A 115,343-nucleotide genomic window follows, 5' to 3' on the forward strand; every position below is an offset into this window, starting at 1 on the left:
GCGCTTCCTGAGTGAAGCAGAGGCCGAATGGATTGTGTTTAATTTGCAGAAGGGTTTCCCAAGTGAACATTAAAAAATTCCAAACAGTGCTGCTTGCTACGGCGTTGTTCATGCTGGCCGGTTGCGCCGGCCCGGTCCTGCGCGGCACTGGCGATTTGGGTGTCGTCATCGAGCGCGCCAGTGGCAGTGTCCAAATTGTTGATACCAGCAAGCGCGTAGCCCTGGCTACAGTGAAAGGCTTGGGTGATCTCTCCCATGCTTCACTCGTTTATTCGCGGGATGGTCGCTACGCTTATGTGTTTGGACGCGACGGCGGCTTGAGCAAGGTTGATTTGTTGCGTGGCGTCATCGAGCGCCGCGTGATACAGGCGGGTAACAGTATTGGCGGCGCGATTTCACAAGATGGCACATTGGTAGCGGTGCAGAATTATGTGCCGGGCGGCGTGAAAGTGTTTTCAGCGGATACCCTGGAGCTGATTGCGGACGTTCCATCGACTTATGGAGCGGCTGGCTTGCGCTCTAAAGTGGTCGGCTTGGCAGATGCGCCAGGCAACCGTTTTGTCTGGAGTCTCTTTGATGCAGGTGAAATCTGGGTCGGAGATTTTTCCAATCCAGGCAAGCCGCGCATAAACAAATTCAAGGATATAGGACTCCAGCCTTATGACGGTTTGATTACGCCGAATGGACGGTACTATTTGGCTGGCCTGTTTGGGGAAGATGGCATGGCGTTACTGGATTTGTGGCATCCGGAGCAGGGCGTGCGTCGCATTCTCGATGGCTACGGCCGCGGACAGGAAAAACTGCCGGTGTATAAAATGCCACATCTGCGCGGCTGGGCTGTGGCTGGGCGCTATGCGTATCTGCCTGCTGTAGGCCATCACGAAGTGTTGGTGGTGGATATGGAAACATGGCTAGAAGTTGGCCGCATCAAGGTTTCCAGTCAGCCGGTCTTTGTTATTGCGCGGCCTGACGGCCGGCAGGTTTGGGTTATTTATGCATTCCCCGACAACGGCAAGGTTGATGTGATCGACACCGAAACTCGCAGCATTATCAAACAATTGGCACCCGGAAAAACCGTATTGCATATGGAGTTCACTCCGCGCGGTGAATCCGTCTGGATTTCGGCGCGCGACGACAATCGTGTGGTGGTGTACGACACTGAGAATTTTGCCCAACGTAGCGTGCTTTCGGCTGAATCGCCGAGTGGCATTTTCTTCACCCATCGTGCGGCGCGCATCGGGTTTTAAGGCGGATACAGAACATATGCGCGCGATAAATCTGAAGCAAGAGGGAATTCTGGAAGCGTTGGAATTCAAATTGTTGAATGATTTTCAGCGGGATTTCCCGCTGGTGGCGCAGCCCTTTGCTGCACTGGCAAAACGTCTGGACGTTGATGAGTTGACTGTTATTGAAATTTTGCAATCCATATGTAAGCGTGGTCTGGTCAGTCGGGTCGGTGCTGTATTCAGGCCGAACGTGGTCGGAGTCAGTGTCCTGGCGGCGCTGGCCGTACCTGTCGAGCGTTTGGAAGCGGTTGCTCTCCAGGTTAACGCATTCGCCGAAGTCAACCATAACTATGAGCGCGAACATCGTTTCAATCTATGGTTCGTGGCAACTGCTTCTTCGGCCGAACATCTGCGAGCGCTGTTGCACAAAATTGAAACCGTATGCGCATCCGGACCAGTGTTGAGGCTGCCGTTGTTGGAACAGTTTCACATCGATCTGGGGTTCGATCTGGGGTCCGTTTGTAGGTCAGATTCAGCATTAACTAAGTCGCAAATTTTTCAGCAGAACAAGCAAGCGCCGGCAGAGGTCGCTGCGATTACATTGAGTCAGAACGAGCAGGCTTTCATGGCTGCCTTGCAGCGTGGATTGCCGCTGGTGGCGCGGCCATTTGCACAATTGGGCTGTGCCGAGTCGGATGCGCTTGCGACGCTCGCGCGCTGGTGCATAGATGGCGTAATCAAGCGTTTCGGCGTTGTAGTGCGTCACCATGAACTGGGGTTTACTGCCAACGCGATGGTGGTGTGGGATGTGCCTGATGCGCTGGTTACAACCGTTGGTAAGCGCATTGCCGATTCCGGGCGGGTCAGTTTGTGTTATCGCCGGCCGCGATGTTTGCCGCATTGGCCTTACAATCTATTCTGCATGATCCATGGCAAAGACCGCAGCGAAGTCGAACGGAGCGTCGCTGACTTGACGCAGATATGCGGGCTGGACGAGTACCCGCGCGCTATCCTGTTTAGCTGCCGCCGTTTCAAGCAATGCGGTGCCCAGTATGTGACGAACGTGACGGATGTAACCCCTCTAACTTTGCCGGAGCTTGCTTATGGACCCGATTGATCGTGCCATCATCAACGGCCTGCAAGAAGGGCTGGCGGTATGTGAACGTCCTTATCTGGAGGCGGCGCAGCGCCTCGGCTTGACTGAAGAAGATCTGATTGCGCGGCTGACTCGCATGCTGGCCGAAGGCGTATTGACGCGGATTGGGCCGCTGTACCAGATTGAACGCATCGGCGGCGCTTTTACCCTGGCCGCGCTACATGCCCCGCTTGCAGACTTTGAGCGCGTGGCGCAACAGGTCAATGCCTTGCCGCAGGTCGCGCACAACTATGCGCGCGATCATGATCTGAATATGTGGTTCGTCATAGCCACTGAAACCCCGGCAGAAATTGCCAGTGTGATCGATACGATCGAGCAGCAAACCGGCTGCAGCGTATTCAACTTCCCCAAATCTCGCGAGTATTTTGTCGAGCTGAAATTGAAAGCATAACGTAGCGCATGCCCATTACACCCGCCACTGCACCACAAGCGATTGATGCCATCGACCGCGCCATCATCGTAGCGACTCAGGGCGGGCTGCCGCTGGTAGCACGCCCTTACCACGCCATCGCCGCAAGCCTGCAACTGGAGCCGCAGGAAGTGATGGCACGGATGCTGCGGATGCAGCAGGCTGGCGTGATTCGTCGCGTAGGCGTGGTGCCGAACCATTATGCAATCGGTTACCGGGCCAACGGTATGTCGGTGTGGGATGTGCCTGATGCGCTGGTGGATCAGTTAGGGGTATCGGTGGGCAGCTTTGAATTCGTCAGCCACTGCTACCGCCGTCCGCGTCGCCTGCCAGAATGGCCCTATAACCTATTTGCGATGGTGCATGGCAAGAGTCGCGATGAGGTCGAACTTAAAGTGGCGCAAATCGCTGCATTGCTAGGCGAGCATGTGCGCAGCCATACCATCTTGTATAGCACCCGCATATTGAAAAAAACCGGCTTGCGGCTGAACCAACAAACCAAGGCAACGCAATAAATTGCCAGTTGAAAAACGAGGAAAAGGAAAAGGAAAATCATGTTTAGAGTTACCCAATACATGCGAGAAGTCGCCCATCCGACGCCACTACAACCCAAACGCAATCCGCCCGGCCCGGTAGTAATCTGGAACCTGATTCGGCGTTGCAACCTGACCTGCAAGCATTGCTATTCAATCTCGGCAGACAAAGATTTTGCCGGCGAATTGAGTACCGCAGAAGTGCATGGTGTGATGGACGATTTACGCGGTTTTGGCGTACCGGTGTTGATTTTGTCGGGTGGCGAACCGTTGCTGCGCGAAGATATTTATGATCTTGCACGCCGCGCCAAAGAGTTGGGATTTTATGTCGGCCTATCGACCAATGGCACGTTAATAGACGAATCGAATATCGAACGTATCGCCGCTATCGGCTTTGATTATGTCGGCATCAGCCTGGATGGCCTGCGCGAAACGCACGATATATTTCGCCGCAAGCAAGGTGCATTCGACGCTTCGCTGTATGGCGTCAAATTGTGCCGTGACGCCGGCATCAAGATCGGCGTGCGCTTCACACTGACGCAGGACAATGCGAAGGATTTGCCGGCGTTGCTCAAGCTGGTGGACGACGAAGGCATCGACAAATTTTATCTGTCGCATCTGAATTATGCCGGGCGCGGCAACAAGAATCGTGGTCATGATGCATTCCTGGAAACCACCCGCAATGCGATGGATTTGATGTTTGATACCTGCTGGGCAAATATCCAGAATGGCGTCGATAAGGAATTCGTCACCGGCAATAACGATGCTGACGGCGTGTATTTGCTGCACTGGGTGCGTCGTCATTTCCCTGAAAGGGAAGCGGCTTTGCGCGCCAAACTGGCGCAATGGGGCGGTAATTCATCGGGCGTCAACGTGGCCAATATCGACAATCTCGGCAATGTCCACCCCGACACATTCTGGTGGCACCACAACTTGGGCAATGTGCGCGACCGACCATTCTCCGAAATCTGGAGCGACACTTCCGACCCATTGATGGCGGGCTTGAAAGCCGTGCCGCGTGTGATTAAAGGCCGTTGCGGCGAATGCAGTTATTTCGATGTCTGTGGCGGCAATACCCGGGTACGTGCGTTGCAATTGACCGACGACCCGTGGCAAGAAGATCCTGCATGCTACATGTCGGATGCGGAAATCGGGCTCGGCGGCGAGCGTGAGCGGGTCAAAATGGCACCCTATATTCCGGTGCGGCGCGCGAGGGTTGGCGAATGAGGCCGGCATTAGCAAACAAGTTGCTATCCAGTTTGACGGTGGTGCTGGCCGGCACCGCGTTTTCGGCCGGAGCGGCATCTAACCCTCCACCGGCTGCGCCCGCTACACCGACTACGTCAGCAGCACATACGGGCGTAATCGCTGATGTGAATGCCACCTATCAAGCCAATTGCGCCTCCTGTCACGGCGCTGATCGTTTGGGCGCTGTCGGACCGGCTTTATTGCCGGGCAATCTGGATCGCTTGCGTCGCCCGGCCGCCATCAAGACCATCACCGAAGGCCGCATCGCGACCCAGATGCCGGCTTTTGGCGCCACCTTGACTGCGCAAGAAATCACCGCGCTTGCCGACTTGATCTATGCGCCGCTGGCAAAGACGCCGGTCTGGGGCATGGATGAAATTCGCGCATCGCGGATTGAATACGCGAAAGAAGGCAGTCTGCCCGACAAGCCGGTATTCAAGGCCGATCCGCTGAATCTTTTCGTGGTGGTGGAAATTGGCGACCATCACGCGACGATTCTGGATGGCGACAAATTCGAACCGATTGCCCGTTTTCCAACCCGTTACGCGTTGCATGGAGGCCCGAAATTTTCCCCCGATGGGCGCTATGTGTATTTTGCGTCGCGTGACGGCTGGATTGCCAAATACGATATCTGGAATCTGAAAATGGTGGCGGAAGTGCGTGCCGGCATCAATTCCCGCAATCTGGCGGTATCCAGCGATGGGCGCTTTGCGATGGTCGCTAATTATTTCCCGAATACGCTGGTGGCATTCGATACCCGCGACTTGTCGCCGATCCGTGTAATTGATGTCAAGGATGACAATGGCAAATCGTCGCGTGTGTCCGCCGTGTACGACGCTGCGCCGCGCAAAAGCTTCATTGCCGCTCTAAAAGATATTCCCGAAGTATGGGAAATGAGTTACGACGAAAAAGCGCCGCCCGTTTATGGCGGCTTGGTACACGATTACAAGATGGCTGAAGGGCTAGCCATCAAGGGTCCGTTTCCACCGCGCCGCATTAAGCTCGATGACTTTCTGGACGATTTCTTTTTCGACCCTGCTTATGACCACGTGATCGGATCTTCTCGCGGCGGCCACGGTCAAGTGGTAAATCTGAATATCGGGCGCAAGATTGCCGATGTCGATTTACCTGGTTTGCCGCATCTGGGTTCCGGCATCACTTGGGATTATCAGGGCCGGCCCGTGATGGCGTCGCCCAATCTAAAAGATGGCGTAGTGTCGGTGATCGACATGAAAACCTGGAAAACCATCAAGCAGATACCGACGCTGGGGCCGGGTTTCTTCATGCGCAGCCATGAGAAGACACCATATGCCTGGGTCGATGTATTCAATGACCCAAAACACCATGATGTGATCCAGATCATCGACAAGAAGACGCTGGAAGTCGTCAAAGAATTGAAGCCCAGCCAGGGCAAAATTGCCGCGCATACCGAATTCACGCGCAACGGCAAATATGCAGTGGTGAGCATCTGGGAAAATGATGGCGAACTGGTCATCTACGATGCGAAAACGCTCCAGATAGTCAAGCGCATCCCGATGAACAAGCCTTCCGGAAAATACAATGTGTACAACAAAATCACGCGCTCGGAGGGGACCAGCCATTGAGTCACCGGCGTTAAGCAACAGTCTGCGTGGTTGAGAACAGTGGACAAGGAAACAGCCCGCCAGGGTTGAATCCTACACACTGTTTTAGCCTTGACCGATACGCTTGGCCACGCGGCATAAATGGATAAAGTCGAGCCAGGATGGGCTTTTAGCGTGGACAGTCAAAGCGGTAATTGCCTACTTCTTGTTCACCCTCGCGCAAGGCCACTTCAATCCGGCATTCGCCCTCCTTGCCCGGTGCAATTACGACGCGCGATAGCGGCGTAGCACTTGCCGCGCTCACTTTTATCATGCCGCCCTGGCTGATGCGTGACGAACCGCTCCGGCCGGCTTGAATTACGATCAGTCGGTAATTCAGTTGCCTGTCTTTGATACTTTTGACGTAAGGAATCACGACTGTTTGTGCCGCGCTGGGCTGGCTGTCGAGCCATACCTGTAAATCTGTATCGGCAATCATGCTGGTTTCCTTGTTTCATTTGCTGCAGTTGTATGTCTTTGCTTATAGACATCAATAAATCCGCCGCATTATTGCTAAAACTTGAAAATTATTTCACGTGCGAAAAGTCAGAAGTCTGGCTTGCCAGTGAGCGATTTGTTATTTGCTGTACTGATGTACGGAACTGTTTTCTGTTTAAAAATCGTGCCTGTCCAGGGAGACAGGCACGTCAATCCTAGCGGTATATTAATGCTGCGTAATGGTTGCGCTATGGCCGTTGCCGGTTTGGGTGATATTGCCTATTGAAGCTACGCCTGCCGTTTGATTAACCGTTGCGGTGTTCCGCGCTACATGCCCGCCTGATTGATAAATATCTGCAGTGTGGCCATAACCTGATTGGACCACGTATGCATCGTTTTCTCCAAACTGCGTAACGAGCGCCGTTTGGTAATATCCATCTTGAATGACATCAGCCTTATTTGCGCCGGTCTGGTTTACCGTGGCCTCATTGTAGGAACCGGATTGATTAATAATGGCGTCGTTGCCGACCGCAGAGCCATAAGAATCTTGATTGATAGTAGCCACATGGTTGCTGCCAATTTGATATGCACTAGCATTGTTATAGTCGGATTGCTGTTTTATTGTCACGCTAGAATCACTTCCGTCTTCTTGTCGCACATTGGCATAATTGCCGTTGCCGCGTTGAAGAACGTCCGCGCTCGTCGTGCCGCCAGTGTTTGACTGCAGAATATAACCTTCATTGTAGGTTCCGCCGCCCTGTTTAATCTTGGCATACGTATCGCCATCTACTCCGGATTGGTCAATGGTCGCGAGTTGCGATTCATTACGTTGCACGATTTCCGCTGTTGGGGCTGCAAATGCGGGGAAAGCGGCATAGGACAATGTAACTGCCAGAGAGATTGTGGAAAGTGTATGTTTCATGGTTATAGCTCCTTAGGATAGAGGCATTTAAGAACATATTGATCCAGTTGCCTTAGTACTGGATCACTCTAGCTACGTTGTAATTCCCGTATTGGCGAACCACAGCATTAGATGCGGTTGAAGACTGTGTAACGTCGGCGCGGTTACCGTTGCCGAACTGTTCGATGAATGCCATGTTGCCAGCGCCGCTTTGCGTGACGTTGGCCGTATTGGCAGCGCCTTGCTGATGTAAATCGATTGCGTTGAAGCTGCCGGATTGCGTGATCCAAGCCAGATTGTCACTGCCGCCCTGGATCGCTTGAAGGAGGTTGGCCTGGCCGGACTGGAAAGCCTGCAGCTGATTGTTCGAACCGCTCTGGCCAATCTGCGCGAATTGCGACATTTCTCGTTGTTCAAGCGCCGCCTGATTGAATTGGCCATCCTGGAATACGATCGCTCTATGGCCTGGGTTGCCAGCCAGCGAAAGCTCTGCTGCAGCCAGGTCGGCGGCGATCGCCGAGGTCGCCGGCAGCAGCGCGAAGATTGCGGCAATTGCCAGTACACCAGCTCGAATCGGTGTCATGGCTGACGAGCTTCCACTGTAAGTCGATACTGCATACAGGCCGTTATGCCGCCGCATCGATTTGTTTTCGCTTTCAATCATCAAGAGCTTTCGTTATTGGTAATGAAACAGCGTGATATACCGTGAAGGACGATGCCGGCGTGCTTCACGCACCCGCTACTACAGATCAAACTTTTTGTTCGGTAGTAGATGGTCTTGGCAGCAGCGACATAAGAAAACGTAAGCAAACAAAAGCAATCTAAGTGGGTACCTTCTGCACCGGGTTGTCTTTCAATGACGCCGGCAAGTCGGGTTCCACCTGGCCGTATGAGCTGGCTTCGCGCAGATACGTCTGGATCAATGGGTTGTACCAGTCTTGCCCGTCTTTCAATTCCCAAATCTGATCCTTCAGTCCCTGCACGACAAGGTGCACTACTGCCGACTCGATCGCTTCTTTGACGCACAATTGCGTCGGTTCGTTGCGCGTCATGCCGGCTTCGAATTGAACCAGATCCTTGAAGTTGACAAACTTGAATACGCTTGGACGCACTTCGTAGGAAAAGATCGTCTTGGTGGTCGACACGCTGTTCATTACCTGGCCGCTACGGATATCGACGCTGCGCAGGTTGATGGTGACCTGGTCTACCCGGTACTGGGTAGAAAGCCCGATGCCCAGGAAGTTGGCTCCGACGCCGCCAGTGCGCACGTTGCTTTCATACGCGATGACGCCGCCCTCGACGATGATCGACGCGGGCACCAACTGTTGAATCTGAATCGGAGGATTATTCTTATCCTGCGGGAGTTCCAGCGCGCGCACGATCTTGCGTTCAGTGAGCAGGTTCTGAAGATTCTCGCGTTCCACCGGCGTGAACCAGCCGGAATCTTTCAGCGCCTTGACCAGCATCGAAGCAGCGCCTTGAGTCACCGAGGTCGAAAAGGAACTGTCAGGCGAGGACTTGTATTGGCCGGTCTGGTCGCGGAAACCGTACACGGCGACAGCGACCTTGCCCTTGGGCTTGGGAAGCTGCAGCAGGTCGTGCGTGATCTTGGTTGCCGGCGTCAGTTGCGCATTTGCCGCAACGTCGGACGGTATCTGCTGTGTTGCGCAACCGGCGAGCAGTAAGGCTGCAATCAGCAACGGTCCGGTCAGGCAGCGCGGCAATGGCGTGCTGGCCGATGTCTGGCATATCCGGCGCCAGGCTAACGTTCGGGCGGCGCTCATTTTCCCACCTGAAATGAAGTCGAGCCGCCGGTGACCTTGTCGGTGGTCGTGATCTGCAACAGGCCGCTGCCCAAATCGACGATTTTGATACTGAAGTTGCCGGTCTCGACAGTGCCCGGAGTCAGTTGGCCGCTCGCCCCCATAACGCCGGATGTCGCTGCAGAAGACAATTGACTCAGGATTGATCGCTCCAGCATATCGTTGAACTGTTGCAGCGGAGTTTTCTGTAAAAACGGAGAAACGGTCTTGGCGTCCGGGTCCTTGTGCTTGTTCGTCACTTGCGCCGAATTCAGCAGGCCAGGTGCGTTTAACGGGTTGCCGCCGAAGTTTGGGTTGATCGGCACATAAACCATTTCGCTCGCAGCAACGTTCGTTGTTGACAGTCCAATCAGCAGAGCTGGAACAGCCAATGCGAGAAGGCGCATTATTTTGTTATTCAGCTTCATTTTTCTCTCCCTATTCTCATATCTCTTATCGATTTACATTTCATCCGGGCCAATGTCCTGGTCACGAAAGAACAGGCGCTGCGTTTCTGTATCTACTACGTTCTTGTATGCAATCTCGACGGCCTGCTCGCTAATGGCTTTGATATTGCTGCGGTTTGCTGGCAGTACTGCTTCGAACACCCTGTGATGCGCATATTCGACCGAGACCTTGTTGCCCCAGCGAGCAGAGGGACGCTCGCGAATCGCGATGGCGAAGCGTTCGTTCAGTGGCTGGTCCCGCCACAATGTGACGAAATACTGATAGAAGTCCTGGCCCGCCACAGTGATGGTCTGATCCGTGACAATGCCGCCGTACTGTTCTTGTAATGTTCCCCCGTTGATTTTCTTGCCACTGGTTTCCAGTCCGTTTTTGGTATCCGTGAGTTTGTCGTTGGTGACTTCGTTTTGATCCGGCGCAGCAAACGCCAGCGTCATCCATGTCATCAGTGCAGCTGCTACAGTTATCAGACGAGACATATCGATTCATTTCCTTCCTTCTTCTGGCTATTGCCATCACCTTTTTACTAACATCACGTTGCGATTGGAGTGGTGGACATCAAACACTGGAATCTCACTAACGCAAGTGCTTCCCTATACTGCTGCCTTGCAATTGAAACAAGTATTTCGTTAAAAATTTGTCATGTGTTCTTTATACAAGATTTTTTTATGCAATTTTTCAAGACAACAATATGTTTGTTTTATGTCAATAAAATTTCTTGAGTAAAATATTGTCAAGTGAAATTATTAAAATTTCTGCGAGAGATTAATGACGCCCGCCGGATAGGGCATAGGCGGGGCCTGATGGTCGGCAGTAAATGCAATGCAGATGGAGTTTTGCGCGGCTTTTAGAAGAAATCTGAGTCGCCTTGCTACTGATATTTGTGTCGCTTTGCGCTCGCTGCGGTCGGATTTCAGTAAAGCGGCAATCAGGGCTTTTTACATCAATCAGATACGGGTGCAACCTCACACGTCCCAATATCATGCCGGAAGACGTGGTTTTACAATCGAGGGGTGCGGATAAGCCGCTTACTTTTTGCCGGTATGATGGCGCATTCAGTAATGCCAAAACACTTACGCCAATCGGGAAAACCTCATGATGAACAACACCTTGCGTAATATTGTGCAAAAAATGCCGAAGGCTGAACTGCATATCCACATAGAAGGATCGCTGGAGCCGGAACTGATTTTTGCGCTTGCCAAGCGTAATCAGATTGCGCTGGCGTATCCCTCGGTCGAGGCGTTACGCAGCGCCTATGCATTTACCGACTTGCAATCCTTCCTCGATATTTACTATGCAGGCGCCAGCGTATTGCAAACTGAGCAAGACTTTTATGACATGACCGCCGCTTATCTGGCGCGGGCGTGGGCTGACAATGTGCGCCACGCCGAGATTTTCTTCGATCCGCAAACCCACACTGCGCGCGGGGTGCCGATCGACGTGGTGATCAACGGCATCCACCGCGCCTGTGCCGAGGCGCAGCAACAGTTTGATATCAGTGCCACGCTGATCCTGTGCTTCTTGCGCCACTTGTCCGAGGAAGACGCGTTCGAGACGCTGGAGCAAGCGTTGCCCTGGCGTGAAAAGTTCATCGGCATCGGTCTGGATTCCTCCGAGCGCGGCCATCCGCCGGAGAAATTTGCCCGCGTGTTCGCCCGCTGCAAGGAACTGGGCTTGCATCTGGTGGCCCACGCCGGCGAAGAAGGGCCGCCGGCCTACATCTGGACCGCGCTCGACGTGCTGAAGGTGGAGCGCATCGATCACGGCGTGCGCTGCCTGGAAGATGCTGCGTTGACGCAGCGTTTGGCCAGGGACAAGGTGCCGCTGACGGTGTGCCCGTTATCCAACCTCAAGCTGCGCGTGGTTGACAACATGGCCGCGCATAACTTGCTGCAACTGCTGGAGGCGGGGCTGGTGGCAACCGTCAATTCGGACGATCCGGCGTATTTTGGCGGCACTATAAATGACAATTTCATCGCCATCTTCGAGGCACTGCCGTTGACGCTGCAGCATGCACAGCAACTGGCGCGCAACAGCTTTCAGGCCGCATTTCTGGATGACGCAATAAGGGCGCGTTATCTGGAAGAAGTGGATGTTTATTTCTGCGAGGCGGATTGGGGCGGATGAGTTCCTTGTGAGGCGTTCCTTGTCGGGCGGGTACAACCCGCGCTTTGCGTGCGGTCAAAAATGTGGGTTGCACCAACCCTACTTTATAGGGGGTATTTTTACTTGCCGCATATTTAATATGCGGCAAGTGCATCGTTTTTTGGCATACAAAGGTATGTATATAAATACTACAGCGGCGTGTTGCTAGCCGTTTCCCTTGTGTGCCCTGTTAATATTTGAAAGGCTGACGAATTGATTTTCAAGCAATCCTTGCGCATGACGTTGCGCGACTGGCGTGCGGGTGAGTTGCGCTTTCTGCTGATTGCACTGGTGGTGGCCGTTGCCGCCTTGTCTTCGGTCGGTTTTTTTGTCGACCGCATGCGTACCGGGCTGGAGCGTGATGCGCTGCAATTGATCGGTGCCGATTTGCTGATCCGGGCCGATCAACCGATCGATGCGGGCTGGCGTGCCGAGGCGCAGCGGCGTGGCCTTAAATTGGCCGATACCGTAACTTTTCCCAGCATGGCAACGGCAGGGCTGGGGAACGATTCAGTATCACAGTTGGCCGCGCTCAAGGCGGTGTCGACCGGCTATCCATTGCGCGGCAGCATGAAGGTTTTTGATCAATTCGATGGGCCGGAAAACGTCACGCGCGCGATTCCGGCAGCCGGCACGGTGTGGGTTGATCCGGTGCTGCTGACCAGCTTGCACCTTGCGGTCGGTAGCCCGCTGCGGCTAGGCGACAAGGTGTTTGAAATTGCCAAGCTGATTGCCGCAGAGCCGGATCGCGGCTCGGGCTTCATGAGCTTTTCGCCCCGCGTGATGATCGCTGCCACGGATTTGGCGGCAACCAATCTGGTGCAACTCGGCTCGCGCGTGACCTACCGCTTGCAGGTGGCGGGCGAGCCGCTGGCGGTCACCGCCTTCCAAAGCTGGATACAGCAGCGCATCAAGACCGATGACCGCAAAGGCGTCTCGCTGGAATCGCTGGAATCCGGTCGCCCCGAAATGCGTACCACGCTGGATCGCGCCGGCCAGTTCCTGTCGCTGGTCGGGCTGCTGTCGGCGATGCTGGCGGCGGTGGCAATCGCGATGGCGGCGCGGCGTTTCATGGTGCGCCACCTGGACGCCTGCGCGATGCTGCGCTGCCTGGGTTTGACCCAGAACGAAGTCACGCTGCTGTATCTGAATGAATTCCTGCTGATCGGCTTGGCAGGCAGTTTGCTGGGCGTACTGACCGGCTTTGCCGCCCATTTTGTGCTGCTGGAGTGGCTCGGGCAACTGGTATCGCAATCATTGCCGCCGGCGTCGATTTTGCCGGCGCTGCAGGGTGTCGCGATCGGCCTGTTGTTACTGGTCGGTTTTGCATTGCCGCCGATTTTGCAGCTGCGCAATGTGCCGCACAATCGCGTGATCCGGCGCGAACAGGAAGCGCCCAAACCGATGGCGCTGGCTACTTACGGCTTGGGCGGCGCGGTGTTTGTCGCACTGCTGTTGTGGCAGGCAGGGGATGTCAAGCTGGGTTTGATTACCGCAGCGGCATTTTTGCTCGGGCTTGCTGGCTTCGCCCTGATCGGCTGGCTCGCTCTGAAATCGCTGCGCAGCCTGCGCGGCGCCATCAATAGCCAGAGCTGGCGCTTCGCGGTGACTTCCCTGCAACGCCGCCCCGCGGCCACCGTGGTGCAGATCGTCGCCCTGGCACTGGGTTTGATGGCATTGCTGTTATTGACCGTAGTCCGCGGCGACTTGCTCGGCGCCTGGCGCAATGCGACGCCGCCGGATGCCCCGAATCATTTTGTGATTAACATTCAGCCTGAACAGAAAGCGCTGATCGATGCCCGTTTCGCGCAGCAAGGCATCAAGGGTGCAACCCTGTATCCGATGATTCGCGGCCGGCTAATCGAAGTCAACGACAAAGCCATTGATGGCGCAGGTTATGAAGATGAGCGCGCCAAACGATTGGTGGAACGCGAATTCAATCTGTCCACCATGGCAGGCTTGCCGCCCTTGAATAAAATCGTCAGCGGGGGCTGGTACGACGACAGCAAACCCGAAGCGTCCGTCGAGCAAGGGCTGGCCAAGACCCTGAACCTGCAACTGGGCGACACGCTCGCTTTCGAGATCGCCGGCCAAAGAGTGGCAGCGCCGGTGACCAGCATCCGCAAGCTGGACTGGAGTTCGATGCGGGTCAATTTCTTCGTGATCCTGAACCCGAAGCTGATGGCCGATATGCCGCAGAGCTGGATAACGGCCTTTCATCTGCCGCCGGCAGCGGGCAATTTCGTCAATGACTTGACGCGCGATTTCCCGAATTTGACGGTGGTCGATCTGGGCAGCGTGCTGCGGCAGATTCAGACGGTGCTGGATCAGGTGATTACTGCAGTCGAATTCCTGTTCCTGTTCACGCTGGCGTCCGGCGTGCTGGTGTTGTATGCGGCGCTGGTCGGCACCCAGGACCAGCGTATGCAAGAGTCCAGCCTGTTGCGCGCGTTGGGTGCGACGCGCAAGCAGTTATCGCGGGCGCAATGGATTGAATTCTTGCTGGTCGGCAGTTTGGCCGGTTTGCTGGCTGCCAGCGGCGCGGCGGCAGTCGGCTGGGCACTGGCTACCTTCGTGTTCGATTTCGAATGGAGCTTCAATCCGGTAGTCTGGCTGGCCGGCATCTTCGTCGGTGCGCTGTGCGCCTTCATTGGCGGCTGGTTCGGACTGCGCAATGTGCTGAACCGGCCGCCGCTGGAAACCTTGCGTGACGCCTGAGGAAATGTTGGAGCGCATTACGGAATCACTTGTCGTATCCGGCAAGAACGCAATGCGGTTTTAATCCAACCGTACACAATTGGGACTTACGCAAAATACGGCTGTATAAATTGTGTAGACCTCGTAGTGCAGGCCTCCGTGCCTGCGCCCTGTAACCCAATGCAGGCACGGAGGCCTGCACTACTGGGTATTGCGTGAGTTATGACAATAAAAATCCTATGCCGCCATCGACATCTCGGCGCAAACTGGCGCACGTTTTAATCTAAGCACAACAGGAACATACAGTGGACTTATTTCCCCAGCATTGGCTCACCAATACATTGCTCGATGATGGCTTCATTGCCAAAAAAATGAGTGAATTACGGGAAAAGCCGATTCCTTACGATTTGCAAGCATGGCTGGAGGAAAATTTCGATGTCTCCAGATTGTCGGCCCGTAGCGAGGCGCAGCTGGAAGAAAAATTTATCGGCCCCTTGCTCGCCCAGTTAAGCTGGACCAAAGTCTCGCAAGAAACCATCACAGTACAAGGCAAACTTGCCAAGCCCGACTGGTGTTTGCTGGTGCATCCCGAACAAGACAACGTGCTCATCGCTAGCAAGGACCATACCCTCATTACGGCGATTTGCGAATCCAAAGCGTGGGATAAAACCCTCGACACCGGCAAAGCAGATCGTGATAAAAATCCCCATCACCAGCTTCAGGATTACCTCAGCACTTTGCGAGTGCGATTTGGGTTTTTAACCAATGGCCACATCTGGCGGGTGTATGACACCGATAAAATCACTGCCAAAAAAACTTTTATCGAGTTCGATTTAGAACGTCTGTGGGCGGTCGAGAATGTCGAGGAAAAAGCGCAAGGTTTAGCATTATTCGCTTTTTTCTTTGGCCGAGATACGTATCTTCAACCGACAGAAGCCGGTCAAGTCAGCGCCATTGAACAAGCCATTTCCGCTTCCAGCGACTTCACGCTAGAGGTTGAAGAAAACCTCAAGGCTGTAATTTACGGCTATGCGGGAGAGAATTCACTGTTTGAAATCATGGGTCGGGCGATCCAGAAAGCCAATCCCAAAACCAGTCTTGCCAGTGTCTATGAAAACAGTGTGGTGCTGCTATTTCGCCTGCTATTCGTGGTGTACTTCGAGGACAAAAACAACGATCTGCTGCACAAGCATCTGTTCTACCAGCGTTACAGCCTGGCCCATATTTTTGAAACCTTGCGTGCCCAGTCACCGGATCGCGGCGATCTGCATGACGGCGTGTACGCTCTTAAACAACTCTTTGAAATGCTGGATGAAGGTGCCGAGGATATCGACATTCCACTTTTCAACGGTGGCTTGTTTGATCCGGCGCGTGCGCCCTTGCTACTCAAGCCTAAAATTTTCGACAACGCGACCTTGCACCAATTGCTTGAAAAATTGCTCTTCAAGACCAACCGCGGCACCACCCTTTTTGATACCCGGCGCGATTTCAAAAACATGAGCGTGACCCACTTAGGCCGCATTTACGAAGGCTTGTTGGAGTTCCGCTTTGAACGCGCCACCGAGACGGCTGTTTACCTCGAATTTGAAAGTAGCGCCACCAAAGGCAAAACCGTTGAGGCTTACTATGATGCCTACGACTTAGCTAATATCCGAAAAGAAAAAGGGTATCGCGCATGGCGTGAGATCAGCGTCCTAAAAGGCGATGTTTTTCTCAAGAGTGCCAGCAATTCACGTAAAACAACGGCCAGCTATTACACGCCGGCCGTCTTGTCGCAGCCGCTGGTGAAAGCCAGCATCGACCACGCTATTGCATCCGCTGCCGCTGGTGGCAAAGCGTTCATGGATCTCAAGATTCTCGACAACGCCTGCGGTAGCGGCCACTTTTTGGTAGAGGCGCTGGGCTACTTGACCGATTTGGCGCTGGCGCGATTAGACACGGACGCCGACTTGCAGCAACTCGTGGCGGGCGAACGCACCAAAATCGCCGGGCAACTGCGCTTTCTTAATCTGGATTATGTGCCCGATGACGCACAAATACTCAAGCGCGCCTTGCTCAAACGTTGCATCTTCGGTGTTGATTTAAATCCTTTTGCCGTCGAGTTGGCGCGTCTGTCTTTATGGATGGATAGCTTTATCTTTGGCACGCCGCTGTCGTTCATTGAACATCACGTTCGGCATGGCAATGCATTGATGGGTGCCAGCGTGCAAGACTTCATTCAATACAACGCCACCGAAGTCAAGCAAGACGATATGTTTGTCGAAAAACTCGGCTCCCGCTTTGACGAACTGCGTAGCGTAATGCACGAGCTCGATGCCATGCGCGACACCACGGCGGAAGAAGTAGGGCATTCCAAGGAACTCTGGAAAAATACCATTGCTCCTAAACTCAATTTGCTGTCGCGGGCGTTGAGCTTTATTTGCACCCGTCGCGCCATGCTGGCCGAAGGCGATAGCAAAGCGTGCCAGGCACTCGATAAAACTCCAGACCTGCTTACCCAGTTATTCGACGAAACCAAAAACAAAAGCCTCGCACTCAAGCAAGTGGAAGATTATGCGCGGCGCTATCACTTTTTTCACTATGAAGTCGCTTTTCCCGAAGCCTTTGCACGGGAGAAAAAAGGCTTTGACATCATTATTGGCAATCCGCCGTGGGATAAAACCAAGTTTTCCGACACCGACTTTTTTCCGCAGTATCACAGCAATTACCGCAGCCTGAAAAACGCTGATAAAGCTGCTGTGCAAAAGCGGCTGCTGGAGAGCGAGCACATCGCCGCCGCCTATCAAGCCACCCAGCGCAATATGGAAGTGACCAACGGCTATTACAAAGCCGCTTTCCCGCTCAACAAAGGAGCTGGCGACGGCAATTTGTTCCGTTTCTTTGTTGAGCGCAACCTTAGCTTGCTCGCCTCAGGGGGAAGTCTCAATTACGTGTTGCCCAGCGCACTGATGTTTGAAGAAGGCTCCGCAGCCTTGCGTCGGCACATCTTTACGCAGTGCCATATGCCGTTTTTCTATAGCTTTGAAAATCGAAATGGTATTTTTCCAGATGTAGATTCGCGCTATAAATTCGCTCTGATGCAGGTCGTCAACAGCGGGCCCATTGATGTGCAAGACAAGGTTATCGACACGGCCTTTTATGTGCTTGATCCTGCTGAGTTGAACAATAAAGAGCGCCATATTTCCTATTCTTTAGAAACGCTGAAAGCGCTTTCTCCACAGCAATGGGCGTTGATGGAGCTGCGCGACGGCGCAGATTTGTCTATTCTGCAAAAGTGCTATGGGGCGTTCGAGCCACTATCCAGCGACTGGCTGGATTTTCGGCGCGAGTTAGATATGACCAACGACAAAGACCTGTTCATTGAAAAAGAGGCCGCAGGCATGCTGCCGCTGTATCAAGGAAGAATGATTTGGCAATACAGTCATGTGTACGATACGCCGCAATACTGGCTCGACGCCGCTGCATTTGACGAACGCTTGACAAGCAAAGAGCTGCACCGTATGGCGCAAGACTTGGACTTGCCGAAGGCCGAGGCGGCCAAGCACGATCACGCGGTGCGTTACGACCGAGAATTTTTGCGACTGGGGTTTCGTGACATTGCCCGCGACACCGATGAGCGCACGTTGATTTTTTCACTTCTATCCAAAAACATTGGTGTCGGGAACAAAATTAACGTCAGTATTCCGAAAACCTATGTGCGCAGTGTGGACGAGGGTGTAACGACGCAAGTAGTTTCGCCGCTGCGCCTGTTGTTTGCTTTGGCGTGGTTCAACAGTTTGGCTATGGACTGGATGGCGCGCTTCATGATTCAGATTACTGTCAATAAAACCTATCTCTACCGCTTGCCTATGCCGCAACCGAGCGACGACGAAATTCGCGGCAACGCTGATTACGCCTTGCTTGCCAAAAATGCGCTGCTGCTGAGTTTGGCTGCAAGTTGGGATGATTTTTCCGAACTTGCCGTGCTGTTTGATATTCACAGCAAAGATCTGCCGCAAAGCGTCAAGGCGCAAGATATCCTGCGTGCGCAAAACGATAAACTGGTCGCCCAGCTTTACGGCATTACAGATGCCGAATTCGCCCATTTGCTGCGCAGCTTTAAGGTGATGGCGGGTAAGCGCCCAGAGTATTTGACGCTACTACACTAAAGAACATGCATAACCAATATCTATGACAACTGAAGAATCCCCAACAACCTCCGCGTTCGAACTGATTGGCGGCGCTACCAAGTTGCGCGAATTGGTAGACCGTTTTTATGATCTGATGGAGTTGGAGCCGGAATTTTCCGGCATCCGCAAGCTGCACCCGACCCAGCTCGATGACACGCGCGACAAGCTGTACTGGTTTTTATCAGGCTGGATGGGCGGCCCAGATTTATACGTCGAGCGTATCGGCCATCCGCGTTTGCGCGCCCGCCATTTGCCGTTTCCGATTGCGTCAGACGAGCGTGACCAGTGGTTACGCTGCATGGCGTGGGCGATGCAAGACAGGGACGTGGAGGATGCGCTGCAATTGCGTTTGATGGAATCGTTCTTTAGAACCGCTGATTGGATGCGCAACAAGGCAGAATGCCCGGTGCATGGTGCGTAGGGGCACGACACGGTAGGGGCACGGCATGCCGTGCCCCTACATGATGACGCAGCAAATGTCGGGTTACGCGATAAAGCCGCTAACCCGACCTACTTATTCTCTCCCACTTTTACGTGTACCCATCTCATGATCCAGACCGAATTCATCACTTTGCTGCTGGCCGCAGTCATCGTCATTTTGCAAATTCTCCTGTTGTTGCGCGGGCGCGCAGCGGACATCGGGCCGGAGATCGCACAACTGCAGCACAATTTACAGCAACATCAACAAAACACCAGCGAGCGCACCGAGCGCGAATTGCGCACCCAGGTGCAGCTAACCGCCCAGGGTACGCGGGAAGAATTGACGCATAATTTTGCGCAGTTCCACCAGACTTTCGCCGCCCAGCTCACCAGCGTGGCGACGGTGCAGAATAAGCAGATCGACGCTTTCGGCCAGCAACTCGAAGCGATGCGCCAAGCCATGCTGTTGCAGGCGCAAGCCGGACGCGAGGAGCAGTCCGGCTCGCTGCAGCGTTTCGGCGACACGATTCATCAGTCGCTGACGACCCTGACAGAATCCAACGCCCAGCGCATGGCCGAAGTGCGCGCCACGCTGGAAGCCAGGATCAAGGATTTGCAAACTGATAATGCCAGCCGGTTGGAAGAGATGCGCAAAACGGTGGATGAAAAGCTGCACGCCACTTTGGAACAACGCCTGGGCGAATCTTTCAAGCTGGTGTCCGACCGTCTGGAAAAAGTGCATCAAGGGCTGGGCGAGATGCAAACGCTGGCCATCGGCGTGGGCGACTTGAAGCGCGTTCTGACCAACGTCAAATCGCGCGGTACCTGGGGCGAAGTGCAACTGGGCATGCTGCTGGAGCAAATGCTGACTTCCGAGCAGTACGCGAAGAACGTGGAAACCATTCCCGGTACCGGCGCGCGGGTTGAATTTGCCATCAAGCTGCCCGGTAATGATGATCGTGGCACGCCGGTCTGGATGCCAATCGATGCCAAATTTCCAAAGGAACAATACGAGCGTTTAAGCGAAGCCGCCGAGCGGGCCGACGCCGAGGGCGTGGCCACGGCCGGGCGCGAACTGGAGCGGGCGATATTGGGCGAAGCCAAAACCATCGCCGAGAAATATCTGTCGCCGCCGTTGACCACCGACTTCGCGATCCTGTTTTTGCCGACCGAAGGTTTGTATGCCGAAGTCATGCGCCGCCCCGGTCTGGCCGATACATTGCAACGCCTGCACCGCGTCACCATAGCCGGCCCCTCGACCTTGTCGGCATTGCTGAATAGCTTGCAAATGGGCTTTCGCACGCTGGCGCTGGAGAAGCGTTCGTCCGAGGTGTGGCAAGTATTGGGCGCGGTGAAGACCGAGTTCGGCAAGTTCGGCGAAGTTCTGGCCGCCACTAAAGCGACGCTGGAACGCGCAGCAAAAAATATCGAAAGCGCCGAAACCCGCACCCGCCAGATGACCCGCAAGCTCAAATCGGTAGAAGCCTTGCCGACCGATCTGGCACAGCAATTATTAGCAGGCGAGAGCGACAACCTTTCAGCATCCGCAGAATAATTCGATCAGAAATTTCTTGATAGGTATCAATGGAGGATTACTTCTCCCACATTTACCATTGCAAGTGTGATACGGCCAGTACCTGTCCGTGCCATGCTGCAAAATTTTGATTAAAAAAAGCTTCACAGCGATCGATGCATAACTCAAACCTTGGCCTTACTGCGGGCATCATTAAATTAATCGCACTAAAAATTCATATGCCTTGTTCGAAAAAATTTATTATTGATCGCATTTAATACATGTATTATGTGTACTTCTTAAAAAATCATGGCCAGGTCAGCATCACGCTGCCGTCACACAAACAACTGCAGACAAGTTTTTTTTGCGGATCACTATGAAAGGACTTTACACAAAATGAGCTCAGCATTCACAAAATCGACTGCCAGGAATATCTTTTATGGCGGCTCGGTATTTTTCTTTTTGCTATTTCTGGCATTAACTTTCGACACGATGACTACGTTGCCAAAACGTGATAATCGCGCAAATTTGACTGATTCTGCAGTGCGCGGCAAGCATATTTGGGAGACGCGCAACTGTATTGGCTGCCACACGCTGTTGGGTGAAGGTGCGTATTTTGCACCGGAGCTGGGAAATGTGTATAAACGCCGCGGCCCCGAATTCATCAAGGCCTGGATCAAGACTCAGCCGACTGGTGCGCCAGGACGCCGACAAATGCCGAATTTTCATCTGACCGATGCGGAACTGGATGACATGACGAATTTTCTGAAATATACGTCCGAAATTAATACTAACAATTGGCCGCCGAATATCGAGGGTTGATTACGGTATCAAGACAAGATGAAGCAAGCGGAGAAAAATAATGCAATATAAATCACAGGCAGTCGCGAAGCCTTATTTCATAGCGGCGATTGCTCTTTTCACAGGACAGATCCTTTTTGGTCTGGTCATGGGACTGCAGTATGTCATTGGGGATTTCCTGTTTCCGGCAATCCCGTTCAACGTGGCGCGGATGGTGCATACCAATCTGCTGATCGTCTGGTTGTTGTTTGGATTTATGGGATCTGCGTATTACCTGATTCCCGAAGAGTCCGAGCGAGAATTGCATAGCCCGAAACTGGCGATATTCATGTTTTGGGTGTTTCTTGCGGCCGGGGCGCTGACGGTCGTCGGTTATCTGGCGGTGCCGTACGCCACACTGGCCGAGATGACCGGTAACAATCTGCTGGCAACAATGGGGCGTGAGTTCCTGGAGCAGCCGTTGCCGACCAAGGTTGGGATCGTGATCGTCGCTTTGGCCATGTTGTACAACCTGTCGATGACAATCCTGCGTGGTCGCAAGACCAGCATCAACTTGGTGATGATCGTTGGTTTGTGGGGGCTGGCGCTGTTCTTCCTGTTCTCGTTCTACAACCCAAGCAATCTGGTCATGGACAAGTTTTTCTGGTGGTGGGTTGTTCATATGTGGGTGGAAGGCGTCTGGGAGCTGATTCTCGGTGCGATGCTGGCCTTCGTACTGATCAAGGTAACCGGGGTTGATCGTGAAGTCATCGAGAAGTGGCTGTATGTGATTATCGCTATGTCGTTAATCTCGGGCATCATCGGCACCGGTCATCACTTCTACTGGATTGGTGCACCTGGATACTGGCAATGGTGGGGTGGTGTATTTTCCGCTCTGGAACCAATTCCATTCTTCATGATGACTTTATTCGCGTTCAATATGGTTAGCCGCCGACGCCGCGATCATCCAAACAAGGTTGCTGTGTTGTGGGCGTTGGGTACCGGTGTGACGGCATTCCTGGGCGCTGGCGTATGGGGTTTCCTGCACACGCTGGCTCCGGTGAATTTCTACACGCATGGCACCCAGCTTACTGCAGCGCATGGCCACTTATCTTTCTATGGCGCTTATGTAATGGTGGTTCTGACCATGATCAGCTATGCGATGCCATTGATGCGCGGTCGCCAAGCCAACAGCCAACGTGCTCAGGTTGTGGAAAAGTGGGCATTCTGGTTGATGACGGTGTCGATGGTATTCATCACCCTGTGCCTGACCGCTGCCGGCGTTATGCAGATAAAGCTGCAGCGTATGGCGGCCGAGCCACTGTCGTTTATGGCGGCACAAGACCAGCTGACGCTGTTCTATTGGTTGCGTGAAATTTCTGGGGTGGTATTTTTGATCGGTCTGGTGCTGTATATCATCAGTTTCTTCATGAAGCCTGCCACAGTTACTGTCAATGTCCCTGTAGGTGCCGCTGTAGCCTAAGCCTGAATCTCCGCCCGGTTAGGTGAATTGGCCCCGGGCGGTTCTGGATATTAATTTTGAATACGATTGTGCAAACAATGCCACGCAAGATCGGTCGCGAATTATCAGGCGATCTTGCTATGTGGTTCTTCATATTTGCCGAACTGCTAGTGTTCGGCATCCTTTTTTTGGCTTACGCTTTTGCGCGTACCAGCGATGTTGCATTGTTCAATGCCTCCCAGTTGCAACTGGACCGGGTTAGCGGCGCAATCAATACTGTTTTACTGATCAGCAGCAGCTATTTCGTCGTCAGAGCCGTCGAGTGCATCCGGCATGACCAAGGCAAGAGCAGCGCGCGCTGGCTGGTCGCAGCCATAGTATTGGGCAGCTTTTTCGTGGTGCTCAAACTGTTCGAATTCGGCGCCAAGTACGAGGCCGGCATCACGATGTCGACCAATACCTTCTTTATGTTTTACCTGTTTCTTGCGTTTTTTCATTTCATGCACGTCATTCTCGGCATGGTGATTCTGGGCGCGGTTGCCCTCAAGGCGTGGCGCGGCGGTTACAGCGCGACTGACCATGCCGGGGCCGAAACCGGCGCAGCCTATTGGCACATGGTCGATCTGGTCTGGATCATATTGTTTCCGTTGATTTACGTATTGCACTGAATTTTTCTATTGCATTAATTATGTCGAACTTATGTTGAACTTATGTCGAATATAAAAATAGCCACCTTGCAATGGGCCGCCTTGTTGCTGCTGACCGGAATTACTTTTAGCCTGTCCGAGTCCGGCTTGTCCGGCCGCGCCATGATTATTCCCATATTGCTGGTTACCTTGCTCAAGGGCCGCCTCGTGATTGATCGCTTCATGGCGCTGCAAGGTGTGGCCGGTCCGTGGCGCTGGATTGTGCTGGGCTGGCTGGCGCTGGTGCTGAGCCTGATTGGCGTTGCCTTCCGCGCCTAAAAATTTAACCGGAGATGTAAATGAACGACAGGACTGCACCTGGTCTCTTGGCCAAGATTGCTATTCCGTTTTACCAGCCGGTCGGCAATGAGTGCACGTTGTTCGAATATGCATTTCAGAATCGCCTGCCGCTGCTGATCAAGGGCCCAACCGGTTGCGGCAAGACGCGTTTTGTCGCCCACATGGCTGCCAAACTGGCGCGGCCGCTGATTACGGTTGCCTGTCATGACGATCTGACCGCAGCCGACCTGGTCGGACGGCATCTGATCGGCGATGGTCAAACCATCTGGTCCGACGGCCCGCTCACCCGTGCAGTGCGCGAAGGCGGCATCTGTTATCTGGATGAAGTGGTGGAAGCGCGCAAGGACACCACGGTGGTGCTGCATCCTTTGACCGATGACCGGCGCATTCTGCCGATCGAACGTACCGGCGAAGAATTGCATGCGCCGGATGATTTCATGCTGGTGGTTTCGTACAATCCCGGCTACCAGAATTTGCTGAAAAGCTTGAAACCATCGACACGCCAGCGTTTTATCGCGATCAGTTTCGACTTTCCACCGGCCGAGTTGGAGCAGCAGATTATTGTCAGTGAAACCGGCATTGACTCTTTGCTGGCGCAACGTCTGGTGTCGCTGGTTGGGCATTTCCGGCAGTTGAAGGATCACGATCTGGAAGAGGCCGCCTCGACCCGTTTGCTGGTGTATGCAGCGACCCTGATCAAGGCCGGTTGCGATCCGGTGACGGCTTGCGAAGCCGCGCTGATCGAACCGCTGACCGATGATGCCGACACTGCTACGGCTTTACTGGAAGTGGTCAAGGCAACCTTCGGGCGATGAACGCTGCGCGCTCCGCGACCGGTCTGCCGGTGCAGCGTTGGCGTCAGTTTACGCAGGCCGGGTTTTTTATCCTGTTCATTCTGGCGCCGGTATTTGATATTTTTCGGCTGGACCTGAACCTCAAACATTTCATTCTGTTCGGCTTCAACTGGACGCTCGGGCTCGACGCTTTCGTCGCGGGGCAGATTTCATCAAATCAGGCGGCGGCCAATATCGTATTGCGCGGTTTTTTACCACTGGTGGCGATTGGCGGCACGCTGATTTTCGTCAGCTGGAAGTGGGGCCGCCTGTACTGCGGCTGGCTCTGCCCCCATTTTTCAGTAGTCGAAACCATCAACCAGACTTTGCGACGGGCCATCGGCAAGCAAAGCCTGTGGGACCGAGAACCGCTGCCAGCGCGCAATCCGGATGGTAGCGAAACGCGCAAAGATGCGATCTGGTGGTGTGCGGTGATACCGCTGGTGATTGGATTTTCGCTGCTGTGGGCGGTGGTTTTACTGACGTATTTGCTGCCGCCATTCGAGATTTACAGCAATCTGTGGTATCGCACGCTCACGCGTAACCAGAGCATTTTTCTGATTGCCGGCAGCCTGGCTTTTTTTGTCGAATTCATGTTTGCGCGCCACCTTTTTTGCCGCTACGGTTGCGCTGTGGGCTTGTTTCAAAGTCTGGCGTGGATGGGCAACAAAAAAGCCATGGTGGTAGGTTTCGAACGCGACCGTGGCAAGGATTGCGCCAGTTGTTATTCCGCCTGCGATCACGTATGCCCGATGCGGCTCAATCCGCGCAACGTCAAGCGCTTGATGTTTGCCTGCGTGCAGTGCGGCCAGTGCGTCGATGCGTGCGAACAAACCCAGACCGATAATCCGGGCGGCACGCTGCTGCACTGGGTGCATGAAGCCCGGGCCGAATCGGAGGCGGCATTGAATGGCAGCACCGCACGGGCGGGCACAATACAAATAGCGCTCCTGCCGAAGACCCCGCACACTCCGACAGCCGGAAAGGCACAGAAAGGGTAGTAAATGGAACAATTCATTGGTGGCCTGTGGGACAAGCTGATCACGCGCACCGCTTATCAGGGCTTTCCCAAAGCGCGGGTTGATCTGAAAGAAATCGAACGCATCGCACCGATTTTTTTCCGGGCGCTGGGCGGCGATGCCGGGCTGACAATCAGTGCCGGCACCGCTACCGCGCACGGCGCCAAACGCAAATGGCTGGAGCGGGTTGCCGGCGTCGGCCAGAAAGTGGAGTTGGCCTGGCTCGACGAGACCACCTTGTACCTGCCGGCCTGGATCGACACCTTTCCCGAACGGGCCCAAAACCGCGAGTTGTACCTGTGGTTGATCGCGTTGGCGGCCCATGATGTCGCGCCCGAGGCGGGCTGGATTGTGCGCAATCAAAAGGCGGTCCAAGCCACGTTGCAAGCGCTGCCCGGCATGCAAACGCGCTACCGAAATCTGTGCGATGCAGTATTGGCGGCTCGTCCCGATCCAGCCAGCTTGCCGCCGCTGGATGCCGCCGCAGAGGTGGCGATTCGGGCTGCCTTATCCCAGCCGGGTTCCATCGCAGACTTTACGCCCGGTAAAAATCCGCCGGCTCCGGTGCCGCTGTGGTTGCATCCGGAGCCGCCGGTGGCCTTGGGTGCGCAGCCCAAACCGCAGCAAGACGCGCCGAAGCAGCCGGAAGGCAGCAAGGTCAGCACCGATGCCGAAGCGCGCAAACGTCGCGCCGAAGCGGTCGACATGCCGGAAAATGACAGCCCTTTCATGTTGATGTTTCGCGCCGAGAGCCTGTTTTCGTGGGCTGAATATGTGAAGGTCAACCGGCCGCTGGATGAGGATGAAAACGATAACGCTGCCAAGGCCGCCAACGATCTTGATGTTCTCAGCGTCGCCAACGACGGCAAGACCACTGCCAGCCGGATTCGTTTTGACCTAGATCTGCCGGCCGAAGCGGATGACGATTTTGTGCTGGTGGACGGCATCCTGCTGCCGGAATGGCATTACCGCAAACAGCAATTGCAACCGGCCCATTGCCGCCTGCAAATGATGCTGGCCCGCGATGCCGAACCATGCCCGCTGCCGCTCGCCTTGCGCGCCACCGCACGACGTTTGCGCAACCAGTTTCAATCCTTGAACACGGCGCCGGCCCGGCTCAAGGGCCAGGTTTCCGGCAGTGACCTCGATCTGGATGCCTGCGTGCGCTACGCGGCAGAAAAGGCTAGCGGCGCGCCGATTGCCGAGCCGGGGCTGTACATCGACAACCGCAAGCAGTTGCGCGATTTGTCTTGTTTGTTGCTGGCGGATCTGTCGCTATCGACCGATGCCTGGATCAATAATTCGGCGCGGGTGATCGATGTAATTCGCGACAGCCTGCTGTTGTTTGGTGAATCGCTGGCGGCCACCGGCGACCGTTTCGCGCTGTATGGCTTTTCTTCGGTGCGGCGTCAGAACATCCGTTTTCATTTGCTCAAAGGTTTTGACGAGCGCTACAACGACACCATTCGCGGCCGGCTGGCGGCCCTGAAGCCCGGTTTTTATACCCGCATGGGAGCGGCAATCCGGCACTCCGCAGCGATTCTGTCAAAGCAGAAATCGACCCGTCGCCTGTTGCTGATCCTGACCGACGGCAAGCCCAACGATCTCGATAAATACGAAGGCCGCTACGGCATCGAAGACACGCGGGTGGCGATTCAGGAAGCGCGCCGCCTCGGCCTGACGCCGTTTTGCGTGACCATCGATGAAAAAGCCGGCGATTATCTACCGCATCTGTTTGGCGCCAACGGCTATGTCATGGTCAAAAATGCAGCTGAACTGCCGCAAGTGTTGCCGCGTTTGTATGTGCAATTGACGGGTGCGAATTGAATTAGAGATTTTCGAACCGAAGTAGTTCTTGGTGGAGCGCACCTGGGCGCGAAAGCAGTCGCAAGACTGCAGCCGTTGGTCGCGCCCAGGTGCGCTCCACCAAAATCGCGCCATTTCATTTTTAATTCCCATGCCGGCTGAATAACAACGACTATACAAATAAAGCAGGGGGTATTTTTACTTACCGCATTATTTATATGCGGTAAGTATGGTGTTTTTAGGCATACGTGCTGGTGTATATTTTTTCTAAAACCTGTTACAGCAAACCTTCGAACAGCAATACATCGACCGCATCTCCTGCCGCCACATTGCCTTGTTCATGATGCAGCACCACCATGCAATTGGCTTCCGACATCGAACGCAGAATCCCGGAACCCTGGCTGCCGGTGATGCGAACCTGCTGTTGCCCGCTGGCGTCGGTTGACAGAATGCCGCGCTGATATTCGGTGCGGCCGGGTTTTTTGCGAATCGCTGATTGCGCACTGGCGCGCAGCAGTGGCAGCGCTGCTGCAGATGGGTTCGCACCCATCATGTGCAACAGCGCGTCTCGCACCAAAAAGTAGAACGTCACCATGACGGCTACTGGATTTCCGGGTAGGCCGAACAGGATCGCGCTTTTGCCATCCGAATTGATGCGGCCGAAAGCCATCGGCCGACCGGGGCGCATGCCGATTTTCCAGAATGTAACGTCGCCCAGCTGCGCCATTATTTGCTTGGTGTAGTCAGCCGCGCCGACCGAGACGCCGCCCGAGGTGATGACGGCGTCGGCGTTTTCGCACGCGTTGCGAAAGGCGGCTTCGAGCGCGGCCGGGTCATCTTTGACCACGCCCATGTCGATCAAATCGCAGCCGAGTCGGGTCAACATGCCAAACAGTGTGTAGCGGTTGCTGTCATAGACGCAACCTGCATCCAGCGCTTCGCCAATTGAGCGCAGTTCGTCGCCGGTGGAAAAGAACGCCACCCGCAAACGGCGCTGCACCGGCGCTTCGGCAACCCCGAGCGAGGCCAGCAAACCTAAATCAGCGGGACGCAGAATTTTTCCTTGCTGCAGCGCGGCTTGGCCGGCCGCCAAATCTTCGCCCTTCAGGCGGCGATTGTCGCCTGTCCTGACCACGCCGGCGGGCAGGGTGACACTGTTTTCTGTTGCATCTTGGGTAAATTCCTGCGGCACCACGGTGTCGCAGCCGTCCGGCATCACGCCACCGGTCATGATGCGCACGCATTCGCCGCTGCCAACCATGCGGTCGAATAGGCGGCCGGCGTAGGCGGTGCCGATCACGCGCAAGGTCAGGTCCGTATCGACAATCAGATCGCTGCCGCGCAACGCATAGCCATCCATCGCAGAATTGTCATGCGCCGGCACATTGATGGACGACACGATGTCGGCCGCCAGCACACGGTCCAGCGCGGCGCGGATGGCGACTTTTTCGATCGCATTTACCGGCTGGATGAAACTGCGGATGATCTGTTGCGCCTGCGCTACCGGCAGCGCGTTGGGATCGTAAGCGGACAGGCAGCTGACAATGTCGGACAGGGCTCGGTGGGTTTCGGTCATGGCAGGTGGCGGGAGGTAAAAGTGGTCGGAAAGAATAGGCGGATAGGTGACAGCAGACCGCAGACCGCCTATTGTGAACGGAGGCCGGACTAAAGTGCTTCGAATTGGCGCAATTCTTCCAGCGTATTTATGTTGCGGAAGGCCGCTTCATCCTCGAATTGCACTTCGACGGCTTTCAGATTGGCATACCAGCCATCGACTTTGCGACCGCCGCCTTGCAGATAGTCGGTCAGTTGCAGCAGCAGCGATGTCTTCAACAGGCAAAATACCGGATGCGGCTGGCGTGTCGGACCTGCGCCGGTAACCGCAACCGCCAAGTCGGCATCTGCGGCTTCCAGCGCGGCCGACAGGCGCGCCACCAGATCGGCCGGCAAAAAAGGGGTATCGCAGGGCGCGGTAACCAGATAAGGCGTAGTGCAATGGTTCAAACCGGTCTGCAGGCCGGCCAGCGGCCCGGCAAAAGAGCCGAATTCATCCGGCCATACTGGCACCCCGAAACTTTCATACGGCGCCAGGTTCTGGTTTGCATTAATCATCAGGTCACCCACTTGCGGGGACAGGCGCAGCATCACATGCAGCGCCATCGGCGCATCGCGAAACGGTTGCAAGCCTTTATCCACATGGCCCATGCGAGAGCCGCGGCCACCGGCCAGAATCAGGCCGGTGATGTATTCCTGGTTAATCATTGGAGTCCAATTTTGTAAGTTGACATGTATGACACGGTCATCCGTACTTTAGCGGGAAGGGCGGCTTGCACCCGCCCTACTGGTGACTAGAGTATATTTAACAAGCGCAATGAATATATGCGGGAAATACCATGAAAATTGCCATACTACCTATTTTCCGCAGGGTACGCCGTGCGCATCATTCAGCAGTGACTCACCCTGCCGCCTACGGAATCCGCCGCATTACCATCAAGCTTCGCGCAGTAATTCGTTGATGCCGGTCTTGGCCCGTGTTTTGGCGTCAACGCGCTTGACGATGACGGCGCAGTACAAGCTGTATTTGCCGTCGGCGGAAGGCAGGTTGCCTGACACCACAACCGAGCCGGCAGGGATGCGGCCATACGTGACTTCGCCGGTGGCGCGATCGTAAATCTTGGTCGATTGACCGATATACACGCCCATCGAAATTACCGAGTTTTCCTCGACGATCACGCCTTCGACGATTTCCGAGCGGGCGCCGATGAAGCAGTTGTCTTCGATGATGGTCGGATTGGCCTGCATCGGTTCCAGCACGCCGCCGATGCCGACGCCGCCGGACAGGTGGACGTTTTTGCCGATCTGGGCGCAGGAGCCGACGGTGGCCCAGGCATCGACCATCGTGCCTTCATCGACATACGCGCCGATATTCACGAAAGAGGGCATCAGCACCACATTCTTGCCCAGGAAGCAGCCGCGGCGCGCAACGGCCGGCGGCACCACGCGAAAGCCGCCCTTGGCGAAGTCCTCCGCGCTGTAGTTGGCGAATTTGGTCGGCACCTTGTCGTAAAACTGCATGTGCGCACCGGATGGCATCGCAATATTGTCTTCCAGTCGGAACGACAGCAATACTGCCTTCTTGATCCACTGGTTGACCACCCATGCGCCATTGTCTTTTTGCGCAACCCGCAGGCTGCCGTCGTTGAGTTGTTCAATGACGTGCGCAACGCCATCGCGGACCTCTGCCGGAGCTGAGGACGGAGAGAAGTCGGCGCGGTTTTCCCACGCGGCATCGATAATTTGCTGGAGTTGCTGGGTCATTGGATTGCTCTTGTAGGTTAGGGGTTAATCAATTGATTAATCTATGCTGCGCAGTTTTTGGGTGAATGCGACGATGCGGCGCGCCGCTTCCAGGCATTCGGCCACTTCGGCCACCAGGGCCATGCGGATGCGGTTGCGACCCGGGTTGACGCCGTGCGCCTCGCGGGCCAGATAGCTGCCTGGCAAAACCGTCACATTATATTCGGCATACAGTTGCCGCGCGAATTCGACGTCCGACAGTGCAGTGTGCCGGCTGACATCGGCCCACAGGTAAAAACCGGCATCGGGCAAGTCGACATCCAGCACCGTTTGCAGCAGCGGTGTGACTTGCCGGAATTTTTGCTGATACAGCACGCGGTTTTCCACCACATGGGCTTCGTCGTTCCAGGCTGCGACCGAGGCGGCCTGGACCGACGGGCTCATTGCGCCGCCCTGATAGGTGCGGTACAGCAAAAATTTCCGCATCAATTCGGCGTCGCCGGCCACAAAGCCGGAACGCATGCCGGGCACATTCGAGCGTTTCGACAGGCTGGAAAATACGATCAGGCGCGGGTAATCGCTGCGCCCCAGCTGCTGCGCGGCTTCCAGTGCGCCTAGCGGCGCTTCCGCCTTGAAGTAAATTTCGGAATAACACTCGTCAGCCGCAATCACGAAATCATAGCGGTCGGACAAATCGAACAATTCCTTCCAGTCGTCCAGCGTCAGCACTGCGCCAGTCGGGTTGCCCGGCGAGCAGACATACAGCAGTTGTACGCGCTGCCAGATGGCAGCCGGAACGCTTGCGTAATCAGGGGCAAAATTGCGCGCCGGGTCGGAATTGACGAAGTAGGGCTGGGCGCCGGACAGATAAGCTGCACCTTCATAAATCTGGTAAAACGGGTTCGGGCACACCACCAGCGCATCGTGCCGGGACGGGTCGACCACGGTTTGCGCCAGCGCGAACAAGGCTTCGCGCGAACCATTGACCGGCAATATCTGGCTGGTAGGGTCGAGTTTTGGCAAGCGGTAGCGGCGTTCCAGCCAGCCAGCGATGGCGCTGCGCAATGCGTTGCTGCCGGCGGTGCTGGGGTAACTCGCCAGGCCCGCCAGATTGTCCGTCAGCGCTTGCTGGATGAAAGCCGGCGTGGCATGTTTGGGTTCGCCAATGCCGAGGCTGATCGGATTGAACGCAGGATTCGGCGTGATGCCTGCAAATAGCTGCCGCAGTTTCTCGAAAGGGTACGGCTGGAGATTTTGTAGGAGTGGATTCACGGGGGTAACGGATAAGGGGCAGCGATTGACGAAAATGGAACGCAATGGAACGATTGGCGCCTGTAAAGGCCAAAACGGGATCGCAACATTATACCGGTCTGCGCTTTGTTTGCGCTGCAGCAAGCCAAGCCGAAAATGCGCCTGAAAGTGTCATGCGAATTGTCTGAACTGCTATCATTGCGGCCTTTTGCGGCATATTTTCTCGTATTATTAAGAAAAAATTATCCGCCGGTATTTTTAAACCGCTTTTTAACGATCAAGAGAAGAACTGCTCCCAACGTGCGCCTATCTTCCATTAAATTATCAGGATTCAAGTCTTTTGTAGATCCGACACATTTTCAAGTGCCGGGGCAGTTGGTCGGCGTGGTGGGACCGAACGGCTGCGGCAAATCCAACATCATCGACGCGGTGCGCTGGGTCCTGGGCGAATCCAAGGCTTCCGAGTTGCGCGGCGAATCGATGCAGGATGTCATTTTCAACGGCTCGACCCACCGCAAACCGGCTGGGCGCGCCTCGGTTGAACTGTTATTCGACAATGCCAACGGGCGCGCATCCGGCGCTTGGGGTCAGTATGCGGAAATCGCGGTCAAGCGCACGCTCACCCGCGACGGCAACTCCAACTATTACATCAATAACCAGGTAGTGCGACGGCGCGATATCCAGGATATTTTCATGGGCACCGGCCTGGGGCCGCGTGCTTACGCCATCATCGGCCAGGGCATGATTTCGCGCATCATCGAGGCGCGCCCGGAAGAGTTGCGGATTTTCCTCGAAGAAGCCGCCGGCGTATCCAAATACAAGGAGCGCCGCCGCGAAACCGAAAACCGCCTGAAGGACACGCGTGAAAACCTGCTCCGGCTGGAAGATATCCTGCGCGAACTGAATACCAACCTGGAAAAGCTGGAAGCCCAGGCGGCAGTGGCGCAAAAATTTCGCCAAATGCAGACCGATCAGGATGAGAAGCAGAAATTACTCTGGCTGTTGCGCAAGAACGAAGCCCACATCGAGCAGCAAAAGTATTTTCGCGACATCGAACAGGCGCAAACCGATCTGGAGCAGCACACCGCCCAGTTGCGCCACAGCGAACTTGAACTGGAGCAGATGCGCCAGACCCATTATTCGATGGGCGACCACATGCATCAGGCGCAAGGCGCGCTGTACCAGACCAATGCCGAGATCGGCAGCCTGGAAGCGCAAATCAAGTTTGTCATCGAGTCGCGCAACCGCTTGCAGAACCAGCTGGCCGCATTGACTGCACAGCGCGATCAATGGCAGCGTCAAAGCCAGCAGAACCAGGATCAGTTTGCCGAGGCTGAATTCAGCCTGGAAGAGCAGGGCGCTCTGGTCGAACACGCAGAGCAAACGTTGCAGCTGGCTAGCGACAAGCTGCCCCAACTGGAACAGGCTTGGCGCGCAGCGCAAGACAGCACCACCGAATCGCGCGGCAAGATCATGCAGGCGCAACAACAAATCGAGCTGGAATCGGCACATCAGCGCAATGCGTCGAATATCTTGAACGGCCTGACAGTGCGCCGCGAACGGCTGTCGCAAGAGAAAAACGGTTTGCAGATGCCGGACAACACGCATCTTGCCAACCTGAAATTCCAGCTGGAACAGCAGCAGGCGACGCTGGAAGAAGCTGCGCTGCAGCTGGAAATTGCCCAAGAGCAGCAGCCGGCGCTGGAGCAGGAGCGCAGCAACGCGCAGCAGCAAGTCAATCTTGAGGCGGCCAGCAACGCGCAACTGGAAGCGCGCCTGCAGGCGCTCAAGCAATTGCAGGAAAACGTCCAGAATCAAGGCAAAGTACAGCCCTGGCTCGACAAGCACGAATTAGGCAATTTGCCGCGCCTGTGGCAAAAAATGCAGATCGAGCAGGGCTGGGAAACTGCGCTGGAGTCGATCTTGCGCGAGCGTACTTCTGCCCTGGAAGTGTCGAACCTGGACTGGGCCAAGGCTTTCTTTGGCGATGTACCGCCGGCCAAGCTGGCGCTGTTTTCGCTTAATGCAGTCGCTGCAACAATCGCCGCGCCGCAGAACCAAGATGCGCCGGCCGGATTGAAGCCGCTCATTAACTTATTGAAACTCAATGACCCGGGTTTGCGCTCGCTGCTGCAGGATTGGCTGCATGGGGTTTTTGTGGCCGACGATGCCGCCAGTGCTTTCTTGCAGCGCAACAATTTGCCGTTGGGCGGCTGTTTAGTGACCCGCCAAGGACATGTGATCGGTCGCGCCGGAGTGCGGTTTTATGCCGCCGACTCCGAGCAGGACGGCATGCTGGCGCGTCAGCAAGAGATAGAAAACCTCGGCAAGCAAGTGCGTGCGCAACAATTGTTGGCGGAACAGGCCAGGTCGCGTTCGGTGCGGGCCGAGGCGGCGCTGTCGCAAGCGGCCAGACAATTGCAGGACAGCCGCCAGAGCGTCGGTAGTCTGACGCAAGCGGTACACGGCTTGCAGATGGAAGTCGTTAAATTGTCCGAAGTGCAGGAACGCTTCAATCAGCGTAGCGGGCAAATTGTCAGCGACTTGGCTGAGATTGCCGAGCAGGAAGCCGAGCAGCAACAGATCCGGGTCGAGTCCGAAGCCCGTTTTGAAGAATTGGATGCCGCGCTGGCAGAATTGCAAGGCGCGCACGAGGATGGGCAGACCGCGTATCTGGAAAAAGAGTTGCAACTGGCTGACGCCCGGCAGCGCTTGCGTGAGCTGGAACGGGCCGCGCAGGATGCGGTATTTGCCGAAAAATCGCAGCGCAGCAAGATGGATGAGCTAAAACGCAATATCGCCACCGCACTGGAGCAATCGTCGCAACTGGCGGTGACGATGCAGCAAGGCACGCTGGAACTGGAAAACCTGAACGATCAGACCGCCGACGCCGGCTTGCAAACCCTGCTGGAACAACGCAGCGAGCAGGAACGCGCGTTGTCGGATGCGCGCCATGAACTCGACCAGATCACCCAAAAGCTGCGGCATCTGGAAGATGGGCGCGCACAAACCGAGCGCAATCTGCAGCCGCAACGCGACAAAATCATGGAGTTGCAATTGAAAGAACAGGCTGCGCGCCTGAATCAGGAGCAATTCGCCCAGCAATTGCAGGAAGCCGATGCCGATGAGGTCGCCTTGAGCGAAAAATTGCATTTGGACCTGCGGCCGTCCTACCTGCAAGGCGAAGTTACGCGGCTAGCCAATGCCATCGCCGCTCTGGGCGCGGTCAATCTGGCCGCACTGGACGAACTGTCGCAGGCCGCTGAACGCAAGAATTTCCTGGATGCGCAGAATGCCGACCTGACCGAGGCCATCGATACGCTGGAAGACGCAATTCGCCGTATCGACAAGGAAACCCGCGAGCTGTTGCAGGAGACGTTCAACCAGGTCAATACCCATTTTGCCGAACTGTTCCCGATCCTGTTTGGCGGCGGCCAGGCCAGGCTGATGATGACCGGCGATGAAATCCTGGATTCCGGGGTAATGGTGATGGCACAACCGCCCGGCAAGAAAAATGCAACAATTCACCTTCTTTCCGGCGGAGAGAAGGCTTTAACCGCAACGGCGCTGGTGTTTTCGATGTTCCAGCTCAATCCCGCCCCATTTTGTCTGCTGGATGAAGTCGATGCGCCGCTGGATGATTCGAATACCGAGCGTTTTTGCAACATGGTCAAGCGCATGTCTTCGAAAACCCAGTTTCTGTTCATTTCGCATAACAAGATCGCGATGGAAATAGCACAACAATTGATCGGCGTTACCATGCAGGAACAAGGGGTATCCCGTATTGTGGCGGTGGACATGCAGTCCGCAGCCAATTTCGCTTTAGAGGGCCAAGCCGCATGACCGACTTACAAATAAGCTTAATCGCCATCGGCGGCACCATCGTAGTCGGTGTCATCTCCTATAACAAATGGCAGGAATACAAGGCCAAGAAAAGCGTGGAACGCGTCTTTTCAAACGATCACGACGACGTCCTGATGCAGCCTTCGGGTGCTGCTGAGGCCGACGACGTTGTGGACGTACGGCATGAGCCCAGCTTTGCCGTTCGCGGCGACGATACTGCTGTAACGGATGAATTGAATCAAGCGCCAGGCGCGCCGGACGCTATTGCTGCGGATGCTGCCGCGCACATGGAAGCGCAGATACCAGTGCCGGCGCAGGAGTTGCCGGTCGATCCGCTGATCGATTGCAATATTCCGCTGATGCTGGAAGGCACAGTGCACGGCGCACAAATATTGCCGGCGCTGCAAACCTTGACGCACATTGGCAGCAAGCCGATTCATTTCATCGGCCAGCGCGAGGATCAGATTTGGGAAGCGGTGTGCAGCGACGGCATCTACACCGCGCTGCAAGCCGGTGTGCAATTGGCTAATCGCAGCAGCGCATTGACTGAACTTGAATATTCCGAACTGGTAATGCGACTGCGCGAGGTGGCCGATAAGATGAGCGCCGAACCCGACGTGCCCGATATGGCGGAAGTAATCTATATTGCGCGTGAGTTGCATCGCTTTATCGCCGAGCATGACGTACAGTTAGGCATCAATATCCACACCAACGGCGCACCGTGGGCGCTCAACAGCTTGCGCCCGATGTTGAAAAAAATTGGCTTCGAGCATCGCCCTGACGGCCGTTACAGCATGCCGGACGGCGACGGCGGCAATCTGTTCCTGCTGTCAGTCAATACCAAGCCGACAGCTACCACCGCCACCGCCGCCGCCACGGTCACGACCACGCCCACCACGGCCCGCCTCACCTTGTTGCTGGAAGTGCCTAGCGTGGCGCCGCTGCGCGACGGTTACGGTGCGATGACGGCCTGTGCCAAGCTGCTGGCCGTCAAATTGGGCGGATCTGTGGTGGATGACGATAGCCAGATTCTGACCGATGAAGCGCTGGCCGAAATCGCGTCCCAGGTCGCTGCCTTTTATGATGACATGGAGGCATCGGAAATCCCGGCAGGTTCCAACCGGGCGCAGCGCTTATTTCAATGATGTCTTCTGATTTATTTTCAGTACCAAATGGCGGCAGCAGCGGCAGCACCGGCAACGACGCACCTGTTCCCATTCCCGCTCCGGCAGATTGGCAGGCACGCGTGGTTTGGCTACGCGCTGAGTTGAGCCGGCACAACATTGCTTATTATGTTTTCGATCAGCCGACCATCCCGGACGCGGAATACGACAAGCTGTTTGGCGAACTGCAGGCGCTCGAAACCGCGCATCCCGAACTGATAAGCGCCGATTCGCCCACCCAGCGCGTCGGTGCGGCTCCGCTGGGCCAGTTTTCGCAAGTCACGCATTCGGTGCCGATGCTGTCGCTCAACAACGGCTTCAACGAAGCCGACATCATCGCCTTTGACCGCCGCGCCAAAGAAGCGCTGGCACAGAATCCTAGTCATAGCCAGCAGGAAATCGAATATGCGACGGAACTCAAGTTCGATGGCCTGGCGATCAACTTGCGCTATGAACACGGCGTCTTCACCCAGGCGGCCACGCGTGGCGATGGCGCTACCGGCGAGGATGTCACTAAAAACATTCGCACCGTGCGCGCCATTCCGCTGCGGCTCCATACCAGTACGCCACCGGCGCTGATTGATATTCGCGGCGAGGTATTGATGTACAAGGCGGATTTTGCCCGCCTCAATGCACGCCAGCGCGCCGCCGGGCAAAAGGAATTCGCCAATCCGCGCAATGCCGCCGCCGGTAGTTTGCGCCAACTCGATTCGCGCATCACGGCCCAGCGGGCGCTGCGTTTTTTTGCCTATGGCATCGGCGCACTGGAAGGCGTCGCGTTGCCGCCGTCCCATTCCGCCTTGCTCGATTGGTATAGCAACATGGGAGTACCGGTCTGTAACGAGCGAAATATATGCGGCGGTGCGGCGGGCTTGCTGGAGTATTTTAAGGTTATCGGGCAAAAGCGTGCGGAATTGCCGTATGACATCGACGGTGTCGTGTACAAGGTCAACGCGCTTGCCGAGCAACAAAAACTGGGCTTTGTTTCGCGTGCACCGCGTTTTGCGCTGGCGCACAAGTTCCCGGCCGAAGAAGCATTGACTGTGGTGCAGGAGATCGAAGTCCAGGTCGGGCGCACCGGCGCGATCACGCCGGTGGCGCGGTTGGCGCCGGTATTCGTCGGCGGCGTCACGGTGACCAATGCAACGCTGCATAACGAGGATGAAGTCAACCGCAAGGATATCCGCATCGGCGACACCGTCATCGTGCGCCGCGCCGGCGATGTGATACCCGAGGTGGTGGCGTATGTGCCGGAGCAGCGGCCGCTGGATGCGCGCCGTTTCGTGATGCCCGGCAGTTGCCCGGTGTGTGGCTCAGTCATCGTGCGGCTGGAAGATGAAGCGATAGCGCGCTGTTCCGGCGGCTGGATCAAGTGCGCCGCCCAGCGCAAAGGCGGTTTGCAGCATTTTGCATCGCGCAAGGCGATGGATATCGAGGGACTGGGCGATCAGTTGATCGACCAGTTGGTCGACCGGCATGTCATTACCACCGCAGCCGATCTGTACAAACTCGGCCTGACTGCGCTGGCCGAGCTCGACCGCATGGCTGACAAGTCGGCCCAGAACGTGCTGGCTGCGCTGGAAAAATCCAAGTCGACCACTCTCGGACGCTTCGTTTATGCATTGGGCATCCGGCATGTCGGCGAAGCCACGGCCAAGGCGCTGGCTAGTCATTTCGGCACACTCGACGCATTGTCGCAGGCGTCCGAGGCGCAATTGCTGGAAGTGGCCGACGTCGGCCCGGTGGTGGCCAAATCCATCACCCAGTTTTTTGCCGATCCGCTGAATATCGAACTGATAGCGCAATTGCGCGCAGCCGGTGTCCACTGGGCAGAAAACAGCGTTGCCGAAACCCGTCCGCGGCCTTTGCTGGGCCAGACTTTCGTCCTCACCGGCAGCATGCCGATGCTGACCCGCGATGTCGCCGCAGCGATGATCGAGGCGGCGGGCGGCAAAGTCGCCGGTTCCGTCTCTAAAAAAACCAGCGTGGTGGTGGCTGGTGCAGAAGCTGGCAGCAAGCTGGTCAAGGCGCAGGAATTGGGCATTACCGTCATTGATGAAGCCGGTCTTTTGCATCTATTAGAACAATCATAAAAAAAGAATCATGAAAAAAATCACAAAAGCTGTTTTTCCGGTAGCCGGCTTGGGTAGCCGTTTTTTGCCAGCGACCAAGGCCCAACCGAAAGAAATGTTGCCGATTGTCGACAAGCCCTTGATCCAGTACGCAGTCGAGGAAGCGGTGGCAGCCGGCATTACCGACATGGTTTTTGTCACCGGACGCAACAAGCGCGCGATCGAAGACCATTTCGACAAGGCCTATGAAATGGAGGCCGAACTGGAGGCTGCCGGCAAGGTGGAATTGCTGGCATTGGTGCGCGGCGTGATTCCGCCCCATATCAATTGCATCTTCATACGCCAGTCGGCGCCGCTGGGGCTGGGGCACGCGGTGCTGTGCGCCCGCCCGGTGATCGGCGACGAACCGTTTGCGGTTTTACTGGCTGATGATCTGATGGACGCCGATAGCGGCCAGCCGTCCGTGATGGCGCAAATGACCCAGCTGTATGAAGCCGAGCAAGCCAGCATCGTTGCGGTGCAAGACGTGCCGCGCGCATTGACGCGGCAATACGGCATCGTCAGCAGCACGCCGCACAAAGAGCGCCTGGAGCGCATGCGTGGCATCATTGAAAAGCCGTCGCCAGAAAATGCGCCATCGACGCTTGCCGTCAGCGGCCGCTATGTATTATCGAACCGGATTTTCGATTACCTGGAACGCCAGGGCAAAGGGCTCGGCGGCGAGATTCAATTGACCGATGCAATCGCCCAATTGTTGCAAAACGAGCCGGTATATGCGTATCGCTACGCCGCCACTCGCTATGATTGCGGTTCCAAATTAGGCTACCTGCAAGCCAGCGTCGCATTGGGTTTGAAGCATCCGGAAACCGGTGCGGCGTTTGCCGACTATTTGCGCAGTCTTTCATTTTGATGGAGATAAAATCAGCATGATCCGGCCAATTTTAAAAATGGGCGACCCAAGGTTGTTGCGTAAAGCGGAGCCGGTGACGGACTTTGCCAGCGCCGCACTGGATGAATTGATCAAAGACATGTTCGACACCATGCATGCGGTCAAAGGCGTGGGACTCGCCGCGCCGCAGATCGGGATCAACCTGCAACTGGCCATCTTCGGCTTCGGGAAAAATACCCGCTATCCGGATGCACCGGCAGTGCCGGAAACGGTTTTGATCAATCCGCAATTGACGCCGCTGTCGCAGGAAACCGAGGATGGCTGGGAAGGCTGTCTGTCGGTGCCGGGTCTGCGCGGTATGGTGCCGCGCTGGAAGATGCTGCATTACGAAGGCATGGACCAGTTCGGCAATATCATCAGCCGCGATGTGGAAGATTTCCATGCCCGCGTGGTGCAGCATGAATACGATCACCTGGAAGGCATCCTGTACCCGATGCGCATCAGGGACATGACGCAGTTCGGTTATGTGGACGTGCTGTTTCCCGAGTTGGAAGCGGATAGCGACGAATGAGAATATTTGAGCGCGGCTGCCGGCGATTGCAGCAGATTTTCTGGTCGCGTTTGATGTGATATCTATACTGCTATTGGTATTTGTATATGCTGCATATAAAATATGCGGGAAGCCGGGTGTTTTTGATGATACTCCCAGTTAATTTATATCGATAACTAATCGGTACGCATGTACGTAGGTGCGAATTTATTCGCACAAGCTCGCATGAAAGAGTAAAGAGTGCGAATAAATTCGCACCTACAGGGCGCGTAACGAGCTCTCAGAAGCGCTCGTCAGCCCGCAAATAACGCCATTCGCCGGTTGGCAAGTCGCCCAGTTTGACATTGCCAATCCGTACCCGCTTCAGACCGAGCACCTCCAACCCAACGATGTCGCACATGCGGCGAATCTGTCTTTTTTTGCCTTCGCGCAGAGTAAAGCTGAGTTGATCCTCGTTTTGCCATTTTACTTTTGCGGGCAGCAGCGACTTGCCGTCGAGCATCAGGCCGTGATTCAGGCGTTTTAGCTGGTCCTCGGGCAACGTCCCCGCTTTGCCGTATTTCACCCTGACCAGGTATTCCTTCTCGACGCTGGTGTCGGAACCGATCAAATGCTTGGCGACGCGGCCATCCTGCGTCAAGACCAGCAGGCCGACCGAATCGATATCCAGTCGCCCGGCGGCCACCAGGCTGCGCAATTGGGTCGGGTGGAATTTTTCCGGTGCCGCGTCTTCCTGCCATCGGGTTTCGGCTTTCACCAGCGCAATCGCAGGTATGTAGCCGTCTTCAGCCTGACCGCTGACATAGCCCATCGGTTTATTGATCAGTATCGTGACGCGTTTGGATTGTTCGGCACTGGCTTGACGTTCGACCGTGATTTTCTGGCTAGGCAAGACTTTGCTGCCCAGCACTGACACCACCGCGCCATCGACGCGGACCCAGCCGCGTTCGATCCATTCGTCGGCTTCGCGCCGCGAGCAAAGACCTAGTTCAGACATGCGTTTGGATAAGCGAAGGGGTTCAGACATGGCGATAAGTATCAATTTTAGTGTGAGTGCGAGGTCGCGGCCTGCGAAAGCCCCGATTGGAGGGGCGCAATTATACGCCCATGGTTATACCCGCAGCGCTTCCAGTAAATCGGTTTCGAGCTTGATTTGGGTTTTGGCGTTATTCAGTATCGGGCCGTCGATCAGGAAAACGTCTTCGACCCGCTCGCCCAGCGTCATGATTTTTGCCATGTGCAGATTCACCTTGTATTTCGCCAGCACATTCGCAATCGCATACAGCAAACCGTTGCGATCGTTGGCGGCAACCGATAGCAGATAATATTGGCCGCGTTCGTCCGGGCGCAAATCGACGGTCGGCTTGATCGGGAAAGTGCGCGACAGGCGCGACAGGCGACCTTGGCTCGGCGCCGTCAATGGTGCCGAGCTCCGCAGCAGTTCGGTCAACTCGTGTTCTATCAGGTTGATGATGTCGCGATAGTTATTGGCGAAAGTCGATTCCGTGACGAAAAAGGTATCGAGTGCATAACCGTGTTTGGTGGTGTGGATCTTGGCATCGAGAATGCTGAAATTCTTGCGGTCGAAGTAACTGCAGATACGGGCAAACAGATCGGGCTGGTCGCGGGTGTAGACCGTTACCTGCAAGCCTTCGCCGATCGGCGCCAGCCGGCTCTTGACGATCGGCACCTGGCTGTCGATCTTGTCATACAGCGAGCGGGTTTGCCAGGCGACATCGGCAGCATCGCTGCGCAAAAAGTAGGCGACATCGAGTTGTTTCCAGAGCGCTTCGTGGGCGTTTGACGGCAAGCCGTACAGGCGCAGCATCTTGAGCGCCTTTTCCTGCCGGTTCCGGAATTCGCGGTCGGTGGAAGGCGATTCGCCGCCCAGCACCCGCAACGTCAGTTGGTACAGGTCTTCCAGCAGTTTGCCTTTCCAGGCATTCCAGACTCTGGGGCTGGTGCCACGAATGTCGGCTACAGTCAGCAAATACAGTGCAGTCAGATGGCGTTCGTCCTTTACCATTTGGGCAAAATTGAGGATCACATCGGGGTCCGACAAATCTTTTTTTTGCGCGACTTGCGACATGGTCAGATGGTTTTCGACCAGGAAAACGATCAGCTCGGTGTCCACTTTGCTTAAGCCGTGATCCTTGCAGAATTTACTGGCATCGACCATTCCCAGCCTGGAATGGTCGCCGCCGCGGCCTTTTGCAATATCGTGAAACAAGGCTGCGATATACAGCAACCAAGGCTGGGCGAAGTTACCCATCAACTGGCTGCAGAATGGATATTCGTGCGCATGCTCGGTCATCGTGAAGCGCCGCACATTGCGCACCACCATCAAGATATGCTGGTCTACCGTGTATGCATGGAATAAATCGTGCTGCATCTGGCCTACGATGCGCCTGAAATTGGGCAGATAGCGGCCCAAAATGCTGGTCTGGTTCATCCCCCTGAGCGCATGCGTGATTCCTTGCGGCGCCTTCAGGATGGCAAGAAATAATGCCCGATTGGCTGGTGCGCGCCGGAAACTGTCATCGATTTCGAAGCGGGCATGCCATAAGGCGCGAAAGGTGCGCGCCGTCATGCCTTCCAGGTCGGAATGCTGCGCCAGCAGCAGGAATACTTCCAGCATTGCGGAAGGACTGGTCACAAAAGTGTCGTTCTGCGCGATATCGATGAAACCGTTGACTTCATTGAAGCGCTCGTTGATCGCGCGCGAATTGATCGGTAGCGGAAACAGCTGCACTTCGATGTTTTGCAGCAGAATTGTATTCAATTGGGTCACAATTTTTGCGGCCCGATAATAGCGTTTCATCAGGAATTCGCTGGCCCGGCAGGCATCGGTGGTGACGAAGCCGAAGGTTTCGGCGATCGGCGTTTGCACATCGAACAGCAAACGGTCTTCGCGCCGGCCGGCATGGATGTGCAGACGTATGCGGATATCCGTGAAGGCCCGTTCTTTCTGCGTCAACTGGCGCGCTTCGGTGGCCGTGATCAAGCCTCTTTCGGCCAGTTCGCGCCAGGAATTGCCCAGTCCGGCCGCTTTTGCGACCCACAGAATGACTTGCAGATCCCTTAATCCGCCAGGACTTTCCTTGCAGTTCGGCTCCAGGCTGTACGGGGTGTCTTCATATTTCGCATGGCGCTGACGCAGTTCCAGCATTTTGGCTTGAAAAAAAGTCTGCGGATTCATCGCCGCCATGTACCGGGCCTGGAGAAACTGGAACAACTTTTTGTTGCCAGTCACCAGCCGGGCTTCCAGCAGGCCGGTTTTAACCGTAATGTCGGCCTCGGACTCGCTCAGGCACTCGTCGATAGTGCGAATGCTGTGACCGATTTCCAGCCCGATATCCCACAGTAGCTGCACCAGTTGTTCCAGTTTTGACTGGAGCTGTGCATCCGGACTGGATGGCAACAGCACGAGCAAATCCACATCCGAACAAGGGAATAACTCGCCGCGGCCATAGCCGCCAACGCCAACCAAAGCCACCGAAGCAGGCAACGCCAGCGCTTGCCAGGCTTGTATCAGTGCGACATCGACATTCTTGCGCAAGGTCTTCAGGAGCTTGTCAGGCTTGCTATCCGCCTGGAATGCCAGGATGGCAGTTTGCCGTTCCGACTTCAGTTGTTCCTTCAGTGCCAGTGCCAGTGCTAGCGATGCCATCTTCAGAATGTGACTATGCTGGCTGGCGTATTGGTAATAAATGCCGGTGGTTGCGGCATGCCGGGAGATAGGGTCAGCACTTCATAGCCTGTTTCAGTCACCAAAATCATGTGTTCCCATTGCGCGGAAAGGCTGCGATCCTTGGTTTTGATGGTCCAGCCATCACCCATTTCGCGCAGTTCGCGCCGTCCGGCATTGATCATCGGCTCCACCGTGAAAATCATGCCCGGTGCCAGCTCTTCGAGCGTGCCAGGACGGCCGTAGTGGAGTACTTGCGGCTCTTCATGAAATACCTTGCCAATGCCGTGGCCGCAGAATTCGCGCACGACGCTGTAACCCGCCTTTTCGGCGTGCTGCTGGATAACGAAACCGATATCGCCCAGATGCGCACCGGGCTTGATTTTCGAAATGCCCAGCCACATGCATTCATAGGTAATCAAGCTCAAGCGCCGGGCTAGAATCGATGGCTCGCCCACAAAGAACATGCGGCTGGTGTCGCCGTGATAGCCGTTCTTGATGATCGTAATGTCAAGATTAATAACGTCGCCATTCTTGAGTACTTTGTCGCCCGGAATCCCGTGACATATAACGTCGTTGACAGAGGTGCAAATGGCTTTCGGAAAAGGAGTGTAGCCGGGCGGGCAATAATTCAGCGGTGCCGGAATAGTGTCTTGCACGTCGGTCATGTATTCATGACACAGGCGGTCGAGCTCGCCCGTAGTCACGCCGACCTTGACATAGGGCGCAATGAAATCCAGGACGTCCGCGCCGAGTTTGCCGGCGATCCGCATACCAACGATATCGTCAGGAGTTTTAATTGAAATAGAAGACATAATGAGTAGCAGTAAGCGTAAATAGCTTAAGAATCGGTTAAAGAAGAATTATAAACGAGCTGACAATTATTTTCTTAGAGGGTGGCTTGTTAGCGCAGCGAAATTGAAGCTGCCGGCAACCCGCTTTTGCCTGCCATGTTAATATTTATTTCAAATGCCTCTTAACCTGCAAATGGAAAAAACAATGCGCAAGATAGTCCTGCTGGAAAATATTCACCCGAATGCTGCGGCCCATCTGGCCGCGTTCGGCCTGACCGATGTGGTGCAGATATCGGCTGCATTATCGGGGCCGGAACTGATTGCCGCGTTGTTGGACGCGGATGCGGTCGGTATCCGTTCGCGCACCCACCTCACCGCCGAAGTCTTGGCGGCCTTGCCCAAGCTGAAAACCATCTGCTGCTTTTGCATCGGCACCAACCAGGTCGATCTCGCTGCGGCGGCGGCGCATGGCGTGCCGGTGTTCAATGCACCGTTTTCGAATACCCGTTCGGTGGCCGAGCTGGTGATTGCGCAAGCCATTCTGCTGTTGCGCCGCATCCCGGAGAAGAACGCCAACGCGCATCGCGGTGTCTGGGACAAGAATGCGCAGGGCGCGTTTGAAGTCCGGAACAAGGTGATCGGGATTATCGGATATGGCAATATCGGCGCCCAGGTCGGCATCCTGGCTGAAAGCGTCGGCATGCGGGTGGTCTACTTTGACCCTGAAAACAAGCTGCCGCTGGGCAATGCCACGCCGGTGCCATCGATGCAAGCATTGCTGGAACAGGCCGATATCGTCACTTTGCATGTGCCGGGCTTGCACAGCACTGAAAACATCATGAATGCCGAGTGCATCGCGCAGATGAAGCCGTCGGCGGTGCTGATCAATGCATCGCGCGGCAATGTGGTCGATATCGATGCGCTCGACCGCGCGTTGCGCGACAAGAAACTGGCGGGGGCGGCGATAGATGTGTTTCCGGTCGAGCCGAGCAACGAGAAAGAACCGTTCGTATCGCCTTTGCTCGATCTCGACAACGTGATCCTGACCCCGCATATCGGCGGCAGCACCGAAGAAGCGCAGGAAAATATCGGCTTCGAAGTGGCCGACAAGCTGGCGCGTTTTCTGCAGGCAGGCACTACCAAGTCGGCGGTCAACTTCCCGGAAGTGGCGCATCAGGACAAGGGCGATTTCAGTCGCATCCTGCATGTGCATCGTAACGAGCCTGGCGTGATCGCCCGCATGAACCTGCAGTTCGCGCAGTTCGGCCTGAATATCGTCGCCCAGCAACTGCAAACCCGCGGCGCGCTCGGCTATGCGGTCACCGACGTGGATGGACCGATTCCGCAGCCATTGATCGATGCCTTGCAAAAAGATGCGGCAACGATACAATGCCGCCGGGTATAACTTGGAAAAGTTGAACGGCCCGTTTTCGAGCGCAGGAAAGTAAAATGGCGTGTAAATATACAATGGTCTGTATATTTACACGCCGCAATGTAATTATGCGGGAAATACCATGTTATTTGGCATACTCCGACATAAATTCGTATTTATTCGCTTCCGTCAGGTATCACACCCGGTCTTCGCGTGTGTGCCATAGCCGCAACACGTAGATCGTGGATTCCTGGATTTCGTAGCGTATCTCATAATGCCCGACGAGAATCCGTCGGACCTCGCGCGGCTCGAACTCTTCCAGTTTTTCACCAATACGCGGATTCTTCAGCAGACTAGTTGACGCGGCAGTAACCGCCTGCACAGTACACGCAGCGGCCGGTTTGTTCACCGGAGCCAAGAAGTCATACAGCCGCGTCAGGTCAGAGAGCGCTTTGCTGGTCCACTTCAGTTCCATCAACGGGGCGCCGGTAGCGGCTGGGCAGTGCTGAGACTATCGGCCCACGCCTGCACGGCCTGGTGGTCGATGAAGCGCGCGGCGTCCACATCGGCCAACGCTTCGCGGGTCAAACGGCTGCGTTCTTCCTCCTGATCGATCCAGGCCGACAGCGCCTGCTTGACGATCCAGCCGCGCGAGCGTTCGAGGCGAACTGCCAACTGATCTACTTTTTCAGCCAGCGGCAGCGGTACGTGTGCGGTGAACACTTTGGTATCTGTCTGCGCCATTCCATTTCCTTTTACATTTTCGTCAGTTTTAATCATAGTGATTAGAAATGATTTATGCAAGATGATGCGTCCGATTGCAGGCACGGCGGCCAGCACTACTAAAGTTGAACGGTCTGTTTTCGGCCGCAGGAAAGTAAAACGGCGTGTAAATATACAATGGTCTGTATATTTACACGCCGCAATATAATTATGCGGGAAATGCCATTTTATTTGGCATACCCCCATCATTTAATTTATGTTTGCCGCCTAGACTGCAAGCGTTTCGGGACTTTCAAGCGGTTCGGACAACAAGCGAATCAGTTCGATTTCCGGCGCCGGATGGGTGCCCGGCGGCAGCATGGAACCGCTGTCGCGGTAGCGGGTGTGCCACGAAAATGCTTGTTCCAGCACGTGCGGCGTTTGTCCGCCGCCCTGATTTGCTTTTGCCACATACTCGTTGAGGAGTTGGCGGTAAGGCTCTGCCACGCACTGATTGATGATGACTTGGGCCCGTTCGCGTGGCGCTAGTCCGCGCAGGTCGGCCAGACCGATTTCGGTGACCAGAATATCGACATCGTGTTCGGTGTGGTCGACATGCGACACCATCGGCACGATGCTGGATATCTTGCCGCCCTTGGCGATCGATTTGGTGGCAAATACCGACAGATACGCGTTGCGCGCAAAATCGCCCGAGCCGCCGATGCCGTTCATCATGTGCGTGCCCAGCACATGGGTCGAATTCACATTGCCGTAGATGTCCGCTTCGAGCGCGGTATTGATGGCGATGATGCCAAGCCGGCGAATGACTTCAGGATGGTTGGTGACTTCCTGCGGACGCAATACCAGACGATCCTTGTAGCGGGCGATATCGCCAAAAACTTGCTTGCTCTTTTCTCTCGACAGGGTAATCGAGGAACCGGAAGCAAAATCGAGTTTGCCGGCGTCGAACAGGTCAAAGGTGGAGTCCTGCAGCACCTCGGAATACATCGTCAGGTGTTCGAACGGGCTATCGACAAAACCCATCATCACCGCGTTGGCGATGGTGCCGATGCCGGCTTGGATCGGCAACAGACTGTCGGTCAATCGTCCCAGTGCCACTTCCTGCTTGAAAAAATTGACCAGATGGCCGGCGATGGCGGCGGTTTCTGCATCGGCCGGCAGGATGGTCGAGGAACTGTCCTTCTCGTCGGTAATGACGATGGCGACGATTTTTTCGAATGGAATTTCAATTGCCGTAGTGCCAATCCGGTCATGCGGCGTCATCAGCGGAATCGGTTCGCGTTGCGGCCGGTGTTTAGGGATGAATATATCGTGCAGACCTTCCAGTTCCAGCGATTGGGTCAGGTTGATTTCGACAATCACTTTTTCGGCAAAAATCGCAAAGCTGGCAGTGTTACCCACCGAGGTGGAAGGAACGATGGCCCCGGTTTCGGTGATGGCGATGGCTTCAACGATGGCGATGTCAATCGGCGCGAGCTGTCTGGTGCGCAGCATTTCAACCGTTTCCGACAGATGTTGATCGATATACATCACTTCGCCGCGATTGATTGCAGCGCGCAGCACCGGGTCCGCCTGGAATGGCATCCGGCGCGCCAGCGCGCCGGCCTCGGTCAATATCTTGTCGACATCGTGGCCGAGCGAGGCGCCGGTTATCAGCGTGATTTTCAGTTTTTCATGGCGAGCCCGCTCGGCCAGTGCCAGCGGCACCTTTTTGACGTCGCCGGCGCGGGTAAAGCCGCTCATGCCGACAGTCATACCATCTTGCACCCACTCGGCGGCAGCTGCCGCAGTGGTCACCTTGCTATGTAATAGGGGCAAACGGATACGATCCAGATATTTTTCAAGCATTTTTCAATCCTCATTCATATTGCTCTGCAAGGCAGACGGCGCTGCCACGGGGGAAAATGATACATAAAAAAGCCCACTTCGTGAGCGGGCTGAAATCAATCTTGATTGGGGTCGAAGCAAAAACGATTCAATTAGTATGTAGCCTAAACAAATCGATCGCAAATGCTAAATCTAAATGTCAGTTATATATTTCATGAATGTTTGTGATGCCTAAAATCAACATTAATAATAGGAAGAAATAGTGCAGGCACTGAGGGCGACACACCTGCTTTATCGGTGAATCACCACCATCAGCGCCCTGGCTTCGGTTTTGCCGGTGTTGCGAATAGCGTGTTGCTGGTCGCCCGGGTAGCGGGCGGTGCTGCCGATTTTCAGTTTTTTCTTTTCGCTGCCGACTTCCAGTTCTATTGCACCGTTGAGCAAGCTCAGGTGTTCCACCGTGCCGGGGTCGTGCGGATTGGATGCCAATTCGCCATTCGGCGCCAGCGTTAACTCATACCATTCGAATTTGCCGGCCAGTTCCATCGGGCCGAGGATGCGCATCACATAGCCGGCATGATCGCCGGGCAGAGTCGGGGTTTCATGCGCTTCCAGGGTGCGTATGGTTGTCGCTTCCGGGGTTTGGCTGGTCAGCAATTCGCCAATGCCGACTCCCAATGCATTGACCAAACGCCAGGTGATGGCAATGGTCGGATTGGCTTTTTCGCGTTCGATCTGGGACAGCATCGACTTCGAAACGCCAGCCACACGCGATAAATCCTCCAGCGTCAAGCCACGTTCAAGTCGCATTTTTTGCAAAGTGGCACCGATTCTAGGCGGGGAATTAGCGGGTTGATTGCTTTTCATCATTGCAAAAATTTTCTTCTGTTAGTAATATCCATTATATCGAATATTAGTTCTGTATATTGGAATATTGTATATGAGTGAATTTTCGCACATCGTAACAGAGTGTTTTCACAAAATGCTGCAGTATCGATGTTCAGGTGCAAACCCCAACAACAACACGAGACCAACATGAGCGCACAACCTAACAATAAGCAATTATTTATCAACAACTTGAGCGAAAAACTCGATGCCTTGCGCGAACAAGGTTTGTACAAGCAAGAACGCGTGCTGGCATCGCGCCAAGGCGCAGAAGTGGTGTGCGACGATGGCCGCAGCCTGATCAATCTGTGCGCCAACAATTATCTGGGCTTGTCGGGCGACGAAGCCACCGTGCAAGCTGCCATCAAAGCTACCGAACAATACGGCTACGGCCTGTCTTCGGTGCGTTTCATCTGCGGAACGCAAACTGTCCACAAGCAACTGGAACGCGCGTTGTCGGATTTTCTCGGGATGGAAGACACGATTTTGTATGCGGCGGCCTTCGATGCCAACGGCGGCGTGTTCGAACCGCTGTTCGATGAGCAGGATGCAATTATCTCGGATGCGCTGAATCACGCCTCCATCATCGACGGCATCCGGCTGTGCAAGGCGGCGCGTTACCGTTACCAGCACAACGACATGGCGGATCTGGAGTTGCAATTGCAAGCCGCCGCCGCAGCCGGCAAGCGCCATACGCTGATTGCGACCGATGGCGTGTTTTCGATGGATGGCACGATTGCGCAGCTCGATAAGATTTGCGATCTGGCCGACCGTTATGGCGCATTGGTGATGATCGACGAATGTCACGCCTCCGGCTTCATGGGCGCGACCGGACGCGGCACGCACGAGCATCACGCCGTAATGGGGCGCGTCGATATCATCACCGGCACGCTGGGCAAAGCGTTGGGCGGCGCGATGGGCGGCTTCACTGCAGCCAAGCGCGAAGTGATCGATACCCTGCGCCAGAAATCGCGCCCGTATCTGTTTTCCAACACGCTGGCACCCTCGATCGCCGGCGCATCGCTATCAGTATTGCAGCGTCTGTCAGCATCGACGGAACTCCGCGACCGCTTGCATGCCAATACGGGTTATTTCCGGCGTGAAATCGCCACCTTGGGTTTCACCATCAAGCCCGGCACCCATCCTGTAGTGCCGGTGATGCTGTTCGACGCCAAAGTGGCGCAACAGTTTGCGCAACGCCTGTATGCACTCGGCGTGCTGGTGACCGGATTTTTTTATCCGGTAGTGCCGATGGGGCAGGCCAGAGTGCGGGTGCAATTGTCGGCCGCGCATAGCACTGAACAACTGGATGTGGCGCTGGCCGCTTTTGCGCAAGCCGGGCGCGAGCTTGGTTTGCTGAATCAATAAGGAATACCGCAATGGAACAAATTTTAGTTATTGGCGCGAATGGACAAATCGGCAGCGAGCTAGTGCTGGCGCTGTCGGCGCAACACAGTGCAGACCATGTGATTGCATCCGATATCGGCAGCAATCTGCATGGCGCGGCGCAATATGAACAGCTCGACGTGCTGGATGCGGCGCGCATGGCGCAACTGATCGACCACCATCACATCACGCAGGTATACCAACTGGCCGCATTGCTGTCCGTCACCGGCGAGCAAGCCCCTTTGCGCGCCTGGACCCTGAACATGGACGGCTTGCTGAATATCCTGGAAATCGCGCGCAAGCGCAGCCAGGCCGGCACGCCGTTGCGGGTATTCTGGCCGTCTTCGATTGCCGCCTTCGGCCCGAATACGCCAGTCGTGGCTACGCCGCAAACCACGATCATGGACCCGACCACCATTTACGGCATCAGCAAGTTGGCCGGCGAACGCCTGTGCGAATATTATTTCCATAAATTCGGCGTCGATGTGCGCAGCATTCGCTATCCCGGCATCATCAGCTACAAGTCGCCGCCCGGCGGCGGCACCACCGATTACGCGATTGCCATCTTCCATGCAGCGTTGCAAGGCGATTGTTATCAGTGCTATCTCGGCCCCGACACCACCTTGCCGATGATCTACATGCCCGACGCAATCCGCGCCACCATCGCGCTGATGGACGCGCCGGCAGCGCAAATCCGGGTGCGCTCTTCCTACAATGTGGCGGGCGTCAGCTTTAACCCGCAACAATTGGCGCAAGCGATTCAGCGCGTATTGCCACAATTCGAGATACGTTATGCGCCGGATGAACGCCAGGCGATTGCCGCCAGTTGGCCGCAAAGTCTGGACGACACCCAGGCCCGCGCCGATTGGGGTTGGCAAGTACAGGTCGATCTGGAGCAGATGGTGGACGATATGCTCAAAAACATTGCGCCGCTACAAACTAAACCTCTGAAATTAGAACGGCTTTTGTAGGTCGGGTGTGCGGCTTCATCGCGTAACCCGACTACGGCGCAGGAATTTTCAGGTTTTTAATCTTCAAAATTAAAATACAAAAGAGACAACCATGGACATGCGGGTATTCGACCTTTTTAAAATCGGCATTGGTCCCTCCAGTTCGCATACGGTTGGGCCGATGCTGGCGGCGCGCCGTTTCCTGATGGAATGCCCGGCGCTGGAGCAGGCGGTACAGGTGCAAGTGGCGCTGTATGGCTCGCTGGCCTTGACCGGCATCGGGCATGCGACCGATAGCGCGGTGCTGCTCGGCCTGATGGGCGAAACGCCGCAGGATATCGCGCCGGAATCGGTCGCCGGCAAGTTGGCTGCGATCAAGAGCAGCGGCCAGATCAGATTGCTCGGCCAGTATCCGGTCTCCTTCGATGCGGCGCGTGATCTGTTGTGGTGCAAGAAAGAAAGCTTGCCGGCGCATCCAAACGGCATGCGCTTTAGCTTGATCCGCAAGGACGGCAGCGCGACAGAAGCAGTGTTTTATTCGGTCGGCGGCGGCTTTATTTGCAGCGCCGAAGAGATGAATACCGCCAAAGCGCCAGTCGCAAACGCCTTGCCCTATCTATTCGACACCATGGCAGATTTATTGCAGCACGGGCGCGACAGCGGCTTGAGCATTGTTGCCATGATGCGTGCCAACGAACTAGTGCATTGCAGCGCGCAAGAACTCGATGCCGGACTGGACCGGATTTGGGACGTGATGCATGAATGCATTGCCAGCGGGCTGCTTGCCAAAGGCGAATTGCCCGGCGGCCTGCATGTCAAGCGCCGTGCGGCGGCGCTGTGGCAGGCGGCGCAAGAACCGGCCGACAGCTTGTTGCACGATAGGTTGTTACACGATGCATTGCCGCACGATGCGCTGCACCGGGTCAGCCTGTATGCGATGGCGGTCAACGAACAAAACGCCGCCGGCGGCCGCGTCGTTACCGCGCCCACCAATGGCGCAGCCGGCATCATTCCGGCAGTGTTGCGCTATTACACCGAAGATTGCCATCCCAGCGATCCAATCAGCGGAGTGCGCGCTTTCCTGCTGGCGGCGGCTGCAATCGGCATGCTGTGCAAACGCAATGCCTCGATTTCCGGTGCGGAAGTCGGTTGCCAGGGCGAAGTCGGCGTAGCCTGCGCGATGGCCGCCGCCGGCTTGGTCGCCGCACTCGGCGGCAGCAATGCGCAAATCGAAAACGCCGCTGAAATTGGCATCGAACATCACCTCGGCCTGACCTGCGACCCGATCGGCGGCCTGGTGCAAATCCCCTGCATCGAGCGCAACGGCCTGGGTGCAGTCAAAGCGATCACGGCCGCCTCGTTGGCGCTGAAAGGCGACGGCACCCATTACGTCAGCCTGGATCAAGTCATCGAAACCATGCGCCAGACCGGTGCCGACATGCAAGCCAAGTACAAGGAAACCTCGCTCGGCGGTTTGGCGGTGCATGTGGTGACGGTCAATCATGCTGCTTGCTGAGCTGAATGCTTCGGATCAGGCTCAGTCAATCCGAAACGCATTTAGCCGCGCATCAAAAGTAAACCCGGCAACATCGTCACCGCGTTTTCCATTGAATACCGCAGCGAAAAAATTTTTCACAATTTTATTGTTTACTTCTCCCCACAACTGGTGCTTGACGCCGACGCCCTTGCCGCTGGTAAAGTCAAAATAGCTAGCCTTGCTTGATGCCAGGTTCATCAAGGTTTTACCTAGCCGGGGTGGATTGACGGTCTCTGCCCAGCTCAATATTTTGTCGTTTTCGTTGATGGTCACAAAGATGCGCTGCCCCGCGACGATCTTGTCTACCCACTTCAGATGATCGATGCTATTGACATCGGCCTGGCTCAAAACGACATTGGTAAAGATGCGCGTCTCGACCTGATAGGCGTTGCTTAGTATGTAATTTTCAAACAGATAATTTCCCAGGCTGTGCGACATGAAATTGATGGTCACGCCGCAATTCAACAACGACGATTCATCCATCGGCGTCATCCAGTCATACAAATAGATGCTGAATTTTTCCAGCAATGCATCGAGTGCGCCGAACGACGCCTGTGCAATACGGCGCGCTTTTCTGTATTCGACCAGCTTGAAGCCGCCGGTGTTGGATGGCCACGAGAACAAAACCATCTCGACGCCGTAACTCTTCTGCAGCAGCCATGCCTGCTCCAGTGTTTCGGGAAAGGGCTTGTCGTAACCGTGGACATAAAACAGGCAATTCTTCTTGCTGGCGACGCAGCGCTTGGCAAGTTTTTGAAACTCCATGCGGGAGGGCAGTGTCTCCGGCGTCAGATTGGCCGGCTCCAGCGCCAGCTTTACAACCCATCGTTCGTTGACCCGCGTCACATTGGCCAGTCTCAACTCGTTGGGGCCTTTATCGTTGACTTGCTCGCCGAAGCCGGTTTCGTTACTGACACCGTTCTTAAAATTGCTTTCGATAATATTTCGATTAGTTACGACCAGCATGGCCCGCTCCTCTCGCTTCATTATTGATTATGCCCAGTGCTATTAGACGATGGCCTTTGCGCGCGCTTATTGCGGTAGGTCAGAGCGAAGTCTTTCTAAGCGGATTAGTTGTACCGCCGATGTGTGGCAGAGACGGCATAACTGTGCATGCTGGCCGGCTACTTTTTGCCTTTGATAATGTGTTTAACGCAATATCGCACAGTAGAGCGGGGCCGTTTTGGCATGCGCTAGCGCCGCTTCCTGATGATGTCGACCGGCACGCCCCAGATGCCGATCCCTCGGGATTGTGCAATCCTTTCCAGCGCAGAATATTGGAAAGGGGCGTCCGGCAACGCCACCGCCCATCCTTTCTGCAACAGCCATTCACTGAGATCCTCATTTCCCAGTGTGCAACTGGCTGTGATGCTGTCGTCAACATGACGCATCTGTTGCGTGCAGTGTACGAAGTCGCCCTCGATCTTGAAGTTAAGCGCCAGCGCTGCCCGGCTTCCGCATGGCACAGGCCGGACGAAGGTATAGCAGGTCTGTTCGGTCGGTGGAATATAGATGCCGTAGAGATGGATGCGGTAGCCGGATATCTTCAGTAAACCGTCATCCTGCATGGAGGCGAAGCCCGAGATCTCGCCATCGGCCATGGCTTGCAGCGGCGTCGTGGCGGCGACAAGAATTGCCAGCGCAAAGTTGCGTAGGGGGGTAAGGAAGTGAGTGAGGAAGTGCGCGGTAGTTTTCAACGTGGCTTCTCATCGGGTCAATGAACCGAGCATATTCAATTATGTTTGATCGGCTCTGATCCTGTTAGTACCGTGAACAGCCTGCAGCGGCGATTTGTCATTTGTTGAAACATACTCGGACAAGTTGCTAGTGCGCGCCGGCTAAGGCTTTGGACACTACCCGCGCTCTTATGACCCCGCGTTTTTAGCTGTATCTGTCTGATCCATTATTTTCATCAGTAATAGAGTTATTTTTTCTCCGCCAGCTTTTTCTCAAGCGATTTCTGTATAGCCGCAAACGACTGCCGCTTTGGTTCAAAAACCAGAGAAAGTGCCGCCAGCTCCACGGACACTCTTACGCTGTTTTTATCGATGCCGTCGACTGACTTGACGATTGATTCGAGTGACTTTCCCGTTGCCTCATTGGCGGGGAAATCCCCGTCGATCGCAAAAAATACAACTTGGCGTTTCTGCGCCAGCGCCTGCGTAATCAGCGCATGGTCGTAGACCGCAGCAATTTTATCTTCAACGCAATGGCCGCAGGCTAGAGCCACCGATCCTTGCAGGGCCAGGATCAGCCCTGCCATAAGAATAGTGGCACGCAGCATTAGTGTCCTGCCTCAGCGGGAACCGATGCTTCCGGATGGGAATCGATCCAGTGGAAATATTTCAGGTATTGCTCAATTTCCAGTGCGCCCAGATTCTGATTGGGCATTGGAATGCCGCCATACTCTTTCAGCATTGCCTTGGCATCTGCATCGCTTTCGAGCATTTTTTCAGGCGATTCCAGCCATTTTGTGAGCCACTCGTCGCTGCGGCGTTTGGTCACGCCTGCCAGATCAGGTCCGAGTTTTTTGCCTTGTCCTATCGAATGGCAGGCCAGGCATTTGCTCTCGAAATCAAGTTTTCCCTTGACCGCGGCCGGCTCTGTCGGCGTCGCAGTTGCTTCCATGTTGTGATGTTCGATGTCGTTCCTATCTTCTTTTTTGTCGCTGGCGTCGACCAGGCCGATGGCGCCTTGCGATGCGTTGGCAAAGTGGTGATCGACCATAATGTATTGACCCGCCTCGGGAACCATGAATTCCACAATGGCGCTACTGGACGACCCGAGCAGCACAGTTTGCATGCCGCGGAACTGGTTATCCGGATTGCCATCTACCCAGACCCGGTCGAAGATGGTCCCGACCACATGGAAGCTGGATGTTTTGCTGGGCCCCACATTGAGCACAAACAAGCGAACCCGTTCGCCTGGCTTTGCCAGCAGAGGTTTTCTTACAAGCCCGTTGTGTACGCCATTGAACACGGTATAACTTGAAATTGCTTTCTTCAAATTGTCGCCGTCAAGAACGTGAATGGGTTGGCCGTCAATCTTGCGGTCCTGTGGGTCAGGCTTGACGTAGAACTCGCTCTGAACCACAACGTATTCGCGGTCGGCCTTGGTTGGATAGCCTTCACGCGGTTCGACGATAAAGGCGCCATACATTCCTGAGGCGATATGTTCGAGGATCATAGGCGTGCCGCAGTGGAACATGAAGACGCCCGGATAGTTCGGCGTAAACTCGAATTCGATAGTTCGTCCGGGCGCGATGGAACGATATTTATCCTGCGGTGACAACATTGCTGCGTGAAAGTCCATCGAGTGCATCATCGGTGCGGCCGTAAACTGAGCGCCCGGCATAACCTCGTCGCTGCGGTTTGTCATGCTGAACTTGATTCTGTCGCCGACACGAGCGCGGATGGTCGGCCCCGGCACCTGATTGCCAAAGGTCCACGCGCTGAACTTCACGCCTGGTGCAATCTCAATGATTTTATGTGAAGTGTCGAGCCGAATCGTTTTGACCGGAGAAGGGTCCAACGGCTTGAGTTGGGCGTCCATGCTGAGAGCAGCGCCTTCGGCATAGGGACCTTTGTGGCGTTCTGACGTGATTTTCGCTGGGGGCGACTTAAAATCCATTTTGCTTTGATCGTAGGGATCGGATTTAGTCTTTTCCTGGCTACATGCGAACAGAATAACGGTCGCGGTTACCAAGCTGAGTAGGCGAGAAAACTGTTTTGCGATTTTCATGAAGCCCCCTTGAAAGGAGAATAATACGGTCACACCCGCGCTTCTAGCGTGAAATTTTGTACCTGTCTATTTTTTTATGCAAGTCTTTTTATTATCAAAATAGACATTCAAGCAGGCAACAGAAATGCGGCTTGTTCCGGCGTATTGGCAGGGTAATAAGGATTGAATGATGATAGCTGGAGGGCTGGTTGACGCCTATTTCCGCATCGCCCGCAACCAGGAGCGCCGAAGTTATAATAGTCGCCGACTCCCCATAACCAACCTTCAGCGCTCGCCCGGCACCAGACTGCGTCAGTTTGCGTGATTTTTGGCACCGTGCAGCCACGCCCGCCACTATGCAATACGTATCTACCCGCTCCGGCACTGTGCAATCCTCTGCACCGCAATCCTTTTCCGAGATTTTACTGGGCGGCCTGGCGCCTGATGGCGGCCTGTATTTGCCGGCGGAATATCCGCAGGTCACAGGCGAAGAATTGACTGCCTGGCGCAAGCTGTCTTACGCCGATCTGGCGTTCGAGGTCTTGAAAAAATTCGCCACCGACATCCCCGCCGCCGATCTCAAGGCCATCACACGGAAGACCTACACTGCCGCTGTTTACCGCAATGCACGCGCAGGCGATGACGCCAGCCAGATCACGCCGCTGCATGTGCTGGATGAACAACTCGGCCGTGGCGGCGCCAAGACGCTGATGCTGCAGGCGCTGTCGAACGGCCCGACGCTGGCCTTCAAGGACATGGCGATGCAGTTGCTGGGCAACCTGTTCGAATACACGCTGGCCAAGAATAATGCCGAACTGAATATTTTCGGCGCGACTTCCGGCGACACCGGCAGCGCGGCCGAATACGCGATGCGCGGCAAGAAGGGCATCCGCGTCTTCATGTTGTCGCCACACAAGAAGATGAGCGCGTTCCAGACCGCCCAGATGTTCAGCCTGCAAGACCCGAATATCTTCAATATCGCCATTGTTGGCGTGTTCGACGATTGTCAGGATATGGTCAAAGCGGTTTCCAACGATCTGGAATTCAAGGCGCGCCAGAAGATCGGCACCGTCAATTCGATCAACTGGGCCCGCGTGGTGGCGCAAGTGGTGTACTACTTCCGTGGCTATTTGCTGGCCACTACCAGCAATGATCAAAAGGTATCGTTCACCGTGCCGTCGGGCAATTTTGGCAACATTTGCGCCGGTCACATTGCCCGCATGATGGGCTTGCCGATCGACAAGTTGATCGCCGCCACCAACGAGAACGACGTGCTGGACGAATTTTTCCGCACCGGCGTCTACCGGGTGCGCAAATCGGCCGAGACGTATCACACCAGCAGCCCGTCGATGGATATTTCCAAGGCATCCAACTTCGAGCGTTTCATCTTCGATTTGCTGGATCGCGACGGCGACCGCGTGCGGGCGCTATTCCAGAAAGTCGAAACCCATGGCGGCTTCGATCTGTCCGGCAAGCCTGGCAGCGACGGCGACGAGTTCGTTAAAATCGCGCAATACGGTTTCCTGTCCGGAAAATCGACGCATCAAGACCGTCTCGATACCATCCGCGACGTGCAGGATGAATATGACATCACCATCGACACCCACACCGCCGACGGCGTCAAGGTTGCGCGCGAATACTTGGTGCCGGGCGTGCCGATGATCGTGCTGGAAACCGCACTCGCCGCCAAGTTCAATGAAACCATTTTGGAGGCGCTCGGCACCGACGCCGAGCGCCCGGCCGGTTTCGAGAATATCGAAGATTTGCCGCAGCATTTTGAGGTGATGCCGGCCGATGTCGAATTGGTGAAAGCGTTCATCGCTAAACATACGGGCCTGTAAATATCCTGAGCATTGCTCCTCTCTCCCACTTGTGGGAGAGAGGCCGGGAGAGAGGGTGCTCGCAATACCAAGGTGAGCTAAAACAAGGCTCAGTCCTGGTGGGATTTCCACATAATGCGGCCGGAATGTTTGCTAAATCCCTCTCCCTAACCCTCTCCCGCAAGCGGGCGAGGGGACTTGAACAGTCTTGATCTAGCGGACTGAACAATAACTGCATGTATAAAAACACAGGAGTATAAGAAAAAACAGTGCCTTTGCCGCATATATACATTGCGGTATTGTTTTTTACTGCCATAGGTATGATTAGGAAAACCATGACCGAGAAAAATCCCATGTTGAACGCTGCCGAAGCGCTGGGCTTGCTGCTCGCCGCCGCCAAACCGGTCACCGAGGTCGAACAGTTATCGACGCTGCAAGCCAATGGCCGCATCCTGGCTAGCGCCCAAACATCGCAACTCGACGTGCCACCCAAAGACAATACGCACATGGACGGCTATGCAGTGCGCGCCGCCGATTGCGCCAGCGGGGCGGCGACATTGATCGTGAGCCAGCGCATCCCGGCCGGTCATGTCGGACAAAAACTGCAAGCCGGCACTGCGGCGCGGATTTTCACCGGCGCGATGATTCCCGAAGGAGCGGATGCGGTCGTGATGCAGGAAATGTGTACGCTGGTCGGCGATAAAGTCACCATTAACCATGCGCCACCCGCAGGCGAATGGATACGCCGCGCCGGCGAAGACATCCGCGCCGGCAGCGTGATCCTGCCTGCAGGTACACGCTTGCGCGGGCAGGAACTCGGTTTGGCCGCGTCTGTCGGCTTGGCAACATTGCCAGTAGTGCGCAAGCTGCGCGTCGCGGTATTTTTCACCGGCGACGAATTGGCAATGCCGGGCGAGCCATTGAAGCCAGGCGCGATCTACAACTCGAATAAATTCACGCTGCGCGGCTTGCTGGAAAACCTCGGTTGCGCCATCACCGATTACGGCATCGTGCCCGACACGCTGCAAGCCACCCGCGACACGCTGCACCGCGCCGCACAGGAACACGATTTGATCGTGACTTCCGGCGGCGTCTCGGTCGGCGAAGAAGATCACATCAAACCGGCGGTCGAAGCAGAAGGGCGGCTCAACCTGTGGCAAATCGCGATCAAGCCCGGCAAACCGCTGGCGTTTGGCGAAGTCAACCGTGCGGCAGGCAAGGGCGGCGCTGCTTTTTTCATCGGCTTGCCGGGCAATCCGGTATCGAGTTTCGTCACTTTCCTGCTCTTCGTGCGGCCTTTCATCTTGCGCTTGCAAGGCGTGCAAGATGTTGCGCCCAGGACATACAAGCTGCGCGCCGATTTCACTCAGAGCAAAGGCGACCGCCGCAACGAATTCTTGCGCGCCAGAATCAACGCCCAGGGCGGGCTGGATATATTCCCGAATCAAAGCTCGGGCGTGCTCACTTCCACCGTCTGGGGCGACGGCTTGATCGACAATCCGCCCAGTTGCGCTATCGCCAGCGGCGACATGGTCAATTTCATTCCTTTTAGCGAACTCCTCCAATAATGAACATCCAGCTCCGATTTTTTGCCAGCATCCGCGAAACCCTTGGCACCAGCCAGGAATCCGTCGCCGTGCCGGCACAGGTGCGCACCGTTGGCGACGTGCGCCATTTTCTGATCGCACGCGGCGGCCCATGGGCCGAATGCCTGGCAGAAGACCGCACACTGCGCATGGCGTTTAACCAAGTGATGACCGAACCGGAAACGCTGATTAGCGAAGGCTGCGAGGTCGCGTTCTTTCCTCCGGTGACAGGCGGTTGAGAAAGTTGACCCGGAAAAGTGCAGACAGAGCCACTTTTTTGCGCTTTTTTTCGTTCGTAATGGTTCGTAACTAATGTCGAAGACCGAGTTCCAGAACAACGCAGAGCGCATCGACATTGTCTACTTGTGGGTCAACGGTGCCGATCCGGTCTGGCGGCACAAGCGTCAGCAAGCGCTGGTGCGCCGGGATGCCCAGCAACAAACCGATGATTTGGCGCGTTACGGTAATGTGGCGGGGCGCTATCGCGACAATGGCGAATTGCGCTTCAACCTGCGGGCGCTGGAAAAGTTTTACCCGAATCATGGCCATATTTATCTGGTCACCGACGCGCAGGTGCCGGATTGGCTGCAGCCCAGCGACAGTCTGACGCTAGTCGATCATCGCGATCTGATTCCGGCGGCGGCGCTGCCGGTGTTTGATTCCGGGCATATTGAATCCTATCTGCACCACATCCCCGGTCTGGCCGAGCGCTTCATTTACCTCAATGACGATGTGTTCTTCGGGGCCACGGTGGACCCGGATCAATGGTTTGGCGTTGATGGCGTGGCGCTGTTTACGGAAACCGCAGCGGTGCCGGATTACGATACTTTACAAACCGGCGAGACCGCACTGGTGAATGCATCGGTATTGTCCAAACACTGGCTGTCGCGGCGCTATCCGAAATACCGCCATGCGCCGCGCATTTTTGCGCACGCGCCGCGGCCGATGTTCAAAAGCGTGCTGCATGAACTGGAGCAGGCCGCGCCGGAACTGTTCCGGCAAGTACGCAAAACGGTTTTTCGCTCCTGGCGAGTGCCGCCGATCGTGCCGGATCTGGTGCCGCGCTGGATGCTGCATACCGGCCTGGCCGCAGTACAGGCACAGGCGCTGGAGCCGCTGTACATCAGCAGCGGCGCAGCGGATGCAGAACGGCAGTTTCAGGATTTGATAGCCGGGTTCGGCCGGATTCCGTTTTTTTGCATCAACGACACCAGCGACGATGCTGTTGACGATGCCCCGCAATTGCAGAGTATTGCCCAGACCCTGGGCAAATTGCTGCCCAATCCCTCCTCCTTCGAGCGCATCGATTAGCCTGCGTATTCAAGATGCCATGCTGCATCGCAAAAAAGAACGATAGTGCGATTTTTAGAGTGCTGCCACTACTAAAACGCACTTGCATGTCACTCTGTAATTGCTATAGTGGATCAATTAATTTCTTCATAGACACATTTTCCTTCCAAGTAATTTCGCCTGGGGACTCAAGGCTCGCACATAATGAATATTAAAAAATTGCGTATTGGACAACGACTTGCGCTCGGTTTCGGGGTCGTCATTGCTTTATTAATCATGCTGGCTAGCTTGGCTTATGTTCGCATTGCCAGCCTCAATAGTGAAATCAACCTGCTGGTCAAGGATCGTTATCCAAAAACCGTGATTGCCAACGCCATCAAGGCCGATCTGAACGAAATTACCCGCAATATGCTCAACGTTTTGATCATGACCGACCCGGGACAAATCAAAAAAGAGTTGATCAACATCGAAGACAAGAATAAAAGCACGCAATCAGCTATCGCCACCCTGAGCCAAATCATCGCCGATCCACAGGGCCGCGAGCATCTCAACGCAATCACCGCCTTGCGGGATAAATTTTTGCCGGTGCAGAGCAGTTTTGTGGCTCTCATCAATCAGGATGCAAAAGACGAAGCGATGCTGAAGCTGTTGTTTTCGGTACGGCCGCTGCAAACCAAATATTTCATCCAGCTCGACAATTTCATCACTTACCAAAACAGCCAGATGGAGCAGTCCGGCGCACAATCTACGCTGGCTGCCAATCGCACTGCGCTGTTAATCCTGATTCTTGCTGCCATTGCCAGCACCTTGAGCGTGCTGGTCGGTTTTTTCGTCTCGCGCAGCATTACCAGGCCGCTCAATGAAGCTGTTGATATCGCCAAACGGGTGGCCGATGGCGACCTGACCAGCACCATTGCAGTCAAAACCTTCGATGAAACCGGCATGCTGATGCAGGCGCTCAGGCACATGAATGAAAGCTTGTCGAAAATTGTCGGTGAAGTACGTTTTGGCACCGAGACTATTACCTCAGCATCGGGCCAGATTGCCAGTGGTAATCAAGATTTGTCGTCGCGTACCGAGCAGCAGGCCTGCTCGCTGCAACAAACCGCTGCCTCGATGCTCGCCTTGACCAGTACCGTGCGCGAAAATGCCAACAATGCGCACCAGGCCAATCAACTCGCGGCCTGCGCCTCGGAAGTCGCGGCCAAGGGCGGTGCTGTGGTGGCGCAAGTGATCGGCACCATGGGCTCGATCAATGACTCTTCCAGGAAAATCGTCGACATCATCAGCGTTATTGACGGCATTGCATTTCAAACCAACATCCTGGCGTTGAATGCGGCCGTGGAAGCGGCACGCGCCGGCGAGCAGGGGCGCGGTTTTGCGGTGGTGGCGTCCGAAGTCAGGAATCTGGCGCAACGCTCGGCTGCAGCGGCCAAGGAAATCAAATTACTGATCGGCGACTCGGTCGATAAAGTCGAAATCGGCAGCAAACTGGTGCGTCAGGCCGGCATCACGATGGACGACGTGGTGGCAAGTGTTGCGCGCGTGACCGACATCATGGCGCAGATCACTAGCGCCAGCCAGGAACAAAGTTCAGGCATCGAACAGGTTAATCGCGCCATCAGCCAGATGGACGAAGTTACCCAACAGAATGCGGCGCTGGTGGAAGAGGCAGCCGCTTCAGCCGAGTCGATGCAGAATCAGGCGGTCAATCTGGCCCAGGTGGTGAGTGTTTTCAAACTACCTGGCAGGAGTGCAGCAGTTGCTACGATTGTGGCGCGCGTCAAGCAGCGGGCCATGATAGATATCACTGCCCCCCGGATTGCTGCCGAATAATTTACGGCGTGGCATTAGCTGTTTTTTTAGTTTCGAAGAAGACGCGTTAGAGGTCTCTTCGTAAACAACTATTGATTATTTTTTGGAGAGACAACATGATTAAAAACTTGCGTATCACACGGTTATTGACTTTGGGCTGCCTCGTAATGGGCTTTTGCCAGAGCGCATCGGCAGTTGAAATCGCCGGTATGAAACTGGATGAAACCGTACGCGTGGCTAACACGGAACTGAAGCTCAATGGCGCGGGGATTCGCGTCAAGGCAATCTTCAAGGTGTATGTGGCGGGCTTGTATCTGCCAACCAAGAAAACCACAGTGCCTGAAATTCTGGATCTGGCCGGCCCACGGCGGCTGGTGCTGGTGATGCTGCGCGAAGTCAGCAGCGAAGAATTCGGGCAGAGTTTCATGACCGGCCTGAATGCCAATTCGGACAAGGCCGAAAAATCGAAAATCGTCAACCAGACCGTCAAGATGGGCGAAATCTTCGCTTCCATCCCTTCGACTAAAAAAGGCGACACGATTACCGCCGACTGGGTGCCTGGCTCCGGCATGCTGATTCATGTCAACGGCAAACAAGTAGGCGAAGTTATACCCGGCATTAATTTTTACAATGCGTATCTAAAAATCTGGCTGGGCGACAAGCCAGCTGACAGTTCGCTCAAGCAAAACTTATTGGGCGGCAAAGAATAATTTTGTAAGTGCTGTGCTTGGTTTGGGCGGGCTGAACAAAAGGCCGGCCCGTTTTTTTATCTGCTTTTTATCTACCGCAGCGTCTTCATGCGCAGGATTACCAGGCTGAGCGCGATCCCGATGGTAACCAGGATCAGCTTCACGACCACGGCCTCCATCTTGTAGATCGAGAACGACAGCGACGCCCAGATCAGCAGCAGTGACACAATCTTTGCGCGCAACGGGATTCCCCGTCCGCTCTGAAAATTGAGTATGTAAGTTCCCAGTATCCGGTTGCTTACCAGCCAGCGGTACATCCGTGGCGATCCCCTGAAATAACAAGCCGAAGCCAGCAGCAGGAAAGGCGTGGTCGGCAATAGCGGCAGAAATACGCCCAGAATGGCGAGCACCACGGCTATGCTGCCCACGATATTGAGAACAATTTTGGTCAACGGGTTTGTTTTCACGACATCCTTGCTGTATCACTTGTTGCATCACTTGTTACCCATTACCGGCGGGCTTCATTGTAATTCCGTTTCACAATCAATCGTGAACGCGAAGCGCTGCTTGCAAGGCATGACCTTGTACGGGCTAAAATACGCAACTGAGAGTAGTTAAAAAGAGAGCAACGCCATGCCTGTGCGTGTACAAACCGAAGATTTCGACCTGACGACTGAAGTCAGCCAGTTGCGTCTTACCAATCCGAAAGTGGGCGCGGTGGTCGCTTTCGTTGGCACCGTGCGCGATTTGAATGACGGCGTCGATATTGCCTCCATGGAGCTTGAACATTATCCCGGCATGACCGAAAAGGCGCTGGAAAATATCGTGCAGCAGGCGCGCACGCGCTGGGAGTTTTTTGATGCGTTGGTGATTCACCGGGTCGGACCCTTGATGCCGCTGGACCAGATCGTGCTGGTGGCGATTACCGCGTCGCATCGCGGCGAGGCGTTTGCCGCCTGTGAATTCATCATGGATTATCTAAAAACCGCAGCGCCGTTCTGGAAGAAAGAACAGACGCCCAGCGGTGCGCGCTGGGTGGATGCGCGCGAATCGGACGATCACGCACTGGCGAAGTGGGGCATATCATCCGGCAATGGCGCGCAGGGCGGGCCGGAGTTGTAATTTCACTTCCCCATCAACCGTGCACCTTGTTGGTTCCGCTGGCCGTATCCGCGTTCTGTTTGCGCTTCGCACTCATGTTCACGACGGCGGGTGAAACGGGACAATCCGGCGTCAGACCGGGGACATCATCCTGGCATTCGACCCGGTTGCGCCCTGCCTCTTTGGCCTTGTAGAGGGCTTTGTCAGCCAGATCAATCAGCGTATCGATGCTGGCGGCGTCCGTCGTATACATCGAGATGCCGGCTGAAAACGTTGCGCAAACAATATCATCTTCAAGCGGGATTTTGATGGCGGCGAATTTGGCGCACCAGTTATTGGCGCGAATGAATGCCTGTTCGCGGCTGGTATTGGGCAGCAAAACCAGGAATTCTTCCCCACCCATGCGAAACACATAATCGCTTTGCCGGATGCTGCTTTGCAAAAAATGGGCGATGGTGCGCAACACCTGGTCGCCCGCAGCATGGCCGTAGGTATCGTTAAAGCGCTTGAAGTGATCGATGTCGATCATGACTGCCGCCAGCGGTTTATTGCTGCGCACAAATTCAGCTTCCAGCCCGGTTTTCAATTCATCCAGAAAGCGCCGGTTGTGCAGGCCGGTCAAGACATCGCGAATAGCGTCTTCGTGCAATTGCCGCTGGAGCTGCAGATTGGTTTCGAGTTGATCCTCTAGTTCGGACATGGCATCGCGCAGCTTGATTTCACCCAGTTTGCGATGCGTGATATCGCGCAACATCAACAGCATTCCGACCTTCTTGCGCCAATGCGACAACGGCACTTTTTTCAGCTCGAAATGGCGTTCCGGCTGACCCAGAACGATATCGAACCGGTCTTTCGCACCTTGCGCCAGCAGTGGCTGCAGCACATCATGGAGCATTGGAAACTGCTGCAAATGGCAGCCGACGGATACTTCCGGCATGCCCGGCAAGTCGGCTGCGGCGCTGTTGCATTCCACAATACGGTGTTCCAGATCCAGTACCAGCACCACATCCGGCACTGCGTCGAGCAAGACGGTGCGCGCTACCGGCAGCAAGTCAAACAGTTGATTGCGGCTGATGAGCCAATAAAAAACCAGCGTCATCAGCAGAAAGCTGAACGGCGTCGGATCGAGTCCGAACAAGCGCACGGTATCGGTGACGTAGCCGATATTGGCGATCCAGGGGAATAGCATGGCCAGCGCAAAACCGAGGTAATGGCGGCGATAAACCGGGCTCGCACGCGGCAGGGCGTTGACGATTGCAACTATGCTGAGCAGCATGAAAACATATAAATAGACGGTGCTGAGATAAAACCACGGGCCGTGAACGTACAGCATCCGCAAACCGGTTTGGGAGATTTGCGCAGTGGTTTGCACATACATCAAGTGATGCATTGGGTTCGTGAGGGCGATGATGCAGGTCACCAGCGGCATTGCCAGCAGGATCAGTCGCCACCTGGTGCGCAAGGGCGTGGCGTTGCCGCTGACATAAGTCCAGATAAACAAGGCCCAGAATGTCGGGGCGGCGACGATGCCAGGCCAGGCCAGAGCGGCCCACATTATTTTGTTCGACGGCAGCACGGCGAAGTTTTCGAGCGCGGCTGCCGTGGCCCACCAGGCAGCGGCCAGCAACATCGCAATGAAATTGCCGCGCCCAGGAAACGGTGGCAGTTGTCTAGTGCGCAAGGCCACGAAGAGAGTGATGACGCCGACGGCCAGCAGCAGGATAGGCGCGATTAGAGTGGCTTCTGCCTTGAATGGTATTAAATCAAGCATCGTGTTTGTTGTTATTTTTTTGCATGTTGGAGTGTGTCTGTTGCATCGGTGCATGGTCAGACAGTGAAACTCTTGAATTACTCCCGGGAAAATAAATAAATTTTTATTTGCGATGTTAAATGTGTTGTTCGGAATGCAGTTAATCTTGACTGATGTTTCTTGAAATACATAAATAATCAGGAGTATATGAATATTTATTAATGTTTATATGCGCAAATAAGTATTTACTTCAGGAGTATGTGTTTTGCGCTGGGGCAATGATAGTCCTAATTTGTAACAAATTGCTTACAAAAAATATGCTGTCAGGCAGAACTCGGAGTGTGGATTTATGGCTTCGTCGCATTATTGTGCGTATTTTTCACTTCGATTCCGCAAGTCCGACAGGCTGCCAGGGTTCTCACGACTGCAGACAATCAGTGGGCATGTCCATGCTGCCGGTCATCATGAACCATTTCTACAGAAGGAATTGCTCCAACCCCAGTATCCGGTTGCCCTGTACAAGATTGCGTGAATGGCTGCTTCATCACCTGCAAAATCACATGCACGATCCCGAATCGATCATGCAACTGATCGATAGCGTGCTTTAGAAAAGTATCGTCAGGGTGCCCCTGCGGTGTATACAAGATGCGAAGATGCAAAGATGCGTGATTTCTGCGTTCTTGCAGCGCTCAGGCGTTAGCTGTGAACCACTGTTCGATCTTGTCGCGGCTAGGCACACCACCGGCATGCACCACCTTGCCATTGATCACTACGCCGGGCGTGCTCATGATGCCGTAGCTCATGATGTCGCGTAATTCCTCTATTTTTTCCAATGTGACAGTGACACTTTTGGCTTGTGCGACTTGGTCGATTAATGCGATGGTTGCCTTGCAATTGGCGCAGCCCGTACCTAGTACCTTGATATTCATAGGATTCCCCTGTGAGTTGAAATTTGAAATTTAGTTAAAAAGTGCGTGTTACAAAACTGCATTGAAAACAAAGCCCACCAGCAAAATGCCGGTCGCGACCACGCCGATGAAAGTAGCAATCAGCCGCACTTTCAACACCTTGCGCAGAATAATCATCTCGGGCAGCGATAAGGCGATCACACTCATCATGAATGCCAGCACGGTGCCCAGCGCAGCGCCTTTGGCCAGCAGCGCTTGCACGATTGGAATCACACCGGCTGCATTGGTGTACATCGGCACGCCGATGATTACCGCCAGCGGCACCGACCACCACGCATCCTTGCCCATGAAGGAGGCCATGAAATCTTCCGGCACGTAGCCATGGATCAATGCGCCCAAGGCAATGCCGCCCAGAATGTAAGGCCAGACTTTGCCGACAATTTCGCGCACTGCGTTGAAACCGCCCTGAACGCGATCCGCCAGTGTCATGCCCGTATCCGCAAACTGGGCCGTGGTCTTGGGCATGTCGCGCACCCAATCTTCCAGATACGCTTCCATCTTCATGCGTCCGATCAGCCAGCCTGCCACGATGGCAACTGACAAACCAAGAACCAGATATAACATGGCAACTTTCCAGCCGAACATGCCGAACAGCAGCGTCAACGCTACTTCATTGACCATCGGGGCCGAGATCAGGAAAGAGAATGTGACGCCCAGCGGCACGCCGGCCTGGACAAAGCCGATGAACAGCGGCACTGCGGAGCACGAACAGAACGGGGTGACGATACCCAGCGAGGCCGCCATCACGTTGGCCGCGCCTTCGCTGCGACCGGCCAGCAGCGCGCGGGTACGCTCGGGCGTGAAATAGCTGTTGATCATGCCCATGACGAAAACCACGCCGGCCAACAGCATCAGCACCTTCGGGGTGTCGTAAAAAAAGAACTGCAGCGCGCCGCCTAAATGGCTATTTCGATCCACCGGCAAGGTAGACACTAATGCTTCCGAGCCCGGAAGCAGCGTTTGATACAGTGCCAGCCAGACAATCGCGGCAAGGATCAGGAAAATGAGCGGCTGACGCGCCGGCCAGGTTTTTAGGGATGTGGTTATGGTATTCATATTAGTGAAGACGAATGACTTACTGAAAAGACGCGAAATAGTGAGTTTGAGATGGAAAAAATTTTCGACTTCACACACGTTCATCATGAATCGCCAGCCTGGCAACGCATGGTTTTACTTGCGCGGCACAAAGTCCGACACGTGGCCGACTGTATCAAGCTGGATCTGACAGGCTTGCGTCATGCATGCACGCAAGTGCAGGCGTGCACGCTGGATGCGCGATTTGGCAGCGCTCAGATTCAAACCCCTGGCGGCGGCGAATTCGGCTTGCGGCATGCCTTGCAAATCGCACAAAGTAATGACATCGCGGTCCTCGGTGCTTAACTCGGAGAGCACGCGTGACAGGCAGTCCGTGAGGGTGTCGACCGTATCAAATTCGTCTGCGGGCGCGGACAAATTCTCGGGCAACTCGACCGTCTCGCGTGCTACACGCAGTCGATCGGCCAGTGCGTTACGCGCCACCTCAAACAACCAGGCGCGGGCGTTTTGCAGCGAGCAGAACCGGTCGCCCTGGCGCAGGGCTTTCAGGAATAAATCCTGCAGCAGGTCTTCGGCTTCAGCAGGATTGTTCAGCCGATGGCGCAGCCAGCCGCGTAACTCAGGTGCATATTGCGACCATGCGGTTGTTAAGCAATTCATGGTTTTTTCATATTTTTCAAATGGTTTAAACGGCGCGGCAATTTTGGCTGCACTTTCCTCGCTGCGGCGCAAGGCTTTGGATGCATGTCTTCGCAAGACGTAATTCTAGCGTCTGAACACAATTTACTTTAGCTGCTGCATTGCAGCAGCTAAAGTAAAATCGAACGCTCCTCCTAAAAGCAAGACCTCAATCGGAGCACTACCCTTGTAAGCATATTTCCTCACTGCGAGTCAGATACATCCTTTTTAGCTACTCGCGCGAGGCTTCATATCGCTTATTTGCGTCACCTGTGTCCGGATCATCCGGGCTTCCTTTCCGATAATCCGGCCAGGAAAACTCAGCGGCGTGCGCACTTTTCACCAACCACTGCCGCCCTGGCTGCATCAACAACGGAACATAAAATTACATGAAATCCTTACGCCAGGACTGGCTCTCCAATGTCCCCAAAGATCTGCTCGCACGTGAGTTCGAAATCGGAAGATGCTGGCCGTGTGCGTGCTTACCGTGTGTTCGGCCAAGTGTTCTTTGCCTCGGCGGAACGCTTCGTTGGCTCCTTCGATTTCAAGGAAGTCATTGAAAAAGTCAGCATCGACGTCAGCCGTGCCCATTTCTGGGATATCACGGCCGTGGGTGCGCTCGATAAAGTAGTCATCAAATTCCGCCGCGAAGGCACCGCAGTCGACATCATTGGTCTCGATGCAGCCAGCGCCACGATGGTGGACAAGTTTGCCGTGCATGACAAGGACGGTGCCGAAGATATGCTGATGGGCCACTAGGAGAAAAAACATGAATACAGACAACAAAGTATTAGCCTGCGTCGATCAATCTCTGTACGCCGATTACGTGGCGGATTATGCGGCCTGGGCGGCGCGGCGCATGGATGCGCCGTTGGAATTCCTGCATATCATCGACCGTCATTCGGAAACCGCAACCGGCGGCGATTACAGCGGGGCTATTGGTATTGATGCGCAAGAATCGCTGTTGACGGAACTCTCCGATCAGGACGAATCCCGTAGCAAGGCAGCCCGCGAGCGGGGCCGCATTTTCCTCGACCGCTTGCGTGAACGGGCGGTTGCTGCCGGGGTTGCGTCGCCTGACGTGCGCCAGCGCCACGGCGTGCTGGAAGAAACCTTAGTCGAGCAACAAGAAGGCGTGCGCCTGATTGTGCTGGGGCGTCGCGGCGAATCGGCCGATACCACGCAACGCGATTTGGGACGTAATGTCGAGCGCGTGGTGCGTGCCTTGCAGCGCCCGATCTTGACTGTTACCGATGCATTCAGAGAACCGCGCCGGGCGATGATCGCCTTCGATGGCGGCATCGTCACCCGCAGAGGCGTGCAGATGGCGGAGTATGCAGTAAAAAATGCCATTTTCCGCATATTTTATATGCGGATTAAAATAATACGGCTTACAGTATATTTTTAATCAGCGGATTTGGTAGATTGGGCTGACGCTGTATCAGCCCAACATTCTGTGCACAATGTTGAGCTTCGCTGCGCGCAACGCCAACCTACAATGCCATTGCGTTTTGCATTGTAATGACAACTATCCGTTAATTCTTTTGCCAATATTCCGCCTGTGCATACACATGCCGTAAAAAATCAATAAAGGCCCGGATGCGCAGCGGCATGTGCTGGCGTTGCGCGAATACGGCGTAAATATCATTGCCCGCTGCGGCAAAATCGTCCAGCACCGTCACCAATTGACCGGATTCCAGCGCGCTGCGCACTTCCCACATTGAACGCCACGCCAAACCGCGGCCGGCCAGCGCCCAATCGTGCAATACCTCGCCGTCATTACAGACCATATTGCCCGCCACTTTGAGCGTGATATTTTTGCTGTTTTGGCGGAAAGTCCAGCCGCGCTGGCTGCCATCGCTGGGCAGGATCAGGCAATTGTGTTTGGCCAGATCATCCGGAATCAGCGGCGCACCGTTTTTTTTGAGGTAAGCCGGCGCCACCACCACCACGCGCTTATTGTCGGCCAGCTTGACGCCGACCAGATTCGAATCGGCCAAAGTAGCAATCCGGATCGCCACATCGATCCCTTCGCCGATCAAATCGACCAGGCGGTCATTCAGATTCAAGTTCAATGCGACGTCGCGATGTTCGGCCAGAAAGGAGGGCAATAATGGCGCCACATGCATCCGGCCAAAGCCCGCTGGCGCGGAAATGCTGAGGTGGCCGCTGGCGCGGGCGCTGCCTGCGGTGACGGCGGATTCGGCATCTTCCATGTCGGCCAGAATGCGCTGGCAATCTTCGAGAAAGGCTGCACCTTCGTCGGTGAGAGCGATTTTACGGGTGGTGCGCTGCAATAGCTTTACCCCAAGCCGTTTTTCCAGCGCATCGAGCCGCCGGCCTATCATTGCCGGGGCGATGCCTTCGGCTCGGGCCGCTGCAGACAGGCTGCCGCGGGTGGCCGCCTCGACGAAGGTGGAAATCTGTTTGAAATGATCCATGATGTATGAGGCTTGTTGCCGGTTCTCGGTTTTACTTGTGATTAAAACGCAATAATAAAGTGATAAATCATTTTGTTTGCACTGTTTTTATTTAATATACTGGATTCCAATCACATCGTAAAATCATCCATCCAACCCGTTTTAAACCATCTTGTCGTCAATCTCGACGCGCAACCGCAACCCACTACCAGGAGCACCACATGACGAAAATCACTTTGCCAGCCGGCATGGAAATCAAGGCCGAGATCGCATCCGGCTACGAACAAATTCTGACCACCGAAGCATTGGCGCTGGTAGCCAAGCTGACCCGCGCTTTCGAACCGCGTCGCCAGGAATTGCTGGCCGCGCGCGTGGTGCGGGCGCAAGAACTCGATAACGGCAAATTGCCGGATTTTCTGCCGGAAACCGCGCACATCCGCAACGGCGACTGGAAAATTGCGCCGATTCCAAAAGCACTCGAATGCCGCCGGGTTGAAATCACCGGCCCGGTAGAACGCAAGATGGTCATCAACGCGCTGAACTCCGGTGCTGACAGCTACATGACCGACTTCGAAGATTCGAACACGCCGAACTGGGAAAACCAGATCACCGGCCAGATCAACATGAAAGACGCGGTACGCAAGACCATCGCGCTGGAACAAAATGGCAAGAGCTACAAGCTCAACGATACCGTCGCCACGCTGGTGGTGCGCCCACGCGGCTGGCATCTGGACGAAAAGCATGTGCTGATTGACGGCAAGCGCATTTCCGGCGGCATTTTCGACTTCGCGATGTTCATGTTCCATAACGCCAAGGAACAACTGGCACGCGGCGCTGGCCCGTATTTCTACTTGCCGAAGCTGGAAAGCCACCTCGAAGCACGCCTGTGGAACGACATCTTCGTGATGACGCAAAACGAACTCGGCCTGCCACAAGGCACGATCAAAGCCACCGTATTGATCGAAACCATTCTGGCTGCATTCGAAATGGACGAAATCCTGTACGAATTGCGCGAACACTCCAGCGGCCTGAATGCCGGCCGTTGGGATTACATCTTTTCCTGCATCAAGAAGTTCAAGAACAACGCAGATTTCTGCCTGGCCGACCGCGCCAAGGTAACAATGACCGCGCCGTTCATGCGTTCCTACGCATTGTTGCTGCTGAAAACCTGCCACAAACGCAACGCGCCAGCGATTGGCGGCATGGCCGCACTGATCCCGATCAAAAACGATCCGGCAAAGAACGAAATCGCCATGGGCGGCGTGCGTGTGGACAAGGCGCGTGACGCCACCGATGGCTACGACGGCGGCTGGGTTGCCCATCCTGGCCTGGTTGAATTGTCGATGGCTGAATTCAAGAAGGTGCTGGGCGACAAGCTGAACCAGATCGAAAAACAGCGTCCAGACGTGAACATCACTGCCGCCGACTTGCTGAACTTCCAGCCGGAAGCGCCGATCACCGAAGCTGGCCTGCGCTACAACATCAACGTCGGCATCCATTATCTCGGTGCATGGTTGTCAGGCAATGGTTGCGTACCGATCCATAATTTGATGGAAGATGCCGCCACCGCAGAAATCAGCCGTTCGCAAGTCTGGCAATGGATTCGCTCCAGCAAGGGCGTGCTGGAAGACGGCCGTAAAGTCAGCGCCGACATGGTGCGCAAGATGATTCCGGAAGAATTGGTCAAAGTGAAAGAAATCGTAGGCAGCGGCGCAACTTACGACCGCGCTGCGCAAATTTTCGAAGAAATGTCGACTTCGGAAGACTTTGCGGAATTCCTGACCTTGCCGCTGTACGAAGAAATCTAACGGGTTTTGACCGCATTGCGCCGTAATTGGGCGTCATGCGGCTGAAACCTGCACTGCAAGAACAACCGGCTGCGGCCGGTTTTTGCATTATTGGGCGCACCATGCGCTGCGTGGATCGGCTTTTGCGCTACCATGCCAGTCTTGATTTCCCGACTATTTCCTGTAAGTAAGTGCGATAGGTTAAAAATGCATCTGGCAAAGGTCAACCCCGGCGTGCTGCACGGCAGCCACCGGACACTCAAACTGGCAATTCCGCTGATCCTGGCGCAAATGGCGATTGTCGCCATGGCGGTGGTCGATACCGTGACTTTCAGCCGGCTCGGCGTAACGATGCTGGCGGCAGGCGCGCTGGCGACTGCCGTATTTTCCCTGGTGCATATCATTTGCACCGGCGTCCTGATTGCGATCAGTAACCAAGTAGCATTTGAAAACGGCGCTAATAATCGGGAAAATATCGCTACGGCGGTCGAATCGGGAGTGATTCTGTCAGTCGTGATCGGGCTGGTGGCGATTCTGGCGATTTCCATGGCCGGTCCCTTGCTGCTGATGGCTGGGCAGGACAGGCAGATGGTGGCGAATGCAATGGCGTACCTACCGGCGGCGGCCATCGGCATTATTCCCAGCCTGCTGTTTACAACTCTGCGCGGCTTGACCGTGGGCCTCAAGCAGCCGGGACCGATCACATTCATTACCGCTTGCGCGGTGTTGTGCAAAATTGCGCTCAATGCCGGCCTGTTTTTCATGCTGCAAGCGGGCTGGATTACCACGACCGTGCCGCACATCTTGATGGCGCTGGGATCGATCAGCAGCTTGATATTCGGCTTGATGGCGTTAGCCTTGTGGCTGTATTGTCGCCGCTCCCTTGCCTGGTATTTGCGACGGCCGCGATTGTTGACCGTTAAAAGCCCGATTTTTCGGGAAACCCTATCGCTGGGCGTGCCTATCGGCATCAGTTATGGCGTGGAAGCGGGCATGTTCACGGGCGTGGCATTGCTCATCGGCCATTTTGGCCCGACTGCGCTGGCCGCACACCATATCGCCAACCAATTCGTATTTCTGACCTTCATGATGGCAGTCGGTTTGTCGCACGCCAGCTCGATTCAGGTGGGCGAAGCAGCCGGCAGCGGCAATCTGCGGGAAGCAAGACGGCTAGGCCGGCAAGGCATTTTGATCGGCCTGATTCCGATGACATTGACGGCGGGCTTGTACTTATTTTTTGGCGATGTGCTGGTGGGAATGCTGGTCGGGCAGGGCGCATCTTCGTCCAAGGCGGTGGCGGCCTTGGCGATTCAACTCTTGGCGGTGGCTGCGTGTTTTCAGTGGTTCGACAGCACCCAGGTGATTGCAGCGGGAGCCTTGCGCGGGCTCAAGGATGCGCGCTATACGATGATGGCGTCGATTCTGGGTTACTGGGGCGTCGGCATGACGACCGCGCTATTCCTGAGCCGCAGCATCCATGCCGGACCGAGCGGCGTCTGGTGGGGATTGGTGGTGGGACTGGGCACTACCGCGTTGATTCTGGTGCTGCGCTTTGAACAGTTGACCCGCATGCCGGCGATTAATCGAATGGCAGTGGACTATTAAGGTAATTCTTGGCTTCGCCGGTTTAGGGTGAAGCCTGATTTAATGGAAAAGAGGGCGATATGCATAGCATCACTTTATGTCAGGTCAATGGTGCAACCGGCTTGATCGTGCCGCAGGAAGTGCTGGATAAATTGCAATTGCGCGATGGCGACAAGGTCTATCTGACCGAGTCGCGGCTCGGCTTTCAGGTCAGTCGGGACGAGTTTGACGAGTTTGAGTGCACCCAGCAAATGGCATGTGCTTATACCGGAGACAAGCGCACATGAGCGGAGCGCCAGTTTGGATAAGTGTTTGTGTCTATCGATTGGTAAATCTTCAACAATAATTTATCGTAGTCAACAAGCGTTGAACGCAGTGCTACTCCAGATTTCTTGATCTACAAGCTATGGATTTTTATGGATTTTTTCTGTGGTTGTGAGGCTCTGGTTAAATATTTTGGAAATATAAATAAAACGAGTACAATTCCGCCTTCGGTAAAGGCATTAATGGCGGGGTAGCAAAGAGGTTATGCAGCGGCCTGCAAAGCCGTTTAGATGGGTTCGATTCCCGTCCCCGCCTCCAGTTTTATCGTTACGCATCAAATACTTAGCCCACTACTCAGTGGGTTTTTTATTGCCAGCATGAAACACAAGCTCTCTATAACGCCCTATAACCCACACAAAACACTCGTTACTAGCCTATCGTTGCACCGGACTGCTTCTGAGGCTCAAACGCTCCTTTTATGCGCCAGGACACATCTGGCGGTACGCAAAACCGCATCGAAATACTTATGAACGAGGATATCGCTATGACTACCGCAGTAAGAACATTTGCAGTTTCGGAGTTTGCTTGCCCATCTGATGGCGAGCCAATTCGGTCGGTGGTGCTTGAAACTGAAGAGTCCGTAATCGTCGTTTGGCATGTTCGCCCTGGGCAAGAAATTGCTGCTCACGTTCATCCGCACGGCCAAGATACCTGGACCGTCCTTTCGGGTTCTGCCGATTATTACCAGGGAAATGGCGTGGTTACCGAGCTTAAAGCGGGAGAAATTAGCGTCGCAAAACCTGGGCAGGTGCATGGTGCCATGAACACTGACGCGAAAGATCCCTTTGTCTTCGTTTCTGTCGTAGCGCCGGGTAATGCCGGTTATGCCTTGGCTAAGAAATAACCGTCAGCAGACAGCCGGCGGTAGCCGATAAATTCTGGCAACAGCTTAGTCGGCCAGAAGATGTTGATCGGGTTGTCAAAGTTGATAAAGATCATGCGTGTTGACTTCAGACAAGTTTAAGGTAAGCATTTTGAACGTCAAGGAGCTATCACTATGAAACTGCTGACCGACCTTTTTTCTACCAACTATGGCCTGATGAGTATTATCGGGATTGCATTCATGATCGGAATGGGCGTTTTTTTTATTCTTTACTTCAAGCGCAAGATGGCAGAAGACGGTCTTGCCGCTGATATTCAGCAAGCAAGCGACTTAGTCAAGCAGCGCAAACTGGAGCCTGTCGCGCCGCAATAACGAAAAGTGAAAAGCGACATTCTCTTTTTTAAATAAAAAAGCCACTTGCTCCGGCATCCCGGACACAAGTGGCTTTTTTTTGTTTAGTAGCAACAGAAAATCGTGTTAACACTGTCAAGCCATGGCCGGAACTTGTTCTCCAAATATCCGTCTGAAATGTTTGCCAAAGGCAGAGCGTTCGTATCCAGCTTTGTTTTCAATTAATTATCATATACTAATCAATGTATTTTTAAAGCCGCAATTAATATATGCGGTAATGTACATGTTTATGGCTATACTCCAATTTTTTATATTTTTTCACTAGATTGGTATCGAGGCGCGAAGATAGCGGCTGGCTGCATTTAATGCGTCCGCCAGCGTACAGATGGAATGTGACGCAGGTCTCCAGTTGCTCTGTGGCGGCGGCGCGCTATATTGATATCTAGGGACCCATCAGACTGTAGCTGAAGTTGGCCGAAGCGAGCCAAGCGAGAACGTCATGACACCAGCAAATTCCTATCCCTGTCTAGTAGCCGACATCGGTGCAACCAATGCGCGTTTTGCGCTGATGGAGAGGCATGCTGCCGAGCTCAGCCATTATCGGCAGTTGGCCAGCGCAGATTTTGCCGATCTGGCGGATGCGATCACGCAGTATTACCAGTTGGCCGGCATCTTCGCCGGTGGCGCGCCAAGACCGCGGCGGGCAGCGCTCGCGATTGCCACCTCCATCGTCGGCGATCGGGTCAGTATGACCAACCAGCGCTGGACGTTCTCGATTGAAGCGACGCGACAGCGCCTGGGGTTCGACCAGTTATTGGTGCTGAATGACTTTACCGCGCTGGCAATGGCGTTGCCGTTGCTCAAGCGCAGTGAATTGCATCAAGTCGGCGGCGGCGAGCCAGTGCCGCATACGCCGCTGGCGTTGATCGGTCCCGGCACCGGGCTCGGGGTGTCCGGACTGATCCCCTGCGGCAGCAATTGGGTGCCGCTGCGCGGGGAGGGCGGCCACACCACGTTCAGCCCGGCCAACCAGCGCGAGATGGATATTCTGGCTCTGGTGCGGCGCGAATTCAGCCATGTTTCCTGTGAGCGGCTGGTATCCGGCATGGGCCTGACCACTCTTTATCGCGCCATTGCGGCATTGCAAGGCGAAGGCGTCGAGCCGGAAATGCTTTCTAGCGCACAAATTAGTGCGCGAGCGCTCGACAATAGTTGCCCCGCGTGTGTGGAAACGCTCGCGACTTTTTGCGCGATGCTGGGGACCGCGGCCGGAAATCTGGCGCTGACCCTCGGTGCCCAAGGGGGCGTTTATATTGGTGGCGGGGTCGTGCCGCGACTCGGAAGTTATTTCGAAACATCGCCGTTCCGGCAGCGTTTCGAGGAAAAAGGCCGCTTATCCAGCTATCTGTCGGCCATCCCTTGTTACGTGATTCTTGATCCCTATGCCGCTTTGCGCGGTGCAGCCAGCGCACTTGCATAATCCTGGTAACGCCCCGTTTCAAGTTTCAACCACACAAAGCAACAAGGCATAGGGAAAACCGGCTAATAGCGCGGCGACTCCAAGCCGTCGTCCTTCCGGTTCCTGGCTGCAGATGGTTTCATTTGTAAACACGTTCCTCCACGTTTTACCGGCCAAGCCCTGCGGCAGGTCGATAGTGGTGTCAGCCCAGACCTCGGCTCCCGCAGGGACGCGATCGCCATCACCAACCAGCGCGTAAAAAAATCGGGGTGCGACAATAATGACCGCAGCCTCCTTGCAGCACCGCGCGAAAGCGCAAACATGCTCGCCCCGAATGCCTTCCGCCCGCAGCGGCAGATAATCTCCGTCACGAAATAGGATTTCGCATTGCCGGCGTAGCTCCAGCGTCCGCCAGGTCAGATATAGCTTGATGCGGCCATCTTCCATCGTATGCAACAGCGCGTTGGCGCGTTCTGCACACTGATCGGAATCGACTGCAAAGTGCGTTTGCAATGCATCCAGCATGGTGCGCCGTCGCCGGTAGTCCACAGGTCTTCGATTGTCCGGGTCGGCCAGACTGAAATCCCATAGTTCGTTACCTTGATAAATATCGGGCACGCCGGGAGAGGTCAATTTGAGCAAGGTCTGCGACAAACTGTTGAACATGCCGAGCCGGGAAACCAGCCTCTGGAATGGCAGGTGATCCGCAATGAATGGATTCAATGGATTCATGTTCGGCGGGTTCTGGCCCGGCGCGAGCAGAGCCTTGATGAATTTCGATATCGCGCTTTCATATTCCAGATTGGGATTGATCCAGCTGCTGTTTATCTTGGCTTCCCTGATCGCTTTTTGCATGTAGCTTTCGATGCGTTTGCAGAATCCGGCCAATGCCGCCTGGTCCAACGGTTCCAGCGGCCATGCGCCGATGAGCGTTTGATGCAGCAAGTATTCGTCGTTGCGCGTAGGTGCGGTTACGCCATCTTCGCCCAATTGCACTCTCTTGCTGCGGTTGAATCGGCTCCAGCGGCGCAAGCGCAGCTTCCACAGCGCCGGCATTTCCGACAGGACGTTGATGCGCGCCCGCACATCTTCGGAGCGCTTGCCGTCATGGGTCGAGGTGGCGAGCATGGTGTTCGGCCAGTTTTTGGCGCGATCCTGGCTTGCCGCGTGAAATGCCGCCAGCGTGATGCCGAAGGTGCGCGGGTCGCCGCCCACTTCGTTGAGCGAGCTCAGCCGGTGGTAGATATAAAAGCAGGTGTCCTCCATCCCTTTCGCCATCACCGGGCCCGTGAATTGCTGGAACTTCATCGCAAATTTTGTCACGGCGTCGCGATATGCTTGCCCTGTGTTCTCGGCGATGCTGGTCAGCAGCGCTGCGCGTACAAAATCGAAGATGCTGATGTCTGCGGCCTGACTCCTCTTTTTGGCGGCCGATACCGCCCAGCCGATAAAGTGCCTGTCATCTTCCGATACCGCATTGGCAGTGACGTAAGTGCGGTACACCGGAAAACAAGCAGTGATCTCGATCAAGGCATCGCGCAAGCTGTTGGCCGTGAAATCGCAGGTATGCCGGTCCAGCTGTGCGATGCGGTCCAGTTGGTTGGCCAGCACATTGAGTTCGCTGGCGAGAACGACTTTCATGATGAGTTTCTTGCTGCGGTACAGTTGCTCGCTGAAATCGATCCGTTCGCCGATAAAAGCCGCGTATATGCGATCCATGCGCTCTTCGTTCCCGGTATCGACAAACAGGCCGTTGACCACGTTGCCAAACCGATAACCGGTGGTTCCAAGCACCGGCCACTGTGTGGGCAGATGTTCGTAGCTGGCAATGATTTTCTCCACCACGATGTAGAGCCCGCTGTGGTTGGCTGAAACCTGGGCTGCAACCTCGATCAGGTCAGCATCCGGCTGGGTCGATGCGCGCCCGCAAACCTGCTGCAATCGACGCAGGTATTGCAAAGGATCGTACAGTCCGTCCGGATGGTCGATGCGCACGCCGTCCACTTTCCCTTTCGCAACCAGATCGAAGAGCAGGCGATGCGTGGCATCGAACACTTCTGCGCGTTCCATCCGCAGCCCGGCCAGGCTGTTGACATCGAAAAAGCGGCGGTAGTTGATTTCGTCGGCGGCCACGCGCCAATAGGCGAAGCGGTAAGCCTGTGCCTTGATCAATTGATGCAAGAGGTTGAAGCTTTCCGGGTTTCCCGGATCGCCGTTGAATGCGTCGATATTCTGTTGGACAAACAGGGCGATGTCGGCACACGCGGCGCATAGTGCAGCCAGATGGCGCTTGTGGATTTCCTTGTCGCGGCTGCGTTCCGCCCTTTGTTCGGGCGCCAGATCGGTGCGCTGCGGCAAATGACTGAAGGCGGTGATGAGGCTTTGAAACTCTAGCAGTTGGGGCTGATCCGCGCCGAGCTTTGTCGCCAATTGTTGCCACCGATGGCCGGCGATACGCGGATACTCCCGCGGGTCCAGCGGGAAGCGGTGCTCGTCATACCAGATGCTGAATTCGCCGCGTGGTTCATCGAAAACCAGTTTCAATTCCCCCAGTTCAAGCACGTTGCCATACTGGTCGCCCAGCACCGGCACCAGCACCTTGCTGCGCAACTCTTCTTTCTGCGGGGTCCAGTCGATATCGAAAAATTCCGCATGCAGCGAAGATTGCCCATTTTCCAGCACGTCCAGCCACCATCCATTGTCGCTGCCCATCACGCCCATGTGGTTGGGCACGATATCGATGATTTGTCCCATTCGGTGATGCTGCAATGCCGCGACATAACGATCGAACTCCAGGTCGCTGCCGATCTCGGGGTTGAGCGCATTGTGGTCGATGATGTCATAGCCGTGGGTGCTGCCCGGCCGCGCTTTGAAATAGGGCGAGGCGTAGCAATGGCTGACGCCGAGCGCATCCAGGTAGGGAATTAGCTGTTCGGCATGGACGAAGGTGAAGCCGCGGTTGAACTGCAGACGGTAAGTGGCGCGCGGAATCCGTATGGAATGCTGCACCGTGGCGGACTGGCGGGTCCCGGTGACGGCCGCAGGTACGCCACTTCCGCCACTTCCGCGTACCTGCCGCAACGCGGTCGTCAGTGTTTGCAGACGCGGGTCCGTCGCCCATTGCTCCAGATCGAGCGTCAATTTGCGTTGCCAGTTGGGGTACTTGCCTCCGCTGGCAGGAAAATTAACTTGCTCCACTTGTCCTAATACATCCTCCAGTTGCACCACCATGAATTTGGCTGGAGTGCGCGCCAGGTAGATGTGGAGCGCAAGCGATAATTCTTCTGTCATCTCGGGATATGCAACCGGATTCACGCTGGCGCCGGTGGGCAGCAACTCCGCTCGCTCCAGCGCCATCAGAAGCTGGGTTCGACTCTGAGACCGATCCAACAGCTGGGCGTCGCGCAACTGGATCGAAGGGAACAAGTCAAGCGCACAACGCAGATCAATGTCGTGCCCCAGCCAATAGCCGGCAAGGGTCGGCAAGTCATGGGTGCTTGCCGCCACCAGTGCCCGGGCAGGATAATCGGCCGGGGCCTTGAATCCTCCGTCCTGCTCCTTTTCAAAGTACAAGAGCCGGTAGGACAGCACCGCACTTTGCGCGAGTGCGTCGCGCACCTCCTCGGGGACAGTGCCCAGGTCTTCGCCGATCACCGTGCAACGATTGCGCTGACTCTCCAGCGCCACGATTCCTAGCAGATCGGAAAACGGGTAACGCACATAAGTGCCTGCGCTCGGGATGCCGCCGGCCGGCACCCAGAACAGCCGCATCAGCCCCATCACATGGTCGAGCCGCAGCGCACCGGAGTGTTGCATGTTTGCGCGCAATGTCTCGATGAATGGCGCATAGGCCGCTGCGCGCAGGCGTTGCGGAATCAGCGGCGGCAGCCCCCAATCCTGGCCCAAGGTGTTGTAATCGTCCGCGGGCGCTCCGATATAAGTGTGCCGGGCATACAGTGCCTGCTCGGCCCAGCACTCGGCTCCATCGGCGGCGACACCCACCGCAATATCCTGGTACAGGCCGACGCCCAGCCCGAGTTCTGTCGAACGCCGTCCCACCGCTGCCAATTGCAGTTCGGCGTTCCATTGCAGGTATGCATAGAATTCGATGCGCTCCACATGTGCAACTGCGAATGCGGCAACCGGGCTAGAAAATGGGTCCTGGTAATCCTGCGGCCACTGATGCCAGCCGTGCATGGCACTGTCGCTGCGGGAGAAATGCTCCTGCAACGCTTCGAACAGCGCCTGGCACCGCAACGCCTCTCCGACTTGCTCCTGGAAAACGCGAAAGGCGCGCGCACGCTGACTGTCCAAGTCCAGATGATGTGCGCGGAAGTGCTTGTACAACAGCTCCAATATTTGAAGCTTGAGCGCACTGACTTCTTGGTAATTCACCAGTTCGCTGGCGCGCAGTATGCGCAGATGCGCCTGAAACAAAGGTTCACGGACTGTGTTCCGGGCCGCCTCGCATTCGGTGAAGTCTGCGACGCCTTCCACGTCCAGGTACAGCACATTCAGAAAGCGCCGGCTGGACGGACTGTAGGGGCTGGCCTGGGCCGGATCGCACGGGAACAGCGCGTGCAGCGGACTTGAGCCGACGAAACCGGCCCCGGCTTGTGCGGCGAACTCCACCACGCTTCTGAGGTCGGCAAAGTCGCCGATGCCCCAGTTGCGTTGCGAGCGCAGCGCGTACAGCTGAACCGCAAATCCCCACACCCGGCCGTCTCCGTTTAGCGCAACCGGCAGGTAACAGGCGGCAGGAACCACGATCAGGCGCATCGCGGCGGAACAGCATTGCGATTTATCCGTTTCTGCGCCCGCTGCTAAAACATTATCTACCGCGTCAATTTCCAGCCGGTGGTAGCCGGTTGCCAGTGCAGCTGGCAATGGCAATCGCAAAACATAGCGCACAAACGATATGCCTGCGATATTTCGTTGTTCCAGCACGGCAAGATCGGCTGGCGTGAATCGTCCGCCGGTAGTTGCTCCTGATTCCAGCGTCAAGCTCCAGCCAAAAACGTTTTCTGCCATTGTCGCCGGCATCGTCAGCGTGATTTCGGGCGCGGCATCCGTTTCAAGAATTACCAGGACCGGCGCAAGCATGTTGCGCCAGGATTGCGCCTCGTATTCTTCAACAGCGTGTTCCAGATCAGCGGCACTTTCTGCATCGACTTTCATTGCTGCCAGCAGCGCCCGCTTGGTGTCCTCGGAAGTTGCATGCCGGTTACCCCAGATATCGGTGTACTCCGGTTCGATGCCGCACAAGGCACACAGCCGGTCCAGCATTGTTTGATGTGACGCATTAGTCATGGCAAGGTTTTTCCATGCTTTTGTCGAGGAACCACGCGACCGACCAGGGCGGCAAATGTTGTTGCAACTGCTCGCTGGCGAAGCTTGCCGCCACCGATTCATCGCTGGCATAAAAAAGCTCTCCGGGCGGACGCGTGAAGCCTGACAGCGCTTGCGCGCCAAGATTGGCCGCAACACTAAGAACGCTGTCGTTGCCCAGTCGCCAGCGCACCATCAGCCCGCAACCGCCGACAATTTCATACTGCGCCTGCCCACCGCGAGTGCCGATTAAGTTTGGCATGACAAAATCGCGACGGTGCGCGAGCAAGATCCGGTAGTGCGACAGCCCACTGTCATGCGGCGGCACGGCAGCAGCGCGTTTCCAGTCAAGCCTGGAACGCTTGAAAGTGGCCGGATCGCACGGGTCCGGCAGCGCTGCCAGATTCAGATGCGCCACCTGGCCCGCTTCAGTAAATCGGGTGAACCGGGTGAAGCCCGCAAATTCCCGCCGACGCCCTTGCGTGACCGCCGCCGCCAGGTCCGGCCCGAAGTTGCAGAAAAATTGAAACGGCTGGAGTGCGCCAAATTCTTCTCCCATGAAAATCAGGGGAGGCGAGGGTGCCAGCAACACGATTGCCGTCACGGCGCGCAAGGCCACCGTGTCGGCAAGCAAAGACAAACGTTCGCCGAAAGCGCGGTTGCCGATCTGATCGTGGTTCTGCAGGAATGTAACAAAGGCCGCCGGGGGCAAATGCGCGCTCGGCGTGCCGCGTGGTTTTCCATCGTGAAAACGCGATGTCTGGCCTTGATAAGCGAAGCCCTGCGTCAGGCAGCGGCCGAGGTGTTCCACAGGAGAGTCGGCATAGTCGGCGTAATAGCCATCCGTTTCGCCAGACACCAGCACATGCAGCGCGTGGTGGATATCGTCGTTCCATTGGGCCGTGTACCAGCGTGGCCGGCCGGCGTCGTCGCGCTCAAGATAACGGGCGTCATTGCTATCGTTCTCAAGGATCAGGTGGATAGCCCGCTGCCGCCCGGGCCCCGCCTCCGCCTGCACCGCTTGCGCCAGTTCAATCAAAATGTCGGGCTCGGAATCGTCGCAGATCGCATGCACCGCATCGAGCCGCAATCCGTCGAAATGAAATTCTTCCAGCCAGTACAGCGCGTTGTGGATGAAAAAATCACGTACCGTCCGGCTGCCGGGACCATCGAAATTAATCGCCGCGCCCCACGGCGTGTGATGATGTTCGGTATAGAACTGCGGCGCGTAGGCGTGCAGATAATTGCCTTCGGGGCCGAAATGGTTGTAGACCACATCGAGCAACACCATCAAACCCTTGTGATGGGCGCTTTCGATCAGTGACTTCAAATGCTCCGGCCGGCCGTAGCGGCTGTCCGGCGCGAACAGAAGGACGCCGTCATAACCCCAGTTGCGCGCGCCCGGAAAGTCTGCCACCGGCATCAGCTCGATCGCGGTGATGCCTAACGCAACCAGGTAATCGAGCCGTTTCTCGACGCCCAGAAACGTGCCTGCCAGGGTGAAGGTGCCGACGTGGAGTTCGTAGATCACCGCATCTTCCCAGCAGCGGCCGCGCCAATCGGTGTCATGCCAGTCAAACGCAGCGGGATCGACCACGCAGCTTGCGCCATGCACGTCATCCGGATTGCAGCGCGAGGCGGGGTCGGGCACCGTGAGCGTGCCGTCGATCCGGTAGCAATAGCGGCACCCGGCATGGGCGCGATCAGTCAGCAGTTCGAACCAGCCATCGGCCATGCACGTCATCGCGATGATGTGTTCAGCGCCGACCAGGGTCAGGCAAAGCGCGACGCTGTGTGCTGCCGGTGCCCATAAGCGAAAGCGCACGCCGCCATCGGCTAACTCCGCCCCGAACGGCATCCTATGCTGGCGTTTCATTCTGACTTTCGATCAAACTTGCAGGCTCCCGCGGCATTTCCATCAATAGCACCAGGGAGCGCGCTTCGAGCGGATAGTTATCGCCGGCCGCGAAGATGCTATCCGGTTTCAGTTCCATTCCGTAGTGGGTATCGATTAACGTGTGCCAGCGGGTGCCGGCAACGAAAGTCGGCATGGCAAAGTGGAGCATTTCATGGTGGGCATTTAACAGCAGCAGAAAGTTACTGTCTCGCAATGGACGGCCTCTTTCATCCTGCTCATCCAGCGCCTCGCCGGAGAGTGACAACCCAAGGCAACGGGCGAAGGAATGCTGCCACTCCTCATCGCTCATTTCTATGCCGTCGGGATTGAGCCAGAGAATGTCCCTGATTCCCGTACCTTTAATGCCGCGCCCCTGGAAAAAGTTATGCCGACGAAAAATCGGATGTGACTTGCGTAGCGCAACGAGGTGCTGCGTAAACGCGAGCAATTCTTTATCATCCTGCGTCAAATTCCAGTGCACCCAACTCGATTCATTGTCCTGGCAGTAGCCGTTATTGTTGCCCTTTTGCGTGTGGCCAATAGCGTCGCCTGCCACCATCATCGGCGCACCCTGAGACAGCAGCAAGGTGGCGAGAAAATTGCGCTTCTGGCGCGTCCGCAACGCATTGATCTCAGGATCATCGGATGGCCCCTCAACGCCGCAGTTCCAGCTGATATTGTTGTCGCTGCCATCGCGACTGTCTTCCTGGTTCGCTTCGTTATGCTTGTCGTCGTAACTCACCAGGTCGTGCAGCGTGAAACCGTCGTGGGCCGTGATGAAGTTGATGCTGGCGTAGGGGCGTCGTCCGCTCTGTTCATACAGATCGCTCGATCCGGTGAGCCGGTAGGCAAGGTCGCCGATCAGTCCGCCATCACCTTTCCAGTAGGCGCGCACCGTGTCGCGGTAACGGTCATTCCACTCGCCCCAGCCCACCGGGAAATTGCCCACCTGATAGCCGCCTTCGCCCAAATCCCAAGGCTCGGCGATCAGCTTGACTTGCGACAGCACCGGGTCCTGATGAATGATGTCGAAGAAAGCGCCAAGACGATCCACCTCGTGCAATTCACGGGCCAGGGTCGCTGCAAGATCGAAGCGAAAGCCGTCCACATGCATTTCCAGCACCCAGTAGCGCAGGCTATCCATGATCAGTTGCAACACGCGCGGATGCATCATGTTGAGGGTGTTGCCGGTGCCGGTGTAGTCGACGTGGTAACGCGGATCGTCTGGCTGCAGGCGGTAGTAAGCGACATTGTCGATACCGCGGAAACACAGCGTAGGGCCGAGCTGATTCCCTTCGGCCGTGTGGTTGTAGACCACATCGAGGATGACTTCGATGCCCGCCGAATGCAGCGTCTTGACCATGGTCTTGAACTCGTTCACGGCCCCGGCCCCGGTCGCAGAGTAGCGCTGTTCGGGCGCAAAAAAGCCAATCGAGTTATAGCCCCAATAATTGCGCAGGCCTTTTTGCACCAGTCGCCGGTCGTCGATGAAGGCATGTACCGGCAGCAGTTCCACGGCGGTAATGCCGAGCCGCAGCAGATGTTCGATTGCTGGGGTCGTGGCGAGTCCGGCATAAGTCCCGCGCAATTGCGCCGGCACTTCGGCATGCAGCGCGGTATAGCCCTTCACGTGCAGTTCATAGATCACGGTCTGATGCCAGCGGATGCGCGGCGGGCGGTCATCGCCCCAGGTGAAAGCGCTGTCAATCACCCGGCATTTCGGCATGCCGCGCGCGCTATCGCGCCGATCGAAGGATAGATCGGCATTGCGGCTACCGACCCGATAGCCGAAATGCGCATCGCTCCAGAGGATGTTGCCGACAATGTCCCGCGCATAAGGATCAAGCAGCAATTTATGCCGGTTGAAGCGATGACCGTGTTTGGGATCATAAGGGCCAGCCACCCGGTAGCCATAGAGCAGGCCGGGACGGGCTTCCGGCAGATAGCAGTGCCAGACCTGGTTGGTCCGCTCGCGCAGGGTTATGCGCTGAATTTCGTGGCGGCCCTTGTTGTCGAAAATGCATAGCTCGACTTTTTCGGCATGCTCCGAAAACAAGGCGAAATTCACGCCTTCCCCATCCCAAGTCGCTCCCAGCGGGTAAGGCTTGCCCGGCCAAGTGGCGGTGATGACTTTGTTCATGGCGCACTCCCGGCCAATAGTAAAGAAAATTTCACGCTGTAACTGGCGTTGTACTTTATTAATACTAATATGTGTATATTTTATTGCCGCAATTAATACATGCGGAAAATGCCATAAAAATAGATATACCCCTTATGTATTAAAAATTATGCAATTGTTCAGTCCGCTATAAAAGACATCGAGGCAGAAGTGGCTTTGGCATGCCATTTTCTTGTAGGTGCGAATTTATTCGCATCAGCTCACATGGAATCGTTAAAAGTGCGAGCTGATGCAAATAAGTTCGCACCTACGCCGTTGTTGTTTCAAACTAATCGCGGTCGCCCACATCACGTACATCCTTGTCCGCATTCGGCCACCATCGCTGCAGCAGCGCCGCTGCCCATTTTTGCCCTGCGATCCCGAACGCCAGGGCGAGCGCCAGCACCACACCGGCCAGAATAATCAGAAAACTCTGGCGCACGATGTCGCCGCCGATGTTCAACTGGTCGAGTGCGATCAGGACCACGAAGACAATAATTGCGTAGCGCGCCAACCGGCCCAGCAATTCTGCATCGGTCAAATCCACATTCCTGCCGTATGCGGTGACCAGGTTTTCGATGAAGTGGGCGAAGTAGGAGCCGAAGGCGAGAATCACCACCGCCAGGATGACGCGGGGAACGAACAGCATGATGCGCCCGAGCAGATCGGTTACATAGGCCAGTCCCAGGCTGTTGAAAGCCAGAACCAGCGCGGCCAAGATGACCAGCCAGTAGATCAGGCCTCCAAGAATATACGTCGTGTCAGTTTTAGTCCCGCCTTGCTGCAGGAAAGAATCCATCCCGGCGCGTTCGGTCAGCACATGGAAATTGACTGACTTTAAGCCCTTCACAACGGCGAGCCTGATGGCCTTCGCAATCAACCATCCGGCCACCGTGATAATGATCGCAACCACCAGCTTAGGCAGAAATTCGCCCACTTGGAGGAGAAAAACCCGTAGCGGCTCCAGCAACATATTCACATGTTCCATCACACCCCTTTCCGAATCGCGTTAGAGGTACAGGCCTGAAAGCCTGTATCTGCTAAACCCATGATTGCTTACTACAGGTAACTATTCAGCATGCTATAAATTGCTCCCTCTCCCGCCCGCGGGAGAGGGGATCAAACAATCCTCACCTAGCGTGCTCAATAGTAACTACGGCTCCCATCTTGCTCGACTATGACGCCGTAATATCCAATATGCCGCTCAGTGGAATGTGCACCCAGCTCGGCCGGCTAGCCAACTCATAACGCAACTCGTAAAACGCCTTTCCCAGCAGAAACAGCTCAAGCAAACCATCCATGCCTTCCCATGCAGCGTAAAGGCCGGATGTTTCTGCCGCTTCCCGGTACGCCTCCACGAACACTCGTGCTGTCTCGGCTTCCCAGGCATGACCGAGCGGTTCGAGCAAAATTATGTCCTCGGGCCGTTCGACAGTGCTGTGCAATAACGCTGCTTGCATCGCATAGTTAAAGGATCGCAGCATTCCGGCTACATCCACCAGGGGAGAATACTTCTGCCTGCGTTCAGCTAGTGCGCGCGCCGGCTCGCCCTCGAAATCGACAATCACGAAGTCATTCTGAGTCAGTAAAATTTGCCCCAGGTGATAGTCGCCGTGGTAACGGATTTTTACCGCCTGCACACGCTCCGGCAGGCAGCCCTCGATGCGCTGCAGGATCGCTTCGCGCCTTTCAAGCACAGCATCCGCCTGGGTCTGTGCAGATTCGGCAAGCATCTCGCGGCTGTGCGCTAGTTGGTCCAGCGTCGTATTGGCTTCCGCCCGTATGCGCTGCATCCAGTTCGCCAGATCAGATGGTTCGATCGGCTCCGGATCGAACGCTGGGTCGCCTGACTTCGTGGCAAGCGCCATGTGCAGCTCGGCCGTGCGTTGTCCGAGCACGCGAATCAGGGCGAGATAGCCGCCATGGACGTCCGGCATTGCGGGCGACTCCATCTGGGATTGCTCGAAAAATCGCGCAAGGTAATCCAGCGTGTAAGTCCAGCCGTCGCCCTGATTCTCGACATATCCCTGCAGCATCGCCAGCATCATGGTGCTGCCTTGGTCCGAGGTGTACTCCACTGTTCCGACTACCGGCACGCTGTGCGGAAAGTGCGCAACTTCGGTGAGAAAGCGTCCTACCTCAACTTCCGGGTTTATGCCAATCTGCAAATGCCGGTAGCCTTTCAGGAATAGGCCGCGCTTACCCAGTTCCACAATGGTATTGCTGGTCTGCGCGGCGCGCACATGCACTTCAAGTGGTTCCTGCGCTTGCTGCTTTTGCTGCGCTGGCCCGACAAGATCGGCGAAAGCGCCGGTGGGAGAAAAGCGAATGGTGCCGCCAGCGCAACGCAATTCCTGATTGGAACCGATTGCTTCCACCAGCGCCCGGCAAAATGATTCGTCGGCAAAAGCGTCGGCCAGGATGCCGATCTGCGCCTGCTGCCGCACCTTGGCCACCGTCATCGGCAGCAATTTGCGCAGTCGCGACTCTTCTTCGGCACGTTCCCAAAGCAGCGTCAGCGGTAAGAAATACACCTGCGGCGCAGTGCCAGCGGCATCGCCCTCCGTATGGAACAAAGCCACCAGTGTGTTGGTGTTCTTATTAACCCACTCGACGTAATCAAGCAGCGCCACCCGTCGTAGCGGTTCACCTTTCGCTGCGTACCAGCGCTGGGCGGTGACGAAGCGCGGCAACACTTCTTTTTCAAACTGCGCACGTACCTTCTCGGCCAAAACGATGCGCCATGGCACCACCCGATCACGGAACAAGCTGCTCCAACCATCGAATAGCACCAGCACCGGCAACTCCTCGTGCATCACATGCTCTTCGTGCCAGTCTGGCATTTCCTCGACCTTGGTGAGCCGAAACCAGTAAAAGCAGTGACCTGGCATAGTCAGCAAATAGGGTAGCTCGCCGATTGGCGGGAAGGCTGTGCGCCCCATGACTTCTATCGGTACGCAGTCGCGGTGGCGCATCAAATCAAGTTCCACCGGCTGCGCGGTGCGTGCAAGATTCGCTACGCAGAGGAAGATTTCCTCGTCATCTTCGCGCAGATAGGCGAGGACCTTGCGGTTACTGGCCCGCAGGAATTCAAGCTTGCCGCGCCCAAAGGCTTTATGCGCCTTGCGCACCGCCAACACCCGTCGCATCCAGTTGAGCAACGACGATGGATTGCGCAATTGTGCTTCCACATTGAGTGCTTGATATCCGTATTCCGGGTCCATGATCGGCGGCAATTTCAGGCGTTGCGGATCGGCATTGGAGAACCCGGCATTGCGGTCCGGGCTCCACTGCATCGGTGTGCGCACGCCGTCGCGGTCGCCGAGATAAATGTTGTCGCCCATTCCGATCTCGTCGCCATAATAGATAATCGGCGCGCCCGGCATGGACAGCAACAGGCTGTTCATCAGCTTGATCTTGTCGAGATCGTTGTCCATCAGCGGTGCGAGTCGCCGCCGGATACCCAGATTCAGACGAGCGCGCGGGTCTGCAGCGTACATCCGATACATGTAATCGCGTTCTTTATGGGTCACCATTTCCAGCGTGAGTTCGTCGTGGTTGCGCAGAAAAATCGCCCACTGGCAATTTTCCGGAATGTCCGGCGTTTGCTTCATGATCTCGACGATCGGGTGCCGATCCTCCTGCGCAATCGCCATGTAGATGCGCGGCATCAATGGAAAATGGTAAGCCATGTGGCATTCATCGCCATCGCCAAAGTAATCGCGCACATCCTCCGGCCACTGGTTGGCTTCGGCAAGCAGCATGCAATTTTTGTAATGCGCATCGATAACCGCCCGGATCTGTTTCAACACCGCGTGGGTTTCGGGTAAATTCTCGTTGCTGCTGCCTTCGCGTACGCAAAAATACGGAATCGCGTCCAGCCGCAAGCCATCCACCCCGAGGTCCAGCCAGAAACGCATCACGCGTATCACGGCCTTGAGCACGCTCGGATTATCGATATTCAGGTCCGGCTGGTGCGAAAAAAAGCGGTGCCAATAGTAGGCTTGCGCGACCTCGTCCCACGCCCAGTTGGATTTTTCGGCATCGGTAAAGATGATGCGGGTTCCGGCGTATTTATCCGGAGTGTCGCTCCAGACATAAAAATTGCGCTTGGACGAACCCGGCGGCGCACGTCGGGCAGCCTGAAACCAGGGATGCTGATCCGAGGTGTGATTGATGACCAGTTCCGTGATTACGCGTAGCCCGCAACGGTGCGCCTCCCGCACAAAAAAAGCAAAATCCTTGCGGGTGCCATAGTCCGGATGCACGTTGCGATAGTCGGCAATGTCGTAACCGTCATCCTTGAGCGGCGATGGATAAAACGGCAGTATCCAGATCGTATTGACGCCGAGGTCGCGGATGTAACCGAGTTTCTCGGTAAGTCCCTTGAAGTCGCCGATGCCATCGCCATTGGTGTCGAAAAATGCTTTTACATGGACTTCGTAAATGATGGCGTCCTTGTACCACAGCGGATCGTTGGCCCAGGCGACTTTCGCCGCAGCGGAGGCCGCCGCCGCCGCGGTCGCGGAGTCGATTTGCACTGTTGCCTGATTGAACGGCTTGCTCATTCGCCCTTCCTTACAAGAAGTAATCGAAGTCACGTTCGGTGCGCAAGTGCCGGCGTAACTGGAAAATATGCGCCGGCGTCACTGCAGGGTCCAGCATCACGAAGTTGCGCGGACCGTGCCAGAGATAGCATGCTCCGCTCAACAGATCGTGCATCTGGTATTGCGTATCGGCAGGGATATCGAATTGCACCGGATCAAGTTCGACCCAGCCCGACTGCTGATGGTGCGGGTCCAGATTAACCACCACTATTACAATGTTGGAAAGGTCCTCGGTCAGCTTGCCGTAACACAGCAACTGATCGTTATCTACCGTTAAAAAGCGCAGGTTCCAGTCATTCTGCAGCGCCGGGTTGGTGTGCCGAATACGGTTCACCCGTCCGATGAATTCACTAAGGCTGTCCGGATGGGCCAAATCCCATTGACGCAATTGATACTTATCCGAATCCCTATATTCTTCGCTTACCGCCGCTATCGGTTTGCGTTCAATCAATTCAAATGCGGGTCCGTAAATGCCGTAATTGCTGCAAAGAGTTGCCGCCAGCACCAGCCGCGTCATGAATGCAGGGCGGCCGCCGAATTGCAGATACGCTGGCAGAATATCCGGCGTGTTCGGCCAACAATTAGGCCGGAAGTATTCGCGGCTTTCACTTTGGGTGAGTTCGGTGAAATACGCGATCAGTTCCTGTTTGGTGTTGCGCCATGTGAAGTAGGTGTAAGACTGGCTGAAGCCGAGTTTGGCGAGCCGGTGCATGACTTTCGGGCGGGTAAACGCTTCGGCCAGGAAGAGTACTTCCGGATGATCGCGTTTGACTTCGCCAATCAGCCATTCCCAGAATGGAAACGGCTTGGTGTGCGGATTGTCGACCCGGAACAGGGCAACGCCCTGAGCGATCCAGAATTCCACGACGCTCTTTAACTCTTGCCACAGGCCCAGCCAGTCGGCGCTTTCAAAATCAAATGGATAAATATCCTGATATTTCTTGGGCGGATTTTCGGCGTACTGGATGCTGCCATCCGGCCGGTGCCGATACCATGCCGGATGTTGCTGCACATACGGGTGATCGGGCGCGCACTGGAAGGCAATGTCGAGTGCGATTTCGATGCCGAGTGCGCGCGCTTGCGCCAGCAGCGATTGGAAATCTTCAAACGTGCCAAGTTCGGAATGCAGCGCCTTGTGACCACCCTCGACGCTGCCTATCGCCCACACGCTTCCGACATCGTCCGGACTCGCTTGCAGCACGTTATTCGGACCCTTGCGGTTGACGACACCTACCGGATGCACCGGCGGAAGATACAACACGTCGAACCCCATCGACGCGATATACGGCAGCCGCGCCTCGCAATCCTTGAGGGTGCCATGCTGGTCTGCTTCCGGCGCGGCAGAGCGCGGGAACATTTCGTACCAGGTACTGAACTTGGCCCGCGCGCGGTCCACCACAACCACCAATTCCCGCCCAAGTTCACTGGCAAAGCGCCGATCCGGATAGCGCGCCATCAACAGGCCCAGTTCGTCGGACAAGGCAATACTGCGTTTTGCGGTGATGTCGTGTTCGCCTGACAGCGCATCATGCAGCGTGGTCAGGCGGGCGGCATCATCGCCATTCGCATAGTTGGCAGCAGCGGCGACCAATTCCGCTCCGGCCAGGAGCGCCAATGCAATATCGTCCGGATCGGTACGGCGCACAAAGTCATGACGCCAGGAAAGAAAATGATCGACCCAGGCGGTCAGCGTGTAGCGATAGCGGCCGATTTCGGTGACCGTGAATTCCCCACGCCAGCGGTCATTCGGCAGCGCCAGCATGTCCGTTTCGGACCAAGCCGCATCGTTTTCATTGCGGTAACGCAACAGGCAGCGCAACACATCATGGCCGTCGGCGAAGGCATCGACCTCAATGACGATCGGTTCACCCACAATCCGTTTGATGGGGAACCGACCTCCATCAACTTCCGGCTTTACGTTCTCAATGACGGCCCGTCTGCGGCCTTCGTCAAGTGGTATCACAGGCATGGTTTCGCTCATTGCTTCCTATCCCGTCTTGAAATAAGCAACTGCCAGCGGCGGCAGCGTCAGCATCAGCGAATGGCTGCGGCCATGCGCCGGGACCGGCGCCGCCTCGACGCCACCCATATTGCCCTGGCCGCTGCCGCCATACAGCGCAGCATCGCTGTTGAGCAGCTCGCGCCAAAACCCGCCGTGCGGTATGCCCACGCGATAGTTATGGCGCGGCACCGGCGTGCAATTGCACACCACCAGCACGATGTCCTCGGCAATCGGTCCCTTGCGCAGGAAAATCACCACGCTTTGCTGGGCATCGCTGCAATCGATCCATTCAAAACCATCAGGCGAAAAGTCGAGCGCATGGAATGCAGGTTCGCTGCGGTAAAAACGATTGAGATCCTGCACCCATCGTTGCAGGCCGTGATGTTCCGGGTACTGCAGCAGATGCCACTCCAGGCTTTCTTCATGCTGCCATTCACGATGCTGTCCGAACTCGCAACCCATGAACAGCAGCTTTTTGCCGGGATGCGCCCACATGTATCCGTACAGCAAACGCAGGTTGGCACATTGCTGCCAGCTGTCGCCGGGCATTTTGCTTATCAATGCGCCTTTGCCGTATACCACTTCGTCGTGCGACAGCGGCAGCACGAAGTTTTCCGTAAACGCGTACCAGATGCTGAATATCAGCTGATCCTGGTGATACTTGCGGTTGATCGGGTCGTTGGAAAAATACACCAGCGTGTCGTGCATCCACCCCATATTCCATTTCATCCCGAAACCCAGCCCGCCCAAGTAAAGTGGATGGGACACCAGCGGCCACGCGGTCGATTCTTCGGCGATGGTTTGTACGTCGGGATGGTCGCGGTAAATCGCGAGGTTGAGATCGCGCAGAAAGCTGACCGCTTCCAGATTTTCATGGCTTCCATGCACGTTCGGTATCCACTCACCCGGCTTACGGGCGTAATCGAGATACAGCATTGACGCCACTGCATCCACCCGCAGTCCGTCGAGATGGTATTTTTCCAGCCAGAACAGCGCACTGCTAGCCAGGAAATTACGCACTTCGTTGCGCCCGTAATTGAAAATGTAGCTGCTCCATTCTGGATGGAAGCCTTGCCTGGGGTCCGCATGTTCGTACAAATTGGTACCGTCGAAACAGGCGAGCCCGTATTCGTCGCCGGGAAAATGCGACGGCACCCAATCGAGAATCACTCCGATGCCATTCTGATGCAGGTGGTCCACCAGAAACATGAAATCTTCCGGCGCTCCGTAACGGGCGGTCGGCGCAAAGTAGCCGGTAGTTTGGTAGCCCCACGAGCCGTAAAACGGATGCTCGGTCACCGGCATTAATTCGACATGGGTGAAGCCCATTTCCTTCAGATAGGCGGCAAGGCGCGGTGCGATTTCGCGATAGCTGAGAAAGCGGTTGCCTTCTTCCGGCACCCGCATCCAGGAGCCGAGATGCATTTCATAGATGGACAATGGCGCATCAAGCGCGTTGGCCGTGTGGCGGCCATGCATCCATTCGGCATCACCCCAATCGTAGTTGAATTGCCAAATACGGGACGCATTGCTGGGCGATAGCTGCCAACAGAATGCAAACGGATCGCCCTTGTCCACCTGTAAGCCATTGTATTTCGACGCAATGTGATATTTGTACGTAGCGCCGTGACCAATGTCCGCGATGAAGCCTTGCCAGATGCCTGACCCGTCCTCGCGCAAGGCAAGCGGGTGCGCCTGTTTGTCCCAATTATTGAATTCACTGATGACGGAAACTTGCTCGGCATTGGGGGCCCACACGGCGAACCAGGTGCCAGCACTGCCATTTTGCTGAATCGGATGCGAGCCCAGCTTGTCGTATAAGCGGAAATGCGTACCTTGCTTGAATAAATAAATATCATGATCCGTAAGGTGTTCCGGCACCGGCTGGATCTTTAACTGCTTGATATTTTTATTTCTTGGCATTACTCGTGTCCGGTTAAAAACTGAATACATTCATAACTGTTCAGCGCGTTATGAATCGCCCCCTCTCCCGCAAGCGGGCGAGGGGATTCAAACAGTTCTGACCTGGCGAGCTGAATAGTCATATCAGGCCTCCAACAACAAATCCCGCCATTCCGCTATACAGTCGGCTCACATTCGTGCCACGGCCAAATCTAAATCCGGCCCCTCGCCGGATTTGGCAGACAGCGTGTTTATGAAGAGCGGTTTCGCAGTTGCCGACGCGATTTCGGAATACATTTCGATATATTTTCGTACCGGAACGTTCCAGGAAAAATCGCCGCTCATCGCATTGCGCTGCATGGTCAGCCAGTCGCCGGCATTGCCGAATATCGCAAACGCGCGGTCTACCGCGGCGATCATGTCCGCCGCTTGTTCGCCATCGAAAAGTATGCCGTTCGCGCCTTTGCATAAGGTGCTACCTGTGCTGCCTGCGTTGCCGGAACCCGGATCGACAATCGTATCGATCAAGCCGCCAACCCTGGACGCAATCGGAATCGTGCCGTAACGCATGGAATAAATCGGGGTCAAGCCATACGGCTCAAATCTGGTGCCGTGCAGCAACATGTCGGCGCCTGCATGCAGCGCATGTGCGCGTCGTTCATCGTAGCCAATATAAACACCTAGCCGGCCCGGATAGCGCCGGGCCAACTCCATGAATCCGTTTTCATAGACATGGTCTCCGCGCCCTAGCACCACGACTTGCACGCGCGGATATTTATCAAGGATGGCAGGGAGCGCCGCCAGCGCGACATCCGCCATTTTTTGATGCGTGATCCGGCTACCCAGCGCTAGCAGCGGCGCGAACGGGTCTACCGGCAGGTCAAACATTTTCAGCAAGTCCTGTTTGCAGAAGTTCTTGTTGCGCAGCGTGCGCCGTGAAAAATGTCGCACAATCAATGGATCTTTTGCCGGGTTCCAGAGGCTCATGTCAACCCCGTTGGAAATCGGAACGATTGCCTGCTTGCGATGATTCAGCACGCCGTCCAGGCCGTTGCCGAATTGCGGCGTCAGCACTTCCCTGGCATACGACTCGCTGACGATGGAAATGCGATCGGCATACTGGATGCCTGCTTTCAGGAAACTGAGCTTGCCCCAGAGCTCGATCCCATCCGGATTCAGCATGTCAGCTGGTATGCCGAGTGCAGGCCCGAGTTCGATCGGATAATTGCCTTGAAATGCCAGGTTATGGATCGTCAACACCGAGCCGACTTGCCTGATGTCGTTGGTGCGAAGCAGAAGGGGAACCAGGCCCGCGTGCCAATCGTTGACATGCACGACATGCGGTACGTCCAGCGGAGTGCGGCCGGCACAAATGCGCACGGCTGCATGGGCAAGCGCTGCAAAACTCGTTGCATTGTCTGCATAATCCTTGCCGTTCGCATCCACATACGGATTGCTGGACCTGGCGCGAAATCTCTCGGTTTCCAACAAAAAAACCGGAATATCGCTGTCGGGGATGAATCCCTGATGCAAGCATGCCGGCCCGCCTGGAAGATCGTCCAGAGCGGCAACTTTGGCCAATCCTGTCGCCCCATTGAGCGCAGACGGATAGCCAGGCATCAAAATACCGGCATCGACATTCTTTTCACGCAAAGCGGCGGTGAGTGCCGTAATGACATCGGCAAGACCGCCGGTTTTGACAAGTGGAATGGCTTCGGACGCAACTAATAGAACACGTGGGCGCAAAATAATGCTCCCTTCAAATAGGCTATGCTCCGGTTACATCTCGTGGTTGAATCCGCCATGTCTTGAAGAGACACGATTATCGATAGGCGGTTCGATACGCGATGACACGTTCTGTTACATCGTTATTTTTTGATTAACATACGGCTCAATAATAAGCATCCGCATAAAGTCATCTTTACGTAAGATCAAAGTTTTTGATGATCCTATAGCTGGTTACTTTGCCGCTTGATCAAAATCCGTTAGTCTTCTTTCGCTCCTGATAGTGTCGAGGCCGATGTGACCTTACAGCGTCAGGGAGGGGCGTTTGTGTGCGTGTTCTCCTGCCATGCCTAAAAACATACTGGATAATGTGTTTTTAAAGTCGCACCAGATATATGCGGAAATATACATATTTATGACCATACTCCTTTGTTTTTACTTGAAATGGATTTTTAACAGCAAATAACAAGAGCCATATTGCCTTGGGCATTTTGGTAAATTCAGAGCCGGTAAAATTTAAACGCTGCAACACTGCATCTACACAACGCGCATGTGCCGGCCAAGACAGAAAAGCCATTTTCAGATACTCCCGATGCGGCCGAATGGCGAATGTGGCGGGATCGTAAAAAGGCTATCGCCCAATAGACTTAAGCATCTTCTGCACGTATGCTCTAGCCCAAATAACGGATACATTCATGCAACTAAAGGCCTCGATGTTTCAATGCCACTTTCCTATACGGCGCCTGCCATGATGCAGGCCAGATCATGAAATCTCCCCTTGTTCGTGTGTCCCCGGAATATTCCCGCTTTCGTCGTCGTCTGGTGATGAGCTTGCTGGCGGTCGTCTGCCTGTCCATCGCGGCCGTGTCCTGGGAAATCTACTCATCCTTTCGCGAGCGGGAAAATGCGGCGCGCATCCAGGCCAAAACCTACGTGCAAACGATTGCAGCCCATGTGTCAGATTCGATCCAGCTCGTCGATTTTGCGCTGATAGGGGTTGCGAATGCCATCAAGGCGTTGCCCGCGGAGAAACGGAATTCCATAGCAACCATCCAACAATTGCTGGCACGCCATGATCCTGCTTCCAGTGATGATTTCTGGACGATATTTGTCGATGCTAACGGGGTTGGTGTCGTGGCATCTAAAAATGTAGCGGTTCAGGGAACGTCATATGCAGACCGCGGCTACTTTAAGGCGCACGCCGGGAGACAGGCTGATCAAGGCCTGTATGTTGGTGAACCGGTGATGGGAAAAATAACAAAGAAACGGATTTTCCCATTGAGCCGGCGCGTGGTAAGCGCGCAAGGCGAGTTCCTGGGCGTTATCGCCGCACCGATGGATGCTGCCCGTTTTGCCTCAATGTTCGAACTCGCGCGATTGAATAAGGATATCTCGATCGCTCTGGTCCATCAGAGTGGCAAAATAATTGCCCGTGTTCCACTGTTCGAGCAATCATTTGCAGCTAGCTTATTGCACTCTGATCTCTTTGGAAAAACGCAGGAAGCACCGATCAAGTCCTTCCAGACGAACAGTCCGGTTGATGACCATACGATGATCTACAGTTCCCGTGCTCTTGAAAACATGCCTTTGAATGTAATTGTAGGAATATCCGTCCAAGCGTTGAGCCAGGCTTTACAGGAAGATTTGTTGATTGGAGGCGCAGGCATTTTGTTGATGATGATGATGATGTTCCTGAGTGCTCATGTTGCGCTCCATTCGTACCGCCGTCTTGAAATCAGCAAACAAGCACTGCAGGAAAGTGAATTTCGCTGGAAATTCGCACTCGAAGGTGCGGGCGATGGCGTATGGGACTGGAATGTCGTGTCCAATGAAGTGCATTTTTCGATCCGCTGGAAGCAGATGCTGGGCTATGCCGAGGATGAAATCGAAAATAATTTTGATGCCTGGGAAAACCGTGTCCATCCGGACGATAAGTCACGTGTGATGGCAAAACTCCACGCGTGTTTAGAGGGTAAAACGCCGGTCTACCTTAGCGAATATCGGATGCAGAGCAAGGACGGCAGCTGGGAATGGAATCTAGCCCGCGGCATGGTGATCAGCCGTGATGCGGCCGGACAGGCGCTACGCATGATCGGCACTCAAGCAGACATCACCGATCGCAAACAGGCTGAACAGGCGCAGGTGCATAAAATAGTCGAAGCGGCACCTGAACCGATGTTGTTAATCGGTAATGACGGCATTATTACCTTTGCCAATGGCGCTGCCCAGGCAGCTTTCGGCTATGCGTTCAATGAATTGAAAGGCCTGAATGTCGACGACCTGGTGCCGTTCAGTAGTCGTAGCAGTCATGCGTATTACCGCAAAAAATTTGAAACCAGCAGGACTCAGCACCCGTCAAATTTAAACCGGCCATTGACTGCGGTGTATAAGGACGGCACCGAGTTTCCTGTTGAAATCAGCCTCAGCCCATTCCAGATGGACGGTCAACCGGTCGTCATCGCCAGCATCCGCGACATCACCGAAAGAAAACGGTCAGCGGAACTGCTGCAGCAATCCTTTACCCAATTGCGCCGGCTTTCCGATCATCAGGAAAACATCAAGGAAGGCGAACGAAAACGCATCGCGCAAGATATCCATGATGATCTGGGCCAAAATTTGTTGGCGCTGAAAATGGACGTGGACACGCTGTACGCGCGCACCGGAGACGCGCATCCAAAACTGAATCAACGGGTATCGGTAGTACTCAACAACATTAATGCCACCATTAAGTCCGTGAAATCAATCATGAATGATCTGCGCCCTGCTGCGCTGGAACTGGGCTTGTATCCAGCGGTGGAGTGGCAGCTAAAGCAATTTGAGCGGAGAAACGGGATCGCCTGCAAACTGGTGACGATCGCGCCAGAGGCAGAGTTTGGATTGGATGCGGACCAAACCTCGGCAGTATTTCGGATTTTGCAAGAGTCGCTGGCCAATGTTGTGCGCCATGCCAACGCCACGGCAGTCGAGATAGCTCTTAGCCAAGACGAGTGCGGCTTTTTGATGCAGGTAAAGGACAACGGGAAAGGACTTCAGCCAGGCGATAGAAGAAAGGCAAATTCGTTTGGACTGATGGGGATCAGGGAGCGCATTCATGCGCTCGGAGGCGAACTCATCATCGCAAGCAGCCTGGGAAATGGCACGGCCTTGTCGATCTCCATTCCTGTGCTTTCCACGCACCGGTTCGACAACATGCAACATTCTCTTTAATTGCATCAAAGGGACATTACTACTTTGGGCTAACAAAATTTTCACTTCAGACTTTTCTTGCTATCCCGCATGTGTTAACATGCGGGCTCTCTTTGAGATAGGAAGAAATTTAATACTATCAATAGCTCGGAGAAAAGGAAATATTTCGTCAATTTCCTCCGGCTTCAAAGGTATTGCGGCTGTAGCTCAGCTGGATAGAGTACTTGGCTACGAACCAAGGGGTCGTGGGTTCGATTCCTGCCAGCCGCACCAGCATTGGAAAATTGATTGGCGCCTGCCAATCAATTTTTATTTATTTTTGCAATGACGTGATCTTATTCTGCATGTTTTTGCTTTCAGAATAAACGGTAGCAGGATGTTTAAAGTTGAAAGTGTTCGCGAAACATAGTTCTTTCAATCGAAAATATCATGCTATAATTTATCTTTTCGCGGCTGTAGCTCAGCTGGATAGAGTACTTGGCTACGAACCAAGGGGTCGTGGGTTCGATTCCTGCCAGCCGCACCAGTATTTAAAGCCGTTAGTGATGCGAGTCACTAACGGCTTTTTTGCGTTCAACGTATAGAATGCTTTATCTGCTTCTACACGGTCCAAGTTGGTCCAGCGTAATCGATTATATTTCCTTCGGATGGAGGTAAGGCCGTATGTTGCATCGCTGGATTCGCACATGGATGCATATTCCTCTACGCACCAGGTTTAGGTGATGCGGGTGACCGGATACTTGGCACAAAATGATCGAGTACACCGGACTGTGTTTAAACAAAATTTGGCTGCTAGGTTTTTTTTAAACTTATAGGGTATAATTTCGCAATCGTTGAGATTCGAGCGAGTGGTGCAGTATTAGTCTGTCATTTCTTTCTTGCTTCAAACGATTTAACGGGCATATGCCCAACTTAACTGAAATAGGAATTGCAATGGCAACTGGTATCGTAAAATGGTTCAATGATTCTAAAGGCTTCGGCTTCATCACACCTGATGAAGGCGGAGAAGATTTGTTCGCTCACTTTTCAGCGATTCAATCGAACGGCTTCAAGTCTCTGCAAGAGAACCAACGTGTGTCTTTCGAAGTAACTGCTGGCCCTAAAGGCAAGCAAGCTTCGAACATTCAGCCTATCTAACGCTGAATACAGCGAGATAGAAAAAACCCCGGCATGCCGGGGTTTTTTTTCGTCCAGATAAACGCTACATTCGGTTAGTTTTGTATGGCTCTTGCGATTTGTCATATAACAATGCCAGCGGTACAACGGCGTCCTATCATCAAAGTCGATGAGAGAATAGGTGCACGTTATCGTGCTTGAAAATACATTTTTTAGCCTTATTTCACCTTATATACATGATTGGAGTACATATGCGTGCTGATAAATGGACGACAAAATTGCAAGAAGCCCTTGCAGACGCCCAAAGTCTGGCGGTGGGTAACGATAACCAATATATTGAACCGGTGCATTTGTTAACGGCCTTGTTGGATCAGGACGACGGCAGTGCGCGCTCCCTTATGCAGCGGGCTGGGGTGAATATCGGTAGACTTTCCGCCGCATTGAAAGGGTCAATCGACCGTTTGGCGAAAGTAAGCGGCACCGGGGGCGAAATGCAGGTCGGGCGCGAGCTTGGCTCTTTGCTGAACTTGGCTGATAAGGAAGCGCAAAAACGCGGCGATCAATTCATCGCAAGTGAAATGGTGCTGTTGGCAATGGCGGACGACAAATCGGATGCCGGTAAGTTGTCACGTGAAAATGGCCTGACACGCAAGGCCTTGGAAGCTGCGATTGTTGCGGTGCGCGGCGGGGCTAACGTGAACTCGCAGGAAGCCGAAGGGCAGCGCGAAGCACTCAAAAAATACACGGTGGATCTAACCGAGCGCGCCAAGATGGGCAAGCTTGATCCGGTGATCGGACGCGATGACGAAATCCGCCGCGCGATCCAGGTGCTGCAACGCCGCACCAAGAACAATCCTGTTTTGATTGGCGAGCCGGGTGTGGGTAAAACTGCGATTGTGGAAGGTTTGGCGCAGCGCATCGTCAATGGCGAAGTGCCCGATAGTCTGAAGAACAAACGCGTACTTTCACTTGATATGGCGGCCTTGGTCGCCGGCGCGAAATACCGCGGTGAATTTGAAGAACGGTTGAAGTCGGTCCTCAAGGAGTTGGCGCAGGACGAAGGCCAGACCATCGTGTTCATTGACGAACTGCACACGATGGTGGGTGCCGGCAAGGCCGAAGGCGCAATGGATGCCGGCAATATGCTGAAACCAGCTCTGGCGCGCGGCGAGTTGCATTGCGTTGGCGCCACTACTTTGGATGAGTACCGCAAGTATGTTGAAAAAGATGCCGCGCTGGAACGGCGTTTCCAGAAGGTTCTGGTGGATGAGCCCAGCGTGGAAGCGACCATCGCCATCTTGCGCGGCTTGAAAGGAAAGTACGAAGTGCATCATGGGGTCGAAATTACCGACCCGGCCATCGTCGCCGCAGCCGAGTTGTCGCATCGTTACATCACCGATCGCTTCCTGCCGGACAAGGCAATTGACTTGATCGACGAGGCCGCTTCCAAAATCAAGATCGAAGGCGATTCCAAGCCGGAAGTAATGGACAAGCTTGACCGCCGCATCATCCAGCTAAAAATCGAGCGTGAAGCGGTCAAGAAAGAAAAAGACGAAGCATCACTAAAGCGGCTGGGTCTGATCCAGGATGAAATTCTCAAGCTTGAACGGGAGTATGCTGATTTTGAAGAGATATTAAAAGCGGAAAAGGCTAGCGTACAGGGGAGTACCCATATCAAGGAAGAGATCGAAAAAACTCGCCTGCAGATGGAGGAGGCGACACGCCAGAGCGATTGGCAGACCGTGTCAGAGCTGCAGTACGGCAAACTGCCGGAACTGGGAAAAGCGCTGGAAGCGCAGACGCAGCAGGATGCGCAAGTCGATAAACTGGTTGCAGACAAGCCGAGATTGTTGCGCACCCAAGTTGGCGCGGAAGAAATCGCCGAAGTAGTGTCGCGTGCGACCGGCATTCCAGTCGCGAAAATGATGCAGGGCGAACGCGAAAAACTACTGCACATGGAAGATGCCTTGCATCAGCGCGTGGTGGGGCAGCATGAAGCAATTGTTGCCGTGTCGGATGCGATCCGGCGTTCGCGTGCTGGCCTGGGAGACCCGAATCGTCCCTACGGTTCGTTCATGTTTCTCGGCCCGACAGGTGTCGGCAAGACTGAGTTGTGCAAGGCGCTGGCTACATTTCTGTTCGATACCGAAGAATCGATGATTCGCATCGACATGAGCGAATTCATGGAAAAGCATTCGGTAGCGCGCCTGATCGGCGCGCCGCCAGGCTACGTCGGTTACGACGAAGGCGGTTATCTGACAGAAGCTGTACGGCGCAAACCGTATAGCGTGATCTTGCTCGATGAAATTGAAAAAGCGCATCACGACGTATTTAATGTGTTGTTGCAAGTGCTCGACGATGGCCGCATGACGGATGGTCATGGGCGTACCGTAGACTTCAAGAATACGGTAATCGTGATGACTTCCAACTTGGGTTCCCATAAAATTCAGGCGATGGAGGGCAACGATCCGGCATTGGTAAAAATGGAAGTAATGGCGGAAGTGAGAGCGCATTTCCGTCCGGAATTCATCAATCGTATCGATGAAATCGTGGTATTCCATGCGCTCGATGAGAAGAATATCGGCGCCATCGCCAAAATCCAGCTGAAAATTCTGGAGCAGCGGCTAGCGAGTATCGAAATGGCGCTCGACATCTCTGACGAAGCGTTGCAGAAAATTGCGGAAGCGGGCTTTGATCCGGTGTATGGCGCACGGCCACTGAAACGTGCCATCCAACATGAAATCGAGAATCCGCTCTCGAAACTGATATTGCAGGGGCAGTTTGGCCCTAAGGATGTAATCAAAGTCGGCGTGCATGAAGGGCGATTTACATTCATGCATTGACCAGTTGTGGCGAATAAAAACCGCTGACAGACTGGCGTTTGTCAGCGGTTTTTATTTTTGTATTTGTTGTTGCATCAGGCAGTTTGGAAATATCCATTATTGAGAGGGTGTAATGCGCATCATCGGTTCGCAGGAAGATTTGAAAGCATTGGTCGGTCAGAAAGTGGCGAGTTCCGGTTGGGTCGATATTACGCAGGAGCGCGTCGATCAGTTCGCACAAGCTACCGGCGACTGTCAATGGATTCATCTGGATGTTGAGCGCAGCCGGCGCGAGTCCCCTTTTGGCGGGACAGTGGCACATGGCTTCCTGACTTTGTCGCTGTTGCCGATATTTATGGAAGAGTCGATTGCCATGACAGGCGTGAAGATGGGCCTCAATTACGGCTTGAACAAAGTGCGCTTCCCGGCTCCGGTGCCGGTAGGCAGTCGTTTGCGCGCACACCTGACATTACTCGCCGTCGATGATATTGAGGGCGGCGTTCAGGCAAGTTGGGAAATCGTCATGGAACGGCAGGGAAGCGAGAAGCCGGTTTGTGTGGCCGAGATGCTGGTCCGGCAATATTATTGATGCGAAAACACGGCGTACATCGTCATAATTTCGAGCATCGCTCGTGTGTAACTTTCTGCAGCTTGTTCGGAGAGCTGCTTTTATCACGCCTTTTTTAGCGCGTGATAAAAGCACAAGCGTAGCCAAGCTACGCCACAATCGGTTTAACGGCCACGGCCGCCTGAACGGTGTTGCGCCGATGAGCGCACTGCTACGTTCCCATTGGCTTGCGCCGGGCCGGAGCGCGGTGCGCCGCTGCGTGGTTTGCCAGCGCCAGCACTTGCGCGCGGCTGTTGATTTCTGCCGCCACCGCCACCGCTACGCAGTTGAATCGGTTGCGCCTTGGCATGAGGATCTGGTTCAAAACCGTCGATGATTTCACGCGGCAATTCGCGCCTGATCAGTTTTTCGATGTCTTTCAGCAGGCTGAATTCATCGACACAGACCAGTGAAACCGCTTCGCCAGTGGCGCCGGCGCGGCCGGTACGGCCAATCCGGTGCACGTAATCTTCCGCCACGTTCGGCAGATCGTAATTGACCACGTGCGGCAACTGGTCGATATCGATGCCGCGCGCGGCGATGTCGGTTGCGACCAGCACTTGCAGATTGCCGCCCTTGAATTCCGTCAATGCCTTAGTGCGGGCAGACTGGCTCTTGTTGCCGTGGATCGCCATCGCGCTGATGGCATCTTTTTCCAGTTGCTCGACCAATTTGTTGGCGCCATGTTTGGTGCGGGTGAACACCAGCACTTGCGACCATTGATGGGTTTTGATCAAGTGGGTCAGCATCGGATGCTTTTTATCGCGGTCGACCGGATGTACTTTTTGCGCAATGATTTCGACGGTCGAATTGCGCCGTGCCACTTCGATCATCGCCGGTGCATTGAGCAAACCATCGGCCAGCGTCTTGATTTCCTCCGAGAACGTGGCGGAAAACAGCAGGTTCTGACGTTTTTTCGGCAATACAGCCAGGACGCGCTTGATATCCTTGATGAAGCCCATGTCGAGCATGCGGTCGGCTTCATCCAATACCAGAATTTCAACGTGATTCAGGTTGATCGTGCCTTGCTGCATGTGGTCCAGCAAACGCCCTGGCGTGGCGACCAGGATATCGACGCCGTGCTTGAGTACCTTGATTTGCGGGTTGATGCCGACGCCGCCGAAAATCACGGCAGAAGTCAGCTTCACGTATTTGCCGTATTGACGCACGCTTTCTTCGATCTGCGCTGCCAGTTCGCGGGTCGGCGTCAGGATCAAGGTGCGAATTGGCGTGCCTTGCGCATTCGGATTTTTTGCGGCGCTAGCGAGTCGGTGCAGAATTGGCAGCGTAAAAGCGGCCGTCTTGCCGGTGCCGGTCTGGGCGCCGGCCAGCAAGTCGCCGCCCGCCAGTACGGCAGGGATGGCTTGCGCTTGAATAGGGGTTGGGGTGGTGTAGCCTTTTTCGGTTACAGCACGAAGAATTGCATCGGACAGGCCGAGTTCAGTAAATAGCATGGATGATTTTAAAAAGATCGGCCTGTCGCCATTCAAGGCGCCAGTCGCAGGCAAACAGATCGGTATGCGGAAAAGTCATAATAGACAGCGACAAGGGGACTGGTAAGCTGTCGCGTGCCGCAGTATAGCAGCAGTACGGCACAAGGGGGATTTAACGCTTAAGTGCTGCTGTGGGCCTCGCAAAGCAAAAAAGCCATCGGCCGAATGGCCGATGGCTTTTTAATACTGAAAATTTATTTGCCCGCGAATGGCGTCAATACAGCCAGCATTTGCGCGAATATCTTTGGATTGCCGGCAATGATGTTGCCATGATTCAGGTAATCGGACTCACCGGAAAAATCGCCCATGATGCCACCCGCTTCAGTCAATAGCAGCGATCCTGCCGCGATATCCCAAGGTCGCAAACCCTTGATGAAATAACCGTCAATATATCCGCAGGCCAGATAGGCCAAGTCCAGTGCGGCTGAACCGCCTTGACGCACACCGTGTGATTTTTCCGACATGATGCGAAACATTTCGAGAAATTCATCCATGTTTTTGGCACTGGTCAGACCAGTCGCAAGCAAGGTGTCGCACAGTTTGTCATGCTTGGTCACGCGGATGCGTTTTTCGTTCAAGTAAGCGCCGGAGCCTTTGCTTGCGGTAAATAAATCGTTGCGACTTGGGTCGTAGACAACCGCTTGCGTGATGACGCCGCGCTGTTGCAGCGCAATCGATACGCAGTATTGCGGATAACTGTGGATGAAGTTGGTGGTGCCATCAAGCGGGTCGATGATCCAGACATTTTCATTTTCATCGTTCAGATTGGTGGATGCACCAGATTCTTCGGCCAGAATGGCATGGCTGGGGTAAGCGTTTTGCAGGATTTCAATGATCGCCTGTTCCGCTGCCTGGTCGACATCGGTCACGAAGTCGTTATATTGTTTTTCGGTGACCGTAACGCGGTCGGGGTCGAATGCGGCGCGATTGATGATCGCCGCACCGCGGCGAGCGGCCTTAACCGCCGTATTGAGCATTGGATGCATAGTGGTTCCGTTAAAATGGCGGCACTGTTTACGAGCAATAACGCTGCAAACAAAACCGCACAACATGAATTAAAGAGCGATGCGGTATATTTGTGGCCAGAATGTCTGTGCAAGACTCCTGATTTCCCAGTTTTAACCGCGCAATGGCGCTATTTTAAATGAACCTGCAGCAAACCAATACGTCTCTTTTTCAGCGCCTGCGTTTTATCCTGGTCGAAACCAGCCGTTCAGGCAACATCGGATCGGTTGCGCGCGCCATGAAAACCATGGGTTTCTCGGATCTGGTACTGGTCAATCCACGCTTTGCAAATATGACGCAACAGGACGAAGCGATTGCGTTTGCCAGCAGTGCGCAGGATATTCTTGCTGCCGCACGCGAAGTCGGCTCGATTGAAGAGGCGTTGGAAGGGTGTAATTTTGCCGCGGCCGTTAGTGCCAGATTGCGCGAATTTTCACCGCCCATCGTGTCGCCGCGCAATTTGGCGAGCCAGTTGGCCGCGGATGGCAGCCTGAATGCGGCGCTGATATTCGGCAACGAGCGCTTCGGCTTGCCCAACGGGATAGTTGAAAAATGCAATGTGCTGATCAATATTCCGGCCAACCCGTCTTATTCTTCCCTCAATCTGGCGCAGGCAGCGCAAGTGCTGGCCTACGAATGCCGCGTTGCTGCCATCGGCGATGGCGTGCCGGCCTCCGGGATCGGATTTCAGGGCGCTGCAGCCGGTATTGCAGAAATTGAAGGCATGTATGTACATCTGGAGCAGGCGCTAACCGCAATCGGATTTCTGAATCCCGAGCAGCCGAAGAAGCTGATGCCGCGTCTGAAACGCCTGTTCGCGCGCACCCAACTGGAAGTGGAGGAAGTCAATATCCTGCGCGGAATTGCTAAAAAAATTCTGAGAAAATAGTCTCGGTAAAGTTTCATGCGCTATTTTAATACCGTACGTAGTATTTTTATACTGCGCATTTTATATATGCGGTAATTGCCATATTATTTAATATACTCCTTGTTTTTAATTTAATTCGAGCAAGGCGGAACACTGTTGAAACGTATTCCTGCTCTGTATATGCGCAGCGGCACTTCGAAAAAGGTGTTTTTCAACCTTGTCGGCTTGTCTGCGGATGCGGCGCAACCAGACCAGATGCTATTTTGTCGTGCTTGATGGGCCGCACACTGACTACACGGCAAGCATTCTTAGGTCCAGGAGCGCAGCAGCCCAACTGCCAGGCCTTCAAGGGCGAAGCTGTCGTCGTCCGGCTTGACTTTTATCGGGGTGAAGTCAGGATTTTCCGGAAGTAGCTCGATCAGCGCGCCGGTTTTTCGGTAGCGCTTGACCGTCACATCGTCGCCTAGCCTGGCCACAATAATCTGGCCGTTTTTAACACTCTCGACTTTTTTGACAGCTAGCAAGTCGCCATCCAGAATGCCTGCATCGCGCATGGACATTCCCCGCACTTTCAACAGGAAGTCGGGCTTGCTGGAAAACAGGCTCGGGTCGACTTGATAGGTTGCCTCAATATGTTCCATTGCAAGGATCGGCGAACCGGCTGCCACGCGGCCAACCAGTGGCAGGCTTAACTGCATCAGTGTGGCGTGCGGCAAGGTCATTTCTGCATCGCGGCCATGATGGCTCTGCTCCTGATTGCGCATGTCACGCAAGCGAATTCCGCGCGATATGCCCGGCGTAATTTGGATTACGCCCTTGCGCGCCAGTGCTTGCAGATGTTCTTCGGCGGCGTTGACCGAGCGAAAGCCGAGTTCAGCCGCGATTTCTGCGCGCGTCGGCGGAAAACCTGTGTTCTCAATTGCATTTTTGATCAGGTTCAAAATTTGTTCTTGACGCGCAGTAAGCTTTAGCATGATTTTTTTGAGGCTGTTTATAAAAACAGTCTGTATTTTTGTACAGTGCATCACTGAATGCAAGTTTATTCGCTCTTATTTGCACATTATGGCCGGTTATTTTTTGCTTTCTAAGCTGCATGCTGTCGGTACTCTTGAGTTTTTGATGGTTTAGCAGTATAGTTCTGGGCTTTTCTCTTCCCACACTCGTCTTGACGCCGAGGTGGGCGATTTTTTAATCAGTCCATAAGGAGTTTACATGCGTCACTATGAAATAGTATTTATCGTTCATCCGGATCAAAGCGAGCAAGTGCCTGCAATGATCGAGCGCTACAAAGCCAGCGTTACTGCGCGTGGCGGTCAGATCCATCGCGTGGAAGACTGGGGTCGTCGCCAGATGGCTTACATGATCCAGAAGCTTGCCAAAGCACATTACGTCTGTATGAATATTGAATGCGACAACGAGACTTTGGTCGAAATTGAAACAGCATTCAAATTCAACGATGCCATCCTGCGCCACCTCACCATCAAGATGAAGAAAGCTGAAACAGCACCATCGCCGATGATGAAGAATGTGCAAAAGGAAGATGCTGCAAAGAGCCATCGCACTGAGGCGCCTGCGGCACCAGCCCCGGCACCAGTCGCGGCAGCTGCGTAATTGCGTATCAGGCAGTGAACCGAACAGTGTGAACCGGCTCCAATTTGTTGCCAGTATTGTTGAACGCGATGTTCTGCGTTACACCCCGGCAGGTATTCCGATGGTGGGGGCAAGATTGCTGCACAGTTCGCAACAGATGGAAGCAGGCACTGACAGATTGGCCGAGTTTGAAATCGCAGCACTAGCTGCGGGCGAAGTTTCAGGACAATTCAATCAGGCTGATTTAGGCGGTATGTTTCAGTTCACCGGATTCCTGGCACGCAAGAACCGCAACAGCAAAAGTCTCGTATTCCATATCGTGGATTTCGAGACACATTCGTTAGAAAATTGTTAGAAATACAGGAGCCAAAAATGGCATTCGGTAAAAAGTTCGATAAAAGCAAGCTCAAATTAAAACGTCAACAGCAAAATCCATTGTTCAAGCGCAAGAAATTCTGCCGTTTTGCCGCAGGACATGTAGCGCAGGTCGATTACAAAGACATGGATACGCTCAAGGATTTCATTCAGGAAAACGGCAAGATCATGCCTGCCCGCCTGACCGGTACCAAGGCTATCTATCAGCGCCAGGTTGATACGGCAATTAAACGCGCACGTTTCCTCGCGCTGATGCCGTACACCGATCTGCACACCGCGTAATTGACGACTGACTCAGTTACGAAAATTCGGAGAAAAATATGCAAGTTATTCTGTTAGATAAAGTCGTTAATCTCGGCAGCCTCGGCGAGGTAGTTCGCGTCAAAGACGGTTATGCACGCAATTTCCTGATCCCGCAACGCTTGGCACGTCGTGCGACAACACATGCCATCGCTGAATTTGAAGTCAAGCGTGCAGAACTGGAAACAGCTGCATTAGCTAAGTTGGTGATTGCACAGGCACTGGCCACAAAATTGACCGGCATGACGGTACAAATCACCCAAAAATCGGGTGTCGATGGCCGCTTGTTCGGCTCTGTTACCACTGCCGATATTGCTGAAGCGCTGAGCAAACAAGGCTTTGCAGTTGAAAAAGCACAGGTGCGTTTGGAGCAAGGGCAAATTAAGACTGTTGGCGATCATGCTATTTCGGTTGTGTTGCACACTGATGTACTAATTGATCTGACGGTTGCCGTTTTGGGCGAACACGTTTAATCGCGTTGCTGTCAATATTGCATCATAAGCCGGGCTTGCCCGGCTTTTTTTGCACCTGAATTTTGTTCAGCATTTTTCATTTTCGTAGATTAAAAACCTTTGCGGGCGCTACGTAATCTCGGTTGGAAATTTAAACAGTTGGTCGGCAAGCGTTTGCCCACGACAACATCAGGTGATTAATTTTAGTCCCGGTGGCAGGGACTCGCCCAGCATGCGCCGCTCGTCGGCCTGCTCCAGTTGCACGATCTGGCGCACCATGGCGACCCATGTGGGTGCGGCGTCGCTCGTCCGCAGTCGCAGGATGATCTGCTCGCGCAATGCGGGCGGGATGTCACGCGCGCGGTCGCCGGTCATGCGCGCCATATGGGCTGCGGCAAATGCTGCCGGTTCGACCCGCTTCCAGTCCAGAACCAGAATCGCATCGAGCCAGTCGGCCACGATATCTGGCGGCACAACATCGTGTGCGTTGCCGTAGAAAGGCTGGCGCGCGCCAATGCGCCCAAGGGCCCACAGATTCCGGGTTTGACTATCGGGTTTATGCGGCTCGGTGCTCGGCTTGCGAATGTTGTCGAGTAGCCATGTGCCGATTTCAACCTTGTAGTCCGGTGGGATGCGTTCTAGCGATGCTCCCAGGCGCAGCATGTCGTCAAAGCTGCCCTTGACGAGATCGGCTGGACGCGGCCCGGATTTTGCCTCGTCAGTTTGCAGATTGAAGGCAAAATCGGCTAGCAGGCGGTGTTGCGCCGGTGCGTCCAAGCCGCCGGCAACGCGCCGCCATAGTGTCCACCATTCCGTGCAGACCTGGCTGTCATTGCCATGCTGGACGCCATGCTCGAACAGTAGCCAGAGTTGCTCGACGCGCCAGCCATCGAGCGGGTATCCCAAGCCCGGGCGCAGGCAATAGCCGGCAAGATTGAGCCATGCCCGTTCATGCTCGGCCGAGCGCCGCCGGCCGCGTGCGCGGGGCAAAAGCACGTCGAACAATTGGCGCAACAGCGGCGTTTGCCAGCGCTCCCGGCTGCCGAGTAATTGCTCCAGTTGCAACCGGAGCTGCTTGACTTCTTTCGGTGCTACCTGCTGGGTGCGGGCTCCGAAAATGCGTTCAATTTTTTCGACCGCTTGCGTGAAATGGGGCGGCAACGGAGTTTCTTCCTGGACTTCTATAGCCTCGTTTCCACCCACGCCCCGCAACTGGAATTCCAGCAGCCAACGCTGGCTGGGTTGCTCATTACTTTGCGCCACCTCGACGCAGTGCATCTCCAGCGTGCCAAGTTCGGTAAGCGCCGTTGCCAGTTGCACCGGAATGTCTTGCTGGCTCGCTCCCACATCCGCTTGCAGCACCATGGCGATAGGCGGCAGGGGGACGAAGTTGCCATCGGCGAGATTGATCAGTTCGCCCGCGTGGGGCGGCGTCTGGTTGGCGGCGTCGGCAATCGACGACACCAGGTGAAAGCGCACCGGCTGGCCCACCCGCAAGGCAAAGATATTATTCTTGAGCAGGATTTCGCGGCCTGGTTCGCTGCCACGCGGCAGAATGCAGATTGCGCGCTGCGCCGTTGTAGCAGCACGTTTTTGTTCACCATTTCGGTTGCGATGATGTTTGTCGTCTTGGTCGAGAACCAGGAAATAGCTGCGCGGCGCACCGCCGCCGATTTGGGGCGCTCGCCCTTGGCCGGCCAGCGCGTAAGCGACCGCACCACGGGCGACCGCCAGGTCTGGATTTTCGTTGTGCAACAAATGTAGCGGTGCTCCACGCCAGCTTGCCAGCGTGTCTTGCAAGCGCTGGACCAGCGCGTCGGCGCGGAATACGCCGCCGTTGAGCAGCAAGGTGTCGGGCAGCGCCAGTTGGTTCGATGCATCAACAGCGTCAACACCGAGCGCCTCGCGCACCGCCGCCGCGTGCTGGTGCAGAAAGCTGGCGATGTGGCGGGTGATGGCCGGATCGCTGGCGTAAGGCAAGCCAAACTCCACGATGCCGCTGCGGCCGCGCTTGGCCTGCTCGGTCTTGGCTACCATCGGGAAAAATCCATCGACGATCAGCCGTTCGACCTCATCTCGCGAAAGGTCGACCGAACGCTTCTTTTTAATGAGCCCTGCGCCGGCTCCCAGTAGCGTCACCAGCGCTCGTTCCGGCGCTTGTGGCCCCAGCAGCACTTCCTTGGCTGCGCGGCAGCGCTCGACGAGTTGGGATAAATTACCCGCTGACAGGCGTGGTGCCGTCATCCCTGGCGCAGCTATCCCCGGCGCGGATTGCGCCATGCGTGCTTCGACCAGATGCGTCAAGGCCAGGTCCATGTTGTCGCCGCCGAGCATTAAATGATTGCCCACGCCGATTCGCGTCAGTTGCGGCTGACCATCGCGCAGTTCCACCTTGATCAGACTCAGGTCGGTGGTGCCGCCGCCGACATCGCATACCAGCACCAAACGCGTATGGTCCAGTTCCACCGCCAGGCTGTGCCGGTGGTGAAACAGCCAATCGTAGAAAACCGCCTGCGGTTCTTCCAGCAGGCGCAGCTTGGCGAGCCCGACCTGGCGCGCTGCTGCGATGGTCAAGGCGCGCGCGCCTTCGTCAAACGAAGCCGGTACGGTCAGCACCACTTCCTGCTGCTCAAGCGGGTTGTGCGGAAAACGCCAGTTCCATGCGGCTCGGATAGTGGCCAAATAACTGGCGCTTGCCGCCACCGGCGACACCTTGCCCACTGCAACGTCCGCGCCCCACGGCAGGATGGGCGCCAGGCGGTCGACGCCCGCGTGCGATAGCCAGCTCTTGGCGCTGACCACCAGCCGGCCGGGCACTTGCGCGCCCAGCGTGCGCGCCAGTTGGCCGATCAC

General features: G+C 55.2%; 92 protein-coding genes, 3 tRNA genes and 2 pseudogenes (2 of these 97 only partly in view). 55 read left to right on the top strand and 42 right to left on the bottom strand.

What is annotated here, in order from left to right; all coding sequences use genetic code 11:
* The 5 genes in view from KGFNPO_RS06440 to ahbB (KGFNPO_RS06460) are tightly spaced (at most 37 nt apart) and all read left to right on the top strand, a layout consistent with a single transcriptional unit that may run on beyond the window.
* Positions 1-73: the final stretch of a c-type cytochrome gene (locus tag KGFNPO_RS06440; RefSeq protein ID WP_472633698.1), read on the top strand. Its footprint begins 332 nt before the window's first position; 73 of the gene's 405 nt are visible here — the last part of the coding sequence; its start codon lies off the left edge, out of view; the stop codon is at positions 71-73.
* Between the two features lie 37 nt (positions 74-110).
* Positions 111-1,247 carry a cytochrome D1 domain-containing protein gene (locus KGFNPO_RS06445; protein WP_472634406.1) on the top strand — a complete coding sequence of 379 codons (1,137 nt, stop codon included), beginning with the start codon at positions 111-113 and terminating at the stop codon, positions 1,245-1,247.
* A gap of 16 nt (positions 1,248-1,263) precedes the next feature.
* Entirely contained in the window at positions 1,264-2,343 is a 1,080-nt protein-coding gene (gene ahbB, locus KGFNPO_RS06450; protein ID WP_472633700.1) for a siroheme decarboxylase subunit beta, read from the top strand.
* Positions 2,330-2,773, top strand: coding sequence for an Lrp/AsnC family transcriptional regulator (locus KGFNPO_RS06455; RefSeq protein WP_472633702.1), 444 nt, complete (start codon positions 2,330-2,332; stop codon positions 2,771-2,773). Before ahbB (KGFNPO_RS06450) ends, KGFNPO_RS06455 begins: the two co-directional genes overlap by 14 nt.
* Before the next feature lie 8 nt (positions 2,774-2,781).
* The gene (gene ahbB, locus KGFNPO_RS06460) at positions 2,782-3,306 is read left to right on the top strand and encodes a siroheme decarboxylase subunit beta (protein WP_472633704.1); all 525 of its coding nucleotides are present in this window, start codon (positions 2,782-2,784) and stop codon (positions 3,304-3,306) included.
* Here the strand turns inward: ahbB (KGFNPO_RS06460) and KGFNPO_RS06465 are convergent.
* Positions 3,231-3,455: pseudogene (locus KGFNPO_RS06465) on the bottom strand (hypothetical protein); the annotation flags it as partial. The gene ahbB (KGFNPO_RS06460) and the pseudogene KGFNPO_RS06465 sit on opposite strands and share 76 nt — an antisense overlap.
* Between KGFNPO_RS06465 and nirJ the strand changes: the two are divergent.
* Positions 3,346-4,551, top strand: a complete 1,206-nt coding sequence (gene nirJ, locus KGFNPO_RS06470) for a heme d1 biosynthesis radical SAM protein NirJ (protein ID WP_472633706.1) — start codon at positions 3,346-3,348, stop codon at positions 4,549-4,551. The pseudogene KGFNPO_RS06465 and the gene nirJ overlap by 110 nt on opposite strands.
* Positions 4,548-6,176, top strand: a complete 1,629-nt coding sequence (locus tag KGFNPO_RS06475) for a cytochrome D1 domain-containing protein (RefSeq protein WP_472633708.1) — start codon at positions 4,548-4,550, stop codon at positions 6,174-6,176. The genes nirJ and KGFNPO_RS06475 overlap by 4 nt, the downstream gene beginning before the upstream one ends.
* A 148-nt stretch (positions 6,177-6,324) precedes the next feature.
* On the opposite strand, the gene csgH is transcribed toward KGFNPO_RS06475, so the two are convergent.
* The 6 genes from csgH to KGFNPO_RS06505 all read right to left on the bottom strand — a co-directional run bounded on the left by csgH (position 6,325) and on the right by KGFNPO_RS06505 (position 10,279).
* A complete protein-coding gene (gene csgH, locus KGFNPO_RS06480; protein WP_472633710.1) occupies positions 6,325-6,633 on the bottom strand; it encodes a curli-like amyloid fiber formation chaperone CsgH in 309 nt (102 codons plus the stop codon).
* 225 nt (positions 6,634-6,858) lie between these two features.
* Positions 6,859-7,554, bottom strand: a complete 696-nt coding sequence (locus KGFNPO_RS06485) for a hypothetical protein (protein WP_472633712.1) — start codon at positions 7,552-7,554, stop codon at positions 6,859-6,861.
* Positions 7,555-7,606: 52 nt separating this feature from the next.
* Complete coding sequence (locus tag KGFNPO_RS06490) at positions 7,607-8,197, bottom strand: hypothetical protein (RefSeq protein WP_472633714.1); 591 nt, start codon at positions 8,195-8,197, stop codon at positions 7,607-7,609.
* A gap of 157 nt (positions 8,198-8,354) precedes the next feature.
* On the bottom strand, positions 8,355-9,317 hold the full coding sequence (locus tag KGFNPO_RS06495) for a CsgG/HfaB family protein (protein ID WP_472633716.1): 963 nt from the start codon (positions 9,315-9,317) through the stop codon (positions 8,355-8,357).
* Complete coding sequence (locus tag KGFNPO_RS06500) at positions 9,314-9,763, bottom strand: curli assembly protein CsgF (protein WP_472633718.1); 450 nt, start codon at positions 9,761-9,763, stop codon at positions 9,314-9,316. The genes KGFNPO_RS06495 and KGFNPO_RS06500 overlap by 4 nt, the downstream gene beginning before the upstream one ends.
* A gap of 33 nt (positions 9,764-9,796) precedes the next feature.
* Entirely contained in the window at positions 9,797-10,279 is a 483-nt protein-coding gene (locus KGFNPO_RS06505) for a CsgE family curli-type amyloid fiber assembly protein (protein ID WP_472633720.1), read from the bottom strand.
* Positions 10,280-10,895: 616 nt separating this feature from the next.
* Between KGFNPO_RS06505 and KGFNPO_RS06510 the strand changes: the two genes are divergently transcribed.
* The 12 genes from KGFNPO_RS06510 to KGFNPO_RS06565 all read left to right on the top strand — a co-directional run bounded on the left by KGFNPO_RS06510 (position 10,896) and on the right by KGFNPO_RS06565 (position 27,651).
* Positions 10,896-11,927: an adenosine deaminase gene (locus KGFNPO_RS06510; RefSeq protein WP_472633722.1), complete on the top strand. Its 1,032-nt coding sequence runs from the start codon at positions 10,896-10,898 to the stop codon at positions 11,925-11,927.
* Positions 11,928-12,161: 234 nt separating this feature from the next.
* On the top strand, positions 12,162-14,663 hold the full coding sequence (locus KGFNPO_RS06515) for an ABC transporter permease (protein ID WP_472634407.1): 2,502 nt from the start codon (positions 12,162-12,164) through the stop codon (positions 14,661-14,663).
* A 386-nt stretch (positions 14,664-15,049) separates the two neighbouring features.
* Positions 15,050-18,790, top strand: coding sequence for an Eco57I restriction-modification methylase domain-containing protein (locus KGFNPO_RS06520; RefSeq protein ID WP_472633724.1), 3,741 nt, complete (start codon positions 15,050-15,052; stop codon positions 18,788-18,790).
* Between the two features lie 22 nt (positions 18,791-18,812).
* Positions 18,813-19,232, top strand: coding sequence for a group II truncated hemoglobin (locus KGFNPO_RS06525; RefSeq protein ID WP_472633726.1), 420 nt, complete (start codon positions 18,813-18,815; stop codon positions 19,230-19,232).
* A gap of 126 nt (positions 19,233-19,358) precedes the next feature.
* Positions 19,359-20,786, top strand: coding sequence for a DNA recombination protein RmuC (locus KGFNPO_RS06530; RefSeq protein ID WP_472633728.1), 1,428 nt, complete (start codon positions 19,359-19,361; stop codon positions 20,784-20,786).
* Between the two features lie 267 nt (positions 20,787-21,053).
* On the top strand, positions 21,054-21,566 hold the full coding sequence (locus KGFNPO_RS06535) for a c-type cytochrome (protein WP_472633730.1): 513 nt from the start codon (positions 21,054-21,056) through the stop codon (positions 21,564-21,566).
* A 40-nt stretch (positions 21,567-21,606) separates the two neighbouring features.
* Positions 21,607-23,007: a cbb3-type cytochrome c oxidase subunit I gene (locus KGFNPO_RS06540; protein WP_472633732.1), complete on the top strand. Its 1,401-nt coding sequence runs from the start codon at positions 21,607-21,609 to the stop codon at positions 23,005-23,007.
* Between the two features lie 119 nt (positions 23,008-23,126).
* Complete coding sequence (locus tag KGFNPO_RS06545; RefSeq protein ID WP_472633734.1) at positions 23,127-23,654, top strand: cytochrome c oxidase subunit 3 family protein; 528 nt, start codon at positions 23,127-23,129, stop codon at positions 23,652-23,654.
* Between the two features lie 42 nt (positions 23,655-23,696).
* Positions 23,697-23,951: a cytochrome C oxidase subunit IV family protein gene (locus tag KGFNPO_RS06550; RefSeq protein ID WP_472633736.1), complete on the top strand. Its 255-nt coding sequence runs from the start codon at positions 23,697-23,699 to the stop codon at positions 23,949-23,951.
* 20 nt (positions 23,952-23,971) lie between these two features.
* Positions 23,972-24,787 carry an AAA family ATPase gene (locus tag KGFNPO_RS06555; protein ID WP_472633738.1) on the top strand — a complete coding sequence of 272 codons (816 nt, stop codon included), beginning with the start codon at positions 23,972-23,974 and terminating at the stop codon, positions 24,785-24,787.
* On the top strand, positions 24,784-25,806 hold the full coding sequence (locus tag KGFNPO_RS06560) for a 4Fe-4S binding protein (protein ID WP_472633740.1): 1,023 nt from the start codon (positions 24,784-24,786) through the stop codon (positions 25,804-25,806). Before KGFNPO_RS06555 ends, KGFNPO_RS06560 begins: the two co-directional genes overlap by 4 nt.
* Before the next feature lie 3 nt (positions 25,807-25,809).
* On the top strand, positions 25,810-27,651 hold the full coding sequence (locus tag KGFNPO_RS06565; protein WP_472633742.1) for a nitric oxide reductase activation protein NorD: 1,842 nt from the start codon (positions 25,810-25,812) through the stop codon (positions 27,649-27,651).
* A 256-nt stretch (positions 27,652-27,907) separates the two neighbouring features.
* On the opposite strand, the gene moeA is transcribed toward KGFNPO_RS06565, so the two are convergent.
* The 4 genes from moeA to dapC all read right to left on the bottom strand — a co-directional run bounded on the left by moeA (position 27,908) and on the right by dapC (position 32,199).
* A complete protein-coding gene (moeA, locus tag KGFNPO_RS06570; RefSeq protein ID WP_472633744.1) occupies positions 27,908-29,206 on the bottom strand; it encodes a molybdopterin molybdotransferase MoeA in 1,299 nt (432 codons plus the stop codon).
* Between the two features lie 89 nt (positions 29,207-29,295).
* A complete protein-coding gene (gene mobA / locus KGFNPO_RS06575) occupies positions 29,296-29,892 on the bottom strand; it encodes a molybdenum cofactor guanylyltransferase MobA (protein WP_472633746.1) in 597 nt (198 codons plus the stop codon).
* 228 nt (positions 29,893-30,120) lie between these two features.
* On the bottom strand, positions 30,121-30,948 hold the full coding sequence (gene dapD / locus KGFNPO_RS06580) for a 2,3,4,5-tetrahydropyridine-2,6-dicarboxylate N-succinyltransferase (RefSeq protein WP_472633748.1): 828 nt from the start codon (positions 30,946-30,948) through the stop codon (positions 30,121-30,123).
* 36 nt (positions 30,949-30,984) lie between these two features.
* Positions 30,985-32,199: a succinyldiaminopimelate transaminase gene (gene dapC / locus KGFNPO_RS06585; RefSeq protein WP_472633750.1), complete on the bottom strand. Its 1,215-nt coding sequence runs from the start codon at positions 32,197-32,199 to the stop codon at positions 30,985-30,987.
* Between the two features lie 279 nt (positions 32,200-32,478).
* Between dapC and smc the strand changes: the two genes are divergently transcribed.
* Genes smc through def form a run of 5 tightly spaced genes read left to right on the top strand, consistent with a single transcriptional unit; the run spans position 32,479 to position 40,716 of the window.
* Positions 32,479-36,021: a chromosome segregation protein SMC gene (gene smc, locus KGFNPO_RS06590; RefSeq protein ID WP_472633752.1), complete on the top strand. Its 3,543-nt coding sequence runs from the start codon at positions 32,479-32,481 to the stop codon at positions 36,019-36,021.
* On the top strand, positions 36,018-37,166 hold the full coding sequence (locus KGFNPO_RS06595) for a cell division protein ZipA C-terminal FtsZ-binding domain-containing protein (protein ID WP_472633754.1): 1,149 nt from the start codon (positions 36,018-36,020) through the stop codon (positions 37,164-37,166). Before smc ends, KGFNPO_RS06595 begins: the two co-directional genes overlap by 4 nt.
* Positions 37,166-39,277: an NAD-dependent DNA ligase LigA gene (ligA, locus tag KGFNPO_RS06600; protein WP_472633756.1), complete on the top strand. Its 2,112-nt coding sequence runs from the start codon at positions 37,166-37,168 to the stop codon at positions 39,275-39,277. Before KGFNPO_RS06595 ends, ligA begins: the two co-directional genes overlap by 1 nt.
* Positions 39,278-39,287: 10 nt before the next feature.
* Complete coding sequence (galU, locus tag KGFNPO_RS06605) at positions 39,288-40,166, top strand: UTP--glucose-1-phosphate uridylyltransferase GalU (protein ID WP_472633758.1); 879 nt, start codon at positions 39,288-39,290, stop codon at positions 40,164-40,166.
* 16 nt (positions 40,167-40,182) lie between these two features.
* On the top strand, positions 40,183-40,716 hold the full coding sequence (gene def, locus KGFNPO_RS06610) for a peptide deformylase (protein WP_472633760.1): 534 nt from the start codon (positions 40,183-40,185) through the stop codon (positions 40,714-40,716).
* 259 nt (positions 40,717-40,975) lie between these two features.
* Here def and KGFNPO_RS06615 read toward each other — a convergent pair whose 3' ends face one another.
* The 3 genes from KGFNPO_RS06615 to map form a co-directional block, all read right to left on the bottom strand.
* Positions 40,976-41,722 (bottom strand): pseudouridine synthase, encoded by a 747-nt coding sequence (locus tag KGFNPO_RS06615; protein ID WP_472633762.1) that lies wholly within the window; start codon positions 41,720-41,722, stop codon positions 40,976-40,978.
* An 84-nt stretch (positions 41,723-41,806) separates the two neighbouring features.
* Positions 41,807-44,365 (bottom strand): [protein-PII] uridylyltransferase, encoded by a 2,559-nt coding sequence (locus KGFNPO_RS06620; RefSeq protein WP_472633764.1) that lies wholly within the window; start codon positions 44,363-44,365, stop codon positions 41,807-41,809.
* A gap of 2 nt (positions 44,366-44,367) precedes the next feature.
* Positions 44,368-45,198, bottom strand: a complete 831-nt coding sequence (gene map, locus KGFNPO_RS06625) for a type I methionyl aminopeptidase (protein ID WP_472633766.1) — start codon at positions 45,196-45,198, stop codon at positions 44,368-44,370.
* A 154-nt stretch (positions 45,199-45,352) separates the two neighbouring features.
* Here map and serA point away from each other — a divergent pair, with 154 nt between their 5' ends.
* Entirely contained in the window at positions 45,353-46,582 is a 1,230-nt protein-coding gene (gene serA, locus KGFNPO_RS06630) for a phosphoglycerate dehydrogenase (protein ID WP_472633767.1), read from the top strand.
* A 163-nt stretch (positions 46,583-46,745) separates the two neighbouring features.
* Here serA and KGFNPO_RS06635 read toward each other — a convergent pair whose 3' ends face one another.
* The 4 genes from KGFNPO_RS06635 to KGFNPO_RS06650 all read right to left on the bottom strand — a co-directional run bounded on the left by KGFNPO_RS06635 (position 46,746) and on the right by KGFNPO_RS06650 (position 49,966).
* A complete protein-coding gene (locus KGFNPO_RS06635) occupies positions 46,746-47,024 on the bottom strand; it encodes a type II toxin-antitoxin system RelE/ParE family toxin (RefSeq protein WP_472634408.1) in 279 nt (92 codons plus the stop codon).
* Positions 47,024-47,293 carry a CopG family ribbon-helix-helix protein gene (locus tag KGFNPO_RS06640; RefSeq protein WP_472633769.1) on the bottom strand — a complete coding sequence of 90 codons (270 nt, stop codon included), beginning with the start codon at positions 47,291-47,293 and terminating at the stop codon, positions 47,024-47,026. Before KGFNPO_RS06640 ends, KGFNPO_RS06635 begins: the two co-directional genes overlap by 1 nt.
* A 246-nt stretch (positions 47,294-47,539) precedes the next feature.
* The gene (locus tag KGFNPO_RS06645; protein WP_472633771.1) at positions 47,540-49,120 is read right to left on the bottom strand and encodes an acetyl-CoA hydrolase/transferase family protein; all 1,581 of its coding nucleotides are present in this window, start codon (positions 49,118-49,120) and stop codon (positions 47,540-47,542) included.
* A gap of 270 nt (positions 49,121-49,390) precedes the next feature.
* Entirely contained in the window at positions 49,391-49,966 is a 576-nt protein-coding gene (locus tag KGFNPO_RS06650; RefSeq protein ID WP_472633773.1) for a helix-turn-helix domain-containing protein, read from the bottom strand.
* A gap of 168 nt (positions 49,967-50,134) precedes the next feature.
* Here KGFNPO_RS06650 and kbl point away from each other — a divergent pair, with 168 nt between their 5' ends.
* The 3 genes from kbl (at position 50,135) to KGFNPO_RS06665 (ending at position 53,836) form a co-directional block, all read left to right on the top strand.
* Positions 50,135-51,352 carry a glycine C-acetyltransferase gene (gene kbl / locus KGFNPO_RS06655; RefSeq protein WP_472633775.1) on the top strand — a complete coding sequence of 406 codons (1,218 nt, stop codon included), beginning with the start codon at positions 50,135-50,137 and terminating at the stop codon, positions 51,350-51,352.
* An 11-nt stretch (positions 51,353-51,363) separates the two neighbouring features.
* The gene (locus KGFNPO_RS06660; RefSeq protein ID WP_472633777.1) at positions 51,364-52,341 is read left to right on the top strand and encodes an NAD-dependent epimerase/dehydratase family protein; all 978 of its coding nucleotides are present in this window, start codon (positions 51,364-51,366) and stop codon (positions 52,339-52,341) included.
* Between the two features lie 91 nt (positions 52,342-52,432).
* Positions 52,433-53,836: an L-serine ammonia-lyase gene (locus KGFNPO_RS06665; RefSeq protein ID WP_472633779.1), complete on the top strand. Its 1,404-nt coding sequence runs from the start codon at positions 52,433-52,435 to the stop codon at positions 53,834-53,836.
* A 21-nt stretch (positions 53,837-53,857) separates the two neighbouring features.
* Here the strand turns inward: KGFNPO_RS06665 and KGFNPO_RS06670 are convergent, their stop codons facing one another.
* The 4 genes from KGFNPO_RS06670 to KGFNPO_RS06685 all read right to left on the bottom strand — a co-directional run bounded on the left by KGFNPO_RS06670 (position 53,858) and on the right by KGFNPO_RS06685 (position 57,598).
* A complete protein-coding gene (locus tag KGFNPO_RS06670; RefSeq protein ID WP_472633781.1) occupies positions 53,858-54,823 on the bottom strand; it encodes an alpha/beta hydrolase in 966 nt (321 codons plus the stop codon).
* Positions 54,824-55,050: 227 nt separating this feature from the next.
* Positions 55,051-55,554: a thermonuclease family protein gene (locus tag KGFNPO_RS06675; protein ID WP_472633783.1), complete on the bottom strand. Its 504-nt coding sequence runs from the start codon at positions 55,552-55,554 to the stop codon at positions 55,051-55,053.
* Between the two features lie 227 nt (positions 55,555-55,781).
* The gene (locus KGFNPO_RS06680; RefSeq protein ID WP_472633785.1) at positions 55,782-56,141 is read right to left on the bottom strand and encodes a hypothetical protein; all 360 of its coding nucleotides are present in this window, start codon (positions 56,139-56,141) and stop codon (positions 55,782-55,784) included.
* Positions 56,141-57,598 (bottom strand): multicopper oxidase domain-containing protein, encoded by a 1,458-nt coding sequence (locus KGFNPO_RS06685; RefSeq protein ID WP_472633787.1) that lies wholly within the window; start codon positions 57,596-57,598, stop codon positions 56,141-56,143. Before KGFNPO_RS06685 ends, KGFNPO_RS06680 begins: the two co-directional genes overlap by 1 nt.
* A gap of 335 nt (positions 57,599-57,933) precedes the next feature.
* On the opposite strand from KGFNPO_RS06685, the gene thrC reads away from it, so the two are divergent.
* From thrC to KGFNPO_RS06715, 6 genes are all read left to right on the top strand, one after another.
* The gene (thrC, locus tag KGFNPO_RS06690; protein WP_472633789.1) at positions 57,934-59,418 is read left to right on the top strand and encodes a threonine synthase; all 1,485 of its coding nucleotides are present in this window, start codon (positions 57,934-57,936) and stop codon (positions 59,416-59,418) included.
* A gap of 314 nt (positions 59,419-59,732) precedes the next feature.
* Complete coding sequence (locus tag KGFNPO_RS06695; protein WP_472633791.1) at positions 59,733-60,965, top strand: molybdopterin molybdotransferase MoeA; 1,233 nt, start codon at positions 59,733-59,735, stop codon at positions 60,963-60,965.
* Positions 60,965-61,222, top strand: a complete 258-nt coding sequence (gene moaD, locus KGFNPO_RS06700) for a molybdopterin converting factor subunit 1 (RefSeq protein WP_472633793.1) — start codon at positions 60,965-60,967, stop codon at positions 61,220-61,222. Before KGFNPO_RS06695 ends, moaD begins: the two co-directional genes overlap by 1 nt.
* A 73-nt stretch (positions 61,223-61,295) precedes the next feature.
* Positions 61,296-62,294, top strand: coding sequence for a Stealth CR1 domain-containing protein (locus KGFNPO_RS06705; RefSeq protein WP_472633795.1), 999 nt, complete (start codon positions 61,296-61,298; stop codon positions 62,292-62,294).
* A 183-nt stretch (positions 62,295-62,477) separates the two neighbouring features.
* A complete protein-coding gene (locus KGFNPO_RS06710; protein WP_472633797.1) occupies positions 62,478-64,109 on the top strand; it encodes a methyl-accepting chemotaxis protein in 1,632 nt (543 codons plus the stop codon).
* Between the two features lie 95 nt (positions 64,110-64,204).
* Entirely contained in the window at positions 64,205-64,798 is a 594-nt protein-coding gene (locus KGFNPO_RS06715; RefSeq protein WP_472633799.1) for a chalcone isomerase family protein, read from the top strand.
* Positions 64,799-64,869: 71 nt separating this feature from the next.
* On the opposite strand, the gene KGFNPO_RS06720 is transcribed toward KGFNPO_RS06715, so the two are convergent.
* Positions 64,870-65,244 (bottom strand): YbaN family protein, encoded by a 375-nt coding sequence (locus KGFNPO_RS06720; RefSeq protein WP_472633801.1) that lies wholly within the window; start codon positions 65,242-65,244, stop codon positions 64,870-64,872.
* Between the two features lie 166 nt (positions 65,245-65,410).
* On the opposite strand from KGFNPO_RS06720, the gene moaE reads away from it, so the two are divergent.
* Positions 65,411-65,899 carry a molybdopterin synthase catalytic subunit MoaE gene (gene moaE / locus KGFNPO_RS06725; RefSeq protein WP_472633803.1) on the top strand — a complete coding sequence of 163 codons (489 nt, stop codon included), beginning with the start codon at positions 65,411-65,413 and terminating at the stop codon, positions 65,897-65,899.
* A gap of 13 nt (positions 65,900-65,912) precedes the next feature.
* Here the strand turns inward: moaE and KGFNPO_RS06730 are convergent, their stop codons facing one another.
* The 4 genes from KGFNPO_RS06730 to KGFNPO_RS06745 all read right to left on the bottom strand — a co-directional run bounded on the left by KGFNPO_RS06730 (position 65,913) and on the right by KGFNPO_RS06745 (position 70,291).
* Positions 65,913-67,649 carry a histidine kinase N-terminal 7TM domain-containing diguanylate cyclase gene (locus KGFNPO_RS06730; RefSeq protein WP_472633805.1) on the bottom strand — a complete coding sequence of 579 codons (1,737 nt, stop codon included), beginning with the start codon at positions 67,647-67,649 and terminating at the stop codon, positions 65,913-65,915.
* Positions 67,650-68,317: 668 nt separating this feature from the next.
* Positions 68,318-68,557: a thioredoxin family protein gene (locus KGFNPO_RS06735; RefSeq protein ID WP_472633807.1), complete on the bottom strand. Its 240-nt coding sequence runs from the start codon at positions 68,555-68,557 to the stop codon at positions 68,318-68,320.
* Between the two features lie 48 nt (positions 68,558-68,605).
* A complete protein-coding gene (locus KGFNPO_RS06740; protein WP_472633809.1) occupies positions 68,606-69,652 on the bottom strand; it encodes a permease in 1,047 nt (348 codons plus the stop codon).
* A gap of 114 nt (positions 69,653-69,766) precedes the next feature.
* Positions 69,767-70,291 (bottom strand): sigma-70 family RNA polymerase sigma factor, encoded by a 525-nt coding sequence (locus KGFNPO_RS06745; protein ID WP_472633811.1) that lies wholly within the window; start codon positions 70,289-70,291, stop codon positions 69,767-69,769.
* 462 nt (positions 70,292-70,753) lie between these two features.
* On the opposite strand from KGFNPO_RS06745, the pseudogene KGFNPO_RS06750 reads away from it, so the two are divergent.
* Both KGFNPO_RS06750 and KGFNPO_RS06755 read left to right on the top strand, forming a co-directional pair.
* Positions 70,754-71,068 (top strand): annotated as a pseudogene (locus tag KGFNPO_RS06750) (STAS domain-containing protein); the annotation flags it as partial.
* A 10-nt stretch (positions 71,069-71,078) separates the two neighbouring features.
* Complete coding sequence (locus KGFNPO_RS06755; protein ID WP_472633813.1) at positions 71,079-71,717, top strand: universal stress protein; 639 nt, start codon at positions 71,079-71,081, stop codon at positions 71,715-71,717.
* Positions 71,718-71,844: 127 nt separating this feature from the next.
* Here KGFNPO_RS06755 and KGFNPO_RS06760 read toward each other — a convergent pair whose 3' ends face one another.
* Entirely contained in the window at positions 71,845-72,750 is a 906-nt protein-coding gene (locus KGFNPO_RS06760; RefSeq protein WP_472633815.1) for a LysR family transcriptional regulator, read from the bottom strand.
* 200 nt (positions 72,751-72,950) lie between these two features.
* Between KGFNPO_RS06760 and aceB the strand changes: the two genes are divergently transcribed.
* The 7 genes from aceB to KGFNPO_RS06795 all read left to right on the top strand — a co-directional run bounded on the left by aceB (position 72,951) and on the right by KGFNPO_RS06795 (position 79,078).
* Positions 72,951-74,537 (top strand): malate synthase A, encoded by a 1,587-nt coding sequence (gene aceB / locus KGFNPO_RS06765; protein WP_472633817.1) that lies wholly within the window; start codon positions 72,951-72,953, stop codon positions 74,535-74,537.
* Between the two features lie 186 nt (positions 74,538-74,723).
* On the top strand, positions 74,724-76,121 hold the full coding sequence (locus KGFNPO_RS06770; RefSeq protein ID WP_472633819.1) for an MATE family efflux transporter: 1,398 nt from the start codon (positions 74,724-74,726) through the stop codon (positions 76,119-76,121).
* A gap of 59 nt (positions 76,122-76,180) precedes the next feature.
* Positions 76,181-76,387 (top strand): AbrB/MazE/SpoVT family DNA-binding domain-containing protein, encoded by a 207-nt coding sequence (locus tag KGFNPO_RS06775; RefSeq protein ID WP_472633821.1) that lies wholly within the window; start codon positions 76,181-76,183, stop codon positions 76,385-76,387.
* Positions 76,388-76,608: 221 nt separating this feature from the next.
* Positions 76,609-76,682, top strand: a tRNA-Cys gene (locus tag KGFNPO_RS06780).
* Positions 76,683-76,890: 208 nt separating this feature from the next.
* Positions 76,891-77,268, top strand: a complete 378-nt coding sequence (locus tag KGFNPO_RS06785; RefSeq protein ID WP_472633823.1) for a cupin domain-containing protein — start codon at positions 76,891-76,893, stop codon at positions 77,266-77,268.
* Positions 77,269-77,421: 153 nt separating this feature from the next.
* Complete coding sequence (locus KGFNPO_RS06790) at positions 77,422-77,619, top strand: DUF3149 domain-containing protein (protein WP_472633825.1); 198 nt, start codon at positions 77,422-77,424, stop codon at positions 77,617-77,619.
* 478 nt (positions 77,620-78,097) lie between these two features.
* Positions 78,098-79,078 carry a glucokinase gene (locus tag KGFNPO_RS06795; protein WP_472633827.1) on the top strand — a complete coding sequence of 327 codons (981 nt, stop codon included), beginning with the start codon at positions 78,098-78,100 and terminating at the stop codon, positions 79,076-79,078.
* A gap of 18 nt (positions 79,079-79,096) precedes the next feature.
* Here the strand turns inward: KGFNPO_RS06795 and KGFNPO_RS06800 are convergent, their stop codons facing one another.
* The 10 genes from KGFNPO_RS06800 to KGFNPO_RS06845 form a co-directional block, all read right to left on the bottom strand.
* Complete coding sequence (locus tag KGFNPO_RS06800; protein WP_472633829.1) at positions 79,097-84,367, bottom strand: malto-oligosyltrehalose synthase; 5,271 nt, start codon at positions 84,365-84,367, stop codon at positions 79,097-79,099.
* Complete coding sequence (gene treZ / locus KGFNPO_RS06805) at positions 84,360-86,261, bottom strand: malto-oligosyltrehalose trehalohydrolase (protein WP_472633831.1); 1,902 nt, start codon at positions 86,259-86,261, stop codon at positions 84,360-84,362. Before treZ ends, KGFNPO_RS06800 begins: the two co-directional genes overlap by 8 nt.
* Positions 86,245-88,422, bottom strand: a complete 2,178-nt coding sequence (gene glgX, locus KGFNPO_RS06810; RefSeq protein WP_472633833.1) for a glycogen debranching protein GlgX — start codon at positions 88,420-88,422, stop codon at positions 86,245-86,247. Before glgX ends, treZ begins: the two co-directional genes overlap by 17 nt.
* 307 nt (positions 88,423-88,729) lie before the next feature.
* Entirely contained in the window at positions 88,730-89,428 is a 699-nt protein-coding gene (locus KGFNPO_RS06815; protein ID WP_472633835.1) for a mechanosensitive ion channel family protein, read from the bottom strand.
* Positions 89,429-89,615: 187 nt separating this feature from the next.
* Positions 89,616-93,008, bottom strand: a complete 3,393-nt coding sequence (treS, locus tag KGFNPO_RS06820; protein ID WP_472633837.1) for a maltose alpha-D-glucosyltransferase — start codon at positions 93,006-93,008, stop codon at positions 89,616-89,618.
* A gap of 10 nt (positions 93,009-93,018) precedes the next feature.
* On the bottom strand, positions 93,019-95,016 hold the full coding sequence (locus KGFNPO_RS06825; protein WP_472633839.1) for an alpha-1,4-glucan--maltose-1-phosphate maltosyltransferase: 1,998 nt from the start codon (positions 95,014-95,016) through the stop codon (positions 93,019-93,021).
* 18 nt (positions 95,017-95,034) lie between these two features.
* Entirely contained in the window at positions 95,035-96,972 is a 1,938-nt protein-coding gene (gene glgB / locus KGFNPO_RS06830) for a 1,4-alpha-glucan branching protein GlgB (RefSeq protein ID WP_472633841.1), read from the bottom strand.
* The gene (locus tag KGFNPO_RS06835; RefSeq protein ID WP_472633843.1) at positions 96,972-97,094 is read right to left on the bottom strand and encodes a hypothetical protein; all 123 of its coding nucleotides are present in this window, start codon (positions 97,092-97,094) and stop codon (positions 96,972-96,974) included. The genes glgB and KGFNPO_RS06835 overlap by 1 nt, the downstream gene beginning before the upstream one ends.
* Positions 97,095-97,140: 46 nt before the next feature.
* Complete coding sequence (gene glgA, locus KGFNPO_RS06840) at positions 97,141-98,697, bottom strand: glycogen synthase GlgA (RefSeq protein ID WP_472633845.1); 1,557 nt, start codon at positions 98,695-98,697, stop codon at positions 97,141-97,143.
* A 355-nt stretch (positions 98,698-99,052) separates the two neighbouring features.
* A complete protein-coding gene (locus KGFNPO_RS06845; RefSeq protein ID WP_472633847.1) occupies positions 99,053-99,253 on the bottom strand; it encodes a hypothetical protein in 201 nt (66 codons plus the stop codon).
* 188 nt (positions 99,254-99,441) lie between these two features.
* Between KGFNPO_RS06845 and KGFNPO_RS06850 the strand changes: the two genes are divergently transcribed.
* The 6 genes from KGFNPO_RS06850 to KGFNPO_RS06875 all read left to right on the top strand — a co-directional run bounded on the left by KGFNPO_RS06850 (position 99,442) and on the right by KGFNPO_RS06875 (position 106,389).
* Positions 99,442-101,883: a PAS domain S-box protein gene (locus KGFNPO_RS06850; protein ID WP_472633849.1), complete on the top strand. Its 2,442-nt coding sequence runs from the start codon at positions 99,442-99,444 to the stop codon at positions 101,881-101,883.
* Between the two features lie 175 nt (positions 101,884-102,058).
* Positions 102,059-102,135, top strand: a tRNA-Arg gene (locus KGFNPO_RS06855).
* A 176-nt stretch (positions 102,136-102,311) separates the two neighbouring features.
* Positions 102,312-102,388 (top strand) — tRNA-Arg (locus KGFNPO_RS06860).
* Between the two features lie 407 nt (positions 102,389-102,795).
* Entirely contained in the window at positions 102,796-102,999 is a 204-nt protein-coding gene (locus tag KGFNPO_RS06865) for a cold-shock protein (protein ID WP_010398811.1), read from the top strand.
* 230 nt (positions 103,000-103,229) lie between these two features.
* On the top strand, positions 103,230-105,821 hold the full coding sequence (gene clpB / locus KGFNPO_RS06870; RefSeq protein ID WP_472633851.1) for an ATP-dependent chaperone ClpB: 2,592 nt from the start codon (positions 103,230-103,232) through the stop codon (positions 105,819-105,821).
* A 112-nt stretch (positions 105,822-105,933) separates the two neighbouring features.
* Entirely contained in the window at positions 105,934-106,389 is a 456-nt protein-coding gene (locus KGFNPO_RS06875; RefSeq protein WP_472633853.1) for a MaoC family dehydratase, read from the top strand.
* Between the two features lie 143 nt (positions 106,390-106,532).
* On the opposite strand, the gene KGFNPO_RS06880 is transcribed toward KGFNPO_RS06875, so the two are convergent.
* Both KGFNPO_RS06880 and KGFNPO_RS06885 read right to left on the bottom strand, forming a co-directional pair.
* Positions 106,533-107,861: a DEAD/DEAH box helicase gene (locus KGFNPO_RS06880; protein WP_472633855.1), complete on the bottom strand. Its 1,329-nt coding sequence runs from the start codon at positions 107,859-107,861 to the stop codon at positions 106,533-106,535.
* 233 nt (positions 107,862-108,094) lie between these two features.
* Positions 108,095-108,886, bottom strand: a complete 792-nt coding sequence (locus KGFNPO_RS06885; protein WP_472633857.1) for an inositol monophosphatase family protein — start codon at positions 108,884-108,886, stop codon at positions 108,095-108,097.
* Positions 108,887-109,044: 158 nt separating this feature from the next.
* Between KGFNPO_RS06885 and KGFNPO_RS06890 the strand changes: the two genes are divergently transcribed.
* On the top strand, positions 109,045-109,794 hold the full coding sequence (locus KGFNPO_RS06890; RefSeq protein WP_472633859.1) for an RNA methyltransferase: 750 nt from the start codon (positions 109,045-109,047) through the stop codon (positions 109,792-109,794).
* Between the two features lie 287 nt (positions 109,795-110,081).
* Here KGFNPO_RS06890 and lexA read toward each other — a convergent pair whose 3' ends face one another.
* The gene (lexA, locus tag KGFNPO_RS06895) at positions 110,082-110,747 is read right to left on the bottom strand and encodes a transcriptional repressor LexA (protein ID WP_472633861.1); all 666 of its coding nucleotides are present in this window, start codon (positions 110,745-110,747) and stop codon (positions 110,082-110,084) included.
* A 238-nt stretch (positions 110,748-110,985) separates the two neighbouring features.
* Here lexA and rpsF point away from each other — a divergent pair, with 238 nt between their 5' ends.
* Genes rpsF through rplI form a run of 4 tightly spaced genes read left to right on the top strand, consistent with a single transcriptional unit; the run spans position 110,986 to position 112,511 of the window.
* Positions 110,986-111,384 (top strand): 30S ribosomal protein S6, encoded by a 399-nt coding sequence (rpsF, locus tag KGFNPO_RS06900; RefSeq protein WP_472612690.1) that lies wholly within the window; start codon positions 110,986-110,988, stop codon positions 111,382-111,384.
* Between the two features lie 28 nt (positions 111,385-111,412).
* Positions 111,413-111,718 carry a primosomal replication protein N gene (gene priB / locus KGFNPO_RS06905; protein WP_472633863.1) on the top strand — a complete coding sequence of 102 codons (306 nt, stop codon included), beginning with the start codon at positions 111,413-111,415 and terminating at the stop codon, positions 111,716-111,718.
* A 17-nt stretch (positions 111,719-111,735) separates the two neighbouring features.
* Positions 111,736-112,020 (top strand): 30S ribosomal protein S18, encoded by a 285-nt coding sequence (gene rpsR / locus KGFNPO_RS06910; protein WP_472612688.1) that lies wholly within the window; start codon positions 111,736-111,738, stop codon positions 112,018-112,020.
* Positions 112,021-112,058: 38 nt separating this feature from the next.
* A complete protein-coding gene (gene rplI / locus KGFNPO_RS06915) occupies positions 112,059-112,511 on the top strand; it encodes a 50S ribosomal protein L9 (RefSeq protein ID WP_472612687.1) in 453 nt (150 codons plus the stop codon).
* Positions 112,512-112,679: 168 nt separating this feature from the next.
* Here the strand turns inward: rplI and KGFNPO_RS06920 are convergent, their stop codons facing one another.
* Positions 112,680-115,343 carry the 3' portion of an Hsp70 family protein gene (locus KGFNPO_RS06920; RefSeq protein ID WP_472633865.1) on the bottom strand. 282 nt of this gene lie beyond the right edge of the window, so the window shows 2,664 of its 2,946 coding nt (coding positions 283-2,946); the start codon falls outside the window, past its right edge; the stop codon is at positions 112,680-112,682.

Source organism: Gelidimonas diazotrophica (assembly GCF_055694025.1).

Bases quoted from the DNA above. Each gene is read 5' to 3' on its own strand.
- KGFNPO_RS06445 (WP_472634406.1), top strand. From the start codon at position 111: ATGCTGGCCGGTTGCGCCGGCCCGGTCCTGCGCGGCACTGGCGATTTG.
- ahbB (WP_472633700.1), top strand. From the start codon at position 1,264: ATGCGCGCGATAAATCTGAAGCAAGAGGGAATTCTGGAAGCGTTGGAA.
- KGFNPO_RS06455 (WP_472633702.1), top strand. From the start codon at position 2,330: ATGGACCCGATTGATCGTGCCATCATCAACGGCCTGCAAGAAGGGCTG.
- ahbB (WP_472633704.1), top strand. From the start codon at position 2,782: ATGCCCATTACACCCGCCACTGCACCACAAGCGATTGATGCCATCGAC.
- nirJ (WP_472633706.1), top strand. From the start codon at position 3,346: ATGTTTAGAGTTACCCAATACATGCGAGAAGTCGCCCATCCGACGCCA.
- KGFNPO_RS06475 (WP_472633708.1), top strand. From the start codon at position 4,548: ATGAGGCCGGCATTAGCAAACAAGTTGCTATCCAGTTTGACGGTGGTG.
- csgH (WP_472633710.1), bottom strand. From the start codon at position 6,633: ATGATTGCCGATACAGATTTACAGGTATGGCTCGACAGCCAGCCCAGC.
- KGFNPO_RS06485 (WP_472633712.1), bottom strand. From the start codon at position 7,554: ATGAAACATACACTTTCCACAATCTCTCTGGCAGTTACATTGTCCTAT.
- KGFNPO_RS06490 (WP_472633714.1), bottom strand. From the start codon at position 8,197: ATGATTGAAAGCGAAAACAAATCGATGCGGCGGCATAACGGCCTGTAT.
- KGFNPO_RS06495 (WP_472633716.1), bottom strand. From the start codon at position 9,317: ATGAGCGCCGCCCGAACGTTAGCCTGGCGCCGGATATGCCAGACATCG.
- KGFNPO_RS06500 (WP_472633718.1), bottom strand. From the start codon at position 9,763: ATGAAGCTGAATAACAAAATAATGCGCCTTCTCGCATTGGCTGTTCCA.
- KGFNPO_RS06505 (WP_472633720.1), bottom strand. From the start codon at position 10,279: ATGTCTCGTCTGATAACTGTAGCAGCTGCACTGATGACATGGATGACG.
- KGFNPO_RS06510 (WP_472633722.1), top strand. From the start codon at position 10,896: ATGATGAACAACACCTTGCGTAATATTGTGCAAAAAATGCCGAAGGCT.
- KGFNPO_RS06525 (WP_472633726.1), top strand. From the start codon at position 18,813: ATGACAACTGAAGAATCCCCAACAACCTCCGCGTTCGAACTGATTGGC.
- KGFNPO_RS06530 (WP_472633728.1), top strand. From the start codon at position 19,359: ATGATCCAGACCGAATTCATCACTTTGCTGCTGGCCGCAGTCATCGTC.
- KGFNPO_RS06535 (WP_472633730.1), top strand. From the start codon at position 21,054: ATGGCCAGGTCAGCATCACGCTGCCGTCACACAAACAACTGCAGACAA.
- KGFNPO_RS06540 (WP_472633732.1), top strand. From the start codon at position 21,607: ATGCAATATAAATCACAGGCAGTCGCGAAGCCTTATTTCATAGCGGCG.
- KGFNPO_RS06545 (WP_472633734.1), top strand. From the start codon at position 23,127: ATGTGGTTCTTCATATTTGCCGAACTGCTAGTGTTCGGCATCCTTTTT.
- KGFNPO_RS06550 (WP_472633736.1), top strand. From the start codon at position 23,697: ATGTCGAATATAAAAATAGCCACCTTGCAATGGGCCGCCTTGTTGCTG.
- KGFNPO_RS06555 (WP_472633738.1), top strand. From the start codon at position 23,972: ATGAACGACAGGACTGCACCTGGTCTCTTGGCCAAGATTGCTATTCCG.
- KGFNPO_RS06560 (WP_472633740.1), top strand. From the start codon at position 24,784: ATGAACGCTGCGCGCTCCGCGACCGGTCTGCCGGTGCAGCGTTGGCGT.
- KGFNPO_RS06565 (WP_472633742.1), top strand. From the start codon at position 25,810: ATGGAACAATTCATTGGTGGCCTGTGGGACAAGCTGATCACGCGCACC.
- moeA (WP_472633744.1), bottom strand. From the start codon at position 29,206: ATGACCGAAACCCACCGAGCCCTGTCCGACATTGTCAGCTGCCTGTCC.
- mobA (WP_472633746.1), bottom strand. From the start codon at position 29,892: ATGATTAACCAGGAATACATCACCGGCCTGATTCTGGCCGGTGGCCGC.
- dapD (WP_472633748.1), bottom strand. From the start codon at position 30,948: ATGACCCAGCAACTCCAGCAAATTATCGATGCCGCGTGGGAAAACCGC.
- KGFNPO_RS06595 (WP_472633754.1), top strand. From the start codon at position 36,018: ATGACCGACTTACAAATAAGCTTAATCGCCATCGGCGGCACCATCGTA.
- ligA (WP_472633756.1), top strand. From the start codon at position 37,166: ATGTCTTCTGATTTATTTTCAGTACCAAATGGCGGCAGCAGCGGCAGC.
- galU (WP_472633758.1), top strand. From the start codon at position 39,288: ATGAAAAAAATCACAAAAGCTGTTTTTCCGGTAGCCGGCTTGGGTAGC.
- def (WP_472633760.1), top strand. From the start codon at position 40,183: ATGATCCGGCCAATTTTAAAAATGGGCGACCCAAGGTTGTTGCGTAAA.
- KGFNPO_RS06615 (WP_472633762.1), bottom strand. From the start codon at position 41,722: ATGTCTGAACCCCTTCGCTTATCCAAACGCATGTCTGAACTAGGTCTT.
- KGFNPO_RS06620 (WP_472633764.1), bottom strand. From the start codon at position 44,365: ATGGCATCGCTAGCACTGGCACTGGCACTGAAGGAACAACTGAAGTCG.
- map (WP_472633766.1), bottom strand. From the start codon at position 45,198: ATGTCTTCTATTTCAATTAAAACTCCTGACGATATCGTTGGTATGCGG.
- serA (WP_472633767.1), top strand. From the start codon at position 45,353: ATGCCTCTTAACCTGCAAATGGAAAAAACAATGCGCAAGATAGTCCTG.
- KGFNPO_RS06635 (WP_472634408.1), bottom strand. From the start codon at position 47,024: ATGGAACTGAAGTGGACCAGCAAAGCGCTCTCTGACCTGACGCGGCTG.
- KGFNPO_RS06640 (WP_472633769.1), bottom strand. From the start codon at position 47,293: ATGGCGCAGACAGATACCAAAGTGTTCACCGCACACGTACCGCTGCCG.
- KGFNPO_RS06645 (WP_472633771.1), bottom strand. From the start codon at position 49,120: ATGCTTGAAAAATATCTGGATCGTATCCGTTTGCCCCTATTACATAGC.
- KGFNPO_RS06650 (WP_472633773.1), bottom strand. From the start codon at position 49,966: ATGAAAAGCAATCAACCCGCTAATTCCCCGCCTAGAATCGGTGCCACT.
- kbl (WP_472633775.1), top strand. From the start codon at position 50,135: ATGAGCGCACAACCTAACAATAAGCAATTATTTATCAACAACTTGAGC.
- KGFNPO_RS06660 (WP_472633777.1), top strand. From the start codon at position 51,364: ATGGAACAAATTTTAGTTATTGGCGCGAATGGACAAATCGGCAGCGAG.
- KGFNPO_RS06665 (WP_472633779.1), top strand. From the start codon at position 52,433: ATGGACATGCGGGTATTCGACCTTTTTAAAATCGGCATTGGTCCCTCC.
- KGFNPO_RS06670 (WP_472633781.1), bottom strand. From the start codon at position 54,823: ATGCTGGTCGTAACTAATCGAAATATTATCGAAAGCAATTTTAAGAAC.
- KGFNPO_RS06680 (WP_472633785.1), bottom strand. From the start codon at position 56,141: ATGCTGCGTGCCACTATTCTTATGGCAGGGCTGATCCTGGCCCTGCAA.
- KGFNPO_RS06685 (WP_472633787.1), bottom strand. From the start codon at position 57,598: ATGAAAATCGCAAAACAGTTTTCTCGCCTACTCAGCTTGGTAACCGCG.
- thrC (WP_472633789.1), top strand. From the start codon at position 57,934: ATGCAATACGTATCTACCCGCTCCGGCACTGTGCAATCCTCTGCACCG.
- KGFNPO_RS06695 (WP_472633791.1), top strand. From the start codon at position 59,733: ATGACCGAGAAAAATCCCATGTTGAACGCTGCCGAAGCGCTGGGCTTG.
- moaD (WP_472633793.1), top strand. From the start codon at position 60,965: ATGAACATCCAGCTCCGATTTTTTGCCAGCATCCGCGAAACCCTTGGC.
- KGFNPO_RS06705 (WP_472633795.1), top strand. From the start codon at position 61,296: ATGTCGAAGACCGAGTTCCAGAACAACGCAGAGCGCATCGACATTGTC.
- KGFNPO_RS06710 (WP_472633797.1), top strand. From the start codon at position 62,478: ATGAATATTAAAAAATTGCGTATTGGACAACGACTTGCGCTCGGTTTC.
- KGFNPO_RS06715 (WP_472633799.1), top strand. From the start codon at position 64,205: ATGATTAAAAACTTGCGTATCACACGGTTATTGACTTTGGGCTGCCTC.
- moaE (WP_472633803.1), top strand. From the start codon at position 65,411: ATGCCTGTGCGTGTACAAACCGAAGATTTCGACCTGACGACTGAAGTC.
- KGFNPO_RS06730 (WP_472633805.1), bottom strand. From the start codon at position 67,649: ATGCTTGATTTAATACCATTCAAGGCAGAAGCCACTCTAATCGCGCCT.
- KGFNPO_RS06735 (WP_472633807.1), bottom strand. From the start codon at position 68,557: ATGAATATCAAGGTACTAGGTACGGGCTGCGCCAATTGCAAGGCAACC.
- KGFNPO_RS06740 (WP_472633809.1), bottom strand. From the start codon at position 69,652: ATGAATACCATAACCACATCCCTAAAAACCTGGCCGGCGCGTCAGCCG.
- KGFNPO_RS06745 (WP_472633811.1), bottom strand. From the start codon at position 70,291: ATGAATTGCTTAACAACCGCATGGTCGCAATATGCACCTGAGTTACGC.
- KGFNPO_RS06755 (WP_472633813.1), top strand. From the start codon at position 71,079: ATGAATACAGACAACAAAGTATTAGCCTGCGTCGATCAATCTCTGTAC.
- KGFNPO_RS06760 (WP_472633815.1), bottom strand. From the start codon at position 72,750: ATGGATCATTTCAAACAGATTTCCACCTTCGTCGAGGCGGCCACCCGC.
- aceB (WP_472633817.1), top strand. From the start codon at position 72,951: ATGACGAAAATCACTTTGCCAGCCGGCATGGAAATCAAGGCCGAGATC.
- KGFNPO_RS06770 (WP_472633819.1), top strand. From the start codon at position 74,724: ATGCATCTGGCAAAGGTCAACCCCGGCGTGCTGCACGGCAGCCACCGG.
- KGFNPO_RS06775 (WP_472633821.1), top strand. From the start codon at position 76,181: ATGCATAGCATCACTTTATGTCAGGTCAATGGTGCAACCGGCTTGATC.
- KGFNPO_RS06785 (WP_472633823.1), top strand. From the start codon at position 76,891: ATGAACGAGGATATCGCTATGACTACCGCAGTAAGAACATTTGCAGTT.
- KGFNPO_RS06790 (WP_472633825.1), top strand. From the start codon at position 77,422: ATGAAACTGCTGACCGACCTTTTTTCTACCAACTATGGCCTGATGAGT.
- KGFNPO_RS06795 (WP_472633827.1), top strand. From the start codon at position 78,098: ATGACACCAGCAAATTCCTATCCCTGTCTAGTAGCCGACATCGGTGCA.
- KGFNPO_RS06800 (WP_472633829.1), bottom strand. From the start codon at position 84,367: ATGACTAATGCGTCACATCAAACAATGCTGGACCGGCTGTGTGCCTTG.
- treZ (WP_472633831.1), bottom strand. From the start codon at position 86,261: ATGAAACGCCAGCATAGGATGCCGTTCGGGGCGGAGTTAGCCGATGGC.
- glgX (WP_472633833.1), bottom strand. From the start codon at position 88,422: ATGAACAAAGTCATCACCGCCACTTGGCCGGGCAAGCCTTACCCGCTG.
- KGFNPO_RS06815 (WP_472633835.1), bottom strand. From the start codon at position 89,428: ATGGAACATGTGAATATGTTGCTGGAGCCGCTACGGGTTTTTCTCCTC.
- treS (WP_472633837.1), bottom strand. From the start codon at position 93,008: ATGAGCAAGCCGTTCAATCAGGCAACAGTGCAAATCGACTCCGCGACC.
- KGFNPO_RS06825 (WP_472633839.1), bottom strand. From the start codon at position 95,016: ATGCCTGTGATACCACTTGACGAAGGCCGCAGACGGGCCGTCATTGAG.
- glgB (WP_472633841.1), bottom strand. From the start codon at position 96,972: ATGCCAAGAAATAAAAATATCAAGCAGTTAAAGATCCAGCCGGTGCCG.
- KGFNPO_RS06835 (WP_472633843.1), bottom strand. From the start codon at position 97,094: ATGACTATTCAGCTCGCCAGGTCAGAACTGTTTGAATCCCCTCGCCCG.
- KGFNPO_RS06845 (WP_472633847.1), bottom strand. From the start codon at position 99,253: ATGGCTTTTCTGTCTTGGCCGGCACATGCGCGTTGTGTAGATGCAGTG.
- KGFNPO_RS06850 (WP_472633849.1), top strand. From the start codon at position 99,442: ATGAAATCTCCCCTTGTTCGTGTGTCCCCGGAATATTCCCGCTTTCGT.
- KGFNPO_RS06865 (WP_010398811.1), top strand. From the start codon at position 102,796: ATGGCAACTGGTATCGTAAAATGGTTCAATGATTCTAAAGGCTTCGGC.
- clpB (WP_472633851.1), top strand. From the start codon at position 103,230: ATGCGTGCTGATAAATGGACGACAAAATTGCAAGAAGCCCTTGCAGAC.
- KGFNPO_RS06875 (WP_472633853.1), top strand. From the start codon at position 105,934: ATGCGCATCATCGGTTCGCAGGAAGATTTGAAAGCATTGGTCGGTCAG.
- KGFNPO_RS06880 (WP_472633855.1), bottom strand. From the start codon at position 107,861: ATGCTATTTACTGAACTCGGCCTGTCCGATGCAATTCTTCGTGCTGTA.
- KGFNPO_RS06885 (WP_472633857.1), bottom strand. From the start codon at position 108,886: ATGCATCCAATGCTCAATACGGCGGTTAAGGCCGCTCGCCGCGGTGCG.
- KGFNPO_RS06890 (WP_472633859.1), top strand. From the start codon at position 109,045: ATGAACCTGCAGCAAACCAATACGTCTCTTTTTCAGCGCCTGCGTTTT.
- lexA (WP_472633861.1), bottom strand. From the start codon at position 110,747: ATGCTAAAGCTTACTGCGCGTCAAGAACAAATTTTGAACCTGATCAAA.
- rpsF (WP_472612690.1), top strand. From the start codon at position 110,986: ATGCGTCACTATGAAATAGTATTTATCGTTCATCCGGATCAAAGCGAG.
- rpsR (WP_472612688.1), top strand. From the start codon at position 111,736: ATGGCATTCGGTAAAAAGTTCGATAAAAGCAAGCTCAAATTAAAACGT.
- rplI (WP_472612687.1), top strand. From the start codon at position 112,059: ATGCAAGTTATTCTGTTAGATAAAGTCGTTAATCTCGGCAGCCTCGGC.